We start from the raw sequence: 112731 nt of genomic DNA on the forward strand, positions 1-112731 counted from the left end.
CTGGAAAAGGCGGTGCAACCACGCCGGTCTCGGCCGCAACTCGTGGCCGAGGCGATCAAGGCGTTGGTGGTGGAACGAGGCCTGCGCAAGGGCGATCGCCTGCCCGGCGAGGCCGCGTTGATGGACCGCTTTGGCATGGCCAAGGGCACCATCCGTTAAGCGATGCGGAGTCTGGATACGCAGGGCCTGGTGGTCAGCCGCACCGGACCTGGCGGCGGCAATTTCGTGCATGAGGTTTCACGCGAACGGGCCCGGGCGTTGCTGGGCAATTTCTTTTACTTTCGAAATCTGACCCTGGGCGAACTCTACCAGATTCGGCGGCTGCTCGAGCCGGAGCTGGTCGCTTCGCCGGCCGGCAAGCTGGACCCGGCGCAGCTTGACGCTCTGCTGGCCAGCTGTGACCCGCCCGCGACCTCGGTCGAGGAAGAGTGCGAACAGCATGTCGCCTTGCTCAAGTTTCACAGCCTGTTGGCGGAGTTTGCCGAAAACGAATTGCTGGGTTTCCTGATCGGATTCATGGCGCAGATCCTGACGGATCTGACCGTCAACCGAAAGCTCTACGCGCCGCCCAATGTTGAACTCCGGGCCAAGGGCCGCGCCGATCAGCTGTTGCTGATCGAGGCGCTGCGCGAGGGCGACGACGAGCGCGCCGGGCTGATCATGGCCGATCACCTGGCCACCGCAGAGGCGCTGATGGCGGGCCAGGAGGCCGAGGTCCTGAAGCAGTTCATGCGCCCCGGCGATTGACCAGACCAGACCCGGTGCAAGACGATTCGCGCGCGGTTCCCGCGTCTTGGGCGACGTTGTTCTATTGATTGGGCGACTGCCCAAAAAACATGCAGGATAAACTGACAATTTGCCTGTCTTTTCAACGTCGAAATTTCGACGGCGCAAATAAAAATGTTTCGCCATGCGGAATTGGCGGCTAGGCTTTCAGGACTTGCAACGATCTGTGCCAGCGCTTGCGTTAAGGCACGAAATCATCGGGAGGATATTAAATGGATCGTCGTTCCTTTTTGAAGACGTCGGCACTGGGTGGTGGCGCGGCCGCTGCGACATCGCTGGCGGCACCGGCTCTGGCTCAGGGCAAGGTCACGCTGACCATGGTCACCACCTGGCCACGCGGCCTGGCTGGGGTCTGGGATTCGGTTGAACGTTTCGCCAACAACGTGACCGCAATGTCCGACGGCAGCCTGACCATCGAGGCCAAGGCCGCCGGAGAACTGGTGGGCGCGTTCGAATCCTTCGATGCGGTCACGTCCGGCCAGGCCGATATCTATCACGGCGCCGACTATTATTTCGTCGGCCAGCATCCGGCCTTTGCCTATTTCACCGCTGTGCCCTTTGGCATGACCGCCCCTGAAATTATGACTTGGTATTATGCCGGGGATGGCATGAAGCTGCACCATGAGCTGGGCGAAATCTTTGGCCTGAAATCCTTCCTTGCCGGGCAGACTGCCGCGCAGGGTGGTGGTTGGTTCCGCAAGCCGGTGAATTCGCCGGACGATTTCAAGGGGCTGAAATTCCGCATGCCCGGCCTTGGCGGCCAGGTGATGGCGAAACTGGGCGCATCGGTTCAGGTGCTTCCGGGCGGCGAGATCTATCAGGCGCTGTCCACCGGTGCCCTGGACGCCACCGAATGGATCGGCCCCTGGTCCGACGAAAAGCTGGGCCTGCAAGAGGTCTGCGACAACTACTACCCGGCTGGGTTCCACGAACCCGGTGCGGCGCTTTCGGTGGCCTGCAACCTGGATGTGTTCAACGGGCTGAGCCCGGCGCATCAAAAGATCATCGAGATCGCAGCGGCCGAAGACCATCAGGCCAATTATGCGCTGTTCATCAGCAACAACGGCCCGGCGCTGCAGCGGTTGAAAAACGGCGGCACGCAGATCCATGCTTTCGCGGATTCGATCTGGGATGCCTTTGGTGCCGCCTCGAAAGAGGTTCTGGACGGCTTCATGGACGACGAATTGTTCGCCAAGATCCGTGCCTCGGCCGAAGCGTCGATGTCCAGCACCGCTGGTTGGGTGTCGGTTTCGGATGCCACCTATGCGGCGCAACGCAGCCGTGTGATGGGCTGATCTGCATCGCAGAACCAACAAACAGGCTGCGCGCCTCGGGTGCGCAGCCTTTTGACACTTGCCGTCGATAACTGGCGCAGGCGCCAGGCGGCGACATCCGGGGGGGATTTGCAGATGGACGCGCTGATCTGGCTGGTGACCCAGATGGGGATGGGGGTCTATAATTTCGGCTATGCGATCACCCATCCATGGCTGTGGCTCGACTGGAGCAACAAGGAAAGCCTGATGCGATTCATCTACTATGGTGGATCGGTCGAATTGTTCTTTGCGCTGTTCGATGGCTTTCTGATGGTCACCCTGATCGGAATGTACTTTCGCCCCTTCATGTGGGCCTGTGTCAGGATCCTGGAGGGCGTGGCCAATACGGTCGGGCGCACCGCTGCCTGGGCCGGGCTGGTCATGGTGGCGATCCAGACCATGGTGGTGTTTCTCCAATCTATTTTCCGGCTGGGTGAAATCACTGTCGCGCCGCTGGGGCTGGGTTTGACCTATTCGGTCACCTGGTGGTCCGAGGGGCTGAAATTCTGGAACGCGGTGATCGTGGCGCTCTGTGTCAGCTACACCTTTGTGCAAGGCGGGCATGTGCGGGTCGACCTGATCTATGCGCCGCTGAAACACCGGGCCAAACGGATGGTCGACATGTTTGGTGCGCTGTTCCTGATGGTGCCGACGGCCATTCTGACCTGGATGTATGCCTGGTTCTTTCTCTGGCGGCATCTGATCACGCCGAAAGTATCGGCCAGCGACAAGCTGGAGCTGCTTGAGCGCAAGGCAAGGATCGTCAAGTGGAAGGTGGAAACCATCGGGTTCAGCCCGGACGGGTTCAACGCCTATTTCCTGTTCAAGGTGCTGATACTCTGCTTTGTGGCGCTGGTTCTTGTGCAGGCGATTGCGTTTTTCTACCGGTCCTATCTGGAATTGATCGAGGGCGAGGCGTCGGCGGGGAAATACCTTGACCGTGACACGCTCGGCGAAGGCGAAGAAGCCTTTGAAGGCACGCATTAAAGGGGCGATGGGCGATGATTTTCGGACTTGATGGCGTCGAGATAGGGCTGATCATCGTGTTTCTCAGCCTGTTTGCTGGGATCCTGTCGGGGTTTCCGGTGGCTTTTGCCATATCCGGCGCCGGTATCTTTGCCTTTACCATCATCGCCTATTTGGACAGCCACGGGCTGTTGATTCACCAGGTGATCGACACCGGGAGCCAGGCCTATCGCGATCTCTTGGGGAGCGGGGCCCGCCCGGATTCAATCTCCACTTTCCGCTATCCCGATTTGCCGACGCTGGCGCAGCCGCTGTTCGACCGCGGTTGGGAAACCGCGATTGACCGCAACCTGTCATTCATCGTGAACCGGATGAACGAACGGGTCTTCGCCGGTCAATCGATCGAGACGCTGCTGGCGGTGCTGATGTTCGTGTTGATGGGGATCACCCTGGAACGCTCGAAGATCGCCAATGATCTGCTGACCACCATGGCGCGGGTGTTTGGCCCGCTGCCCGGCGGGCTGGCGGTGTCGGTGGTGGTGGTCGGTGCGTTTCTGGCGGCCTCGACCGGGATCGTCGGGGCCACCGTGGTCACCATGGGGTTGCTGTCGCTGCCGACGATGCTGCGCAATGGCTATTCGCCGGAACTGTCCACCGGGGTGATTGCCGCCTCGGGCACCCTGGGGCAGATCATCCCGCCGTCAATCGTGATTGTGCTGCTCGGCACCCTGGCGGGCGATCTCTATTCCGCCGCGCAAGAGGCGCGGGCGCAGAGTTATGGCTGTTCGGATGCGCTGACCTATCTGGGGCGTCCGGCGGTGGTGTCGGTGGGCACCCTGTTCCAGGCGGCGATGCTGCCGGGGGTGATGCTGGCCATGCTCTATGCCGGCTACGCCTTTGTCTATGCGGTGCTGAACCCGAGCAAGGCGCCGGCCGTGCATGTCGAGCAGAAAAGCAGTGAAGTGATCACCCGCAGCGAGGCGCTGACCTGGCTGGTGTTTGCGCCGGTGGTGCTGATTGGCGGGCTGTTCCTGTTGATCGAGACCGGCGTGGTCGGATCCCAGGACCTGACCGTTTCGGAATTCTCCAAGGCCTCGAAAGGCGCGGATCTGCGCACCAATGTCAGTGCTGAGTGCAAGGTCGCGATGATCGAACTGCACGGTCAGGAGAAATGGGACAACGCAGTCCAGCAGCAAAAGGACATCGAAGAGGCTGGCGGCGCCCGGCAGAGCGTCCGGTTGACCGGTGAGGAACTGGCGGCGGTGAAAGCGGCCAAGCTGGCGGATGCGGCGCCGATTGGCACCGGCATTTCGATCCTGGCCCTGTTGGCCCTTCTGACCCTGGCCTCCGCCCGTGGGGTGCGCCCCTCGGCGCCGACCGAACCGCTGATCATCGGTGGTGCCGGGGCGCTGGCGCTGTTGCTGGTCGATGTGTTGTTCATCGCCCCGGACACCACGCCGCTGGTGACGGTGCTGATCATCGCGCTGCCGGCCTTGGTGGCGCTCTGGGGGATGCGCTATGCGGCCGGCCTGTTGGCGCAGAACGAATTGATCCGGGTGGTGTTCCCACCGCTGGTGCTGATCATTGCGGTGCTGGGTTCGATCCTCGGCGGGATCACCAACCCGACACCGGCGGCGGCGCTGGGGGCGGCAGGGGCCATCATGCTGGCCGCCTATCGACGGCTGAAGGACGAAGGCCGCTCCGGCAAGATCGTCATCCGCTCGACCCTGGCGGTGGTGATCATGATCCTGGTGGGGGCGAATTTCGACCTGCGCACCACCCAGTCCGACGCCGGTTTGGAAAACTGGGTGGCGTTCCTGGTCGCCTATGGCGCGTTTCTCTACGCCGCCTTCGGCCTCGCCTATTCCGGCTGGACGCTTTACCGGGGCAGGGTGCTGACACCGGTGGTGCGCGAAACCGCCAAGGTGACCTCGATGGTGTTCACCATCCTGATCGGCTCGCAATTGCTGAATCTGGTGGTGATCTCATTTGGCGGCGAGCATTACATTCAGGAGTTCCTGCGCAGTTTCGACAGTGAATTCCAGGTATTCCTGATCGTGATGCTGGTGCTGTTCGTACTCGGCTTCGTGCTCGATTTCCTTGAGATCATCTACATTGTGATCCCGATTGTCGGGCCGGTGATCTATGGCGGCACCTTTGATCCGAAATGGGTGACGATCATGATCGCGGTGAACCTGCAAACCTCGTTCCTGACGCCACCTTTCGGGTTCGCGCTGTTCTATCTGCGCGGGGTGGCGCCGCCTTCGGTCACGACAGGGCACATCTATCGCGGGATCATCCCGTTCGTGCTGATCCAGATCGCCGGGCTGGCGTTGCTGTGGTTCCTGCCCGGAATCGTTACCATCGTGCCGGATCTGATGCCGAATTGATCGGGCGGGCTGGCTGGGTCAGCCGGACTTGAACAGAGGCCCCGCGCCGGATCGGTGCGGGGCCTCTTGAATCAGGCGCAGAGCCAGGCCGGGATTTCAGGCGCTGGCGTGGTTTCGTAGCGCTTCGGCAAGGTCGCCATAGCCGGTGAAGCGACGCTCAAAGATCAGGCCAAGGCGGCGGGCGGCGGCTTCGGCGCGGGCGGTCAGCCCGGGGTCTTCGGTCTGCGCCAGATAGACCAGCTTTTCGTAATTGCCGAAATAGGCCTCGCGCAGCTCGGGATGCCGGTCCAGCCCCAGAGGGCGCCAGACCAGGCTGTCGAACTGCCGGGCGAGAAAATCGGTGAGATAGAACGAGGTGACCTCACCCCGCGCGGCAAAGTCTTCATTGCCGTCAAAGAAGCTGTAGCAATGCGGCCCCGCCAGCATCTGCAGGCCCAGACGGTCACAGGTCGCAGCCAGCCGCCCACCGGTGCCGCAATCGGCATAGAGCACAAAGATATCGTCGTACGCGCCACCATGGCGCGCCACCGCCTGTTCCACCGCATCGGCGATCTGGTCGGGGCGATTGTGCAGCTTGGCCGGGAGGCAGTGCAGGTCGTAATGATCCCATTTGTTCAGAGCGATCAGCGCCAGAACCTCGCGCGCCAGGGCGCCACAGGCCAGCAGCAGGTTGCGGCCCCGACCGCTGGCAGGCAATCCGGTTTCGGTCAGGCTGGTGTCGTCGGGCAAGTGCATGGCGGTTTGCGGTTCGGGATTGGGATTGGGATTGGGATTAGAGCGGGGTTAGAGAGCGGATCAAGTCACCCAGAGGGCCGACCGGTGGGGCTGGAGGAGGGGGCTGTCTGCCCCCACCCGGGGCCCATGGCCCCGGGCCCCCGAGGATATTTTTGACCAGAGGAAGCCAGCGGCGGGCGTCCACGGATCGTCCGGTCAGGAGGCGACGCCCTGGTTGTGTTTGCGCGCGACAAAGGCCTTGGCGGTTTCGACCGCGACCGCGGCGTCGCGGCAATAGGCATCGGCACCGATCGCCTTGCCAAATTCCTCGTTCAGCGGTGCACCACCGACCAGCACGAAGTAATCGTCGCGAATGCCCTGGTCCTTCAGCGTGTCGATGACCACCTTCATATAGGGCATGGTGGTGGTCAGCAGCGCCGACATCCCGAGGATATCCGCCGATTCCGATTTCAGCGCATCGAGATAGGCGTCAACGGCGTTGTTGATGCCCAGATCGACGATCTCGAATCCGGCGCCCTCCATCATCATCGCCACCAGATTCTTGCCAATGTCATGGATGTCGCCCTTGACGGTGCCGATCACCATCTTGCCCATCCGTGGCGCGCCGGTTTCCACCAGCAGCGGCTTCAGGATGGCCATGCCGCCCTTCATCGCATTGGCGGCCAGCAGCACCTCGGGCACGAACAGGATGCCGTCTCGGAAATCATTGCCGACGATGGTCATGCCGCCGACAAGCGCCCTGGTCAGCACGTCGTAGGGCGTCCAGTCCCGGGACAGCAGGATCTGCACCGATTCCTCGATCTCTTCACGCAGGCCATCATAGAGGTCGTCGTACATCTGCTGGACGAGGTCGTCGTCGTTGAGATCGGCGAGGATGATGTCGTCATCGTCTTCGGACATGGGCATGTTATCCTTTTTCATCCGGCACAAGCGCGCCGACGCATCTGTTCCACCCATCGGGCAATTGCGCCTATTTCACTGGCCGAATTGCGACATGGGCGGTGGTTCAACCGACCTATAGACGTTTTCTTGGACCGAGGAGATTGAATAATCTTCATGGAGATCATGGGGCTGTTGTGTTTGTTCTTTATTTGTTCCAGATTTGGGGCATGGATAAGGGATTTCAGGGCTTTCGGGCCGGGCAGGACTTGGCGGCGCATCGGCTCGATGATCGGCAGCGGCGCGGCCGTGCGGCGGCGAGCAATCGCGCCGGACGGTTTGAGCGGCAAGAGCGGGTGGCCGAATCCGACGGCTGGGATTTGGAGGAGGCGCTGCCGGTCCTGCGCACCGAGGTCCGCCATGAACGTCTGCGCCGGGTCATCACCTACAACCGCGCGCCGGATCTGCCGTTCGACCGCTCGATCAACCCCTATCGCGGCTGCGAACATGGCTGCATCTATTGCTTTGCCCGCCCGACCCACGCCTGGCTGGGTCTGTCGGCGGGGCTGGATTTCGAAACCCGGCTGGTGGCGCGCCCCGGTGCCGCGGCGGGGCTGGAGCGGGAACTGGCGGCGCCGGGATATCGCGTCGCGCCGATCGCGTTGGGGACCAACACCGACCCCTATCAGCCGCTGGAGCAGCGCGAAGGTGTCACCCGGGCGCTGCTGCTGGTGCTGCTGCGCAGCCGCCATCCGGTGGCCATCGTCACCAAGGGTCGGTTGATCCTGCGCGATTTGGATCTGCTACAGGAGATGGCCGAGCTCGGGCTGGTGCGGGTCGGGATTTCTCTGACCACGCTCGATCCGGCTCTGTCGCGGCGGATGGAGCCGCGCGCGCCGGCCCCCGCCAAGCGGCTGCAAGTGATCCGGGCGCTGGCCGAGGCCGGGATCCCGGTGCGGGTGATGACGTCACCGATCATTCCGGGGCTGACCGACCACGAGGTCGAAGCGCTGTTGCAGGCCGCCGCCGATGCCGGGGCGCAGGCGGCGAGCTGGGTCATGCTGCGGCTGCCGCTGGAGGTGGCGCCGCTGTTTCGCGACTGGCTGGCCGAACACTACCCGGACCGGGCAGGACGGGTGATGAGGCGGGTGCGCGAGATGCATGGTGGCAAGGATTACGAGGCCAAATGGGGGCTCAGGATGCGCGGCAGTGGCGCCTATGCCGAGATGATCGCGCAACGCTTTGCCACCTGCGCCCGCCGACTTGGCCTGGACCGGCCGCAGCCGGGCCTGCGTTGCGATCTGTTTCGGGCGCCGGAGGTGGCGGCGCGGCAATTGCCGTTGTTTTGAGGGGGCGACGGCCCCCATCCTGACCTTCCCCCTGGGCGGGGGAAGCGAGCGTCTGGTCGGGCGACCCAGTTCGATCTGGGTTTAAGCCTGGTTGTGAAGCGGTGGCAGGGCGTCAGGCGCGGCGGCGGCCGCGGCGTTCGCGCTTTGGCGCGTCTCCGTCGCCGGTGCCGTCCGAGGCCGAAGAGAATCCGCCAAGCTTGGCGGTGATGTCTTCCAGCGAGGGGCGCGGGCCGCGCGGGCGGGTGCTCAGCGCCTCGTGCATCTTTTCCAGATGCTCGGGCATGGTGCCGCAGCAGCCGCCGATGATGGTGGCGCCGCAATCGCGGGCCATCACCGCGTAATCGGCCATCAGGTCCGGGGTGCCGTCATAATGGATATGGCCGTCGGAATATTTCGGGATCCCGGCATTGCCCTTGGAGATGATCGGCCGCTCGCTGCCCTGGGCGACAAAGCCCAGCACCGTGCGCAGTATGTCAGCGGCGCCAACGCCGCAATTGGCGCCATAGGCGATCGGCGGGTTCGGCAGTTTCTCGACCATGGTGACCATATCGGCCGAGGTCAGCCCCATCATCGTGCGCCCGGCGGTGTCAAAGCTCATGGTGCCGCACCAGGGCATGCCGGCAAGGGCAAAGGCTTCGGCTGCGGCGCGGAATTCCTCGGGGGCGGAGATGGTTTCCAGCCACAGCACATCGGCGCCGCCCTGTTTCAGCCCCTCGGCCTGTTCGTGGAACATCTCGACCGCGATTTCATGGGTGAGTGAGCCCATCGGCGCCATGATCTCACCGGTTGGGCCAACCGATCCGGCGACCACCACCTGGCGGCCGGATTTGTCGGCGACTTCACGGCCGAGCTCGGCGGCGACGCGATTCAATTCGCGCACCCGCGACTGGGCATTGTGCAGTTTCAGCCGTGCCGCATTGCCGCCAAAGCTGTTGGTCAGAAAGATGTCGCTGCCGGCATCCACCGCAAAGGAATAAAGTTTGCGGATCTTGTCGGGTGCATCGACGTTCCACAATTCCGGCGGGTCGCCAGCGCCGAGCCCCATGTTGAACAGGTTGGTACCGGTGGCGCCGTCGGCCATCAGCCAGTCGCGCTCGCTCAGCAATCGGGTGAGGGCGTCGGTCATCTATGGACTCCGGGGGTGGATTTCGGTTCGGCGCGGTGTCTCATGTTCCGGTCGCAAAAGCAATGGCGCGGCATTCATGATGCTTGTGAAGCGGGTTCATCGCGCTCCGCCGCAGCAACCCGGAGTCTGGCGAGACCGGCCAGCGCCTGCCGGAGTTCGCACCGAAAGCCGGGCATGAAAAGGGCCGCAGAGAGCGGCCCAAACTTCATCCATCGCATCAGCAACGGCGGCTTATGCGCTGAATTATCAGCCTTCCGATACCAGCTGAGCCTTGGCCACCACCAGCATCTCGTCGAGCTTGGCGCGGATGGTGTCGGCATCGGCCAGATGACCCAGATCGCCAACCAGCTTGCGCACCACGTCTTCGATTCCGGATTCTTCAAAATCCGATTTCACCACTTCGGTGGCATAGGCGTTGGCGTCGTCGCCGGTCTTGCCCAGCAGCTCGGCGGCCCAAAGTCCGACCAGCTTGTTGCGGCGGGCTTCGGCGCGGAAAAGCATTTCCGCGTCATGGGCGAATTTGTTCTCGAAGGCGTTTGCACGGTCATCAAAGGTGGTCATGTCTGGTCCCTTTCGGCATGGCTCGCCCCGATATGCCGTGTGCGCCGCCGCGACGCAAGAGACAAGCCCGCCGGTTCGCTTGCGGCAAACCCGCCCATGACATATGAGGGCGGCAAAGGCGAGACTCGGCTCGCCCCTCATGCGGGGACCTCATGGCACGACGCAAGAAGATTTACGAAGGCAAAGCCAAGATCCTGTACGAAGGCCCGGAACCGGGCACAATCGTGCAATATTTCAAGGATGACGCCACCGCTTTCAACGCCCAGAAAAAGGAGGTGTTCGAAGGCAAGGGGGTGCTGAACAACCGGTTGAGCGAATTCTTCATGACCGGGCTGAACAGCATCGGGGTGCCGACCCATTTCATCCGTCGCCTGAACATGCGCGAACAGCTGTGCCGGGCCTGCGAGATCATTCCGCTTGAGGTCGTGGTGCGCAACTACGCCGCCGGGTCGATGTCCAAGCGCCTGGGTCTGGAAGAGGGCATGGCGCTGCCACGGCCGATCGTCGAATATTACTTCAAGGACGACAATCTCGGCGATCCAATGGTCACCGAGGAACATATCGCGGCCTTCAACTGGGCCAGCCAGCAGGATATGGATGACATTCTGGCGCTGGCGCTCAGGGTCAACGATTTCCTGTCTGGGATGATGCTGGCGGTCGGGATCAAGCTGATCGATTTCAAGATCGAGATCGGCCGCGTTTTTGATGGCGATTTTCAGCGTCTGGTGGTGGCGGATGAGATCAGCCCTGACAGCTGTCGGCTCTGGGATATCGAGACCGGGCAGAAGCTGGACAAGGATGTGTTCCGCCGCGATCTGGGCTCGCTCACCGATGCCTATTCCGAGGTCGCCCGCCGTCTGGGGGTGCTGCAAGCCGCCCCGACCGCGGTGACCAAACCGACTTTGATCAACTGAAAGGGCCGGGGATGAAGGCGCGGGTGCAAGTGATGCTGAAAACCGGGGTGCTCGATCCGCAGGGCGAGGCCGTGCGCCACGCGCTCGGCTCGCTCGGCTTTGCCGGGGTGCAGGGGGTGCGCCAGGGCAAGGTGATCGAACTGGAGCTGGCCGAGGGCACCGACGAGGCCACGGTCAAGGCGATGTGCGAAAAGCTGCTCGCCAATACGGTGATCGAAAGTTACTCGATCGAGATGTGAGGGCGCAGGGTTTACAAGTGAACACGGCCTGAACGGCGCGCCCCTGGGTGCGCCGAAATCCTTTGTTTGGGGCAATCTGGCTTTGGCGCAGGGTGTGGCAAATCGGTCCTGGTTTTCGATGGTTCTGCTGGGCGGGGATGCTGTCCGGGCCGGTCGTTCGGATGCAGCAGGCGGTTCTGGTGTGCGCCCGCCCGATGTGATTGATGTGATTGTCGGGCGCGCCGATCTCAGGGGACCGGTGATCGAGCTTGTCGCCGATGTTGATCCCCTCGGGAAACGTCGATATGAGCCGAGCTATCGCGCGTGAGATTCCGCTGAACCAGACCGGCGCGGCGCTGACGGCGTGCAACGGCCCGACCCTGCCAGGGGTTGCGCTCATCACCGATTTCAGCCGCGAGGGAGCCCTGCCCATGAAAGCCGCCATCCTGGTGTTTCCCGGAAGCAATTGCGACCGCGACCTGAAGGTCGCCTTCGAGGCCGCCGGGGCGGATGTGACCATGGTCTGGCACAAGGAGGCGGCGCTGCCCGAGGCGGTCGATATCGTCGGCGTGCCGGGCGGATTCTCGTTTGGGGATTATCTGCGCTGCGGCGCGATTGCCGCCAATTCGCCGATCTGCGCCGGGCTGAAGCGACATGTCGCGCGCGGCGGCTATGCTCTGGGCGTCTGCAACGGCTTTCAGGTGCTGACCGAGACCCGGCTGCTGCCCGGCGCCCTGCTGCGCAATGCCGGGCTGAAATATGTCTGCCGGACCGTGCCGCTGCTGGTGCGGACCTCGGACAGTGCCTTTACCCGGAGCTGGACTGCCGGCACCGAGCTGCAGATCCCGATTGCCCATCACGATGGCAATTACCAGGCCGATCCCGAGGTTCTGGCGCAGCTTGAGGCCGAGGATCGCATCGCCTTTAGCTATAACGACAATCCGAACGGGTCGGTCGGGGACATTGCCGGGGTGCTCAGCGCCAATCGTCGGGTGCTGGGGATGATGCCGCATCCCGAACGCGCCGCCGATCCCGGCCATGGCGGCACCGACGGGCGGGCGATGTTCGCCGGGCTGATGGAGGCGCTGGTCAGCGCCTGATCGCGGGCGCTCGGTTTGGGTTCCGGTGCAAGAAGGGGCGTTGCCCCCGCCGGGCCTGCGGCCCGACTCCCCCAGAATATTTTTGGCAAGATGAAGATGGCGGCAGGTTGCCGGTCACGACATGCTGAGCATGGGTGGGGTTGAGGGGCACCGGTGGGCGGCGTAGTCTGGTGGAAACAGGCAGGGGATGCCGATGGCTCTCACCGAAGACAGCGGCGCGGAGGCGAACCGGACGATCAGCTGGCGCGCGCGGATCGGGTTGCTGATCTTTGTTGCGATCGCTTGCGGCGTGGTGCTGGTGACCAACTGGCTGCTGACCGAACGCTTCACCCAGAACACCCGCAGCCGGGCCGAGCTGCGGCTGGCGCTTTATGGCGGCAATCTGGTCAGCGAGTTGCAGCGCAATTCCATCGTGCCGCAGCTTCTGAGCCGGGACCCGGCGTTGATCGGGGCGCTGAACGGTCAGGATTTTTCGCAATCTACCCAGCGGTTGATTTCCTTTGTCGATGAGATCGGCGCCGCCAGCCTGATGTTGCTGGACAGCGATGGCCGGTCGGTCGCCGCCACCGACCGCAACCGGCTGGGCGAATCGCACCGGCAGGCGCCTTATTTCGTTGATGCGCTGCGCTCCAATGGCACCGTGTTTTCGCTGCTTGAGCGCGAGGCGGGTGGGTATCGCTTTACCTATTCGCGCAAACTGGAATCGCAGGGGCAAGCCCTGGGCGTGGTGATTGTCGAGGTCGATCTGCAGAAATTCGAGCGCGCCTGGGCGGGGATTTCGGATGCGGTGCATGTGACCGATTCCACCGGCCGGATCATTCTGGCGACCGAGCCGCGCTGGCGTGGCAAATCCGAGGCCGACGCGTTGGCGGCGGAACCCCCGGCCAGTGCCATTCAGCGTGCCATCCAGGCCACCGCCGATTGGACCGCGCTGCCGGCCGATGCCTATCTCGGTGGCGAGGCGGTGATGCGGATGTCGGCGCGGATCCCGTTTCGCGGCTGGCAGGTGACCAGTTTTACCACCTATGCCAGCATCCGCGAGCGGGTGAACGGGGTCATCGCCTCCGAGATCATGGCTTTCGCCATCCTGCTGGCCCTGACCTTTTATGTGTTGAGCCGCAAGAACGCGTTGCAGAGCGCCTTTTTTCAACGTGAATCGGCGGAGCTTCGCGCATTGAACGCCAGGCTGCAGCGGGAAATCGCCGAGCGTGAGCGGGTGCAGGAGAACCTGGCGGTGGCCGAACAGACCCTGGCACAGAGCTCGAAACTGGCGGCGCTGGGTGAGATGTCGGCGGCGGTCAGCCATGAGTTGAACCAGCCGTTGGCGGCGATGAAAACCTATCTCGCCGGGGCCGGCCTGCTGCTGCGCCGCAACCGTCCGGACGAGGCGCTGTCGTCATTCCAGCGGATCGACGACCTGATCGAGCGGATGGGCGCGATCACCAAGCAATTGAAGTCCTATGCCCGTAAGGGTGCCGATGAGCTGGCGCCTGTAAATATGGTCCAGTCGGTGCATTCGGCGCTGTCGATGATGGAGCCGCAGCTGAAGCGGCACCAGGTGCGGCTGAACCTGGCGATGCCGGATCAACCGGTGATGGTGATGGGCGATCGGGTGCGGATCGAACAGGTGATCATCAACCTGATGCGCAACGCCATCGACGCCACCCTGACCGTGGACCCGCCGCAGATCGACGTGCTGCTTTCGGCCGGGGAAACCGCCACCCTGACGGTGCGCGACAATGGCCAGGGGATCGACGATCTGACCTCACTTTTTGAGCCGTTCTACACCACCAAGAAGCCCGGCGACGGGGTCGGGTTGGGGCTTGCGATTTCCTCGGGGATCGTGAACGACCTTGGCGGGCGCCTGACGGCGCGCAATGCCTCGGTCGGTGGGGCGGTGTTCGAGATGCAGCTGCCAATCCTGACCGAAGCCGTGAAGGCGGCTGAATAACGACGGAACAAGACATGAGCGGAGAATAGACGTGCAAAAAGGCATGAAGATCGCGATTGTGGATGACGAACAGGACATGCGTCATTCGATCAGCCAATGGCTGGCCCTGTCCGGCTATGACACCGAAACCTTTGCCAGCGCCGAAGAGGCGCTGCGCAGCCTCGGCCCGGACTATCCCGGGATCGTGATTTCCGACATCAAGATGCCGGGCATGGACGGGATGCAGTTTCTGAAGAAACTGATGGGCAGCGACAGTGCCTTGCCGGTGATCATGATCACCGGCCATGGCGACGTGCCGATGGCGGTCGAAGCGATGCGCATCGGCGCCTTTGATTTCCTGGAAAAGCCGTTCAACCCGGACCGGATGACCGAATTGGCGAAGAAGGCCGCCAATGCCCGGCGGCTGACCATGGACAACCGCGAATTGCGCCGCGAATTGTCGGATGGCAGCCAATTGATGAGCAAGCTGATCGGCAATTCCCCGGCGATGGAGCGGCTGCGCGAGGATATCCTCGACCTCGGCCAGGCCGATGGCCATGTGCTGATCGACGGCGAGACCGGCACCGGCAAGACCCTTGTCGCCCATGCCTTGCATGCGGTCGGGGCGCGGGCGGGCAAGAAATTCGTGCTGGTCTCCTGCGGGGCGATGGATGAATCGCGGCTGGAAAAGCGGCTGTTCGGGCCGATGCTGCCCGAGGACAGCCAATTGCCGGCGATCGAAGAGGCGCGTGGCGGCACCCTGGTGCTGGAAGACATCGAAAAGTTGCCCGAGATCCTGCAGGCGCGGCTGTTGTCGGTGATCAATGAACAGGGCAATCCGGCGGAAACCCGGATCGTGGCGATCTCGAACCTGCAAGAGCAGGACAAGACCTGTGAGGATGCGCTGCGCCCCGATCTGTTCTACCGGCTGGCGGCCTTGCGGATCACTGTGCCACCGCTGCGTCAGCGCGGCGAGGATATCCTGGCGATGTTCACCCAGCTGTCAGAGCAATTCGCCGATGAATATGGCTGTCCGACACCGCAGGTGACCGCCCAGGAGGCGGCGCAGCTGTTGCAGGCGCCCTGGCCGGGCAATGTGCGGCAGTTGATCAATGTCGCCGAGCGCGCGGTGCTGCAATCGCGGCGCGGATCCGGCAGCATCACCAGCCTGCTGATGAGCGATCACGACGAGATGCAGCCGGTGATGACCACCGAGGGCAAGCCGCTGAAGGAATATGTCGAGGCGTTCGAACGGATGCTGATCGACAACACCATGCGCCGTCACAAGGGCTCGATTGCCAATGTGATGGATGAGCTGTGCCTGCCGCGCCGGACCCTGAACGAGAAGATGGCGAAATACGGGTTGCACCGGCAGGATTACCTATAGGGCGCGTGTCTTGGGACGCGGATCCCACGGCGCTTCGAGATGGATTAAAATTAGCGCGAAAAATAACGGCAAATTCGCGGAATGCGGGTGTCGGTCAGTCTGGCGTTCAGTTTTCGCATTGTATTCACCGAATGAATGCTTCTATCCTGTAAGGACGCCGATCTGTGTCTGACGCAGGCTGGTTGAGAGTTTCGCTGGATCGTCCTATGGCCCCCTGTAACCGGGTGGACCGGGCGGGACAGACCGATAGGGGCCCCGCCGGGGCCGAAAGAATGCCCGGAGACGCGCAAGCGGTCGATCGGGCGCTGAATGGGTGGCGCGCCCGATGAATGAGGCCGCCGCCGGAGAAGAAACGCGATGAGGCGCGCGGGATCATTTGCAGCCGGATTGGGGGGCTTTATGGGCCCTGTACGGTTGACCAGGATCCACGGCGCTGCCGCATTCGCCCCTGACAGACACGACGCCAGATGCCTCGCCCCGCCGGGAAAACCGCCGGGCCGGGGCCGCTCGCGTGCGTGCAAACGGATAAAATGGCTAAGAAAATGCTTATCGATGCCACCCACGCGGAAGAGACCCGCGTTGTGGTGGTTGACGGAAACAAGGTCGAGGAATTCGACTTTGAATCAGAAAACAAACGCCAGCTAGCTGGCAACATCTATCTGGCAAAGGTGACCCGGGTCGAACCGTCCTTGCAGGCCGCCTTTATCGATTACGGCGGCAACCGACACGGGTTCCTGGCGTTCTCGGAAATCCACCCGGACTATTACCAGATTCCCGTCGCCGACCGCGAGGCGCTGATGGAAGAAGAGCGCGCCGATGCCGAAGCGGCCAGCGCGCGCGAAGATCAGGACGACAAGCGCAAACGCCCGTCCCGGTCGCGCAGCCGGTCACGGCCGGCCAAGGCCGACTCTGACGACGCCGTCGCGACACTTGAGACCGATCAGATCGACGGGATGGAAACGATTGACCTGGATGACGAGGTGCCCGAGGGCAGCTCGCCGATGGAAAACGTCGCCGAAACCCCGGTCGAAGAGCCGGATGACCAGAGTGACGCTGTCTCTGACGGCGACAGTGATGACGACGGTGACGAGCTTGCGGATGCGGCCAGCCGCGACAGCGAGATCGAAGACCTTGCCGATGAGGACGACCAGGAAGACATCCGCCCGGTGCGCAAACCGCGCGCCCGGCGCTACAAGATCCAGGAAGTCATCAAGGTTCGCCAGATCCTGCTGGTGCAAGTGGTCAAAGAGGAACGCGGCAACAAGGGCGCGGCGCTGACCACCTATCTGTCGCTGGCCGGACGTTATTGCGTGCTGATGCCGAACACCGCGCGTGGCGGCGGGATTTCCCGCAAGATCACCAATGCGGTCGACCGCAAGAAGCTCAAGGAAATCGCCAACGAGATCGACGTGCCGCGCGGCGCCGGGCTGATCGTGCGCACCGCCGGTGCAAAACGCACCAAGACCGAGATCAAGCGCGATTACGAATATCTGCAACGGATGTGGGAACAGATCCGCGAGCTGACGCTGAAATCGGTGGCGCCGGCAAAAATCTATGAAGAGGGCGACCTGATCAAACGCTCGATCCGCGACCTTTACAGCCGCGAGATCGACGAGGTTCTGGTCGAGGGCGAGCGCGGCTATCGCAACGCCAAAGACTTCATGAAGATGATCATGCCCTCGCATGCCAAGAACGTGAAAAACTATCAGGACACGCTGCCGCTGTTCGCCCGCTTCCAGGTCGAAAGCTATCTCGGTGGCATGTTCAACCCGGTGGTGCAGCTGAAATCCGGTGGCTACATCGTGATCGGCGTGACCGAGGCGCTGGTGGCGATCGACGTGAACTCCGGCCGGGCCACCAAGGAAGGCTCGATCGAGCAGACCGCGTTGAACACCAACCTTGAGGCCGCCGAAGAGGTGGCGCGCCAGCTGCGGCTGCGCGATCTGGCCGGGCTGATCGTCATCGACTTCATCGACATGGACGAGCGCAAGAACAACGCCGCCGTCGAAAAGCGGATGAAGGACAAGCTGAAGACCGACCGGGCCCGTATTCAGGTGGGTCGGATTTCCGGCTTTGGCCTGATGGAAATGTCGCGTCAGCGTCTGCGCCCCGGCATGATCGAGGCGACGACACAGCCCTGCCATGTCTGTCACGGCACCGGGTTGATCCGCTCTGACGACAATATGGCGCTGAGCATCCTGCGCCAGATCGAAGAAGAGGGCACAAGGCGCCGGTCGCGTGAGGTGCTGGTGAAATGTCCGGTGGGAATCGCCAATTACCTGATGAACCAGAAGCGCGAACATGTCGCCACCATCGAGGGCCGCTATGGCATGGCGGTGCGCATCGAGGGCGATCCGCTGCTGGTCAGCCCGGATTTCACCCTGGAAAAACTGAAGACTGCGACGCGGATCGTTCAGGAAATCCCGTTGGTTGTGTCGGCCAATTCGTCCTACATGGATGAAGCCGACGACGATGTTGTCGAGGAAAAGGATGAGGATGAGGTTGACGCCGCAGCTGAGGCTGAGGCGGCTGAGACCGGGTCTGAGTCCAGCACGGGCAACGGTGCTGATGGCGAGAACGGCCAGCCGAAGAAGAAACGGCGGCGGCGGCGGCGGCGGAAGTCGAAATCGGGTGCCGATGGCAACCCGCAGAACGGCGAGTCCGCTGACAATGGCGAGGGCGACGAGTCCGACGAGGCCGAAGATCAGGCCGATATCGCTCCGGTCGTCGACGCCCCGGTGAGCGAGACGCCTGCGGTGGTTGAGGCGGCGGCGGAGGCCCCGGTTGAACCCGTCTCCGAAACCCCGGCAGAGCCGGTGACGGATGAAACGGAAGCAGAGGCTCCGGCGGCCAAGCCGAAGACCAGCCGCGCGAAGACCACCCGTAGCCGGTCGACCAGCAGCACCGCGAAAACCGCCAAGAAACCGGCGACCCGCAGCCGTGCCAAGGCCAGCGATGCCGCGGCAACCGAGGATGCGGCCGAGGCGGTGCGTGCCGAAGCGCCCGCAAGTGAGGCGGCCGAGGCCCCGGCGAAACCCGCCGCCAAGCCGCGCACCCGAACCCGGGCGGCCGCCAAGCCGAAGGCCGCGCCCGCGCCGGAACCCGTCGCCGAAGCGCCCGCCCCGGAACCTGTCGCCGAAACGCCCGCGCCGGAACCTGTCGCCGAGGCGCCCACGCCGGAACCGATGGCGACACCGGCACCCGCCCCGGAACCGGTAGCGACACCGGCACCCGAACCGGCACCGGTGGCCGCAACCCCGGCGCCGGAACCCGTGGCCGCTGCGCCTGCACCAGAACCGGTCGCCGAAAGTGCCCCGGCCGAGGCTGATGACAAGCCGAAGAAACGTGGCTGGTGGTCGCTGGGCCGCTAAGCCTGCCGACACGGACAAGACAACGCCGCGCCCCAAAAGGGTGCGGCGTTTTCGTCAGCCGCGTTCGATTTCAAACAGTTGGGTGGCGCCTTCGTCGGTGGATGAGATCAGGCGATGCCCGGCCTCGGCGCAGAAATGCGGGATGTCGATCACCGCAACCGGATCGCTGGTGCGGATCCGCAATTTCTGACCGGGGGTCATGGCGTTCAACGCCTTGCGCGCCTTCAGCACCGGCAACGGGCAGAGCAGATCGGTCGCATCAAGGATGTCATCGGCGCGCGGCATAGGGCTTTGTCGCCGGGGTGGCGGGCGCTGTCCAGTGGCGAAGCCGCCGCGCCACAAGTCAGGCCACGCGGTTGTGACATCTCAGCGCGTGACGGGCGCGCGGCACTGCGCTAAGCCGGGATCATGTTCGGGATCGATATCATAGACGCGGGTTTGCTACCGGCGATGCTTGTAGCGCTGTTCGCCGGGGTGATCTCATTCCTCAGCCCCTGCGTGCTGCCGATCGTGCCGCCCTATCTGGCCTATATGTCCGGGGTGTCGATGGCCGATCTTGGCCAGGGCGGGCGCCGCAGCCGCTCGGTGATTCCGGCGCTGTTCTTTGTCATGGGCCTGTCGACGGTGTTCCTGCTGATGGGCTTTGCCGCCAGCACCATGGGCCGGGTGTTCCTAGCCTGGCAGGGCTGGTTCAGCACCCTGGCCGGGCTGCTGGTGATGGTCTTCGGGCTGCATTTCCTTGGCATTGTGCGGATCGGGTTCCTGATGCGCGAGGCGCGGCTGGATGCCGGGGATCGCGGCGGCAGCGCCTTTGGCGCCTATGTGCTGGGCCTCGCCTTTGCCTTTGGCTGGACGCCCTGCATCGGGCCGCAGCTGGGCGCGATCCTGTCGCTGGCGGCGTCGGAGGCGAATATCGCCCGGGGCACCTTGCTGCTGGCCATCTATGCGCTGGGGCTTGGGGTGCCGTTCCTGCTGGTCGCGGCCTTCCTGCCGCGCCTCACCGGGCTGATGGGCTGGATGAAGCGCCATATGGAGATCATCGAACGGGTGATGGGCCTGCTGCTCTGGACCATCGGACTGATGATGCTGACCGGTGGTTTCTCATCGCTGTCCTATTGGCTGCTGGAAACCTTTCCGGGGCTTGCGGTGCTGGGCTGAGGCCATAAACTCGCCGGAAATTCAGGCTAGGCTGACGCCAGCAGGAGGCAGAGCAGGCCCGATGACCCAGGAAATCAAACGCCGCCGGGTGTTTTACATCCCCGGCTATGACCCGATCCATCCACGCCGCTACCGCGAACTTTACCGCAAGGAGGGCGCAGAGCAGGCGGCGATTTCCGGTTACCAGATCGGGCTGAAGCCGAAACAGGGCCAGGGGCCCTATGGCTGGCATGTCAGTGCTGACATCGATGGTGCCGCGGTCGAGGCGGATGTCGAGGTGCTGGTCTGGTCCGATATCGTGCGTGACAGCATGGGTCATTCGATCCCGGCGACCTATCAGGCGCTGATCCGCACCGCCTGGGCCTATATCGCCACCGGGGTGTTGTGGCGGCTGATGCGGCTGCGCAAGGGGCCGGTGATCGCGGCGCTGTATCCCGTCGGGTTCTTGCTGCTGCAACTGGCGCTGGCGCTGGTGGCGGGCTGGGGCATCGGCGCGCTGGCCAATGCCGGGCTGGCCTGGGCGGGGGCCGGGATCGCCGCGCCCTGGGTCGGGATCGCCTTGGGGCTGGCGCTGGCCTGGGCCGTGCTGGGCTGGTTCAAGGCGCGGGACGGCAAGTTTTTCGCCTATTACCTGATGCATGATTATTCGTTCTCTGCCCGGCTGCGGGGCGCCAATCCGCCCGCGCTCGAGGCGCGGATGGCGGATTTTGGCAATGCGATTGCTGCGGCGTTGAACGAGGACTGCGACGAGGTGCTGGTGGTTGGCCATTCCTCGGGCGCGCATCTGGCGGTGTCGATCCTGGCCGACCTGATCCGCGCGGGCCGGGTGCCGACCGGTGGGGGTGCGCCGCAACTGGGGTTTCTGAGCCTCGGGCAGGTGGTGCCGATGGTGTCGTTCCTGCCGCGCGCCGAGCGGTTGCGCAGCGACCTGCGCTATCTGTCGGCGCGCGACGAGCTGGTCTGGGTCGATGTGACCGCACCCGGCGACGGCTGCGCCTTTGCGCTCTGCGATCCGGTTGCGGTCAGCGGCGTGGCCCCGCCCGACAAGCGCTGGCCGCTGGTGGTGTCGGCGGCCTTCACCCAGACGCTGAGTCCAGAGCGGTGGAAGGACCTGCGCTGGCGGTTCTTTCGGCTGCATTTCCAATATCTCTGCGCTTTCGACCGGGTCGGGGATTACGATTATTTCCGCATTACTGCCGGACCGATCAGCCTGAAGGCGCGCTATCAGGGCCGCAGCGCGTCCAAGAGCCGGATCGAGGCGGCGGTGTCGAAATACACCAGCCTGCGGTCAGAGGTGCCCGGTCGATGAGCGCCAAAATGAGCACCGCGAGGGTAGGAGCGTGACGGCATGACGGTGATCCTGCCTCCGAAGCCACCGGCGCGGCCCGAAAAGGTCAGCCTGCGCCGCTATGTCAAGCTGTTCCGCCAGGACCTTCTGTCGGCACAGCCGGCCAAGCTCTACCGCGCCTGGATGGCGGAATTCCGCACCCCGTTCTTTCGCTCCTACCTGATCAACCAGCCAGAGCTGGTGAAACGGGTGCTGAAGGACCGTCCCGACGATTTCCCCAAGAGCAATCGGATCGGCGAAGGGCTGCGCCCGCTCTTGGGCAATTCGGTGTTCCTGACCAATGGCGAGACCTGGAAGCGGCAGCGCCGGATCATTGACCCCGCATTCGAGGGCGGACGGCTGCGCGATACCTTTCCGGCGATGTGGGCGGCGGCAGAGGCCTGTGTGGCCCGGCTGGCCGCGCGCACCGGTACGCCGATCGAGATCGAGGAAGAGACCAGCCATGCGGCGGCGGATGTGATCTTTCGCACCCTGTTTTCGATCCCGATCGAGCATGAGGTCGCCGGGGCGGTGTTCCACGAATTCCGGGTCTATCAGCGTAGCCAGCCGGTGCTGAACCTGGCCGCCTTCGTGCCGCTGCCGCGCTGGATGCCGCGATTTTTCCGCCGCGAAACCCGTGCCGCGGCGAAATCGATCCGGGCGCTGATCACCCGGCTGACCGCCGAACGGGCGGCGGCGATTGCCGATGGCAGCGCGCCGGATGATCTGGCGACCAAGATCATGACCACAAGCGATCCGGTGACCGGGGCGGGCTTTGACACCGTCGAGATGGTCGATCAGGTGGCGATCTTTTTCCTGGCCGGGCATGAAACCAGCGCCTCGGCCCTGGCCTGGACGCTCTATCTGATGGCGCAGTTCCCGGAGTGGCAGGACAAGGTGGCGGCCGAGGCCACGGCGCTGGACGCGGGGGCGGAATTTTCGGTGATGTCGCGCCTGCGCACCAGCCGCGATGTGTTCCGCGAGGCGCTGCGCCTCTACCCGCCGGTGCCGATGATGGTGCGCGAGGCCAGTTGTCCGGTGACGTTCCGTGAGCGCGCGGTCAGCAAGGGCGCCCAGGTGGTGCTGAGCCCCTGGCATCTGCACCGCCATGAGCGGCTGTGGGAACGGCCCGACGAATTCGACCCCGCCCGCTTTGCCAGCGAGAATGGCAAGACCTGCCTGCGCGACGCCTATATCCCGTTTTCGGCCGGGCCACGGGTCTGCACCGGCGCCGGATTCGCCATGGTCGAGGGGCCGTTGATCCTGTCGATGATCCTGCGCGCCTATCGGATTCTGCCGGTCGAGGGCAGGGTGCCGGTGCCGGTGGCGCATCTGACGGTGCGTTCGAAAGACGGGATCTGGCTGCGGCTGGAGCCACGCGACGACGCCTAGCGCAGGCCCGAGCCCCCCGAGAATATTTTTGGCAAGATGAAGCGGCTGGCGGCAAGCAGGCGTTGACGGCGGCGCGGCGCAGGCTTAGCTGGCGCCCATGGCGCGTGCTCCCCTTTTGCAATTGACTGACGTATCGCTCACCTTCGGGGGGGATCCGGTGTTTGACGACCTGTCGCTGACGGTGCAGCCGGGCGACCGGGTGGCGCTGGTCGGGCGCAACGGATCAGGCAAATCGACCTTGATGAAGGTGATGGCCGGGCTGGTCGAGACCGATCGCGGCGCCCGGGTTCTGTCGCCCGGCACCACGGTCGGATATATGCAGCAGGAACCGGAGATGGAGGGCTTTGCCACGCTTGGCGATTTCGCCCTGTCCGAACTGGACGATTCCGAGGCCTGGCGGGTGGAGATGGCCGCCGAAGGGCTGAAGTTCGACGCCGCGCGCCCGGTGGCCACCGCCAGCGGCGGTGAGCGGCGGCGGGCGGCACTGGCAAAGCTCTGGGCCGAGGCGCCGGAGTTGATGCTGCTGGACGAGCCGACCAACCATCTGGACATCGAGGCGATCGGCTGGCTGGAGAGCCAGTTGGCCGAGACCCGCAAAGCCTTTGTGCTGATCAGCCATGACCGCGCCTTTCTGCGGGCCTTGAGCCGCGCCACCCTGTGGATCGACCGGGGCCAGGTGCGCCGGTCCGACGAGGGCTTTGAAGGGTTCGAGGCCTGGCGCGACAAGATCTGGGAGGACGAGGATCTCGCCCGTCACAAGCTGAATCGCAAGATCAAGGCCGAGGCCCGCTGGGCGGTCGAGGGCATCAGCGCCCGGCGCAAGCGCAACCAGGGCCGGGTGCGGCGGCTGGCGGACATGCGCGAAGACCGTGCGGCGCAGATCCGCCGCCAGGGCACCGCGGCGATGGCGCTGGCGGCCGGGACCAAGTCGGGGCGTAAGGTGATCGAGGCACAGGCGATTGCCAAAGCCTTTGACGGGCGCGAGATCCTGCGTGATTTCAGCCTCACCGTGATGCGCGGTGACCGGGTTGCATTTGTCGGGCCGAACGGGGTCGGCAAGACCACGCTGATCGGCATGCTGACCGGTGGCATCGCCCCGGACAGCGGCACCATCAAGCTGGGCACCAATCTGGACATTGCGATGTTCGATCAGTCGCGTGCTGCCCTGGTCCCCGATCAGACGCTCTGGGAGAACTTGGTGGGCGACCCCGAGATGCGGGTCAGCGGCCAGGCGGATCAGGTGATGGTGCGTGGTCAGCCCCGGCATGTGGTTGGCTATCTCAAGGACTTCCTGTTTGACGAGGCCCAGGCGCGGGCGCCGGTGCGCTCGCTCTCAGGCGGGGAAAAGGCACGGCTGTTGCTGGCCAAGCTGATGGCGCGGGAAAGCAATATGCTGGTGCTGGACGAGCCGACCAATGATCTGGACGTCGAGACCCTGGATCTGTTGCAGGAACTGCTCGACGATTATGACGGCACCGTGCTGCTGGTCAGCCACGACCGCGATTTCATCGACCGGGTCGCCGCCACCACGGTGGCGATGGAGGGTGACGGGCAGGCGCTGGTCTATGCCGGTGGTTGGAGCGATTACCGCGCTCAGCGTGGGCAGGCCGATGTGGCGACCACCAGCAAGGGGGGCAAACCCGCCGCCGCGCCCCAGGCGAGTCGCAAGGCAGAGAAGAAGGCTGCCGGTCTCAGCTTTACCGAATCACATCGGCTGGCGGAACTGCCCGGGGTGATCGACCGGCTGAGCGCCGAGATCGCCAAGCTTGAGACTTATCTCTCTGCCCCGGATCGATTCTCGGCCGAACCGGTAAAATTCCGCAAGGCCACCGAGGCGCTGAGCGAACGCCAGCAGGCGCTGCAAACCGCCGAGGGCGAGTGGCTGAGCCTTGCAGAAAAGGCCGAACAGGCGGATTCAGCCAGCCGGTAAATCAACTTGCCGTTCGGTCAATTGGTGTATGGAAATTCCTTTCTGCCGGGTGCATATTTCCGGCAGGGAGGATTTCTGAATATGTCCGAAACAGCCAACATGCCGTTGGACGGCATTCGGGTCATTGACCTGAGCCAAGTTTACCAAGGCCCTTATTGCACCCTGATGCTGGCCAAGGCCGGTGCCGATGTCATCAAGGTCGAACCCTTGCAGGGTGAACCGATCCGCATCCGCCAGGAGGTGTCGCGCGGATCTGCGGTGCCGTTTGCGATGCTGAACCAGCACAAGCGCGACATCACCCTCAATCTGAAAGCTGAAGAGGGCAAAGAGATCCTGCGCCGTCTGGTCGCGGATGCCGATGTGCTGGTCGAGAATTACGCCCCTGGGGTGATGGATCGGCTGGGCCTCGGCTATGAGGCGCTGCGCGAGATCAACCCCGGGCTGATCTATGCCTCTGGCACCGGCTATGGGCTGAGTGGGCCGGACCGCGACCGCCAGGCGATGGATATCACCGTGCAGGCGGCCTCGGGGATGATGAGTGTCACCGGGTTCCCGGATGGGCCGCCGGTCAAGGCGGGCCCGGCGGTGATTGATTTCATGAGCGGCACCCATCTCTATGCCGGGATTGTCACCGCGCTGTTTCACCGGGTGAAATCCGGCAAGGGCCAGCTGGTCGAGGTGGCGATGCAAGAGGTGGTCTATCCCTCGCTCGCCTCCAATCTGGGGATGATCTACGATTCCGACGCTGCCCCGCCGCGCACCGGCAACCGGCATGGCGGGCTGGCCTCATGCCCTTATAATGTCTACCCGGCCTCGGATGGCTATGTGGCGATCATCTGCACCAATGAGGGGCATTTCGCCAATCTCTGCACGGCGATGCAGATGCCGGAATGCAAAGACGATCCGCGCTTCAATGACCGTGCCGCGCGGGTGCGCAACATGGAGGAAATCGACGCGATGATCGCGGGTTGGACCGCGCAGCATTCCAAGGCTGAAATCCGTGAAATTTTTGGCCGCACCAAGGTGCCGCATGCGATAGTGCGCGATCTGATCGAGGTCACCAATGACGCGCATATGCATGAGCGCGGCGCCATCGGCTGGATCGACCACCCGGAATACGGGCGCATTGTGGTGCCAGATTCACCGTTGCGCCTGCATGGCGCGCCGCGCCGCGATCTGGTGGCGGCGCCCTGGCTGGGCGAGCATTCGCGCTCGGTTCTGGCGGATGAGCTGGGGTACAGTGACGACGACATCGACCGATTGCAGGATGCGGGCGTTATCGCCCACCCAAAACACAGTAAAGCGGAGGCCTAGGACATGGCATTGGACAGTGACGACATTCACATCGCTACAGCGGAACGGATTTTCGCCGATCACGCGGATTTGCAGGCGGTCGCGCATGATCGCGCCGGCAATTACAAGGCGGCGCTCTGGCAGGCGGTGGTCGACAACGGCCTGACCCTGGCGATGCTGCCAGAGGCGTCGGGCGGCGTCGGGCTGAGCCTGGATCAGGCGTTTGATCTGTTGCGGGCCGCGGGGCGCTGGGGCATTTCGGTGCCGCTGGCCGACACCATGCTGGCCGGCTGGGCGCTGGCCGCCGCCGGGTTGGAACCGCGCGAGGGCAAGCTGCTGCCGCTGGTGCCCGCACCGCGTGGCAAGCTGAGCATTGACGCCGCAGGCCGGGTCACCGGGCGCTGCGCCGAAGTCGCCTTCGGGCGTGAGGCCGAGGCCTTCGTGGCGCTCTGCGACGGGCCGGACGGGCCGGTGATCGCGCTGCTCGACCCCAGCATCTGCCAGATCGTTGAGGGCACGTCGCTGGCGTTCGAGCCGCTGGATGCGGTCAGCGTCGATGGCGTCGCGGTGAGCAGCGCGCCCGCCGGAGGCGCGGTGACGCTGCCGGAAATGGCCGCGACCGCGCGCGCCAATCAGATTGCCGGGGCGCTGGAAACCATGCTCGATATCTCCGTCGCTTATGCGATCGAGCGCAAGGCGTTCGAGCGGACGATTTCCAAATTCCAGGCGGTTCAGCATCTGCTGGCACTGCTGGGCGAGGAATGTGCCGCCGCGGTTGCGGCTGCGGTGTCGGCCGGGGATACGCTGGCGCGCGGCGACAGCGGCCCGGCGCTGCTGTTGGAGGTCGCCGCCGCCAAGGTGCGCTGCGGCGAGGCGGCGGAACAGGCCAGTGCCATTGCCCACCAGGTGCATGGCGCCATCGGGTTCACCGCCGAACATCCGCTGCATCGGCTGACGTTGAACACGCTGGCCTGGCGCGAAGATTATGGCACCGAAGCGCATTGGGCGCTGGCGCTGGGAAAACACGTATCAGCGGGGGGCGCGGATGCGCTCTGGTCGCTGTTGTCGGATCGTTGAGGGGGACCAGATCATGAGTATTTCATTGCGTTTCGACCCGGTGCGTTTGCCGGATTATTGTCAGGACCTGCGCCAAGAGGTGCGTGCCTTTATCGCCGAACAGGTCGCCCAGGGCGTGTTTGATCCCAATGTCGAAGAACACCCGTTCGAGGCATTGGATGGCTTTGCCAAGGCGGTTGCCGCCAAGGGCTGGATCGGCATGGCCTGGCCGCGCGAATATGGCGGTCAGGAACGGTCGTTTCTTGAGCGCTATGTGGTCAACGAGGAAATGCTGGCCGCCCGGGCGCCGACCCGGCGCTATTTCGTCGCCGACCGGCAGAGCGGCCCGACCCTGATCCGCTATGCCTCCGAGCCGATCAAGGCGCGGGTGCTGCCGCAGATCATCGCCGGCAATGCCACTTTCTGCATCGGGATGAGCGAACCGAACTCCGGCTCTGACCTGTTCGCGGCGCAAGCCAAGGCGACCAAGGTCGACGGTGGCTGGCGGTTGAACGGGGCCAAGATCTGGACCTCTGGCGCGCAATTTGCCGATTACATGATCGGGCTGTTCCGCACCTCGGCCCCGACCAAGGAGAACCGGCGCCATGGGCTGACCTCGTTCCTGGTGGATATGCGTTCCGAGGGGATCCAGGTGAATCCGATCCGCCAGATCACCGGCATGTATGAATTCAACGAGGTGCAATTCGACAATGTCTTCTTGCCGGACGACAACCTGATCGGCGAAATCGACGGGGCCTGGAAACAGGCGACCTCGGAACTGGCCTATGAACGCTCGGGGCCCGAGCGGTTCTTGGAAACCTTTGGCGCGATGCGGGCGTTTCTGGCGGCGGTGCAGGGCAGTGACGATCCGCGCATCAACGAGGGGCTGGGACGGTTGATCGCCCAGCTGCACACGATGCGGCGGATGTCGGTTTCGGTGGCAGGTATGCTCGAGGCCGGGCGCGAACCGGTGACCGAATCGGCGATCGTCAAGGATCTGGGCACGGTCTGGGACAAGGCGCTGCCGAAAGAGCTGCGCGGGTTGATCTCGCTGATGGATTACGATTCATACGATGTCGCGGCCTACCGCGAGCGGATGGATTATTTCACCCGGATGTCGACCAAGCTGACGATCCAGGGCGGGACCACCGAAATCCTGCGCGGCATTGTCGCCCGGGGTCTGGGCCTGCGCTGAGCCGCAAAAATTGAAATGCGGGGCCGGTTCAACGGCCCCGCATTCGCAGCTTAGGCCAGATCCTTGTTAGGCCGGATCCTTGCCGGTAAAGTTCGGGGCGCGGTTTTCCAGATAATGCGCCGAGCCTTCCTTGTAATCCTCGGAGAACCGGCATTCGATGATCTGATCTTCGGATTTATGCGTCGCCTCGACCAGGGTCTGATATTGCGATTCCCAGATCTGCTGCTTCATCAACCGCAGCGAGCGTGGTGAGGAATAATTCGCCAGCCCTCCGGCATAGGCCTGCACCGCTTCAAGAAAACCAGCGTCAGGCAGGCAGCGGGCATAGCCGAGCTTGTCGGCTTCGGGTCCGGCGACCCGGCGCGACGAGAACAGCAGATCAGCGGCGTTCATCGGCCCGATCAGACGCGGCAGCAGCCAGGCGGCGGCATGTTCGGCCACCAGCCCGCGTTGCGAAAACGCGGTGGAAAGCTTGGCGCTTTCGGCCATGAAGCGGATGTCGCAATAGAGCGTCAGGCAGAACCCGACCCCTGCAACACCGCCGTTGATCGCGGCGATCACCGGTTTCCCGATGCCGAAGATATAGCTGTAGCGCTGGTCGAATTCACCATTCACGCGCTCATGCGACTTTGGCAGCACATTGCCGGCCCGCTTGGACAGGTTCTGCATCGACGCCCCGGCACAAAAGGCGCGGCCCTTGCCGGTCAGCACGATTGCGCGCACCGCGTCATCGGCATCGGCGCGTTTTATCGCCGCGCGCAGGCTCTCCTCCATCTCTGGGCGCCAGGTGTTCATTTCCTCGGGCCGGTTCATCGAAATCGTCGCCACCCGATTGGCCACCTCATAGGTTACAATATCCGTGTCGCTCATCTGCATGGTCTCCTGTGATGTCGTCGCGGAGACGGTGACCCTGTGCCGGATGGCTGGCAATCGCACAGCCGGACTTGACAGAATGGCAGTCAGAGAGGAAATTCAAATGCGCGTTTGAATTCGCCCTCGGCTCGGCGTCGCCCAGTCAGAGGATTGGCAAGAAGCGGCGCAAAGCCGCAGGGGAGGAAAGATGATTGATTTGAAAACCACCGGCATGGCCGGTCTTTTTGTTCTGACCGGCGCTGCGCCACTTCTGGCCGACAGCTACAGCTGGACCGTGGTGGCCGGGCATCCGCCGATCACCCGCGGCGTTTCGGCGATCAGCGACCATTTCGTGCCCGAGGTCACCAAGCGGCTTGAGGCCCTGGGCCACACGGTGCAATGGACCGAGGCCTATGCCGGGGCGGTCGCCGATGTGAACGGGGTGCTTGAAGCGGTGGGCGACGGTATCGCCGAATTCGGCTATGTCCCGCATCTGTTCGAAGGCGACAAGCTGCCGCTGGAACAGATCAGCTATGTCACCCCCTTTGGCACCGACGATCTGGGCAAGCTGATGGGCGTCATCGACAAGCTGCATGACGAGATCCCCGAGATCGACGCGGGCTGGGCCAAGAACAACCAAAAGGTCATCGCGCCGGTTGGCATCGATACCTATCATTTCGTCACCAAATTCCCGATTGAAACCCCCGAGGACATCGCCGGGCACAAGATCGGCACCGCCGGTCTGGCGCTGAACTGGCTGAAGGGCACCGGTGCGACGCCGGTCGCGGGGGCGCTGCCGTCGTTCTACAACGCCATGTCGACCGGGCTGTATGACGGGGTTCTGACCTTTGAATCGGTGGTCGCCCCCTACAAGTTCTACGAGGTCGCGCCCTATGTGACCAAGATCAACTTTGGCGCGCAATATGCCTCGGCTTTGACGGTCAATCTGGACACCTGGGACAGCCTGCCGGCTGACGTGCAGGCGGCCATTCAGGAGGTGGCGGATGAATATCGTGATATCGCCGCCGAATCCTATCGCGACGGTGGTCAGAAATCCCTGGCCAAGGCGGTCGAGGGCGGCGCCACGATCAACGAATTGTCCGATGAGGTCCGCGCTGCCTATGCGAAGAAACTGCCCGATATCGCCGGTGAATGGGCCAAGACCCTGGACGCCCAGGGCCTGCCGGGCACCAAGACGCTTGAGACCTATATGCGTCTCTCGAAAGAGGCCGGGATCAACCACGTCCGCGCCTGGGGCAGCATGTGAGCGATCCCACCGCAACTCTGACGCCGCCGGAGATGCCCGGCGGCGCGCTGGCGCGGCTGCTGAACCGGCTGGCGCTGTGGCTGGCGATCATCGGCGGCGTCGGCACCATGGGAATCATGGCGCTGATCAATGCCGATGTGATCGGGCGCGGCGCCTTTAACGCGCCGGTCCCGGCCACCGCTGAGATTGTCAGCGCCGCCATCGTCGCGATCGTGTTCCTGCAATTGCCGCAGGCGACGGCGGCGGGGCGCAATGTGCGCTCGGACATGCTGTTGTCGCGGTTGCGGCTGCGCGCGCCGCGCAGCGCCAACTGGCTGGACGCGGCGCATCACCTGGCCGCGACGATCATGCTGGCGATTCTGATGCGCTATATCGGTCCCGAGATCCTGGAAAGCATCGAAGGCCATGAAACCGTGGGCCTTTATGGCATCTTCACGATGCCGCGCTGGCCTTTCGTCACCTGCGTCCTGATCGGCTGTGCGCTGACTCTGGCGCAGTTTGCCATGCTGACCATCGGCCTGGTGTTGAACGCAATGCGGAAAGACCCAACCCCATGAGCAATGTTGAGATCGGCATCGCCTCGATCGTCGCCATTCTGGTGTTCATCCAACTTGGCATGCATATCGCCATCGCGCTGATGTCGGTCAGCTTTTTCGGGGTGTTCCTGGTCAAGGGCAAGCTGCTGATCGCCGGCAAGCTGCTGTCGCATGCGGCGTTGGACGGGGTGGCGCGTTATTCCTTCGGGGTGATCCCGCTGTTCGTGTTGATGGGGGTTCTGGTGGGGGCCTGCGGGCTGGGCCGCGATGTGTTTGACGTCGCCGGGCAATTGTTCCGCCGGTTTCGCGGCGGCCTCGGCATAGCCACGGTGTTCGCCAATGCGGTGTTCGCGGCGGTCAATGGCACCTCGATCGCCAGCGCGTCGGTGTTCACCAAGGTCGCGGTGCCGGAACTGATCCGCCAGGGCTATACGCCCCGGTTTTCGGTTGGGGTTGTGGCCGGGTCCAGCGTGCTGGGCATGCTGATCCCGCCGTCGCTGTTGCTGATTCTGTTCGGGATCATCGCCGAGGTGTCGATCGGTGATCTGTTCACCGCCGGGATCCTGCCCGGTGTGGTGCTGGCGTCCTTCTTTATCCTGCTGATTCTCGCCCTGGCCAGGTTCGCGCCGAAATTCACCGGCCAGCCGGAGAAAAGCGACCTGCCGGAGATGAGCAAGCTCACCATGCTGTTCAAATCCGCGCCGATCATCGTGCTGATTCTGCTGGTGCTTGGCGGGATTTATGGCGGGTTCTTCACCCCGACCGAGGCCGGTGGAGTCGGCGCGCTTGGCGCCTTTGTCATTGCCATCATCAAGGGCCGCCTCGGCGGGCGCGAGATTGGCCGGATTTTGCTGGAAACCGGGCAGGTTACCGCCTCGATCACCTTTCTGATCATTGCCGCACATATGTATTCGCGACTGCTGGCGCTGACCGGATTGCCCGGGGCGATGACTGGGCTGCTGGCGTCCTGGGAGCTGGGGCTCTACGGCATTCTGGTGCTCTATCTGATGGCGATCATCCTGCTCGGCACCATCCTTGATTCCTCGTCGATCCTGCTGATCCTGCTGCCGCTGATCCTGCCGGTGATTGCGCCCTTTGGCGTCGATCTGGTCTGGTTCGGGATTGTCACCATCATTGCGGTCGAGATCGGATTGCTGACCCCGCCACTGGGGGTGGCCTGTTTTGTTATCAAGGCCAATCTGGATGACAAGCGCATCACATTGAACGATATTTTTGCCGGTGCCGCGCCGTTTGCGTTGGTCATGGTGGTCATGGTTGTGCTGGTTCTGCTGCTGCCCTGGCTGGCCACCGGCCTGCTTTAGAAAGGGCGACGCATGTATGAAAACATCGAGCGCAAACTGCATGACATTGGCAATGGCCTTTTTGCCTGGGTGCAGGGCGACGGATCATGGGGGTGGAGCAATTCCGGCCTGATCTGCGGCGACGACGACAAGGTGGTGATGGTCGACACCCTGTTCACCGGGCGGCTGACCCAGGACGTGCTCGACGCCTATCGCCGCGCGGTGCCTGCCGCCGATGTCATTGACGTGCTGATCAACAGCCATTCCAATGGCGATCACACCTATGGCAACCATCTGGTAGAGGGGGCGCGGATCATCGGCTCGACCGCCTGTCTGGAAGAGATGCAGGAACGTCCGGCCAGCCTGGTGAAAGAGGTGGTCGCAGCGCCCGAGAAATTCGGCACCTACGGCAAGTTCTTCAGCGAAACCATGGGTTCGCGCTTTGATTTTTCCGATGTCGGGCATCTGCCGCCGAACGAGACCTTTGACGGCACCATGGCGCTGACGGTCGGCGGCCGGCAGATCGAACTGACCGAGCTGGGACCGGCCCATACCCGCGGGGATATCGTGATCCATGTGCCCGATGCCCGCACCGTTTATACCGGCGATGTCGTGTTCCACGGTGGTCATCCGATCATCTGGGCCGGGCCGATCGGCAATTGGATTGCCGCCTGCGATTTCATCCTTGGCCTGGATATCGACGTTGTGGTGCCCGGCCATGGCGCGATCTGCGGCAAGCCCGAGGTGCAGGCGCTGCGTGATTATCTGGTCAGCGTGCAGACCCAGGCAAGCAAGGCCTATGCCGCCGGGCTGACCTGGACCGAAGCGGCCTGGGAGGTCGGTTATGCTGCGTTTGATTCCTGGCTTGACCGTGAGCGGGTGGTTGCCAATGTTGCCAATGTCTACAAGGAGTTGAGTGGCGGCGCGGTCGACCCGACCCGCGAGGAGATCATGGCGCAGATGCTGCGCTATCGCCACGGTGCCGAATGCGCCCATGACGGCCCCTGTGCCTGCCACGCAAAGGCCCAGTGACATGCTGGAGCTGTTGAACAACCCGATTTCCACCTGCTCGCAAAAAGTGCGGCTGACCCTGTTCGAAAAGGGTCTGGAGTTCACCGACACCCGCATTGATTTCCGCGCCAAGGAGCATCTGACCCCGGAATATCTGGCTCTCAATCCCGACGGGGTGGTGCCGACGCTGCTGCATGACGGCCAGCCGGTGCTCGATAGCTCGGTGATCATGGAATATCTCGACGAGGTGTTCCCCGAGGTGCCGCTGTCGCCGCCGACGCCGCTGGGCCGGGCGAAAATGCGCAAATGGCTGCGCTTCATCGAAGAGGTGCCGACGGCTGCGATCCGGATCCCGAGCTTCAATCAGGTGTTCATTCGCCATCGCCGCGATCTGAGCGAGGCCGAGCTGGCCTCGGACACCGAAAAGCGCACCCTGCGGCGGACCTTTTATCAGGAAATGGGCCGACACGGGTTTTCCGAGGCGCGGCTGGATGAATCGCTTGAGCGCTTGCGCGAAACCGTGGCGCGGATGGATGCGGCGCTGGCCGACAACCGCTGGCTGACCGGTGAGGCGCTGACCCTGGCGGATTTCTGCGTGGTGCCGACCATCGACCGGATGCGCGATCTGGGCCTCTCCGGCCTCTGGGACGAGCAGCAGAATTTCACCCGCTGGTGGGCCGCGATCGAGGCGCGCCCGGCCTTTGCAAGAACCTATGCGCAGGGCACGCGCGTGTCAGACATCTATCAGGATTTGAAGGAAACCGCATGAAACTCGTAACATTTGAAAAGTCCGGCAAACAGGCCATCGGCATTCTTGAGGGCGACCAGATCGCGGTGCTTGAGGCCGGCGCGAACCCGGCCTTTGCCAGCATGCTGGCGCTGATCGAGGCCGGTGACGAAGGCCTGGCCGCCGCGCGCAAGGCCCAGGCCAGCGCCCCACGTGAACAGCTGAGCGCGGTGCGCCTGAAAGCGCCGGTGCCGGTGCCGGTGCATATGCGCGATTGCCTGGTGTTTGAAAAACACCTGCGTCAGGCCCGCGGCAACCGCTATCTCTGGGATCCAAAGGCGACCAAGATGGACCCGGCGGATGTGAAGATGCCGCAGGTCTGGTATGACCAGCCGATCTATTACAAGGGCAACCGGTTTTCGGTCTCTGGTCCCGAGGACACGATCATCTGGCCCAAGGGTGAAACCCGGCTGGATTACGAGCTGGAGCTCGGCATGTTCGTCGGCAAGGGCGGCTGCGACATCCCCAAGGATCAGGCCAATGAGCATATCTTTGGCTTTACCGTGTTCAACGATTTCTCGGCCCGTGATCACCAGATGCTGGAAGGGGCAGGCGGCCTCGGCCCGGCCAAGGGCAAGGATTTCCGCACCGGCAACGCCATGGGGCCCTGCCTGGTCACCCGTGACGAGATCGGCGATGGCTCTGGCCTGACGATGATCGCCCGGATCAATGGCGAGGAATGGTCGCGCGGCACCTCGTCGGACATGAACCATTCCTTTGCCCGGATCATCGAACATGTCAGCCGCGACGAAAACCTTCAGGCCGGTGAATTCCTTGGCTCCGGTACGGTTGGCGGCGGCTGCGGGCTGGAGCTGGGCAAGTTCCTCAATCCCGGCGATGTGGTCGAGCTTGAGATCGAAGGAATTGGCATTCTGCGCAGTCACATTGCCTCAGAGCGGCGCTAGAACCGCGCCGATTGTCACCTTGGTGCTGGACGCATATCTGCATTTCCCCGACGGCCACTTGCCTACCGCTCGGAAAGGCGAAAATATGCACGTCGGGAGAATGGGCGGAATTAGAAACCGCCTAGCAAAATTTGAGAGGAGCAAGGCATGGCCAAGGGCACTGTCGGACATTTGGCACATTTAAAGGTTTTGGACCTGACCGACCACAGGGGCGCCTTAGCAGGGCGGATCCTGGCGCAGCTTGGCGCCGATGTGGTGCAGGTCGAGCCGCTGAGCGGAACCGACAGCCGTTTGCAGCCGCCCTTTGATCCGGACGGAGATTCGCTCTATTGGGCGGCCTATGGCGCCGGGCGCCGGTCGATCGCGCTGGACATCAAGTCCGATGCCGACCGTGCCACCTTTCACGATCTGGTGCGCCGCGCCGATATCCTGATCGAAACCGGCAATCCCTCCGAGGATGAACTGCTGGATTACGCCGAACTCGCGGCCCTGAACCCCGGACTGATTCACGCCGTCGTCACCCCCTTCGGCCTGGAAGGGCCCAAGGCGAAATATGCCGACAGCGAATTGACGGTCTGGGCCGCCGGCGGGCCGCTGCTGCCGGTCGCGGCGGTTGCCGACCGGCCCTATCGCATCTCGGTGCCGCAGGCCTATCACCATGCGACGATGGACGCGGTGCAGGGTGCTTTGATCGCTTACTATGAGCGCAAGAAATCCGGACTTGGGCAAAAAGTTGTGGTTTCGGCACAGGCCTCGGCCAGCCAATCGACCCTGTCGACGACTCTTGCGGGACCGGTCGGCCATCCTAGATTCACCCTCAGAAAATCTGTCGCCAGCATGAAGAATCAGCCCGATCTCTCGGGCTCCGGCGCGCGCACCAACAAATCGAAATGGCATGTGCAGGACGGCCTGGTCGAAATGCATCTGGCGATGGGACCGGCCACCGGGCGGTTTACCAACAGGCTGTTCGAATATCTGTCCGAACAGGGTGCCAAAGATGTCGCCGAATTTGTCGAATGGGATTGGCCGACACTGCAAGATCGGATCGTCGCGGACGAAATCGACGAAGAGGATCTGGATCGCTGCCGCGACTGTATCAGTACCTTCATGGCGCCGCTGAACAAGTTCGACGCGGTTGAGATCGCGTTGAAGGAAAAGGTACTGATGGCACCGATCTGCACGCTTGAGGATCAACTGCGCTCAAAACACCTGGAGGCGCGCGATTTCTTTGTCAAAGTGCCCTACAAGGGGCGCAGCCTGATTCAGCCTGGCCCCTTTGCCCGCTATATCGAAGGTGCCTATGCACCGCTGGGCGAGGCGCCAAAGATCGGTGCCGATGGTGATGCGATCCGCCGCGACTGGCTGGGCCAGGCTCCGGCGGTGTTCAGCGGCAGCGGTCAGAGCGAAAGCCCGCTGGCCGGGATCAAGGTGCTGGATCTGGCCTGGGTGGTCGCCGGTCCGATGATCGGTCGTAACCTGGCCGATTTCGGCGCCACGGTGGTGCGGGTCGAAAGCTCGAAACGGGTGGAAACCGCGCGGCTGCTGGGGCCATTCCCCGGTGGTGTGGTCGACAAGCTTCGCTCGGCTCAGTTCGAGAATTGCAACACCGGCAAGCTGGGCCTGTCGCTGGACCTTGGCAGCGCCGAGGCGCGCGAGGTGCTGCTTGATCTTGTCGAATGGGCCGATGTGGTGGTCGAAAGCTTTGCGCCCGGGCAGATGAAACGCTGGGGCCTGAATTACGAAAAACTGGCTGAGCGCAATCCTTCGATCATCATGTTGTCGACCTCTCTGATGGGGCAGGTCGGGCCCTGGTCGAAACTGGCGGGCTTTGGCAATATCGGCAGCGCCATGTCGGGCTATCAGCAATTGGTCGGCCCTGAGGGCGACCTGCCGGTTGGCCCCTATGGTCCCTATACCGATTACGTCGGGCCGCGCTTTGGCCTGATCGCGCTTCTGGCGGCGCTGGATCACCGCGAAAAGACCGGGCAGGGCGGCTGGATGGACGTCGCCCAGGCCGAGACCGGGATGCAGGGTCTGGCCGATCGCTTTGCCGATTACGAGGTCAACGGCGTGGTCACCGAATGTGTCGGCAACCGCGATCCGCTGATCGCGCCGAACAATGTCTATGCCTGTATCAAGGACGGCTATGACGACCGCTGGGTGGCGATTTCCTGCCGCACCGATGAAGAGTGGCGCCGGTTGGCGGATGAGGTCGGCGGCGAGTTGGCGGCTGACACCAGCCTCAACACCCTCGCCGGGCGCAAGGCCAATGAGGACCGGATCGACGCGGCGCTCGAGGCCTGGTGCGCGACCCAACAGGCGATTGATGTCGAGAATCGCTTGCAGGCCAAGCATATCCCGGCGCATCTGGCCGCCTCGGCGGATGATTTTTATGTCGATCCGCAGATCGAGTCCTGGGGGCATTTCGTCAGTTTGCCGCGGGCAAATGGTGAAATCTCGGTGGTCGAAGGCTGTCACTGGAAACTGTCCCGCACCCCGGCGTCACCGCCGCGTTCAAGCCCGGATTACGGGCGCGACAACGATCAGGTGCTGCGTGAGATCTTGCACTATGACCAGGGCCGGATCGCTGATCTGGACAAGATCGGCGCGCTGACCTGAGGCGCGGCTGAACGGAAAGGCAAGGGCCGCGCCCTGCGGCTCAATCACCGCCGAGGCCGCGGCCCGCATCCGACCGATACGGGCGGCCCGGGGGCGTGACTGGGCGCTGCGCCGCCAGCGCCCGGCGGGTCTGTACCCAGACCGGTGCCAGTGACCGCAACCGCTGCTGCAGCGCCGCCGGCTCCATGGAGCCGGCGGTGGTTTCGAGGACGGTCAACGCTGCGTTCAAACGGCCTGCGCCCAACACCGCAGCGGACCCGGCCAGCCGGTGCAGGCTGGCGGCGGTTGCGGTCTGCATGCCGGTGACGTGATGACCGGACTCAGGGAACAGCCGGTCGCCTTCGTCGACAAACGTGGAGAGAAGCGCCTCGGCCTTGGCCGCGCCTGCGGCCCGGACCAGTGCCCGTATCCGGCTGGGATCCAGCAGATCGATGTCGGCTGAAAGATCACCACCCTCCGGCGCCGGGCGCATCGCCAAAGTCTCGCTTAACACCCGGCTGAGGTCGGCGCTGGTCAGTGGCTTCGCCGCCATCGCATCAATGCCCGCGTCGCGCAGAGCGGCGGCGATGTCTTCACCGATATGGGCGGTCAACGCCACGATCCTAGTGTGACGGTTCTCTCCGGGTCCGGTGCGGATGCGCCGCGCGGCCTCGATCCCGTCCATCACCGGCATCGAGATATCCATCAGGATCAGGTCAAACCGTTGTCGGCTGGCGAGCGCCACCGCCTCGGCGCCGTTCACGGCCTCATGCGGGTGGTGGCCGTGCCGTTCCAGCATCCGCCGGGCGACGAACCGGTTGGCGGCGTTGTCTTCGACCAGCAGGATGTTCAGCTGCGCGACAGCAATGTGCAGCGGGGCCGGGTCGGACGGCGCCTGCAGGCCGCGCGCCGCGCTCTCGGTGTCAGTCTGGCGCTGCGGTTCGGTTCGTGGCAGGGGCAGCGTCACCCGGAACAGGCTGCCCTTGCCCTGGGTGCTTTCTGCCTCGACCTCGCCGCCCATGGCACGGGCCAATTGCCGGGCGATCCCAAGGCCGAGGCCGGTGCCCTGGATCTGGCGGTGCTGCGCCGCCTCGGTGCGCACGAAATCGTCAAAGATGCTGCCCAGTTCCGCCGGGTCGATTCCGATGCCGGTGTCAGCGACCCGGAGTTCGACCAGATCGCCATCGACCCGCTCGACCGTCAGGGTGATCCGGCCCATTTCGGTAAACTTGATCGCATTCGACACCAGGTTCAGCAGAATCTGGCGCAAGCGCTGCGCATCGCCGGTGACCCAACCAATCTCTGCCCCGGTTTCCAGGGTCAATCGGTTGCCGCCGGCGCGGGCGTGGGGCCGTTCCGAGTCGATCACCGATTGCAGCAGCGCGGCGAGGTCGAAGGGGGCCGGATTCGCCGCTCCACTGCCCTCGATCCGGGTGATGTCGAGCACGTCATTCACCAGATCGAGCAGGATTTGCGCCGAATTGCGCAGAATTGGCAGCAGGCGCTGGTGAATCTCGGTCTGGTCGGTTTCGTCGTCGATCAGCTCGATCGTGCCGATGATGCCATTCAGCGGGGTGCGCATCTCGTGGCTGATCACCCCGAGGAACCTTGCTTTGACGCGTTCGCCGGCCAGGGCCCGGTCGCGCGAGATTTTCAGTTCTTCCTCGGCGGCGACCTGGTGCGAGATGTCGCGGATCACGCAGACAATCACCTCGGCGCCCTCGCGGTCGGTGATGCCGAGCGACAGTTCGACCGGAAAGCAGGTGGCGTCGCGCCGTTTTCCGATCAGGCGATGGCCGGTCTTGTCGGCCAGCGCGGTGAGGGCGCGCAGATCTTCGGCCCGGACCGGGCGCGCCCCGGCGGCGCAGCTCTGGCTCAGGATCGTGCTGATGCGCGCGCCGGTGAGCACGGTTTCGAACATGGTTTCGGCGGCCGCATTTGCGGTTTCGATCCGGCCGTGCCGGTCAAGGACCAGGATCGCATCGCGCGAGGTCGCGACGATGGTTGCCAGCCGCGCCGAGGTGCGCTGGATTTCACCGGCGCGGCGCTGATTGCTGGTGGCCAATTGCCGAAAGATCACCACGAACAGGCTGAGCGCGCCGATCAGCACCAGGCTGGCGATGGCCAGCCGAAACAGCACCCGCGCCACATCGGCGCGGGCCGCGTCGGAATGTTCGACCAGAATTTGATTGCCCAGCGTCAGGATCGCCCGGATCTCCTGACGCATCTTGTCGACCTCAGCTTTGATCGGTGTCAGCGCGGCACGCAGATCGGCGTCGTTGCCATCGATCAGCGGTGCCAGCCCGATGATCGTCTGCGCCGCCTGTTCAAAGCGCCCCTGCATCGCCGGGGCGGTCATCGCGGGATGATAGATCGGGCTGTTGGCCAGGGTGTCCAGGCGGCTGTAGAGGATGTCATAGCGTTTGCGCAGACCGCTCAGATCCGGGCTGGCCGCCGGCTGCGTCGCCAGATTCAACACCATGCTGAATTCGAGGAATTCCACCTCAAGCTGCGACAGGGTCCATTGCATGTTATCGGCGGGGGAGGAGGCGAGCTCGTCCAGCTTGCGACGCACATCGGTCAGCAGAAGGCCGATGACGACGCTGAGCAATGCCAGAGCGGCGAGCGCCAGCATGCGCAGCGGCCGGGCGTCGAGCCCTGTCGTCTTGCCATCCTTAGGCATTGGGCCACTCCCTTGACGGGTTCGGCGCATCCCGCGACGGCCCGGTGTCGAGGTTAGTCGGCAAACAGGATCCGGTCCAGTTGCCAGATCGAATTGGCGTAACTCACCTCGGTCCGGAACATCGGGTCGGAATCGTAATCATAGACCAGCCAGAGCGGCCCCTTTTCGCGCAGTGACATCGGCTTGCCATTGCGGCTTGTCGCCAGCAGAGCGGCGTCGACCTGCAGCCCGGCGGCGTCGCGCTGCACTCGATAGCCATTGGCGGCAACCAGGGTGATCTGCCTGCCCTTCAGGCCCAGCGCTGCCATCAGCGTCGCCAGCCGTACCCCCCGAAACGCCTGCGCGCCGTCGGTCCAGATGGTGGTGGTGTTGAAACTCTCCTGCGGCAATTTTTCCAGCGCGGCGCGGTCCAGCGCGATTTCCTCGCCAGTGCGGTTCACCACCACCAGCAGCACCGGCCCGATCGGGGCGGGCAGGTCGGCACGGGCCGGTCCGAGCGCAAGCAGAGCGGCACATCCGGCAATCAAGGCACGTCGTAACATTGCGGTATCCTTTGTGTCGGAGCGATTTTACATCGTGCAGTCTGATCAGGGAAACCTTTCCGCACCCTGAATTCGCGGAAAACAGCAGACAGATCGGCGGGGCTGGTGTAGCAGGACTCGAAAACAAGAGATTGATTATGGCGCGCATAATTCTGGCTGATGATCACGCGTTGGTGCGTGATGCGATTTCGATGTTTCTGGCCGAGGGCGGGCGACATCAGGTCTGCGCCGCGGTATCGGTCGAAGAAACCGAAAGCTGCATTGTCAGAAAGGGTGTCCCCGACCTTGTCCTGCTCGATTACCGGATGCCGGGAATGGAGGATCTGGCCGGGTTGAACCGGATCCGAGCGTTGCTGCCAAATGTGCCGGTGGCCCTGATTTCCGGATCGGCCGGAACGGCGGTGGCCGCCGCCGCGCTGGAGGCAGGCGCCGCCGGGTTTCTGCCCAAGACGATGACCCCGGACGAACTGATTTCCGCTATTGATACCATCCTCGCAGGCCAGGTGTTTGCGCCAGAGCTTCCGGGCGACGATGCGCTGGCGAACATGCTGACCCGGCGCGAATTCGACGTCTTGCGCGGCGTCTCCAAAGGTCTGTCGAACAAGGAAATCGCTCGGGATTTGAACCTGACCGAGGTGACGGTCAAGCTGCATGTGAAAACCATGTGCCGAAAGCTGAGCGCGCGCAACCGCACCCATGCAGCGATGCGCGCCCTCGAAATGGGATTGCTTTAGGCGATCTGATCTTGTCGGCCCGGCTTAATTCATTCTTCATGCTTGCCCCGCAATAACAGCAGCAGAGTCCGGCCGGGTGCGACTGGCCGCGAAATGACCTGTATCTGGGTGCTGCTGCCGGGTGATTGGGCTGCGTCTGCGGTATTGCGGGTGCCTGCAACACCTCAGAATCTGTGGCCCTGCACCCGTCTCCCCGACCGTCGGAGGGTTCGGAGCTATGAATGTGAGTGATGAGCGTTTTGTGCGCGGGCGCGCCTCGGGGCGTGTGGTCCGGGACGGGGTGCAAAAGGTGCTGGTTGTCGATGATTCCCGGGTCATCGGGAAAATCGTCAAATATGCACTGGACCATGACCCGCGGCTGACTGTCATCGGCGTCGCCGAAGATGCCTATGTCGCCCGCGACATGATCAAGAGCCTCAATCCGGATGTCCTGATTCTGGACGTTGAAATGCCGCGGATGAGCGGACTGGACTTCCTTGGTCGGATCATGCGGCTGCATCCGATGCCGGTGGTGATGTTCTCGGGGTACACCCAAGTTGGCAGCGATGCGGCGATCCGGGCACTGGTGCTGGGGGCGGTTGATTGCCTTGGCAAACCGACGGATGGCATCACCCCTGAGTTGCTGGCGCAGCTGGCCGACCGGGTCTATGCGGCGGCAACCGCGCAGGTGCTGCTCTCGGCCCCCGAACAGCCAAGCCCGACAATGCTGCGGGATCGCGCCGCCGCGGCAGTTTCGTCGCGGCGCCCGGTTGCCTACAGCAAGGATGTGATCCTGATCGGCGCCTCGACTGGCGGGGTGACCGCGGCGGAAATCGTGCTGCGCGATTTGCCGATGGATGCGCCGCCAGTCATCATTGCCCAGCATATGCCAGCCAGTTTTCTGACCAGTTTTGCCGGGCGTCTGGATCATATCCTGCCGCAACGGGTGTTGATGGCCGAGGACGGGCTGGTGTTGGAGCCGGGCTGCATCTATCTGGCGCGGGGCGGCGATCGCCACATCGGGTTGCGCCGGTCGGGCGGCAAGTTGAGCTGTGTGGATATCGATGCCCCGAAACGCAATGGCCATTGCCCCTCGGTCGATGAATTGTTCCTCAGCGCGGTGGATTTCGCGGATCGGGTGACGGCGGTGATCTTGACTGGACTCGGCCGTGATGGCGCCCAGGGCATGCTCAGCCTGCGCCAGAATGGCGCCTATTGCATTGCTCAGGACAAGGAAAGCAGTGTGGTCTACGGCATGCCGGCGGCGGCCGCCGATCTCGGCGCGGTGGACGAACAGATCGCGCTGGATCGGATTGCGGCGGCGATCACCCGTTCGATCAACCAGCGCAGCCGCGCCACCCATGGGGCGTAGCCATGCGGCAGGTGTCCGCCGGTTGCGACAGATCACGATCACGCAAAGCGAATAGGTGGTGTCCGATTGCGCCGATTGCGTTATCTCGACGATCCTGGGCTCGTGCGTGTCGACCTGCCTTTGGGATCCAATCCGTGCGGTTGGTGGGATGAATCACCGGCTGGTGGTCAATTCGCAATCCGCCAAATGCCCGTATGCCTCGCTTGGCGTCAACGCGATGGATCTGCTGATCAACGCTCTGGTGCGGAGCGGCGCCAATCGCAGAAACCTGCATGCCAAGGTGCTTGGTGGCGCCAAGATGATTTCGCCCCTGTCCGATATTGGTCGGGGCAATGCCGGTTTCGTGCGCGACTTTCTCAACCGCGAGAGGATTCCCTGCCTCGGCAAAAGCATTGGCAAGGTCCATGCGCGCCAGCTGCGATTTCATCCCACCGATGGCCGGGTGTTGCTGAAACCGGTGGCCAGTGGCACGGCCAATATCGGACAGCGATTGGCACAGCAAGTCCCGCCGCTGCAGGTTCTGGATGGTTTCCGCAGCCAGATCGATGTGGGCGCAACAACTTTGCAGCATGGTGGAGTCCCGCGCGGCGGCCTGTGCTTCCAATCCGGCAACCTGCCCGGCGACAACCTGAATCAACAGATTGACAGCGGGCGGCGGGCGCGGCGTGTCGTGATCGTCAAAATCGGCAGACCCGCAGCAGACCCACAGGAGTCCGACCTTGGCTGACCGCCGGTCCGGGTCATCTCACAGCCGCCCGACAACCGCCTCGATACAGCCGCGCAACTGGGCTGGTTCGAAGGGTATTTTCAGACAGTTGTTCATGCCCAACTGCCGCCCCTTGTCGATCAACGCCTTGTCGGCCGTTCCGGTCATCAGGATGAACCCGACCGCCTTGGTGCGCGTGCCCCCGCACAGCGTCTGCAGCAGTTTCAACCCGTTCATTCCTGGCATGTTGAAATCCGAAATCAACAGGTGAGCCGGGTGAGTTTCCTAGGCATTCAATGCGCGTGGCCCGTCAGCGGTCGAGCCGACATTGCGCACCCCGAACGTGTCCAGCGCCTGAATGATCAGACCGCGGCTGGTCGGCATATCATCGACCAACATGAAATCGACCAACATGAATCTGAGCTGATCGCGCCGGGCCATCGGACTCTCCTGTCACATCGCGGGGGGGCGGGCGCTGACATCTGGTGGCGCGGCGCGATAAGCGGTTTGCCCGACGGCGGTGAACCGGCTCTGTGCGGCATCCGGAATCCGTTCGGAATGACCCACGAACATCCAACCGTCATCCTGCAGGGCACGGCGAAACCGGGGCCATAGGGCCGCCTGGGTTTCCCCATCGAAATAGATCACCACATTGCGGCAAAAGATGACGTCGAAACGGCCGGTCATTGGCCAGTCGCGCAACAGGTTCAATTCGCGAAACCGCACCAATTGGCGCAGCGGCGGCGCGATCATATAGGCCCCCGGCGCGTCCTGTTCGATCAGGAACGCCTTGCGTCGCGCGGCCGGAATGCCGGAGATTTGCGTGTCGGTGTAAATCCCGGATTTGGCGGCTTCGAGGATGGACCCGTCGATGTCGCTGGCCAGAATCAGAACATCGCAATGTGTCATATCCGGTGCCACGCTCAGCAGATCCATCGCGATCGAATAGGGCTCCTGGCCGCTGGAACAGCCGGCGGACCAGATCCGCACCCGGCCCCCGGCGCGGGCACGAGCGATGAGCCTGGGCAGAACCTGATCGCGCAGCAGGGCGAAATGATGCGCCTCGCGGTAGAAATGCGAGACATTGGTGGTCAGCGCCGAGATCATCAGCCGCCGTTCGGCGATGCCTGCCTCGGAACAGACGAACCGGGCGTAGGCGTCAAGGTCGGGCAGCTTGACCTCGCGCAGCCGCACCCTGAGGCGCGATTGCACCATGGTCATCTTGCTTGGCGACAGGACCAGCCCGGCCTCTTCCCGGGCCAGTCGCGAAATCGCCGCAAAGGCGGTGTCGCTGATTGGCCGGTGATCCGGTTTCTGGGTGGTTGCGGCGCTCATGCGGCCACGTCAGAGCGGTTGGGGATCACTGCCGCGAGATCGAGTACCCGGATCATCCGGTCATTGATTACGGTCAGCGCGCGCACCACCGCCATATGTGGATCGGTGGCCATATCCGGCGGCGCATGCAGATCATCAACGGCCATCGCGACGATGTCAGATACCGCATCGACCAGCAGCCCGGTCAGGCTGCCGTTGAGAGTGACCACAATGATCACATTGCGCGCATTGGCTTCCTGGGACGGCAGATTCAGCCTGAGCGCCAGATCCATCACCGGCAGTACCGTGCCGCGCAGGTTGATGACGCCGCGCATATAGCTGGGCGCATGCGGCATCGGGGTGGCGCGGGTCCAGCCACGGATTTCGCGCACCGACATGATGTCGAGGGAATATTCCTGTTCGGCCACCCGAAAGGTCAACAATTCCAGCTTTTTCTCTTGGGGATGATCAGCCATATCGAGCCCTTTTTTCCGGCAGGCCAGGATCGGTGCTGCGCGGGCAGGTCGACCCGGCGATGATATCGCCCGGGTCGATGATCAGCGCGATTTGCCCATCGCCGAGAATGGTCGCGGCGGCGATGCCTGGCGCGCGATAGAAACTGTCATCCAGCCCCTTGATGACCACCTGGCGCTGATCCTCGATCCCGTCGATGAGCAGGGCGGCGCGGGTGTCGTCATCCAGCGAAATCAGCAGCGCATTCGATTGATTGTAATCGGTGCGGGCGGCGCGATAGCCGAGCATTGCGCCGAGGTCATAGAGTGGCACGAAATCGCCACGCACCCGCACCAAAAAGGCGCCAGGGCGCAGCATCTGCACGTCGTCATGCGACAGCGACAGGCTTTCGATGACGACATTCAGCGGCAGCACCAGGGTCTCTCCGGCGACGTTGATCACCATCCCGTCGAGCACAGCCAGGGTCAGCGGTAGCGATAGGGTAAAGGCGGTGCCCTTGCCCTGTTCCGAGGCGATCGAGATGCGCCCGCCCAGGGCCTGAATCGCGGTGCGCACCACATCCATGCCAACGCCGCGACCGGAAAGGTCGGTGCTCTTGGCGGCGGTGGAAAGCCCGGGCAGAAACAGCAGGTTGTCGATTTCACTGTCCGAGAGCACGGCCTCAACCGGGATCAGCCCTTTTTCGACCGCGATCTGATGGACCCGGGCCCGGTTGATGCCGCCGCCATCGTCAGAGACCTCGATCACCACCCTGCCAGAGCGGTGCGCCGCAGACAATCGCAGCTGTCCCTCGCTCGGCTTGCCAGCAGCCTGCCGGGTTGGCGCATCCTCAAACCCGTGATCGATGGCGTTGCGGATCATATGGGTCAGCGGGTCGGTCAACCGTTCGATCACCGTCTTGTCGATCTCGGTCGTCTCGCCCTCAGTGATGAGGCGGACCTCTTTGCCAACCGCCGATGAGGCCTCACGGACGATGCGGGACATCCGTTGAAACAGCGGTTTCACCGGCTGGGCGCGGATCATTATCACGCTGTCCTGAATGTCACGGGTCAGGCGCTGAAACTCCTCCAAGCCGTTCATCGCGTCGGAATGCGGTGACAGGTCGACGGAGTCCAACGATTGCGCCAGCATCGCCTGGTTGATCACCAGCTCGCCGATCAGATTGACCAACCGCTCGATGCGTTCCAGATCGACCCGGACAACCGATTTAGCGGTCGCGCCCGTGCTGGATTTGTGCGGCTCATCGATCCGGTCAGGGTGGTGCGGAACCGTGGCGAGGGGGACCTCTGTGGCTGGTGGGCTGGGCGCGGCGCGCGGCAGATCGACAATTTTCGGCGCGAGGGTGGGCGCGGCACTGCCAGGCGGCGGCAGATTCTCCGGCCCGTCGACACGGTCGATCTGCAAGTCGCAAAGCCCGTCGACGAATTCGAATACGTCACGAATATCGGCCTCGTCCAGGCCGCCGTCGAGTTGGATGGTCCAGTTGAGATAGGGTTGTTCCGGTTTCAGATCGGTCAACGCGGGCAGGGCGGTGATATCGCAATCGACATGACATTCGCCCAGCTGGGCGAGTTGGCGCAGCAGCAAGAGCGGCTCATTCCCGGTTTTATACAGCTCGGATTCCGGGCGGAAGCGGATCAGCCAATGCGGGAAGGGCAATGCCATGTTGTCCGGCGGCACCGGCAGCGGAGCAGCAACCTTGGGTTCTTCGACCGGGTCGAGGTCAGGCAGGTCGATGGCGACTCCGAGGGGGGGGGAATCGACCGGTTTCGTCTCTTCGGGTTCCGGGTCGGCCAACAACGCGTCAAGCTCGGCCAGGAGGGCGTCGCTGCTCGCCTCCGGAGTGGGCAAATCATCGCGGCAGGCGCGCACCAGGTCAGAGAGGTGATCGGCGGCCTCAAAGAACAGCCTAATCGCATCGCCAACCGGCGCCAACCGATGCGCGCGCACCTCTTCCAGCACGGTTTCATAGCGATGCGCGAAACGCACCAGCGGTTCCAGACCAAAGGCCCCGGCGCCGCCCTTGATCGAATGCACCGCACGGAACACCACATTGATGGTTTCCGGATCACCATCGCCGTTCTCGAGTTCGGTCAGCCCGTCTTGCAGCGCTTCCAGCAATTCCTCGCATTCGACGAAGAAGGAGGCGCGGATTTCGGCCATTGGATCAATCGGATCGCTCATCACCGCCCCTATCCGGCAAACATAAGCAGGGCCTTGACCAACTTTTCGGGATCAAAGGGTTTGGTGATCCAGCCGGTGGCGCCGGCGCTTTGCGCGCGTTTCTTCATCTCGGGCGCGTTTTCGGTGGTCAACACCAGGATCGGGGTGGCGCAGTGATTGCTCTGGGCGCGGACTGCATCGATAAAGCCGAACCCGTCCAGTCGCGGCATGTTGATATCGGTGATGATCGCATCCGGGGCGATTCCATCCAGGACCGACAGCCCATCGATCCCGTCCTCGGCGACATACACGGTGAACCCCTCTGGGATCAGCGCCAGCCGGATCATGTTGCGGATGGTGCGGCTGTCGTCCACGGCCAGGATTGTCAGGCTCATCGCGGCCTCGCACCCAGGGTTTCGGGGGAAAGTCCCATCATTTCTAATTGACTGGTCATCCAGTCCGGCGCGTTGACCATGTTGAACCGGTGGCCGGTCTGCTGGCAGCTGTGCGCCGCAGCGATCAGAACCTGCAGGCAGAGCGTCCCTAGATGGGTGACGGCGCGGGCATCCAGGGTGATGTCGCCGCCCAGACGGGCGCGCAGATCTTGCGCCAGCGGATCGGCGGCTGACAGGTTGAGCTGAGATTGCAGGATCAGCGCCTCAGCCATCGGCGCGGGTGCCAATCCGGATTGGTAGAATGTTCATGCCCTGTCCCCCGGGTCGCAGATTTCCATCGCGGCCTGTCTAGGGGGCAGGGCGTTAAGGGCCGGTTACGGGGGGCGGCATTTTCAAGAAATTTGTCAGGTCTGCACCCGTCACCTTCAGCCCGCCAGCGCCAGATCCAGGTTTTCCGCGATCTTTTCCAAGAATCCCATGGTGGTCAGCCATTTCTGCTCTGGCCCGACCAGAAGCGCCAGATCCTTGGTCATGAAACCGGATTCGACCGTGTCGACGATGACTTTTTCCAGCGTCTCGGCAAAATTCATCAAGGCGGCATTTTCATCCAGTTTGGCGCGGTGTTTCAGCCCGCCGGTCCAGGCATAGATCGAGGCGATCGAATTGGTCGAGGTCGCTTCGCCCCTTTGATGCTGGCGATAATGCCGGGTGACAGTGCCATGCGCGGCCTCGGCCTCGACGATCTTGCCATCCGGGGTCATCAGTTGGCTGGTCATCATCCCGAGAGAGCCAAAGCCCTGGGCCACGGTGTCGGACTGCACATCGCCATCGTAATTCTTGCAGGCCCAGACGAAACCACCGTTCCATTTCATCGCGCAGGCGACCATGTCGTCGATCAGCCGGTGTTCATAGGTGATGCCCTTGGCCTTGAACTTATCGGCAAATTCGGCGTCGAACACCTCCTGGAACAGCAGCAGGAACTGACCGTCATATTGTTTGAGGATGGTGTTCTTGGTCGACAGGTAAAGCGGCCAACCGAGGTTCAGCGCGTAATTCATCGAGGCGCGGGCGAAGTCGCGGATCGAGGAATCAAGGTTATACATGCCCATGTAGACGCCGGAGGAGGGGGCCTGATAGACCTCTTCCTCGATCACCGTGCCGTCGTCGCCGGTGAATTTCATCGTCAGGGTGCCGGGCCCTGGGAATTTGAAATCGGTGGCCTTGTATTGATCGCCAAAGGCATGGCGACCGATGACAATTGGCCGGGTCCAGCCGGGGACCAGGCGGGGCACGTTCGAACAGATGATCGGCTGGCGAAACACCACCCCGCCGAGGATGTTGCGGATGGTGCCGTTGGGTGATTTCCACATCTGTTTCAGGCCGAATTCCTCGACCCTTGCCTCGTCCGGGGTGATCGTGGCGCATTTCACCGCGACGCCGATTTCCTTGGTCTTTTCGGCGGCATCAATGGTGATCTGGTCATTTGTGCGATCCCGCTCTTCGATCCCGAGGTCGTAATAGAGCAGGTCGAGGTCGAGATAGGGCAGGATCAGTTTTTGCTTGATGAAGTCCCAGATGATCCGGGTCATTTCATCGCCGTCCATTTCGACAATCGGATTCGCAACCTTGATCTTGGACATCTCGTTCTCCCTGGGGTGGCCGGGTCAAATCATTGAAAAAAGGCGCCGACCCGGGGGGGGACGGCGCCTGTTGAGCTTAACCGATGATCTGGTTCAGCGTGCCGCTTGGCCGCATCACCGCGGCCAGCTTGGCCGGATCGGGATAATAATAGCCGCCGATATCCGCAGGTGCGCCTTGGCCCGCCACCAGTTCGGCCGCGATCTTGGCCTCGTTTTCAGCCAGCGCCTTGGCGACCGGGGCGAATTCCTTGGCCAGTTCGCCGTCCTCGGATTGCGTCGCCAGCGCCTCGGCCCAGTAGCGGGCGAACCAGTAATGGCTGTCGCGGTTGTCCGGTTCACCGACCTTGCGGCTGGGCGAGCGGTCGTGATCCAGAATCCCCTGGGTCGCAGCATCCACCGCCTGGCCCAGCACTTTGGCGCGGGCGTTGCCCTTGGCATCCGCCAGGAACTGCAGGCTTTCACCCAGGGCGCAGAATTCGCCGAGTGAATCCCAGCGCAGGTGATTTTCCTCGATCAATTGCTGGACATGCTTGGGGGCCGAGCCACCGGCGCCGGTTTCAAACAGCCCGCCGCCATTCATCAGCTTGACGATCGACAGCATCTTGGCCGAGGTCGCCAGCTCGAGGATCGGGAACAGGTCGGTCAGGTAATCGCGCAGCACGTTGCCGGTGATGGCGATGGTGTTCTCGCCCTTGGTGATGGTTTCAAACGAGGCGCGGGTGGCGCTGCGCGGATCCATGATCTCGAACTTGTCGGCAACACCTGCCGCCGCCAGGATCGGTTTCACATAGGCGATCAGCTCGGCGTCATGGGCGCGGGCGGGGTCGAGCCAGAAAATGGCGCGATAGCCGGTGGCCTTTTGACGGCTGATCGCCAGATTGATCCAATCTTCGATCGGCGCCTTGCGGGCCGAGGACGAGCGCCAGATGTCGCCCGCTTCGACCGCGTGCGAATGCAGCACGGTGCCATCCTCAAGGATCATCTTGACGGTGCCCGCCTCGGGGATCTCGAAGGTGGTGGGGTGAGAGCCGTATTCCTCGGCCTTTTGCGCCATCAGCCCGATGTTCTGCACGGTTCCGGCGGTGGCCGGGTTCAGCTTGCCATTGGCTTTGAAGAACTTGATGGTTTCGTCATAGACCGGCGCATAGGCATTGTCCGGGATCACGCAGACCGCGTCATGTTCCTTGTTGTCCGGGCCCCAGCCCTTGCCACCGGCGCGGATCAGCGCTGGCATCGAGGCGTCGACGATGACGTCCGAGGGCACATGCAGGTTGGTGATGCCCCGGTCGGAATTGACCATATACATCGGCGGGCGCGTGGTAGAGATCGCGTCAATCGCGGCGGTGATTTCCGCGTCATCCTTGACCCGGTCGAGCAGGTCGCCGAGGCCGGAATTCGGGTTCACCCCGAGGGCGGCCAGCTTGTCGGCGAATTTCTCGAACACCGGTGCCAGCCAGACCTTGACCGCATGGCCAAAGATGATCGGGTCAGAGACCTTCATCATCGTGGCCTTGAGGTGCAGCGAGAACAGCACGCCCTCGGCCTTGGCCTTGTCGATCTCCTCGGCGAGGAACGCATCGAGCGCCTTGGCGCTCATATAGGTGGCATCGACCACGGTGCCGGCAGGATAGGAAATCCCGTCTTTCAGCACCGTGGTGCCATCGGCGGTTTCCAGCACGATCTTGACCGTGCTGGCGCTGGCAAGGGTGGCTGCGGTTTCGTTCGAAAAGAAATCCCCGCCCGACATTGCCGCGACGCGGGTTTTGCTGGTGGCACTCCAATCGCCCATCCGGTGCGGATTGGCCATGGCGTAATTCTTGACCGCGACGGCGGCGCGGCGGTCGGAATTGCCCTCGCGCAATACCGGGTTCACCGCCGAGCCCTTGATCGCGTCGTATTTGGCGCGGATGGCTTTTTCGGCGTCGCTGCTTGGCGTTTCGGGGTAATCGGGCAGCGCGAAGCCCTTGGATTGCAGCTCAGCAATAGCGGCCAGAAGCTGCGGTCCCGAGGCCGAAATATTGGGCAGCTTGATCACATTGGCGGCGGGGGTATTGACCAATTTTCCCAGCTCGGCGAGGTCGTCGGTGACCCGCTGATCGGCGCTCAGATGTTCGGGAAAGGCCGACAGGATGCGCCCGGCCAGGGAAATATCCTTGGTGCCGACGCTGATATCGGCGGCGGCGGCAAAGCGTTGAATGATCGGCAGCAGCGACGCGCTGGCGAGTTCCGGTGCCTCGTCTACCTTGGTGTAGATGATATCGGGATTGGGTGTATCGGCCATCGGGGATCCCTTTCGGTCGGGTTACGAAAATTGTAGCGGCTTGCCTGGATCAAGCTTGGCTGGATTCGGCTTGGCGCCTCAATAGCTGATCCTTGGGCCATTCGAAAGTCATGTATGCAAATGTATACACAATGCCGCAGATCCTAGGGTTCGTCCCGGCGTTCCAGCCGCCGCATCCGTAGGATCAGCGGAAAGGCGAGGGCGGTATAGGCCAATGTTCCAAGGTAGAGCGGCATCGCAGTGCCGGTAAACGTCTGTGCCACCAGCGAGGCAATGATACCGGAAGTCACCGTCGAAATCGCGCCGATGACGCTGGCGGCAGTGCCTGCTATATGGCCGAGTGGCTCCATCGCCAGGGCGTTCAGATTGCCCATGGTCAGGCCCATCTGGTAGAACACCGAGCCTTGCCAGACCAGGTAGAACCAGAATTCGACCTCGGGCGGCAACCCGGCCAGCCGCACCACCACCATGATCAGCGCCAGCAGCAGCGCCACCGCCAGGGTGACCATGACGATGGCCCGCATCCCGTAGCGCATCACGAAGCGGGCGTTCACCATTGATGAGGTGGCGCAGAAAATGCCAATGACAAAGAACCACAAGGGAAAGCTGGTGGCGCGGTCAAAGGCCTGTTCGAACACCGGCTGGATCAGGCTGATCGAGGTGAACAGGGCGGAAAAGATCAGCGTTTGCACCGTGATCGACAGGCGCACCATCGGGATCATCATCATTTCGCGGGTCGCGGCCAGCAGCGCCCGGGCCTTGAACGGGCGGCGTTTCTCGGGCGGCAGCGGTTCGGGCAGGCGCAATCCCAGCCAGGCAGAGGAGATCAGTGAAAAGATCACGAAGGCCGCAAAGATGCCGCGCCAGCCCGCCAGCGCGATGATGCCGGTGCCCAGAAACGGTGCAATCGCCGGAAACAGGGTAAAGACGATCATCACAAAGGACATCAGCCGGGCCATCTCGCGGCCCGAATGGAAATCGCGCACAATCGCCAGCGACACGATCCGTGGCCCGGCGGCGCCGATGCCCTGCAACAGCCGCGCCACCACCATCAGCTCCAGCGAGGGCGCGGCCCAGGCCAGGGCCGAGCCGAGAGTATAGAGCGCGGCGCCGCCCAGCATCACCGGCTTGCGCCCCAGGCTGTCGGACATCGGTCCAGTGAACAGGGTGCCGACCCCCATACCGATGATAAAGCTCGACAGCACCAATTGCGCGTTATTGGGATTGTCCGGCGACAGGTCCCGGCCGATCTGCGGCAGGGCCGGCAGCATCGAATCGATGGAAAACGCCACTGTCGCCATCAGCATCGCCAGCAGCGCCACCAGTTCGACCCGGTGCATCGCCCGAGGCCGGCTCATTTCGGCGCCCTGTGCGCGGGGTGGTCCTTATTGGCGGTCTTCAGCGGGTCCGAGGCCCAGAACCGGGTGATCAGCCATTCGGTATGCTCTTCGCGCTTGCGCATGGCGTACATCCCGAATTGCTGCACCGTCACCGCAAACACGCCAAGGCCGATAAAGATAAAGATCGTGGTGCCGATCTTGCCCAGGGCGGTGGCCGGAACCAGGCTGCCATAGCCAACGGTCGACAAGGTGATGACGGTAAAGAAATAGCTGTCCAGCCAGGACCAGCCTTCGACATGGTAAAAGAACACGGTGCCGCCGATCACGATCAGTGTCAGCGTGGCAAGGAGGGTCAGGACACGGGCCAGGATCATGACGCGGCGCCGTCCTCCTCTTCCGGTCGCGAGGACAGGATTTCGTCGATCACCTGCACCCAAAGCTCGGGCGGCTGCGCGCCGGGCACTGCATGGCGTTGGCCGACGATAAAGGTGGGTACCGAATTCACCCCCATCTGCCGCGAATGGGCGTCGCGTTGGCGGATCAGATCCTCATCCGCGTCGCTGGCCAGCAACTTGCGGATGACTGAGGCATCCATGCCCAGCTGATCGGCGATATCAGCCAGCACGTCATGGCTGCCGATGTCGCGGCCGTCGCGGAAATTGGCGGCAAACACCGCGTCGACCAATTCGTTCTGCTTGCCTTCGATCCCAGCCCAATGGATCAGCCGATGCGCATCCAGGGTGTTCGGAGTCCGGGTGATGCCGTCGAAATTGATCTCGACCCCCTGCGCCGCTGCATGGTCACGGATGCCGCCATAGACCGTGTCCGCCTTGTCGCCAAACTTGGCCTTGAGGTAAGCGGCGCGGTCGACGCCCTCGCGCAGCATGTCGGGGTTCAACTGGAACGGATGCCATTCGATGACAAACGGATGATCCGGACGTTGCGCCAGGGCGCGGTCCAACTGGGTCTTGCCGATATAGCACCAGGGGCAGATCGGATCGGACAGGATGTCGAGTTTCACGGTCATTTTATTGCCTCCGGTTGCGGCGCGGATGCCTTGACACGCGCCCTATGCGCGCTCATCGCTCTGTGGTCCAGACACATATCTGCCAGTTGACCCTGCGTCGGTTTGGCCTCAGCCCTGCCAATGCGGGCAAAAGCCGGGCCACCCGGCAGAGTATAGCGCTGATTGGTCGCCGTGCCAGCACTGGCCTATTGCGCGGTCCACACCCCGCTCATGACGCTGCGTCGGACGCCTGCCAGAGCGGTGCCAGCGCCCGGCGCTTCAGCTTGCCATTGGGATTGCGCGGCAGCTCTGGCAGATATTGAAACCCGCGCGGCTGTTTGTAGCGTGCCAACCGCTCACCGGCGATCCGCTGCAGCGCCTTTTCGTCCAGCGGCTCCGGCCCGGTATAAAACGCCCAGATCAGTCGGGCATCGGTCTTGACCTCGACATCGGTCACCCCGATTTCGCTGATCCCGCCGATGTCGGACAGCGCCGCCTCGACCTCAAGCGGCGACACCCGGTAGCCGCCGGCATTCATCATGTCATCGTCGCGGCCCTGATAGGCGATCTGACCGTCTGGTTCCATCCGGCCCAGGTCGCCGGTCAGGAACCATTCGCCGCGCATCCTTGCGGCGGTTTCGGCCTCGGCGCCAATATAGCCCAGCATCAGCCCGGGGTCGCGGCGCGCCACCGCGATGATGCCGATCTCGCCCATCGGCACTGGCGTGCCATCCGCATCGACAATCGCCACCCGGCGCCCGACCTGCGGCGCGCCGAGCATGCCGGGACGCGCCGGGGTGGTCGGGCTGCCAGAGATGAAGGTGGAACATTCCGACATTCCGAAGGCCTCGTAGAGCTTGCCGCCAGCCGCCGCGTTCCACTCGGCCCGTAGCGCGTCGGAAATCTTTTCGCCCGCGGTCAGCCCATGCCGCAGCTGCGGCAGGTCGATCTTTGCGTGATGGTTGAGGATTTTGCGATAAACCCCGGGCGCGGCCGCAAAAACCGTAGCTTCATGACGCTTCAGCAGCAGCGGCAGTGCCTGTGGATCGACCCCGGCGGCGGGGATCAAGGCGGTGGCCCCGACCGACCAGGGATCCATCAGCCCGGTGCCCAGCGTATAGGTCCAGTTGAACGCTCCGGCATGGCACAGCCGGTCCTCAGAGGTCAGCCCATACCAGCCCACATGCATCATCTGCCGCGCCCAGATGGCGCGATGCGCATGCGCCACGGCGCGGGAATTGCCAGAGGTGCCAGAGGTATAAACGATATAGGCGATCCGGTCGGGATCCCCCATGTCATAGGCCGCAGGCGGCAGGTCACGCATCGCCGTCAGCGCCGCCTCGTCGATCATCGCGACGCCGGGCAGATCCGGGCAGGCGATGCCGTCACCCAGAAACACCGCACGCGGCGACAGATCAGCGGCGATCTTGGCAACCTCACGCGCGGTCAGCTGTGACGAGGTCGGAACCGGCACCAGCCCGGCGGCAATCGCGCCAAGATAGGCAATCGGAAATTCGACGCTGTTGCCCAGCCGCAGCAGCGCGATGTCACCGGGCGCCAGACCCATGTCGCGCAGCCCGCTGGCGGTGCCCAGCACCGCCGCTTGCAGTCGCGCATAGCTCCAGCGTTCTGCGTTGTTTAGCCCGATGATGGCCAACGCCAGCTTGTCGGGGTGGGCATCGGCCTCGGCCAGAACATGAGCGGCCAGGTTGAACGGATTGGGGCAGGGCGGCGGCGGCCCCTGATCATAAATCGAAAGCATGGTGACGTGCTAATCCGCGCGCGAATGGGTTGCAAGGGGCGACAGTTGCCAGCCCGTCGCGCGCCGCCTATAGCAGGCGGATGCAGCACCGGGACCCGAAATCCCTGATCCGAATCTCGCGCGAAAACGGCGAGGAAGACCTGGGCGAGCCGCTCGACCTGGGTCAGCGGGTGCGCGATCTGCGCAAGGAACGCGACTGGACCCTGGAGCGTGCGGCGCGCGAGGTCGGGCTGGCCCGCTCGACCCTGAGCAAGATCGAAAACGGCCAGATGTCGCCGACCTATGACGCGTTGAAAAAGCTGGCGACGGGGCTGAATATCCCGGTGCCGCAGCTGTTCACGCCGCCGCGCAACGCCCAGGTCACCGGGCGCATGGTGATCACCGCCTCCGGTGCCGGCGGCAGCCATGCCACCGCGACCTATGAGCATGAATTGCTGGCGGAATCGCTGATCCGCAAACAGATGCTGCCGTATCGCGCCCGGATCAGGGCCCGCGACATGGAGGAATTCGATGGCTGGGTGCGCCATGACGGCGAGGAATTCCTCTATGTGCTGACCGGGATCATCCGGCTCTATACGGAATTCTATGAACCGGTTGAGATGCGCCGTGGCGACAGCGCCTATTACGACGCGACCATGGGACATAATGTGATTTCGCTCTCGCCCGAGGATGCGACGATCCTCTGGGTGACCTCGCTGGTTTAGTTTGACAGGTTTCCGAAACTTCCCCTATCAGGAAGGCTGTCCCCGCATCAGGGCTGTTTCGCCTGATCGCGGTGTCCTTGGCGGCTCGGCATGTGCCTCGTGGGTCGTCTCTTCGCGTCATGCGGCACGCAACCGGGGTGGTCTGGCGAGGTGGCTGGCAGCCATTGTTCAGAGTGAACAGAGACCCGCTCGTCTCATCCGTCCCGCGCATCCTCACCCCCGTCGGTGTTGCCCAAAGGGTGACTCATGTTCTCAAGGCCCTGTCGAGGCAGGGCTAGTTCAGCAACCTGTTAAGCGCTCTGCGCCGCGAAATCCGGCCCCGGCGGTTTCAATCCGCGCCAGCGCCGCGGAAGAGGGTGCAATCGCACCGATCTGGCGCGGGCGGCGCGAGTGCCCGCCCAGTTGGCACCGCTGGTGGCAACAGCGCGGCGACGGCTAGGCGATCTTTGTGAAACAGCCGGGTCCGAGTCAGGCCGCGGCGCTATCCTGCCAGGTTATTTGCGGAAAGTATCCAGCTGCACCACATCGGCGGGGGCATGATCGGTCTTGCCGTTGTTGCGGGTGCTTTCGTCTTTGGAGCGGTCGCGCAGCGGGCGCGGCGATTCAGGCGGTGTCGGCTCGTCATCGGCCTTATCGTGCGATTCAAAGCGCAGGCCGAATTCCACCGAAGGATCGACAAAGGTCTGGATCGAATCGTAGGGGATATGCATCCGCTCCGGCGCGTCGCCGAAATTCAGGGTGACGGAAAACCCGTCATCGGTGACCTGAAGGTCGTCAAACCAGCTCTGCATCACCACGGTCATTTCTTCGGGATAGCGGTCTTTCAGCCAATCGGCGAGCTCGGCATCGGGATGGGTGGTGTCGAACGTGATAAAGAAATGATGCTCGCCCGGCAGACCATTGCGGGCGACATCGGACAGCACCTGCTGAATCAGGCCCCGCATCGCGCGGTGCATCAGCCTGCCGTAATCAATACTGTCAGACATCCATGTCCTCATATCCACTTGTCGTAGAGCATAAGGGATTCGGATGAAAACGGAAGGCGGTGGGCAGAGATTTTCGCAGGTCACCTCTGACATGGTCTCGGCCTGGGCGCCGGGCTGGATTTCAGATCCCGGTGACAGCGCCGGACAGCAGCCAGCTCGCCGCCGCCATCACCGCCAAACCACGCAGCAGATCGAGCCGCGCCACCAGCAGCAAAAGCGCCGCCAGCAGGATCAGCGCCAGGGCGACCGGATCGAGGCTGGTCAGATCCGGGCGCGGCAGCGCGCCGCCTTCATCGACGCGGCTGAACAGGACATGCAGCGCGAACCACAGCGACAGGTTCAGGATCACCCCGGTCACCGCGGCGGTGATCGCCGCCAGGGCCCCGGCCAGTCGCGGCGCTGCCAGCAACCGCTCAAGATGCGGCGCGCAGGCGAAAATCCAAAGGAAACAGGGCACAAAGGTCATCCACAGGCTGAGCGCCCCGGCGGCAAGCCCCAGGCCGATGCCGCCCGCCTTGGCCCCGGCCAGGGTGGCGGTGAATTCGGTGACCAGGATCAGCGGCCCCGGCGTGGTTTCGGCCAGGCCAAGCGCGTCGATCATTTCATCCGGGGTCAGCCAGTGATGGGTTTCGACCACCGCCTGCGCCATATAGCCCAGCACCGCATAGGCGCCACCAAAGGTGACCACCGCCAGCTTGGCAAAGAACAGGGCGATCTCGGTGAGGAACGTGGCCCCGGCCAGCCAGCACAGAAGCAGGGGCAGGGCCCAGAGGTTTGTCCAGATCAGCAGGGATCGGGCGGTGGCCGCCCAGTCTGGCTGAGTCGGCGGGGCCGGTGTCGGCGGGCTCGGCGGGCCGACCCAGGCCCCGGCCAGCGCCGCCGCGACAATGATCAGTGGAAACGGCAGGTTCAGCGCAAAGATCCCGACAAAGGCCAGCCCGGCAATCGCCCAATCGGCCCGCCGCTTCAGCGCCTTGCGGCTCAGCCGGAACAGAGCCTGCAGCACCACGATCACCACCGCCGCCTTGATCCCCAGAAACGCCGCCGCGACGCCGGGCACGTCGCCCCAGGCCAGATAGGCCAGCGCCAGCGCGGCGATGACCAGCGCACCGGGGAGCACGAACAGCAGGCCCGCCATCAGCCCGGCGCGGGTGCCGCCCAGTTTCCAGCCCGCCCAGGTGGCCAGCTGCATCGCCTCGGGGCCGGGCAGCAGCATGGTAAAGCTGAGCGCGCCGAGGAATTGTTTTTCGCTGAGCCAAGCGCGGGTTTCTACCAGTTCACGGTGCATCACCGCGATCTGCGCCGCCGGTCCGCCAAAGGACAGCAGGCCGATGCGGGCAAAGGTGCGAAAGAGATCAGAAAAGGCGGGCAGGGTGGCGCCCCTCGGTCACATGCGGGAACCCCAGTAATGTCGCCGCGCCGGACGGCTGACAAGCAGATTACGGGGCTGGACCTGAGCTGGGCGCGGAGGTGGTGGTCAGGGAGCGGGTAAAGTGCAGGCTTCTGTTGCCAGGTGCCTGCGAACCCCGCCTTACGCGGCTAGGCGCAAGGGCTTAAAGTTCGATAGATCGAACCGCTTACGCGGCCAGAGCCATCGGAGCACGATTGTTATTGGCAATTATGCTTTACGGACCGATAACGGTGGTACCTCACCGAGACAAAGCTAACCCCTTTAGACGTTCGTCGATCCTATTTCGACCCCAGGACCCGCCAATAACGGGAATTTGGTGGAGTCGCCGGGTACCGCCCCCGGGTCCGATCCGTGTATTACGAGCGCGTTTATGTCCATAGTCGGTTGCCCGACAGGCTAGATATAGGGTGGGTGCGCGATGAATTCAAAGGGTTTCGCGAAGGGATTTTGTGGGGGACAGGCTTAGGGGTTAAGGAGCACGCGACAGGTTGCGCCGCGATGCGACGCCGACGGCAGGGGGCTGTCTGCCCCCTCTGGCCCTGCGGGCCATTCACCCCCGAGGATATTTCAGACCAGAGGAAGCCGGGTGCGGATTACGCGGTGAGTTTGACCAGCGCGTGGCGCTTCTTGCCGGCGGAGAGTTTGATCGGGCTGGCCAGGGCGGCGGCGTCGAGCATCAAGCCGGCATCGGTCAGCGGCGCGTCGTCGATCCGGGCCCCGTTGTCGGCGATCAGGCGTTTGGCCTCTTTGCCGGAGCTGGCAAGGCCGCTGCGCACCAACAGCTGGGTGATCGAAACGCCACTGCCGATCTCGGCAAGGCTCAGCTCCAGGGTTGGCAGGTCATCGCCGATTCCGCCCTTTTCAAAGACTTCGCGCGCCGTGGCTTCGGCGGCTTCGGCGGCCTCGGCCCCGTGCAGCAGGGTGGTGACGGCATTGGCCAATGCGATCTTGGCGACGTTGATCTCGGATCCGCCAAGTGCACCGAGGCGGTCGCAGTCCTCGACCGGCAGTTCGGTGTAGAGCTTGAGGAAGCGGCCAACATCGGCATCGGTGGTGTTGCGCCAGAATTGCCAGAATTCATAGGACGACAGCATCTCCGGGTTGAGCCAGATCGCACCGCTCTGGCTTTTGCCCATCTTCTTGCCGTCCGAGGTGGTCAGCAGCGGCGTGGTCAGCCCGAATATCTGATGATCCAGCACCCGGCGGGTCAGGTCGATACCGTTGACGATATTGCCCCATTGGTCTGAGCCGCCGAATTGCACCAGACAGCCGTAGCGGCGGTTCAATTCAAGGAAATCATAGGCTTGTAGGATCATGTAGTTGAATTCGAGGAAGCTGAGCGATTGTTCGCGATCCAGCCGTGATTTCACTGATTCAAAGGACAGCATCCGGTTGACCGAGAAATGCCGCCCGATGTCGCGCAGGAAGTCGAGGTAGTTCAGATCGTCCAGCCATTCGGCATTGTTCAGCATCAGGGCACGGTTGGGCGTGGCCGTGTCATAATCGATATAGGCGGCGAATACCTGTTTGATCCCGGCGATATTGTCGTCGATCTGCGCCGGGGTCAGCAGCGGCCGTTCCTCGGCGCGAAAGCTGGGGTCGCCGACCTTGGTGGTGCCGCCGCCCATCAGGGTGATCGGTTGATGCCCGGTCTTTTGCAGCCAGCGCAGCATCATGATCTGGATCAGCGATCCGACATGCAGCGATTTGGCGGTGGCGTCAAAGCCGATGTATCCGGGCACCACCCCGGCCAGCAAAGCGTCGTCCAGGCCCTGATAATCGGTGCAATCGGCGACAAAGCCGCGGGTTTGCATCACGTTCAGAAAGTCGGATTTCGGCGTATAGGTCATGGCTCTTGTCCGGGTCGTGGTTCAGCGGCACTGTATAGGGTGCAGACAGCAGAAGGAAAAGGGCATGTTACAGCCCAAAGGCAAGCCGCAAGCGCCGGTGCGCGCCCTTGGCGCGATGTCGGGAACCTCGCTCGACGGGGTCGATGTGGCGGTGGTCGAGACCGATGGCATCACTATCTACGGGTTGGGCGAAACCGCCTATCGCGAATATACGCCGGAAGAGCGCAAGCTGCTGAGCGCGGCGCTTGGCCGTTGGCCGGGGGAGCCGGGGGTGTTGGCCGCCACCGAGGTGGTGCAGCGCGGCCATGAAGAGATCATGTCCGGCTTTCACGGCATTGAAATCGTGGGATTTCATGGCCAGACCCTGGCGCATGATCCGCGCGGGCGCGGCACCCATCAGATTGGCGACGGCGCGGCGCTGGCGCGGGCGTTGAACCTGCCGGTGGTCTGGGATTTCCGCTCGGCTGATGTCGAGATGGGGGGTGAGGGCGCGCCGCTGGCGCCGTTCTTTCATTTCGCCTGTGCGCGTTGGATCGGGGCGGAAAAACCGCTGTGTTTTCTGAATCTTGGCGGGGTCGGAAATCTGACTTGGGTGAATCCGCAGGCCGCGGCGCCCGAGGATCCGGGCGCCTTGCTGGCCTTTGACACCGGCCCGGCAAATGCGCCGATCAACGATCTGATGCAGGCGCGGTTTGGCGAGATGTATGACCGCGACGGCGCGATTGCGGTGCAGGGCGAAGTGGTCGCTGGCGCTTTGGAGCTGTTCCTTGACGATCCATATTTCTCAAGAATTCCGCCGAAGTCATTGGATCGGAACGCTTTTGGCGACATGGTCGAACTGGTGCGCGAATTGAACGATGCCGATGCGGCGGCGACCCTGACCGGCATGGCGGCGGTGTCGGTCCTGCGCGGCATGGATCATTGTCCCAGCCCGCCAGAGCGGGTGTTGGTCACCGGTGGCGGGCGCAAGAACCCGGTGCTGATGGAGATGCTGACCGAGGCGCTGGACTGCGCGGTTGCGTCGGTCGAGTCGGTGGGGCTGGATGGTGATATGCTGGAGGCGCAGGCCTTTGCCCATCTGGCGGTGCGGGTGGCACGCGGGATGGCGACGTCCTGCCCCACCACCACCGGGGTTAAAATGGCGGTGGGCGGTGGCCGGATCAGCAAGGGGGCGCAATGATTGATCATATTTCGGTGGCGGTTCGGGATTTGCGCATCGCGCGAGATTTCTATGATAAGGTATTGAAATCGCTTAATTACACTGTCTTGGCAGAGCGCCCGCATACGGTGGGTTTTGGCAAACGCTATCCTGAATTCTGGCTCAACCATCGGCCTGATATGGGGCCGGTGCCGGGTGATACCGGGGTGCATATCTGCCTGCGCGCGCCGTCGAAGGCGGCGGTTCAGGCGTTTCACGCGGCGGCGCTGGCGGCGGGTGGGCAAAGCGATGGCGCGCCGGGGCCACGTCAGGGCGAAATGACCGGCTATTACGGTGCCTTCATCAAGGACCCGGACGGCAACAAGATCGAAGCGGTGAGCTTTCCGGCCCCGGCGTGATCCGGGCGGCCCGCGCGGCCCTCGTCGCATCATTTCTAGCTTTCTCGAAATAACACTTGCGCCAGGCGTCAGTTTCGATATTTCTAGAAACATGAAAATGAATCACCCAGACACCGACGACGATCTTAGCCTGGCCCGGGCGGCCTCGACCTTTGCGGCTTTGGGCAGCGAACAGCGGCTCAAGGTGCTGCGTTGCCTGGTGCGGGCGGGGCCCGAGGGGCTGAGCATTGGCGATCTCGGCGCCCGCACCGGGGTCAGCGGATCAACCCTGACCCATCACATGAAAACCCTGGCTCAGGCCGGGCTGGTCGAACAGCGCCGGGCTGGGCGCAGCATCATCTGCGCCGCCGTTGCCTACGGCGAATTGCATGACATTTCGGCCTTCCTGCTGCGCGAATGCTGCGCCGATGCCCCAGATTCCGTAAAAGGACACGACCATGACTGACCTCTCCACGACCCCGGGTGGCGGGCTGCGCGGGCTTTGGTCCCGGATCGACAGCGCCATCGCGGCGACGCTGCTGGTGCTGCTGGCGCTGGCGCTGATCGACCCGCCGCAATTGCCCGAAACCCTGCGCTTTGCGCTGAAATCCCTGGGCAGCACCGCGCCGCTGATTCTATTTGCGGTGCTGGCGATCGGCTATCTCAAGGCCAGCGGCGCCGAAACCCTGCTGTCGCGGGCCTTTACCGGGCGCGAGGGGCGGATGATCGTGATGGCGGCGCTGCTTGGCGGGCTGTCGCCGTTCTGTTCCTGCCAGGTAATTCCCTTTGTCGCAGCGATGTTGGCGCTTGGCGTGCCGCTGTCTGCGGTCATGGCGTTCTGGCTGGCCTCGCCGTTGATGGATCCGGGTATGTTCCTGGTCACCGCCGGGACCCTGGGCACCGAATTCGCCATCGGCAAGACGGTGGCGGCGGTGGCGCTTGGCATCGGCGGCGGCGCGGTGACGATGCTGGCGCGCAATTCGCCGGTATTTGCCGATCCGCTGCGGGTGCGTCCGCAGGTCGGGGGCTGCTGCGGGGTGAAAGCGCCGTATGAGGGCCGTCCGGTGTGGAACTTCTGGTCCGATGGTGACCGCCGCGACACCTTTCGCAGCGCAGTTCTCGACAATGCGGTGTTCCTGCTGAAATGGCTGACGCTGGCCTATGTGCTGGAATCGGTGATGCTGGCCTATGTGCCGGCGGAATGGATCGGCGGCATTCTGGGCGGTGACGGGCTGACCCCGATCCTGTTGGGCGCGCTGGTCGGGATGCCGGCCTATCTGAACGGCTATGCGGCGGTGCCGCTGGTCGATGCGCTGCTGGCGCAAGGGATGGCACCCGGCGCGGCGATGTCATTCGTCGTCGCGGGCGGGGTCAGCTGCATCCCGGCGGCGGTGGCGGTCTGGGCTCTGGTCAAGCCGCGGGTGTTCGTCGCCTATCTCGGCCTGGCGATTGTCGGGGCGATCCTGGCCGGGCTGGCCTGGCAGATGGTTGCCTAGGCGGAACAGGAGGCGCCGCCGAGCACACAAAACTTGGCGCAATGCGGGTGGTTGAGGGCGACCTCACCACGCGCCTCCGCCAGGGTCTCGCCCAGTTCAAAGCGCTCATCATGGGCCAGTAGGGTGCAGGCCAGCACCACGGGCCGTTCGGCCCCCTTGCGCAGCACCGCCATCCGCGAGGTGGCGCACATCACATCCGAGGGTGATTTGTGCAGGATGCCCCAGCAGGCGCTGGTGATCTCGGGCACTTCGACGCGCAGATCCATTTCCGGGAAAATCACCGTCTGGGCCGGATCCTGGGCGTCGGTGGCAAAGCCTTCGGCCGCGAACAGCCGGGCAAAGGCGGCGCGGGTGTCATCGACAGAATCGCCGGTCAGCGAGCGGCCCGCGACATGCATGGTGATCCCGGCACCTGAAATCCAGCGCATGCCCTCAAGGGTGATCTGAAAGCTGCCGATACCGCGTTCGCTGTCGTGCACCGTTGGATCGGGGTGATCGAGCGACACCCGCAGGGTCAACTGGTCGGGATATTCGGCATTCAGCGCCACCAGCCCGTCACGGATGCGCGGCCGCATCATTGGCCGCATCGCATTGGTCAGGATCAGCACCCGGTGACCCGCAGCCAGCGCCATACGCGTCATCTGCAGGATCTCGGGGTTCATGAACGGCTCACCGCCGGTAAAGCCGATTTCCTCGACTGGCCGGGCCAGCTCGCGCGCCTCGGCCAAATACAAGGCCAGATCATCGGCGCGAAAATACGCCAGCGCATCGTTTTCCGGCGAGCTTTCGATATAGCAATTGGCGCAGGTGATGTTGCATCGGGTGCCGGTGTTGATCCACAGGGTACGCAACCGTTCCAGCGCCACCCGGGCACGGGTTTCGCCGGTGGCGGTGCGGTTGGGATGGGTGAATTTGCCGAGGTTGGCAGGCGGTTCATTGAGGTCTTTCATGGCGGCAACCATGGACAGGGGGCGCTGATCCTGCAATCCTTTTTGCACCGCCGCACGGCGTTGTGAAGGTTGCGCAACCTGCTATGGTTGTGCGGGTGGACGCTAACGGTGGCGGTTGTGCAGGGCATGGAGCATTTGCGATGGCATCGCGCGTCATTCCGGTCGATCCTTTCGACCTCGTCGTTTTTGGCGGCACCGGCGATCTTGCCCGGCGCAAGATTCTACCGGCGCTGTTCCGGCGTTTCTGCGCCGGTCAGATGGAAGAGAACGCGCTGATCATCGGCGCGGCGCGCAGCCCGATGGATGACGAGGGCTATCGTGCATTCGTCAGCGCGGCGCTGGAGGAATTCAACCCGAGCGGGATCAGCGATACCGAAGCGGTGGCGGGGTTTCTGCGTCAGGTCAGCTATGTCGCGCTGGACGCCACCGGCACCGAGGGCTGGCAGATTCTGGCCAATCGGTTGCGCGGGCGCGACGCGGTGCAGGCGTTTTATTTTTCGGTCGGGCCCAGCCTGTTCGGGGCGTTGGCCGAACATTTGCACAGCTATGGCATGGCCGGGCAGGGCACCCGCATCGTGGTGGAAAAACCCTTTGGCCGGGATCTGACCAGCGCCAAGGCGCTGAACGCCACCCTGGCGGCACATTTCGACGAAAGCCAGATTTACCGGATCGACCATTATCTCGGCAAGGAAACCGTGCAGAATCTGATGGCGGTCCGCTTTGGCAATATGCTGTTCGAACCGCTGTGGAATTCGCAATATGTCGACCACATCCAGATCACTGTCGCGGAAACCGTCGGGGTCGGCGGGCGCGGCGAATATTACGACCGCTCCGGTGCGATGCGCGACATGATGCAGAACCACCTGATGCAGCTGCTCTGCCTGATTGCGATGGAACCGCCGGCGAAATTCGATCCCGACGCGGTGCGCGATGAAAAGCTGAAGGTGATCCGCGCCCTTGATCCGGTCGAGGCCGTCGATCTGGTGCGCGGGCAATATGAGGCCGATGAGGACAAGCCGGATTATCGCAGCCAGGTCGGCGATGCTGACACGACGACCGAGAGTTTCGTGGCGCTGAAGGCGCGGATCTCGAACTGGCGATGGGCAGGCACGCCGTTTTATCTGCGCACCGGCAAGCGGTTGCGCGCCAAGGTCAGCGAGATTGCGGTGGTGTTCAAGGAAACCCCACATTCGATTTTCGGCCCCGAGGCCGGGCGTCATCGCAATATTCTGACCATCCGGCTGCAACCGAATGAGGGCATGGATCTGGGCGTCACCATCAAGGAGCCGGGGCCGGGTGGCATGCGCCTGGTCGATGTGCCGCTGGACATGACCTTTGCCGAGGCGCTGGGGCCCGAGGCCGAGGATGTGCCGGATGCCTATGAGCGGCTGATCATGGATGTGATCCGTGGCAACCAGACCCTGTTCATGCGCGGTGACGAGGTCGAGGCCGCCTGGGCCTGGACCGATCCGATCATCGCCGGCTGGGAGGCGCGCGGCGACACGCCGCAAGCCTATGACAGCGGTTCTTCCGGGCCCGAGGATTCGTTGATGTTGATGCATCGCGACGGGCGCAAATGGCGGGAGATCCGGGCATGAGATTCGAGGAATATCCAGATCGCGACATGCTGGCGCTGACCCTTGCGGATCGGTTGACCAGCGACCTGAGCACGGCATTGCGACACAAGGATCGGGTGTCGTTCGCGGTGCCGGGCGGATCGACCCCGGGACCGGTGTTCGACGCGCTGAGCGCGGTGCGGCTGGACTGGGACCGGGTCGATGTCATCCTGACCGACGAACGCTGGGTGCCGGAAACCTCGGACCGCTCGAACACACGGCTGCTGCGCGACCGGCTGTTGCAGGGGCGTGCGGCGGCGGCGCGACTGCTGCCACTGACCCGGGCCCAGGGGACGCCCGAGGCGGCGCTGGATGATCTGACGGCGGGGCTGGCGCCCTGCCTGCCGATTGACGTTCTGTTGCTGGGGATGGGTGGCGATATGCATATTGCCTCGCTGTTTTCTGGTGCCGATCAGCTTGAGGCGGCCCTGGCGACAGATGCACCGCCGCTGCTGGTGATGCGCGCGCCGGGGGTGCCCGAGGCCCGGGTGACGCTGAGCGCGCCAGTGCTGCGCGGCGCGGTGTCGTCGCATATCCTGATTACCGGCGTCGAAAAACGCGCAGTGATCGAGGCGGCGCAGGGGCAACCGCCCGTCCAGGCGCCAGTGGCGCTGATGCTGGACCGGGCCACCGTGCATTGGGCGGCCTGAGACGGATCAAAAATGAGTATCGGAGGAGCTGAGATGTGGGATGACCTGCGCCGCGCCGGAACGGCCGCCAGGGAGCGGCGGATTCTGGACCTGTTCTCGCATGACGAACGCCGGGCGACGGATTTCTCCGCCCGCGCCCTCGGCCTGCTCTTTGATTACTCAAAGACCTCGATCACCGCCGAGGATCGCAACGCGTTGATCGAGCTGGCCAAGGCGGCCGGCGTGCCCGCCCGCCGCGAGGCGATGTTTGCGGGCGCCAAGATCAACGAGACCGAAGGCCGCGCGGTGCTGCACAGCGCCCTTCGCAACCTGTCCGGCGACCCGGTTCTGGTTGATGGTCAGGACGTGATGCCCGGGGTTCTGGATACTCTGGCCCGGATGCGTGCTTTTGCCAGGGCGCTGCGCTCGGGCACCTTCACCGGCCAGGGCGGGGCGATCACCGATGTGGTCAATATCGGCATCGGCGGCTCCGATCTCGGCCCGGTGATGGCGCATGCGGCGCTGACCCCCTATTGCGACGGGCCGCGCTGTCATTTCGTTTCCAATGTCGACGGCGCGCATGTGCATGATGTGCTGGCCGGGCTGGATCCGACGACGACGCTGGTGATCGTCGCGTCCAAGACCTTTTCGACCATTGAAACCATGACCAATGCCGAAACCGCCCGCGCCTGGATGGCGGCATCACTGCGCGAACCGGGGCGGCAATTCGCGGCACTGTCATCGAATCTGGAGGCCACCGCCGATTGGGGGATCGATCCCAGCCGGGTGTTCGGCTTTGAGGATTGGGTCGGCGGGCGCTATTCGATCTGGGGGCCGATCGGGCTGTCGCTGATGCTGGCGATCGGGCCTGAGCGGTTCCGCGACTTCCTCTCTGGGGCCGAGGCGATGGATCGGCATTTCCGCGACGCGCCGCTGGCCGAAAACCTGCCGGTGTTGCTGGCGCTGGTCGGGCTTTGGCATCATCAGGTGCTGGGCCATCCGACCCGCGCGGTGCTGCCCTATGAGCAGCGGCTGCTGCGCCTGCCGGCCTATCTTCAGCAGTTGGAGATGGAAAGCAATGGCAAGCGGGTGGCGATGGATGGCAGCGACCTGACCCTGCCGTCCGGGCCGATTGTCTGGGGGGAGCCGGGCACCAATGGGCAGCACGCGTTCTATCAGCTGATCCATCAGGGCACCCAGGTGGTGCCCTGTGAATTCCTGATCGGTGCCGAGGGTCATGAACCTGATCAGGCGCATCAGCACCGGCTGCTGATCGCCAATTGCCTGGCGCAATCCAAGGCGCTGATGCGGGGCCGAACCCTTGCGGAGGCGCGGGCGATGCTGGCGGCCAAGGGGCTGTCAGGCGCCGCGCTGGAGCGGCAGGCGCGGCATCGGGTGTTCCCCGGCAACCGGCCCAGCGTGACGCTCGCCTATCCCAAGCTGACGCCCGCGGTGCTGGGCCAGATCGTGGCGCTCTATGAGCATCGGGTGTTTGTCGAGGGGACGATCCTGGGGATCAACTCCTATGACCAATGGGGTGTGGAACTGGGCAAGGAGCTGGCGCTGGCACTGGCGCCGCTGCTTGAGGGCGCCGTGGCTGGTCCTGATATCGACGGGTCCACCCGCGCGCTGCTGGAATATGCAGGCGCGGGGCAAACGCGAGCGGCGGACGGCGATCAATAGCAGATGCTGCGGCCCCAGGACGGGTAGCAAAACATCCGGCTCTTTTCGGTCGCGGCGTCCTCGATCATGATCAAAAGCGCGTCCTGACCGGCGGCGGCGGCCTTGGCCGCCTCGACCAGCGCGTCCTTGTCGGTAAAGGCGTCGGCCGCGGCGACGGTGGAATCGTCCAACGAGGCGCGCAGGCGAAGGGCGGCCAGCATCAGCACCGGATCGTTGCGCTCTTTGCCGAGTGCGATCAGCTCTTCGGAAAGGATCACCTGTTGCATCAACCCGGGGCTGGGCGCGGGATCATCCGCGGCGCTGAGCGGCAAAGCACTGGCAGCGAACAGGGCGAAGGCGGCGACAAAGGGTTTCATACTTGAAACTTCTCCTGATTTCAAAACAGCTTGCGCTGAGAATTTAACCCAAACCCGGCCCCGGGCAAGTGACAAATCTGTTCAGGCTTGGGTGTCGCAGGGGATGTCGAAACCGGGTGGCGCCAGGGTAAACCCCTGAAACCGGAACGCCGGCGAGACGGTGCAGCCGACCAGCGACCACGCACCGGTGCTGCGCGCTGCCTGCCAATACGCGGTCGGCACAACGATCTGCGGGGCCTCACCAGCCAGCAGGTCCGGGCCCAGCCGGTGGTCGCGCGCCGGGGCGCTGTCAACTGCCGACAGCGACAGGATCAACGGCGCGCCGGCGTAGAAATGCCAGATCTCGGTGGCGTCGACCCGGTGCCAATGGCTGCGCTCACCGGCCTTCAGCAGGAAATAGATGCAGGTGCCGCTGGGCCGCTCATCACCCACGCTGGGGGCGATCCAGGTCTGCCGGTAATATCCGCCCTCGGGATGCGGGGCGAGGTTCAGGCGGGCGATGATCTGATCGGCGGTCATCGCTCAGAGGATCCCCAGCTTGGTGGCGAGCGCCAGATGCAGGACCACAAGGGCCGCAAAGACGGCGCCGACAGCGGCCCCGTCGCGCCAGGCCAGGCCGATGGCCCCGGCGGCGAAAATCGCGGATTTGAACCCCAGCAGCGCCGACCCGCTGAGTCGCGTGGCAGAGCTCGGCGCCGCGAACCGCGTCCAGAGCGCCACCGCGATCAGCACCAGGATCGCCGCCAGCACCCAGCCCATCCAGCCGGGGCGCAGCGCCAGCCCGACTCGGGCAAGGCCGATCAGCAGCGCGATTTCGAGCGTCAGCGCCAGCAGGTGATTGATGAGGATAAGCGGGGCCATGCGCGCAGCATTCGTCGAAATATGCGCGCAGGCAAGTCCCTATGCCCTCAGCGCAGGATCGAACGGCCCGCGTATTCGGCGGTTTCGTCCAGCAATTCCTCGATCCGGATCAATTGGTTATACTTGGCCAGCCGGTCTGAACGGGCCAGCGACCCGGTCTTGATCTGTCCGCAATTGGTCGCCACGGCGAGGTCGGCGATGGTGGCGTCCTCGGTTTCGCCCGAGCGGTGGCTCATCACATTTGTAAAGCCGGCCCGATGCGCCATATCGACGGCGCGCAGGGTCTCGGTCAGGGTGCCGATCTGGTTGACCTTGACCAGCATCGAATTGGCGACGCCGCGCTTGATGCCTTCGGCCAGCCGCGTCGGGTTGGTGACGAACAGATCGTCGCCGACCAGCTGCACCTTGCCGCCCAGTTCCTCGGTCAGCAGTTTCCAGCCGTCCCAATCGTCCTCGGCACAACCATCCTCGATCGAGATGATCGGATAATCGGCGCAGAGCGCGGCCAGATAGGCGACGTTTTCGGCGGCGTTCAGCGTCTTGCTTTCACCCTTCATCTCATATTTGCCGCCCCGATAATATTCGGTCGCGGCGCAATCGAGTGCCAGGTGAATGTCTTCTCCGGGCCGATACCCGGCCTTTTCGATGGATTTCAGCACGAAATCCAGCGCGTCGCGGGTGCTGGCCAGTTCCGGGGCAAAACCGCCCTCGTCGCCGAGCCCGGTGGACATGCCTGCCGCCGAAAGCTCTTTCTTCAAGGTGTGGAACACTTCCGATCCCATCCGCACCGCGTCGCGGATGTTGTCGGCGGCGACCGGCATGATCATGAATTCCTGGATGTCGATCGGATTGTCGGCATGTTCGCCGCCATTGATGATGTTCATCATCGGCACCGGCAGGACCCGGGCCGAGGTGCCCCCGACATAGCGGAACAGCGGCTGCGCGGTGAAATCGGCGGCCGCCTTGGCCACCGCCAGCGACACGCCGAGGATCGCATTGGCGCCGAGGCGGGCCTTGTTGTCGGTGCCGTCCAGCTCGATCATCGTCAGGTCGATGCCGACCTGTTCGGTGGCGTCAAAGCCGATGACAGCATCGGCGATTTCGCCGTTCACCGCCGCCACCGCCTCAAGCACGCCCTTGCCGGAATAACGCGCCGCATCGCCATCGCGTCGTTCGACCGCCTCGTAGGCGCCGGTGGAGGCGCCCGAGGGCACCGCGGCGCGGCCCATGGTGCCGTCTTCGAGGATCACGTCGACCTCGACCGTCGGATTACCCCGGCTGTCGAGGATTTCGCGGGCGTGGATGTCGATGATGGTGCTCATGGCGGCAAATCCTGATGCAGTGAAACGATTTTCCGGGCTTTTATGCGCCTCTGGCGGCAAGGGAAAGGGGCGCGACGCGGGTTAGCGCAACCAGTTGCAGGCTCAGCGCGACGCCCGGGCCAGCCGCCGTTCGCGCAGATAGGTGTAAAGACCCGAGGCGATGATGATCGCCGCGCCCAGCAGGGTGAGCGCATCCGGGCGTTCGGCAAGGACCACCATGCCGATGATCAGCGAAAACACCAGCCGTGCATAGCGGAACGGCATGATCGCCGAAGCGTCTCCGACCCGTGTCGCCAGCACGATGGTATAATAGCCCGAGGTGCCAAAAAGCACCGCGCCCAGCAGGCGCAGGGGATCTGGCTGCACCATCGCCACCGGCGTGGCACCGGTCAGCAGCAACAGAAACGGCGCGGCGACTATCAGCGCGGCAAAGCCATAGAACGACACGGTGACCGAGGACAGCGCGGCGGGCAGGTGGCGTGAGGCCAGATCGCGCGCCGCAATCGCCAGCACCGCGCCCAGCACCAGCAGCGCCTGCGGCTGAAATCCCTGCACACCGGGGCGGATGATGATCAGCACCCCGACAAAGCCGACGCAGATCGCGCTCCAGCGGCGCCAGCCGACGGATTCGCCCAGAAACAGCGCCGCGCCCAGGGTGATTGCCAGCGGTGTCGCCTGAAACACCGCCGCCACGGTGCTGAGCGGCACCAGCGACAGTGAGGTGATGAAACACACGGCTGCCACCGCCTCGGAGGCGGTGCGCAGGATAAAGGAAGGATGGCGCATCGCCGGGTGCCACAGCGGGCTGCGCCCGAACCGCGCCGCCAGTGCGAACATCACCATGCCGCCCATGCCCAGCATCCCGATCACCTGCCCGGTGGGCAGCGACACCGTCAGTTGCTTGATCCAGAGATCTTCGACCGAAAACAGGGCCATCGACAGGATGACAAGGAAAATGCCGCGCAGATTGTCCATGGATCACCCGGAAAAATACCGCTCCGCTGTGGGCCGGGTTCCGGGCACTGTCAAGCCGGCACTGACGTCAGCCCTTGTCCTTTTTCGTCCGCCGCACGCCGTAAAGCTCCAGCTTGTGACCGCGCAGCTCATAGCCCAGTTTGGCGGCGATCCGGTCTTGCAGCGCCTCGATGTCGGGGTCGAAGAATTCGATCACCTTGCCGGTCTCGATATCGATCAGATGGTCGTGATGTTCGCGCTCGGCATCCTCATAGCGGGCCCGGCCATCGCCGAAATCGACCTTTTCCAGGATCCCCGCCTCTTCGAACAGCTTGACGGTGCGGTAGACCGTGGCCAGCGAGATCCGCGGATCGGCGGCATTGGCGCGATTGTGCAGCTCTTCGACATCCGGGTGGTCGCGGGCGCTGTCCAAAACATCGGCAATCACCCGGCGCTGATCGGTCAGGCGCAGGCCCTGCGTTTCGCAGCGTTCAAGGATGGTGTCGCGTTTGCTCATCAGTCCCCCGGTCCGCCCCTTTTGGCAGGACTGGGCCTTTTGTGGCAAGCGGGTTGTGCCCCTGGCGCCCGATCTGACCTGCGCCGGTTTGGCGCGGGCCGCTCATTCCCACTCGATGGTGCCCGGCGGTTTGCTGGTGATGTCATAGGTCACCCGGTTGATGCCCTTGACCTCGTTGATGATCCGCGTGGCGGTTTCACCGAGGAAATCATGGGTGAACGGGTAATAATCCGCCGTCATCCCGTCGACCGAGGTCACCGCGCGCAGGGCGCAGGCAAAGTCATAGGTGCGCCCGTCGCCCATCACACCCACGGTGCGCACCGGCAGGATGGCAACAAAGGCCTGCCAGATCTCGTCATAGAGATTGTGGCGCCGAATCTGGTCAATGAACACCGCATCGGCCTGGCGCAGGATCGCCAGCTTTTCGCGGGTGATTTCGCCCGGACAGCGGATCGCGAGGCCCGGGCCGGGGAACGGATGCCGCCCGATGAACGAGGCAGGCAGGCCCAGCTCATGGCCCAGCGCCCGGACCTCGTCCTTGAACAATTCGCGCAGCGGTTCGACCAGCTTCAGCCCCATCTTTTCGGGCAGGCCGCCGACATTGTGGTGCGATTTGATGGTGACCGAGGGGCCGCCGGAAAACGACACCGATTCAATCACATCCGGGTAAAGCGTGCCCTGAGCCAGGAATTTTGCGCCGTCGATCTGATGGGCGTATTTCTGGAACACGTCGATGAACAGGCGGCCAATGATCTTGCGCTTGGTTTCGGGGTCGCTGACCCCGTCCAGCTCGCCGAGGAACAGCGCGGATTCATCGGCATGGATCAGCGGGATATTGTAATTGTCGCGGAACATCGCGACGACTTCTTCGGCCTCGTTCTGGCGCAGCAAGCCATGGTCGACAAAGACGCAAGTCAGGTTGTCGCCAATCGCTTCATGGATCAGCACCGCCGCGACCGAGCTGTCGACCCCGCCGGAGAGACCGCAGATCACCTTGGCATCGCCGACCTGTTCGCGGATCAGCCGGATCGCCTCTTCGCGATAGGCGGCCATGGTCCAGTCGCCGCTGAAGCCGGCCAGGCGGACGAAATTCTCGTACAGCGTCTTGCCATTTGGGGTGTGATGCACCTCGGGGTGGAACTGCACCGCAAAGAAGTTGCGGGTGAGGTCGGCGGTGATCGCATAGGGCGCATTCGGCGAGGTGCCATAGACCGCAAAGCCCGGTGCCAGCTCGGCGACATGATCGCCATGGCTCATCCAGACCTGCTCGCGCCCGTCAAGGAACCAGCCGGTCAGCAGGTCGATCTTGTCGGCGCTGGCGGTGACATAGGCGCGGCCGAATTCGGCGGTGCCATCCCCGCTTTCGACCCGACCACCCAGCATCTGCATCATCACCTGCTGGCCATAGCAAATGCCCAGCACCGGCACCCCGAGGTCGAACACCTGCTCCGGTGGGTGCGGCGATCCGGCGTCGATCACCGAGGCGGGGCCGCCAGAGAGAATCACCGCTTTTGGTGCGAAATCACTCAGAAAGGCCGGGGTCACCGTCTGAAACGGGTGAATTTCACAATAGACGTTCAATTCGCGCAGGCGACGGGCGATGAGCTGCGTCACCTGGCTGCCGAAATCGATGATGAGGAGGCGGTCGTGCGATATCTGGCTCATGAAACAGCGTTTAGGGCCGGGGCGCGCGGCGTGCAAGAGGCTCTGGCGCTCGACAGGCGGTGAGCGGCCACCACCGGGGGGCTGTCTGCCCCCCGGACCCCCCGAGGATATTTTCGACCAGAGGAAGCTGCAGGAGGGCGCCGCGGCGCTCAGCGATCCTCAGGCGCCGGGCGCGGCGTCGAACCCCAGATCGCGCAGCGCGGCGGCGGCCAGGGCAAAGCTGTAACGCCGGGCGGCGGGGTCGTGAATTTGGCCCGAGATGATCACCTCATCCGGCTGGTGCTGGTCGATCAGGGTCTTGAGTTCAGCCCGGATGGTGTCTGGGGCGCCGCAGGCGCGGATGCGGCCACCGATATTGGTCATCCGGATCATTGCCGGATCGGCGTGATCCTCCAGCCGGTCGACCGGGGCGGGCACCTTGCCCGGGCGGCCAGAGCGCAGGTTGATCATGCCGAGCTGGGCCGAGGTGCGCAGGCGTGCGGCCTCGGCGTCGGTGTCGGCGGCAAAGACATTGATCGCCATCATGAAATGCGGGGCGGCCAGGTGAGCGGAGGGGCGGAAGGTCTGGCGATAGATCGCCGCCGCCTCTTCCAGCGCATCGGGGGCGAAATGCGAGGCAAAGGCATAGGGCAGACCGAAATGCGCCGCCAGCTGCGCGCCGTAGAGCGAGGAGCCGAGGATCCAGATCGGCACATTGGTGTCGCTGCCGGGGATCGCGCGCAGGTGCTGACCGGGTTCGATCGGGCCGAGATAGGCCATCAGTTCCAACACATCCTGCGGAAAGGTATCGGGGGCCGAAAGGTTGCGGCGCAGCGCCCGCGCGGTTTCCATATCGGTGCCGGGCGCGCGCCCGAGGCCAAGGTCGATGCGGTCCGGAAACATCGTTGCCAGGGTGCCGAATTGTTCGGCGATCACCAGCGGCGAATGGTTCGGCAGCATGATCCCGCCTGATCCGACGCGGATGGTTTTGGTCTGCCCGGCGACATGGCCGATCAGCACCGAGGTGGCGGCTGAGGCAATGCCGGGCATGTTGTGATGCTCAGCCAGCCAGAATCGGGTGTAGCCCTCGGCCTCGGCCACCTGGGCCAGGGCAACCGAGGCGGTGATCGCCTCGGCTGCGCTGTGGCCTTCGGAAACGGGAGACAGGTCGAGAAGGGAATAGCGCATGATCGCTCCTTGCCAGATGGGTCGGGGGCAGTGAATTCGACCCGGCATGCAAGTGCAAGGCCCGCAGCGGATCCGCCGCCCTTGTGGAGCCTTCCCCCCCTGCGAGGTCTCAGCTGTCGGTCTGTCCGGTGACGGTCCAGCCCTCGACCAGCCTGTCGATGGCGGCGATCCGCTCTTCGGTTTTGGGATGGCTCATCAGCCAGGCGGGGGCGGTGCCGCCGTTGCTGCCGGTTAGGCTGGCGAGTTTCAGGAACAAGGATTTCTGCGGTTCGGTGCCGATCCCGGCCTTGGTCAGCAGCGCGGCGGCATAGGCATCGGCCTCATATTCATCCGAGCGCGACAGGCGCGCCGCCAGCAGCGATGTCAGTGCCCCGGCGATATAGATGCCAAGCCCGGGGATCAGCCGCGACAGCACCAGCCCGAGCGCGGTGCGCAAGGCGTTCTGGCCGGAAAAGTCGATCATCCGCCGCCGCGAATGGCCCAGGGCAACATGGCCGAGCTCATGCGCAATCACCGAGGTCAGTTCCTCGGCGGTGACCAGGCCTTCGCGGAATTTTCGGTAAAAGCCGCGCGTTAGGAAAATCCGGCCGTCCGGGGCGGCGAGGCCGTTCACCGGCTCGATCTCATAGAGATGCACCCGGATGCTGGGCAGGTCCAGCGCCTGTGCCAGCCGGTTGGTCAAGGCCCGCAGCTGCGGATCGGCGAGCTCGGTCGAGCGCGCGTCAAGCTCGCGCCCGGTGCGCCAGACCGAGAACCGGTAGGCGACCAGGCCATAGAGCAAGGCCAGCAGGATTGGGGTCAGGCGCAGCATGGGATCGATATGGGGGTTTGCAGCGGGCGGGGCAATGGTCAGCCTTTGCCGTGGGGGCCGGTGCGACCGTTGCTGCGGCGGCGCAGGGTCCGGGTCATCCAGAATGCCGACAGGCCCATCAGCGCCAGGGCGGCGGCTAGCCCGCTCAGATCCTGGGCGAATTCGGCAGCCATATCGAGCTGCCCGGCAAACAGCCGCCCCAGCCCGATATAGATCGCCACCCAGGCCACTTCGCCCGCCGCGCCCCAGAGGGTGAATTTCAAGTGGTGGAACCGGGTCAAACCGGCGGCGAAATTGGCATAGGGGCCCAGCGGCGACACCAGCCAGCGGCTGAAAAACACCCCCGGGCCGCCGTGCTTGTCGGTCAGCGCCCGGGCGCGCTCGAACAGGGCGCGGCGCTTTGGCCGCCTGGCAAGCAGCCGCTCCAGCCGCGCGGACCCGGCCCGGGCGATCAGATATCCGGCCTGATCGCCGATCACCGCGCCGGCCAGGGCGCCGCCGGCGGTGGCGGCCAGCGTCATATCGCCCGAGGCGGTAAAGGCACCGGCGGTCAGCATCGCCAGCGAGGACGGCACCGGCAGCGCCAGGCAGGACAAGAAGGTGATCACCGCCAACAGCGGCACGCCCCAATCGGCGATCAGGGCAAACAAGGTGTCGGTCATTTTGCCGGCTGCGCCGCTTGTTGGGGGGGGACGGATTGTGCGGCAAGGAACACCGACAGTTCGGCGATCAGCTGCTCCACCGGCACCCCGTCACGCGCCGCGATCTCGGCCAGGGTGGCGCGCTGCGGCGGTGGCATCGGCAGGCGCAGGAAGGCGGCCAGATCCTGCGGCGGTACATGCCAGGAGTGGGCGATATAGCGCGGCGTCATCCAGGCCTCGAGGGTCTGGTCGCGATGGCTGGGATCGGTCCAGTAGATCATAAAGACCAGCGTCCGCACCACAAAGAACAGCGCCGCCAGGCTGGCCAGGGCAAACAGCGACAGGGCCAGCGGATGTTGGCGGATCAGGCGGGTCAGGGCAGGGCGATCAGACATCGGATTTGGCCTGGGCTTGCGGTTGCCTAAGCATGGCGGTTGCCACGCCGCACGGCAAGGTGCGGACGCCGGATAAAAGGATTTGTCAGCCAGGCCGGTGCGGTGCGGTCGCGTCTTAGCGCGACAGCTCTTTCATGCCGGTCGCCAGACCTTCCAGGGTCATCGGATGCATCCGGTCCTCAAATATCTCGCGCACCATCTTGATCGACTGGGTATAGCCCCAGTATTTCTTGGGCACCGGGTTGATCCAGAGGTTGTCGGGCCATTGCTCACGCGCCCGGCGCAGCCAGGTTTCGCCCGAATCCTCGTTCCAATGCTCATTGGCACCGCCGGGATAGGCCACCTCATAGGGCGACATCGAGGCGTCGCCGATAAAGATCGCCTTGTAATCATGGCCATAGGTGCGCAGCACGTCCCAGGTCGGGGTCTGGTCGGACCAGCGCCGGTGATTGTCCTTCCACAGCCCCTCGTAGACGCAGTTGTGGAAATAGAAATGTTCCATGTGCTTGAATTCGGCCTTGGCCGCCGAAAACAGCTCTTCCATCACTTTGACATGCGGGTCCATTGAGCCGCCGACATCGAGAAACAGCAGAACCTTGACCGCATTGCGCCGCTCGGGCCGGGTTTTCACGTCCAGATAGCCATGTTCGGCGGTGGCGCGGATGGTGTTGTCGAGATCAAGCTCTTCGTCGGCACCGTCACGGGCCCAGCGGCGCAGGCGTTTCAGCGCCACCTTGATGTTGCGGGTGCCAAGCTCGACAGTGTCGTCGAAATTCTTGAATTCGCGCTTGTCCCAGACCTTGACCGCCCGTTGATGGCGGGATTTTTCCTGGCCGATGCGCACCCCTTCGGGGTTGAAGCCCTGGGCGCCGAAGGGCGAGGTGCCCTTGGTGCCGATCCATTTGCTGCCACCCTCATGGCGGCTTTCCTGTTCGCGCAGCCGTTCCTTCAGCGTCTCCATCAGTTTTTCAAAACCGCCGAGCGCCTTGATCTCGTCCATCTCTTCCTTGCTAAGATGCTTTTCCGCCATCTGTTCCAGCCACTCGGCGGGCAGATCGACCGCCTCAAGCACCTGTTCGAACGAGATGTTTTCGAGACCCTCAAAGGTCTTGGCGAAAGCGATATCGAATTTGTCGATGTTGCGTTCGTCTTTCACCATCGCGGTCCGCGCCAGGTAATAGAACGCCTCGGGGTCATAGGTGGCGAGGCCAACCTTGATCGCCTCGAGAAAGGTCAGGTATTCGCGCAGAGTCACCGGGACGGCGTGTTTGCGCAGGTTTTCAAAGAAGGGAATGAACATCAGATCAACGCACGATGAAGGAAAAGGGTAAGGAACAGGCTACCGAGAGCCAGGATCATGGCATGGACGACAGCGTATTGCAAAACGTCCACGGTCTTGCCGCCGCGCGACCGGGCACGCCAGCCGCCAAATAATGCGCCCAATACGGCGCCGATGATCACCAGCATGTCAGCCTCCGGATCTGGTCGGGTTCAGCGCGGCAACTTCTGACAGTTTCGCCCGCACCGCCCATTCGGGACCAAAGCCATAGCGCGCCCAGCCGAGGCTGTCACGGCGGATCGCACGAGCTTGTGAAACCCGACCGGACATTTCCAGCGCTTCGGCCTGCAACATCTGGATCGAGGCGAGCAGCGCGGCATTCTCATGGCTTCGGGCCAGCTCGGCCTGACCGTTGAGCAAATGCAGTGCTTCGTCGCCCTGACCGCGGGCGATGGCATGGGCAGCCAGCTGGGCGCGGACAAAGGCGCGGTGGATTCGGGTTTGCGGGGTGCGGGAATAGATCGCATCAGCGCTGCGGTAATGCGCCAGGGCGGAATCGGGGTCGCTGGCCTGGATCAGGCGGCCAAAGGCGTAATGAGCAAAGGCCCGGCGGTGATCGCTCCAGCCCTGCCTTGTGGCGATTTTCAGCGCGGTCGAGGCGGCGTTCAGCCGCCCTGCCGGTGAGGCTCCGGGGCCGAGGGCGGATTGAATCGCCTCGATCCAGGCGCGCGGGGTTTCATTCAGCGGGTTTGACGGGCGGTGTTCGCCGCCCGGATTCAGCCGCGCAAGGAGTGCTGGCAGGCGGGCTGCAACCTGATCGCGGGTCATGCCACTGCGCAGTTCCGGCGCATAGAAGGCGCGCAGGATCAGCATGTCAAAGGCGGTCAGCACGGTGTGGATATTGTCATCGTTGAACACCGATGAATCCAGCCGGTAGAGGTCGTTGAGCGGCCCCAGGGCCTGCGCCAATTCCTCGTGCAGGCAATCGCGCATTTCCTGCGGGCTGACGTCATTGGGGATAAAGATCGCGATCTTGCTGCGGGTGGTCAGGCTGGCCCAGGAGACCGAGGCCCGGCGCCGGACACCGGCATATTCGTTCAAGCTTGCCACATTGGGCACCACGAAACAGGCGGCCTGGGGCAGGTAGCGCCGGATCTGGTCGCCGGTGACGGCCTGAATGGTGATCCCGGCGGCGCCACTGCTGCGCGCGATGTCGAGCCCGGCCTCGCTGCGCATCCGTTTCAGCACCCGGTCCAGTTCGGTGGCCATGCCTGAGGGCAGGTTGCCGGTGATTCGCACCCGGATCGGGCCTTCGAATCGGGTCAGAACCGGCAGCTCGCGCCCGCTTTCCAGGCGGAATGCCAGGTCAAGGAAATCGCGGGCGATATCGGCGTTGCTGGCGTTGATCTGGCCGCGGCCGCCACGCGATTCGGCGAACAGCTTCATCGGCGGCATCCGCTGGCCGGTGGGCGCGGTGGCGGCACGCGACAGCGCGTCGTCGTTGCGCGGCAGCGGCTGACAGGCGGCGAGGACCATCAACAGGCCAAAGGCGGTGCTGAGTCTCATCCAGCAGGCCGCTGGTATTTGATGAAATCGGTTTTCTGCGCGATCCGGTCATAGAGGCGGCGGGCGGTGGTGTTGTCCTCTTGCGTCATCCAATAGACCGATGGCGCCCCGGCCGCATCGGCACGGGCATAAACCGCCTCGATCAGCGCCCGGCCAACGCCGGTGCCCCGGGATTCCGGCAGCGCATAGAGGTCCTGAAGGTAGCAGACATTTTCCAGCTTCCAGCCATGGCGGTGGAATAGGTAATGCACCAGGCCCACCGGTTTTCCATCAAGAACCGCCAGCAAGCCGTTGTAATCCTGAGGGTCATCGCCCAGCAGCCGGGCAAAATAGACATCACGCACCGCATCGGTGGTGCTGGTCTTGTAGAAGTCCAGGTAGAGGTCCCAAAGCCGCGCCCATTCGGCGCGGTCTGAGTGCGTGATCGGGCGCACGATCAGGGTCTGACCCGCCATTCTCTACCTCATCGCTGCACTACATTCGGACAGGGCGCCATCTCAGCGCCTTGCCCGCCCTGACCCTGCCGGGGTTTTCCGGCAGGATTAAGGCGATGCCAATACTATCGTTGGCCCCGGGCCATGAAGGCAAGCCGTTCGAACAGATGCACGTCCTGTTCGTTCTTCAGCAGCGCGCCATGCAGCTTGGGCAGGGCGTTGGCGCCGTCGCGTTTCAGATCCTCCGGGGTCAGATCCTCGGCCAGCAGCAGCTTCAGCCAATCCAGCACTTCCGAGGTCGAGGGCTTTTTCTTTAGCCCCGAGGTCTCGCGCAGTTCAAAGAACTGGGTGAGGGCGGTGGTCAGCAACTGTTCCTTGATCCCGGGATGGTGGACGGCGACGATCTGTTTCATCGTCTCCATGTCGGGGAAGCGGATGTAGTGAAAGAAGCAGCGGCGCAGGAAGGCGTCCGGCAGTTCCTTTTCGTTGTTCGAGGTGATGATCACGATCGGGCGAACCTTGGCGGTCACGGTTTCGCCGGTCTCGTAGACGTGGAATTCCATCCGGTCGAGCTCTTGCAGCAGGTCGTTGGGGAATTCGATATCGGCCTTGTCGACCTCGTCGATCAGCAGCACCACCTTGTTGTCAGCGGTGAAGGCATGCCAGAGCTTGCCCTTCTTGATATAGTTGGAAACGTCATGCACCCGTTCGTCGCCCAGCTGGCTGTCGCGCAGGCGTGAAACGGCGTCATATTCATACAGGCCCTGCTGCGCCTTGGTGGTCGATTTGATGTTCCATTCGATCATCTCGAGTCCCAGGGCGCTGGCGACTTGCCGTGCCAGTTCGGTCTTGCCGGTGCCGGGTTCGCCCTTGACCAGCAACGGACGTTCCAGCGTCACGGCGGCGTTGACAGCCACGGTCAGATCGTCAGTGGCGACGTAGTCCTTGGTTCCCTTGAATTTCATATTGCGTGTATTCCCTATCTGCCTTGGGTCGCTTCGCGATGCCCGATCTCCTGTCCCGGCAGAGACTAAGGCGCTTCTCCGGGGGCCGCAATCATTCACTTGCCGGTCGGCAGGTTCCGATAGGCGGGCGCAGCCTGGTTCTGCTGCGCGATCCGATGGTTAATCGTTTCCGCTTTGTGTAGTGACAAGGCTTACTTAAAGGAGTAAATCCCTGATCAAAGGGGTGGCCAGCTGACCGTCGGTGCGCCAAAATCGACGGCTCGGCCATATTTCAAGGAGCCTTGTTGATGAAAGCTGAAGCCTTTCTTTCCGACGATTATCAACCCGCCGAGAACGAACCTTTCATGAACGAGCGGCAACTCGAATATTTTCGTCGAAAACTCTTGGGCTGGCGCGATGACTTGCTGGCCGATTCACGCGACACCATCGAAGGGCTGCAGGACGGCACCCGCAACATTCCCGATGTTGCCGACCGCGCCAGCGAAGAAACCGACAGGTCGCTGGAATTGCGCACCCGTGACCGGCAGCGCAAACTGGTGACCAAGATCGACGCCGCCCTGCGCCGGATCGAAGAGGGCGAATATGGCTATTGCGAAGTGACCGGTGAGCCGATCAGCCTGAAACGCCTGGACGCCCGCCCGATCGCCACCATGAGCCTTGAGGCGCAGGAGCGTCACGAGCGCCGTGAGAAGGTACATCGCGACGATTGAGGCGCGATGCCGCCCGAGGGGCGGTGACCCCGCGGGGATTGGTGGCAAGAGATTTCAGAAATCATACGCGCCGGGCTTTCGCTGCGGCGCGTTTTCGTGTCTGCACGCTGCATGGATTTGAAGCAACTCAACATTGTCGTCCTGGGGGCGGGCATCGGCGGTCTGGCGGTGGCCCGGGCGCTGGCGTTGCGCGGTGCCACGGTCACGGTGCTGGAACAGGCGCATGAGATCACCGAGGTCGGCGCCGGATTGCAGATTTCACCGAACGGCCTCGCGGTGCTGCGCGGGCTCGGGCTGGAGTCGGCGTTGATGGCAACGGCGCCGGTGCGGGCGCGGGCGGTTTGCCTGCATGATTTCAGCGGCGCCGACGTGCTGCGGTTGGATCTGGACCGGCACGGGCGCGACCAGCCGCATCTCTGCGTGCACCGCGCCGATCTGATCGCGGTGCTGGCGGCGGGTGCCCGCGCTGCCGGGGTGCAGATCCGGCTGCTGCAAAAGGTAAAAACCGTGCACCCCGGTGCGGTGCCGGAGGTCGAAACCAGCTCTGGTGCCCGGCTGCGGGCGGATCTGGTGATTGGCGCCGATGGGCTGCATTCCAGGCTGCGCGCGGTGCTGGCACCAAAGCTGCGGCCGGTGTTCACCGGGCAGGTCGCCTGGCGCGCGGTGCTGCACGAGCCGACGGACCCGCTGCCCGAGGTGCGCCTCTACATGGGACCGCATCGTCATCTGGTGACCTACCCGCTGCGCGGCGGCGGGCAGCGCAATATCGTTGCGGTCGAGGAAACCAAGGCCTGGACCGAAGAGCGCTGGTCGCAGGTCGGCGACCCGGAGGTGCTGAGCCGTCGCTTTGCCGATTTCGGCCCCGAGGTGCAGCGGCTGCTGGGGCGGGTCGGACCGGTGCATCGCTGGGGCCTGTTCCGGCATCCGGTGGTTGATCGCTGGCACGGACCCGGGGTGGCGCTGCTCGGTGATGCGGCCCATCCGACCCTGCCGTTCATGGCCCAGGGCGCCTGCCTGGCGCTGGAGGATGCCTGGGTGCTGGCCGACGCTCTGGCGCAGGCGGACGGGCGCGACGCGGGGCTGGCTGCCTATCAGGCCGCCCGTCGTGACCGGGCCCGGCGGGTGGTCGCGGTGGCCTCGCGCAATGCCTGGAAATACCATCTGTCGCTGCCACCGCTGCGCGCCGCCGCCCATGCGGCGCTGCGCCTGGGCGGGCGGCTGGCCCCGGCGGCGATGCTGCATCAGTTTGACTGGATCTATCGCCATGACGTGACCGGCGGTGTGGTGCTGGCGGACGCGGTGTAGGGCGCGCTGCCCCCGCCGGGCCTGCGGCCCGACTCCCCCGGAATATTTCTGGCAAGATGAAGCGGTGGCGCGCGGGGACGGGCGGCGGGCTTAGCCCTTGTGGATCCAGCCTCCGCCGAGAACCCGGCTGCCGGTGGTTTCATAGAACACACAGGCCTGACCGGGCGCGACGCCCTCTTCGGGGGTCAGCAGCTCGACCTCGGCGGTGGTGGCGGAGAGCGGGCGCAGGATCGCCTCGCGCGGCGGGCGGGTCGAGCGGACCTTGACCGAGATATGGCGCTCAGCGACATCATCAAAGCCGCCGTCGCCCAGCCAGTTGACCTCGCGCAGCGGCACCCTGCGGGTGGCCAGCATCGCCTTGGGTCCGACGATCACCCGGCGGTTGTCGACATCGAGCCCGACCACATAGAGCGGGTCGCTGAGACCGCCGATACCAAGGCCGCGACGCTGGCCGATGGTGTAATGGATGACCCCGTCATGTTGACCAAGGACCTGGCCATCTTGATCGACGATCTCGCCCGGATCGGCGGCGCCGGGGCGCAATTTCTCAATCACCGCAGCGTAATTGCCGTTGGGCACGAAACAGATATCCTGGCTGTCGGGCTTGTCCGCCACCGCCAGCCCGTATTTCGCCGCAAGTTTCCGGGTTTCGTGTTTCGAGGCGAGATGGCCGAGCGGAAACCGCAGAAATTCCAGCTGTTCCGGAGTGGTCGAAAACAGAAAATAGCTTTGATCGCGATTGGCGTCGGTGGCGCAATGCAACTGCGCGCCATTGGCGCCCAGCTTGCGCTGGATATAATGACCGGTGGCCATGCAATCGGCGTCAAGGTCGCGCGCGGTTTGCAGCAGATCCTTGAATTTCACCCGCTCATTGCACCGAATGCAGGGCACCGGTGTCGCCCCGGCCAGGTAGCTGTCGGCGAATTCGTCGATCACCGCATCCCGGAAAATGTTTTCGTAATCCAGTACATAATGCGGAAACCCCATCTCTTCGGCGACCCGGCGGGCGTCATGGATATCGATCCCGGCACAGCAGGCCCCCTTTTTCGCCAGCGCCGCACCATGATCATAAAGCTGCAAAGTGACACCGACGACATCATAGCCTTCTTCGGCCAGCATCGCCGCCACCACCGAGCTGTCGACCCCGCCGGACATCGCCACCACCACGCGGGTTTCCGCCGGGCTTTTTGCAAAGCCAAGTGAATTCAAGTGCTTGCTGTGATCTAGGGCCATGGTCGTTCCGATTTTTCTGGGCGGGTCATCCGGCGATCTGTTGCGCAAGTCCCCGAAAATATAGGAAAATTCGAGACACAAACAAGCCGGCGTTTCACCACCCGTTAAGCCCGTATGGCGAGGTTTGCGCGACTTTCGCAGCATTTGTGCAGCACGCCGCAAAACGGGATGACGGCCATGTATCTTAAGAAGGTTGCCGGGCCAAGGGCCGTGACGCTTGCCGATGGGTCAATAATGACCCGCGCTGACCTGCCGTCGGCCGAAACCTGTCGTTGGGTGGCCTCGCGCAAGCTGGCGGTGGTGCGCGGCGTGGTCTACGGGCTGATCAGCCGCGAAGAGGCGCTGAAACGCTATCGTTTGACGCCCGAGGAATTCACCGAATGGGTGACCGCGGTGACCGAACATGGCGAAGAGGCGTTAAAGGCGACCAGCATTCAGAAATTCCGCGGTGGTCCCGGCATTGGTTAACATCCCGAAATGGCGATTTACAGAAAATATCGCACAATTGTGCGGGCGGGGGTAACATTACGTTAACCATTTGGGACCACCTTCGCTTAGCATGATTGCGAGCTGTGGAGGAACCGGTATGCGTGTTTTGTTGGTAGAAGACGATCCGACGACGTCAAAAAGCATTGAATTGATGCTGACCCATGCCAATCTCAACGTCTACACCACCGATCTGGGGGAGGAGGGGATCGACCTCGCCAAACTCTATGATTACGATTTGATCCTGCTCGACCTCGGGCTGCCGGATATGAATGGCCATGATGTGCTGCGCCAATTGCGGATGGCCAAGGTGGAAACGCCGATCCTGATCCTGTCGGGGGCCGATGACACCCAGAACAAGATCAAGGGATTTGGGTTTGGCGCCGATGACTACATGACAAAACCGTTCCATCGTGAGGAATTGGTGGCCCGGATTCATGCAATTATTCGCCGTTCAAAGGGCCATGCGCAGTCGATCATCAACACCGGCAAGGTCTCGGTCAATCTGGACGCCAAGACGGTGGATGTCACGGGGAAACCGGTGCATCTGACCGGCAAGGAATACCAGATGCTGGAACTGCTGAGCCTGCGCAAGGGCACCACCCTGACCAAGGAAATGTTCCTCAACCACCTCTATGGCGGCATGGATGAGCCGGAGTTGAAGATCATTGACGTGTTCATCTGCAAACTGCGCAAGAAGCTGTCGACCGCCACCGGTGGCAACAATTACATCGAAACGGTCTGGGGGCGCGGCTATGTGCTGCGCGATCCGCAACCCGACGAGATCGACGATCAGCGCATCGCGCTTGGCGCCTGACCCTAACGGGCGCGAATTGTGGCAGTGAACCTGCGAGGGGCGGGTGTGCGGCTGACTCGCCTATGGACCTGTTTCGCTGCCGCGCCTATCTCTGATACCGGGAATAGGGGGCCAAGCCCTGTCGGATTCGGAGGGCCCGGTGGCCAGGACAGACCCGGTCAAAGACCTGAGCGAAACGGCGGCACGCGATGAGCTGGCGGATCTGGCTGTGCGCCTTGGCCGTGCCAATCTGGCCTATCATGGCCAGGATGCGCCCGAGATCTCGGATGCCGAATACGACGCGCTCAAGCAACGCAACGCCGCGATTGAGGCACGTTTTCCGCATCTGAAGCGTGCCGACAGCCCCAGCGATGTCGTTGGCTCCAGCCCGGCCGATGGTTTTGCCAAGATCCGCCATGCGGTCCGGATGCTGTCACTGGCCAATGGCTTTGACGCCGAGGATCTGCGCGAATTCGATACAAGGGTGCGGCGCTATCTGGGCCTGGCCGATGACGCGCCGCTGGGCTTCACCGCCGAGCCCAAGATCGACGGGCTGAGCCTGTCATTGCGCTATGAGGATGGGGGTCTGGTGCAGGCGGCGACCCGGGGCGACGGCGAAACCGGCGAAAACGTCACCGCCAATGCCCGCACCATCGCCGATATCCCACAGCGGCTCAGCGGCGCCCCGGCAGTGCTGGAGGTGCGCGGCGAAGTCTATATGAGCCATGCCGATTTCACCGCCTTGAACGCACGCCAGACGGCGGCGGGGGAAAAACCATTTGCCAATCCGCGCAATGCCGCCGCCGGATCGCTGCGCCAGCTCGATGCCGAAATCACCCGGGCCCGACCGCTGCGATTCTTTGCCTACGCCTGGGGCGAGGTGACGGAACCGCTGGCCGACACCCAGAAACGGGCGATTGACCGGCTGGCTGCGCTCGGGTTTCAGACCAATCCGCTGACCCGGCTCTGCGACGGGCCCGAGGAAATGCTGGCCCATTATGCCGCGATCGAGGCGCAGCGCGCGACGCTTGGCTATGACATCGACGGGGTGGTCTACAAGGTTAACGATCTGGCGCTGCAGGCGCGGCTCGGCTTTCGCTCGACCACGCCCCGCTGGGCGCTGGCGCATAAATTCGCCGCCGAACTGGCCTGGACCTGGCTTGAGGCGATCGACATTCAGGTCGGCCGCACCGGGGCATTGTCACCGGTGGCGCGGCTGCACCCGGTGACAGTCGGCGGCGTCGTGGTGTCGAACGCGACGTTGCACAATGAGGATTACATTGCCGGCCGCGACGCCAAGGGCAACCCGATCCGCGGGGGCAAGGATATCCGCGTCGGCGATTGGGTGCAGGTCTATCGCGCCGGGGACGTGATCCCCAAGATTGCCGATGTCGACCTCGACAAACGGCCCGAAACCGCGCAGAAATTCGACTTTCCAACGACGTGCCCGGAATGTGGATCCGATGCCATCCGCGAAGAGGGCGACGCGATCCGGCGCTGCTCGGGCGGGCTGATCTGCCCCGCGCAAGCGGTTGAAAAGCTGAAACATCTGGTCGCACGCGGGGCCTTTGACATCGAGGGGCTGGGGGCGAAACAGGTCGAACAGTTCTATCGCGACGGCTGGATCAGGGAACCGGCGGATATCTTTACCCTGCGCGCGCGCTTTGGCAGCGGTATGCAACAGCTGAAGAACCGTGAGGGCTGGGGCGAACTCAGCGCCAACAACCTGTTTGATGCGATTGATGAGAAACGAAAAATTCCACTGTCGCGGCTGCTGTTCGGGCTGGGCATCCGGCATGTCGGCGAAAGTGCCTCGGCACTGATTGCCAACCATTACGGCGACTGGGATGCGCTGGCCTCGGCAATGGCCGCCGCCCAGGACGGGGGCGAAGCCTGGGAGGAGCTGCTGGCCATCGACGGGGTCGGGCAGGTGTTGGCGACTTCGCTGGTCACGGCGTTCGGGCAGGCGGCGGAACGCGCCTCGATCGACCGGCTGGTGGCGCAATTGTCGGTGCAAAAAGCCGACCCACCGGCCCAATCCGACAGCCCGGTCGCGGGCAAGATCGTCGTTTTCACCGGCACCCTGGAAAAGATGACCCGGGCCGAAGCCAAGGCGCGGGCCGAGTCGTTGGGGGCCAAGGTCGCAGGGTCGGTTTCGGCCAAGACCGATTTGCTGGTGGCCGGGCCGGGGGCGGGGTCGAAGGCGAAAAAGGCCGCCGACCTGGGCGTTGAGACCATTGACGAGGACGGTTGGCTGGCGCTGATCGGTGCCGGATGAGCGCGCGTCCGGAAATCCTGTTTCCGCTGTTCGCGGAGCTGACGGCATTGCCCGGCATCGGCGACAAGACGGCGCAGCATTTCGGCCAGATCGGGATCACAAGGCCGCGCGATTTGCTGCTGCATCTGCCGGTCGGCACCATCGACCGGCGGCGGCGACCGACGATCCGCGGGCTGCTGCTGCCGACCACCGCGACCGTCGAGGTCGAAATCGGGGCGCATCGCAAACCACCGGGGCGCAGTGGCGCCTATCGGGTGAATGTGCGCGACGCCGAAACCGATTTCCAACTGGTGTTTTTTCACGCCAAGGCCGCTTACCTGGAACGGCTGCTGCCGGTCGGCGAACGGCGCCTGATCTCGGGCAAGGTCGAGCTGTTTGACGGTGTGGCGCAGATGCCGCATCCCGATCATGTGCTGCTGCCCGACGAGGCGGGCGAGATGCCGGAGTTTGAGCCGGTTTACCCGCTGACCCATGGCATCACCCAGCGGGTGATGGCCAAGGCGGCGGATGCGGCACTGGACCGGGCGCCGGATCTGGCCGAATGGATTGACCCCGGGCAGATGCTGGCAACTCATTGGCCGGGCTGGCGCGACGCCTTGATTGCCGCGCATGCGCCGTCGGCGGATATCGCCCCGAATGATCCGGCGCGCGAACGGCTGGCCTATGACGAACTCTTTGCGCATCAGCTGACCCTGGCGCTGGCGCGTCGCTCGATCCGGCGCGGCAAAGGCCGGGTGACCCAGGGCGACGGCGGCCTGCGCGACCGGGTGTTGGCAGCGCTCGATTTCGCACCGACCGGGGCGCAGAGCCGCGCGATTGCCGAAATCGCCACGGATATGGCCAAGGGCGAGCGGATGTCGCGGCTGCTGCAGGGGGATGTCGGATCCGGCAAGACCCTGGTGGCGCTGCTGGCGCTGCTGATTGCGGTCGAGGCCGGTGGCCAGGGCGTATTCATGGCGCCGACCGAGATTCTGGCGCGGCAACATCTGGACAGCCTTTTGCCGTTGGCCGAGGCCGCCGGGGTGCGAATCGAGGTGCTGACCGGGCGCGACAAGGGCAGCGAGCGGCGGGCCCGGCTGGCGCGCCTGGCGGCAGGCGAGATCGATATCCTGATCGGCACCCATGCGGTGTTTCAGGCGGATGTGCATTTCGCTGACCTGCGGCTGGCGGTGATCGACGAACAGCATCGCTTCGGGGTGCGCCAGCGGTTGGAACTGGGCCAAAAGGGGCAGGCGCCCGACATGCTGGTGATGACCGCGACGCCGATCCCGCGCAGCCTGGCGCTGGCGACCCATGGCGATATGGATATCTCGGTGCTCGACGAAAAACCGTCGGGGCGCAAACCGGTGACCACAGCGCTGGTGTCGCTGGGCCGGATCGACGAGGTGATCGCGCATCTGCGCCGCGCAGTGGCCGAGGGCCGGCAGGCCTATTGGGTCTGCCCGTTGGTCGAAGAGAGCGAGACCCTCGATCTGACCGCCGCCGAGGACCGGTTCAAGGCGCTGCGCGCGCTCTTTGGCGAGGGGGTCGTCGGGCTGGTGCATGGGCAGATGCCTAGTGCCGAAAAGGACGCGGCGATGGCGGAATTTGTCGCCGGGCGCAGTCAGGTCCTGGTGGCGACCACAGTGATCGAGGTTGGGGTGAACGTGCCCAATGCGACGATCATGGTGATCGAGCGGGCCGAGATCTTTGGCCTGTCACAGTTGCATCAACTGCGCGGCCGGGTCGGGCGCGGTGCCGCGCAATCGACCTGCTTGATGCTCTACCAAGCGCCGCTGGGAGAGGCGGCCGAGCGGCGGCTGGCGCTGCTGCGCGAGACCGAGGACGGGTTTCGCATTGCCGAGGTTGATCTGGAAATGCGTGGTGCTGGTGATGTCATCGGGGTGGCGCAATCCGGGTTGCCGCGATTCCGGGTGGCCGATCTGGACCGCCACGGCGCGCTGATGGCGGTGGCACAAAGCGACGCGCGCACCTTGCTGAGCAATGACCCGGAGTTGAAAAGCCCGCGCGGCCAGGCGGCCCGGGTGCTGCTGTGGCTGATGGGACAGGACGAAGCGATTCGTTTGATTTCAGTGGGTTAACCCGCTGAAGCCTGTTTTGTTCTCAAATGTTCTCAAAAAGTTCTTGCCATGTTGCGAGCGATATGAGAACAAAGGGGCAACAAACAACTGAGCAGGAGGAACGACAATGCTGGATCAGATCATCACGGTGGCGAAACGCGCCCGGGGCACGCTGATTCAGGATGCGATCGGTGCGGCGTCTTTGATGCTGATGCTGGTCGGCGCGCTCTACCTGCCTGGATTTGCCTGACGTTTTCTGCCTGCGATTCCCGTTTTCGAAGGTTCTACGCCCGCCTGCGTTCCCCAATGCGGCGTTGCGCCCTGGATTGCCTGTCCTTGCTGCCGGTTTGCCTCATTCCCCGGCCTGACCTTCTGTCCCCCGACGGGATCGCTCTTCCTGCCGCCGCCTTCCTGAACGGAAGTGCGGCGGTTTTTTTTGTTTGCGGACCTGTTGCCCTATTGCCCGGTGGCACCACGCGGAGGGTTGCACGACGTCTGTCAGAACCGATAGGCCAGACGCAGCCCGCCCCAGTGTCGTCCCTTGACGGTGATGGGCGCCGACAGATCCTTCATCATCTCGAAATGGCCACCGCCCATGTCACGCCGATAGACCTGCAGCAGGAACGGTTCGACATTGCGCCCCGCCTTCAGCCCGACCCGGTCGTCAAAGATCCGGCGGTTTCGACAATTGGCTACGTTCCAGGCCGGATCCTCGCCCTGTGGTTGCGCGAATTTCTGGTTGTGGGTCGGCAGATAGCCCTGGCGGTCGACCGCTGCGCAGAACACCACTCGTTTGTCGAATTCCAGCGCCGGTTCCTGGATCGCGGGCAGCACCCGATCAGTGAAATTGTTGAACCGTGCCATATGTTGGCGCGGATCGCTGCCGGGAATCTCTCGGTAAGTGGTGTCAAACAGGTCGGCGATGCTGATCTGGCCCTGGGTCAACCCGGCCTCAAAGGCGGTTGAAATCGCCTTGGCCACGCGCTGCGCCTCGGTGATGAAACGGCTATCGGCCGAAGATCCACGGAGGACCACACTGTCCTGCACCAACAGTTCCGCGCTTTCGATCAATCCGCCGAAGTGCTGCGCCGCTTTTTCGGTGCCGAGCGCTCCTTGGCGCAGCATTTGGGTGATCCCGGCAAAGGCGGGGGCAAACCCGGCGAATTTGGCGCTGGCGGCGGCGGCGTCCTCGTTCAGCAGGCGGGCCTGATCGCCGGCGTTGCGCAGCCCTTGGGTCGAGTCGATGGCAGCGGTCTGGGCGGCCTCGCCGCGTTCGATCATGGTGGTGATCACCTCGGCCAGCCGGGCGGTGTCCGATTGCGTCTGCACCAGCCAGTCGGTCAGGTTGGCGACATTCTGGGTGACGTCCTTGGCGGCGGCCCCGGTGCGCCTGGACAATTCGTTGATCGCATCGGCCACCACCGAAAACCCGCGCCCGGCCTCGCCGGCGTGGGCGGCCTCGATCTTGGCGTTGATCGCCAACATGTTGACCTGGGTGGCGATGGTCAGGATCTGGTCATTGTTGAGCTTGACTGCATCCAGCACCGGCTGAATATCAAAGGCGCGGTTCAGCATCGCGGCGGAGACGCTGACCATGTCCCCGGCGGCGTCGCTGGCCCCGTCGAGACCCTTCAAGCTTTCGGTCAGCCCGATGAGGGCTGAGTCGACCGACAGCACCAGCGCCTGCAGCGACTCCGCCACCACGCTGTTGATCTGGATGACATGCGCTGCATCCTGGTCTAGCCGGTCGAACGCGATGAGGTGACTTTTGCCATCGGCATCCAACTGTTCCAGCAGACCGGCAACCGCGACGATTTCCCGGCCCAGCGAACTGGCGGTCTTGGCGACACGGTTCAGGCGGCCTTCGGCGGGGATGTCGCTGTGCTGGATCGGTTCGGATTTCATCTGTGCCTGTGGGCAATTACGCCGCTAGAGAATGCCCATCAGGTATAGCCGTGCGAATCCGAACAGGGGGTTAAGCGCAGTCGCTTTGTGCCGCCTGATCCAGCGCCTCGACCGCCGCCTCCAGTGACAGCAGGATCGAGGCATGACGGTTCTTGTACTCGCGCGCCGGGCGCAGCACCTCAAGCCCGTCAAAGGGCGCCGCCGGGGTCGGAGCGCCGTCCTTGAGCATCGCCTTGAGCGCATCCCGCGCCGCGACGACCTCAGCGGTGCTGCAGCCGACGATGACACCGCCGACAATGCTCGCTGCCGCCTGACCGAGGGCGCAGGCGCGCACCTCCTGGCCATAATCCACCACCTTGCCGTCGGCGACGCGGATATCCACGGTCACGGTCGAGCCGCAGAGCGGCGCGCGCCGTTTCACCGTGGCGTCGGGCGCTTGCAGTCGGTCCTGGCGCGGGATATCGGCGGCCAGTGCCAGAATGCGACTCGAATAGAGCTTGATCAGGTCGCTCTCGCCGGACATGGGCATTTCCTTTCCTTGGTGGATCCTAGATAGTATTGCAGCCCGAGGATGCAAAAGGTTTTTGACATGGTTTTCGACCCCGCCACCCTCACATACGACGCAAACGGGCTGATTCCGGCGATTGCCCAGGATGCCGAGAGCGGCGAGGTGCTGATGATGGCCTGGATGAACGCGGCCTCGCTGGCAGAAACCCTGGCAACCGGTCGGGTCTGTTACTGGTCGCGGTCGCGTCAGGCCTTCTGGCGCAAGGGCGAAAGCAGCGGTCATGTCCAAACCCTGGTCGAGATGCGGGTCGATTGTGACCGCGATTGCCTGTTGATGCAGGTCGCGCAGGTCGGCCCGGCCTGTCACACCAATCGGCGCAGCTGTTTTTACACGGTGATCGAGGATGGCGAAGAGCGGGTGGTGATGGCGCCAATCGCCTAAAGCCCGACCATCCTGCGAATCTCGGCCGGGCTGATACCGGTGTCGCGGTACTGTCTGATGGCGCGGGCATCGTCGCGTTTGGCCAGCCGCTTGCCCGCGTCGTCACGGATCAGCCGGTGGTGATGATAGATCGGCGTCGGCAGGCCCAGCAGATGCTGCAGGATCACCTGGATCGGGGTGAAATCGAACAGATCCTCACCCCGTATCACATGGCTGATCCCCTGATCGGCATCGTCAAAGGTCGATGCCAGGAAATAGGCGACGATATGCTCGCCCCGGCGCGACAGGACGATATCGCCGATATCGCGCAGCGCGGTTTCCGGCGTCACGATGTGGTGCCCGGCGTGGGCAGGGCCGTGTTCCTCAAAGCTGAGATCATGCCCCTTGAGCTGGCGCAGCGCCGCCGCAAGGTCGAGGCGGAGCGCATCGCCCGGCAAGCGGCTGTCCATCGACCGGCTACGACAAGTACCGGGATAGACCTGATGTTCGGCGCCTTCCTGCGGCGCGGCCAGGGCGGCGCGAATGTCGCCTCGGCTACAGCCACAGGGGTAGAGCAGGCCGGTTTCGGCAAGGATTTCCAGCCGGGCATTATAGTCCGCGATATGTTCTGATTGGCGGTGCAGCGGCCCGTCCCAGCTGAGTCCGAGCCACTCCAGATCGGCCAGGATCAGCGTCTCCCATTCCGGCTTGCTGCGCTCAAGGTCGGTGTCTTCCATCCGCAGCAGGAACCGGCCGTTTGCGGCCCGGGCCATGTCATGCGCCAGGATCGCGGAATAGGCATGGCCCAGATGCAGGGGGCCGGTTGGGCTGGGGGCAAAACGGGTGGTGAAAGTCATGTCTTTCCCGCGGTTTGCCGGTCGGTCTTCATCTCAGGCCGGGGCCGCCTCGGCCGCCAGCCAGCGCTGCCATTCGCCCTTGGCGCGGTCGGTATAGGCCTTGTAGCGGTCCTTGCGGCCACGCCGTCCGCCACGCAAATCCTCGACCGGGCGGAACAGGCCGAAATTCACGTTCATCGGCTGAAAAGTCTTGGCCTCGGCACCGCCGGTGATGTGGTGGATCAATGCGCCCATGGCGGTGTCCTGCGGCACTGGCGGCAGGGTCCGGCCCAGAATGTCCGCCGCCGCCATGCGTCCGGCAACCAGCCCCATGGCCGAGCTTTCGACATAACCCTCGACGCCGGTGACCTGACCGGCAAAGCGGATATGCGGGCGCGAGCGCAGCCGCATCTGATCATCCAGCAGGGTCGGTGAGTTCAGAAAGGTATTGCGGTGGATGCCGCCGAGGCGGGCAAAGCTGGCATTCTCCAGCCCCGGAATCATCCGAAAAACATCGGTTTGCGCGCCGTACTTCATCTTGGTCTGAAAGCCGACGATATTGTAGAGCGTGCCCAGTGCATTGTCGCGGCGCAGCTGCACCACCGCATAGGCCTTGTCCTCGGGCCGGTGCGCATTGGTCAGCCCGATCGGTTTCATCGGACCGTGGCGCAGGGTCTCGCGACCGCGTTCGGCCATCACCTCGATCGGCAGGCAGCCGTCGAAATAGGGGGTCGGATCGGGGGCGGATCCGGCTTCGCCGTCATGGAATTCGGTCTTGTCGGCGGCCAGCAGCGCGTCGATGAAGGCCTCATATTGCGGCTTGTCCATCGGGCAGTTGAGATAGGCCTTCTGCTCGGCCTCGGTGCTGCCCTTGTCATAGCGGCTCTGCGCCCAGACCACGTCCATGTCGATGCTGTCGGCATAGACGATCGGCGCAATGGCATCGAAAAACGCCAGCCGTTCGGCCCCGGTTTCAGCCTGAATCGCCATCCCCAAAGCGGGCGAGGTCAGCGGCCCGGTGGCAAAGATCCAATGGCCATCATCGGGCAGGGCGGTGATCTCGCCCGCTTCAATCCGAATGCGTGGATGGGCGGTCAGCCGCGCGGTGATCGCCTCGGAAAACAGGTCACGGTCGACCGCCAGAGCGCCGCCGGCGGGCAGGCGATGCTGGTCGGCTGTGGTCATGATCAGCCCGTTGGCGGCGCGCATTTCCCAATGCAGCAACCCGACCGCGTTCTGCTCATTGTCATCCGAGCGGAACGAGTTGGAACAGACCATTTCTGCCAGATTGCCGGTCTTGTGGGCAAAGGTGGCGACCTTGGGCCGCATTTCGTGGATCACCACGTCAACGCCAAGTTCCGCCGCCTGCCAGGCTGCTTCTGATCCGGCCATGCCGCCGCCGACGATGTGCAATGTCTGTGTCATTTCAGGCGATCTAGGGCATCGGCGGGGCTTTGGAAAGGCTCAGCGGTCGATCGGCAAGCCCGACGGCACCCGCGTGGGCGCCCCGAGGCGCCCCTTGCCTGCGGCGGGATCGGTCAGCGCCGCAAGAAACGCCAGGATATCGGCGATTTCACCGTCGCTGAGTTGCACCGGGGTGATCTCGGCTGATTCCGCGATCCGCATGACCTCGTCGAAATCCTCCATCACGCGCCAATCATCCGCCCCCTCCGGCGCCGCGGGGAGCCGCACCTGGCTGCGGTCGAATCCAGCCAGGCCGGCAACCGGGTCGAGATGGTGGCGGACAATCCCCGCAAGCGTCGCATAGGCGCCGTTGTGGCCATAGGGGGCGGTCAGCGCCACATTGCGCAGCGACGGGGTGCGAAAACGATAGCGGTCTTCCTCAAGCCCGGTGACGTAATAGCGCCCGGTATCAGAATAGCCGTCCGCATCCTTGCCGGGCCCGAATTGCGGCAGCGCCAGCGCGTGAAATTCGTGATCGGTTTGATAGCGGCCCGAGTGGCAGCCGCTGCAGCCCGCCTTGTCCTCGAACAGCGCCAGCCCACGTTTCTGCTGCGGGCTCAGCGCCGTGCGGTCGCCGCCCAGATAGGCATCGAACGGGCTGTCGGTGCTGCGGAATTCATAGCCCGAGAATTCGGCGAGGGCGCGGGCGATATCGGTGATGTGCAGATCGCGCGGGCCGATCAGCGCCGCGAATCTTTCGGCGTAGATCGGATTGCTCGCCACCCGGGCCGCCACCAGGGCCCAGGCGCCATCCGGCCCGCCGATCCGCTCGGCCGCCACCGCATCGGCAATCGCATTCTCGCCGGGGTTGCCGGCCATCTCGTCGCGGGATTGCAGCGGCAACAGCGCCTGTGCCGCCAGGACCGAGGGCAGGGGCCGTTCCAAGGCCCGGCCCGGTGGCATCCGGATACCGAACGGCGCCGTGGGGTCGGTCTGCGTCCGGCCATCGTGGAACAGGGTGGTGAATTCATAGGCGCCGAGGTTGAACAGCGCCGGGGCGTTCCGCGGGATCCGCGCTTGCGGCGGATTGCGGGCGCCCGCGTGGCGGTCGGCCCCCAGCGCCAGCGCGCCTTCGCCCAGTGACAGGGACACCGCATCGGCGGTGCCCAGGCTGGGCTGATGGCAGGTGGCGCACGAGATGTTGAGATTGCCGGACAGCAGCGGATCAAAGAACAGGTCGCGGCCCAAAAGGGCCAGTTCCATATCCGTTGGTGGGAATTCCGAGTGGGTCACCGCATCCAGTGCGTCGGCGGCCTGAGAGAGAACGGCCAGGAGGGACAGAATGCCTGCGGTGACCCACACTCGTAACATTAGTTATCGCCCTGCAATAACTGCGCCTTCTTTCTAACAAAATCAAATGTGGCAAAAAAGGGGGCGAATTCGAATGGGACCGGGCTTTATCTGGAAACAGTCTCGTAACTAACTGATTTCACTTATGGAAAGTGTGGCTTTTTCGTGGAGTATCGATTTTTGTCGCGGGTGCCCGGCTGTGGGATCGGCGGATTATTGCCTCCATCCCGGCGGACGCTTGTCCAAAAAGGCCCGAATCCCCTCATTTGTGTCCTGATCGAGCATATTCTCGACCATCACCGCGCCGGTATGGGCATAGGCATCGTCCAGGCCCATCTCCAACTGCTGGTAAAACGCCGTCTTGCCGATTCGCACCGCGCTGGCCAGTTTGCTGGCGACGGTTTCGGCCAGGGCATCGGTTTCGGCGGCCAGATCGGCTTCGGGCAGCGCCCGGTTGATCAGCCCAAGCTCAGCCGCCTGTGCCGCGCTGATGAAGGCGCCGGTGCTCAGCATCTCGAACGCCTGCTTGCGTGGGATGTTGCGCGACAGCGCGACCATCGGGGTCGAACAGAACAGGCCGATGTTCACCCCGTTGACCCCGAACCTGGTGTTGTCCGCCGCCAGCGCCATGTCGCAGGAGGCGACCAGCTGACAGCCCGCTGCGGTGGCGACGCCATGGGCGCGGGCAATTACCGGCTGTGGCAGCGTGCGGATGGTCATCATCATCTGGGCGCAGCGCTCGAAGAGGTCGGCGAAATAGGCCGCACCACCATCGGCATCCTGACGTCCGGCCTGCATTTCTTTCAGGTCATGCCCGGCGCAGAATGCCTTGCCCGCGCCGGACAGGATCACCGCGCGGATGTCGCGATCCTCGTGCAACTTCTCAAATTCGGCCTGCAACGCCGCCAGCATCGCGTCGCTGAGGGCGTTCAGCCGCTCGGGCGCATTCATCTGCAGATGCGCAATCGCGCCGCTGTCGTTGCGTTCCAGAATTGCCATCTTGTGCCGCCCTCCGCTTTGGTCGAAGTCTAGATCAGCTTTGACGGGAGGAAAAGAATGCCGGTTCAGATGGATGCTGCGGCGCTGCGGGCGTTTCTTGAGCGGGATTTTCCGCAGATGGAATCCGATTTTGTCATCGAACGCGTGGACGAGCGGGAAATCACCGTGCGGCTGAAGGTCGAATATCGCCATCTGCGCCCCGGCGGCACCGTGTCCGGCCCGACGATGTTCGCGTTGGCCGATGTCTCGGTCTATCTGGGGATTCTGGCGATGATCGGGCCCAAGGGCCTGGCGGTGACCACCAATTGCTCGATTGATTTCATGCGCAAGCCCGCCGCTGGTGCTGATCTGATCGCGGAATGCAAATTGCTGAAACTGGGCCGGGTTCTGGCGGTCGGCGATGTGCTGATCTATTCCGAAGATGTGGCAGAGCCGGTGGCGCGGGCGACCCTGACCTATTCGATCCCGCCAGAAATCAACTAGGCCGCAAGGGGCCGATCAACGGGCCGCCAGTGGCGGCCCGCATTCATCCGGGAAGTCGCGGTCCTAGAAGTCGAAACCGACAGACAGGGTCACCGTCTCTGGCCCGCCATAGGAATTGTCTTCGTACAGGATTTTTACATAGGCGACCTTGTTCAAGGCATAGCTGGCTGATGCTTCCCAATAGGTGCCGGTTCCGTCGTCGCCCACCAGTGCCGCGAGGGTCAGCGGCTCCATCGGGGTGATTTCTGTCCCGACAGAAATATCCCATGATTCGTAGTCGAAATTATAGGCCGCAGCGCTTGTCAGGGTTACCGCTTCGGTAACCGGATAGCCCAACGCCAATTCAAGGTCAGTTGAATCATAGACATCTTCGAGGAAATACGCGGTCAGGGTCAGCGCAATGTCGAGATTTTCGAGGGTTGTCGCATAGCCAGCGTACAATTCGAATTCAAAATCGTCCGGGCCACCGTCGATCGTTGCAGCCCAAATCCCGCCGAAGAAGCCGTTTGCGCTCGCCTCCAGATAGGCCTCGATCGTGTAGTCCTGCCCTCCGCTATACAGCGCCGCATTCGCGGCGCCGCCGTAGGAAAAATTGATGTCTTGCGCCGCCAGTGGCGCGGCGAGAAATGCGGTGCCGGTGGCAGCGACAGCCAGAAGGTGTTTCATTTCATGAGGTTCCTATTGGTTGAGTGATTACCCGGACTTAGCTTGCGGAGGTTTCGCGGTAAAGATGAACCGGACACAATCACTGTGGAGGCCAGGCGTTCGGTTCGAAGTGAGTAAAAATCGTGCAGTTCCGCCGGTTTCCGCTTTGTTGCAGTGCGCTGCGCGAATTTGGGTGTCGCCGCTTGAAACCGGACTGTTGTCCGGCTTGATTTGTCGACGTTGCGTGGGGTATTAATATACCTTAATTTTAACTATATGATATTGCTACATAAATATTGGTTGATCTTGATTGACTGCGCCTCGCAACCGCTTATAACCCGCCCATCAGGATTCCCCGGCATGACCCGGGGTGCCGTCTATCAAGGGCACGTGACATGAAAACCTTTTCTGCTACTCCGGCAGACATCGACAAGAAATGGATCATCATCGACGCCGAAGGCGTGGTGCTGGGCCGTCTCGCTTCGATTGTCGCCACTCGGCTGCGCGGCAAGCACAAGCCGTCGTTCACCCCGCATATGGATATGGGCGACAACGTCATCGTCATCAACGCCGACAAGGTGCAGATGACCGGCAAGAAACGCACCGACAAGAAATACTACTGGCACACCGGCCACCCCGGCGGGATCAAGCACCGCACTGCGGAGCAGATCCTTGAAGGGGCGCATCCCGAACGGGTGGTGACTCAGGCGGTCAAGCGCATGCTGCCAGGCAACCGCCTGTCGCGGCAAGTGATGACCAACCTGCGGGTCTATGCCGGGGCTGATCATCCGCACGCGGCGCAATCGCCCGATGTGTTGGATGTGAAATCCATGAACGCCAAAAACACGCGGAGCGCATGATGTCAGATCAGATCAATTCTCTGGAAGAGCTGAAGGGCGCCGTCACCGGAACCGCCGCTGCTGCTGACAGCGTCGCTGCGACCCTGGTCGAAGTGGCGCGCGAACCCAAGCGCGACGAGCTGGGCCGTTCCTATGCCACCGGCAAACGCAAAGACGCGGTTGCCCGGGTCTGGATCAAGCCCGGGTCCGGCAAGGTCACTGTCAACGGCCGGGAAATGGACAAGTATTTCGCCCGTCCGGTGCTGCAGATGATCCTGCGTCAACCGTTCACCGTGGCCGGGGTCGTCGATGAATTCGACGTGATGGCGACGGTCACCGGTGGTGGCCTGTCCGGCCAGGCCGGCGCGGTCAAGCATGGCATTTCCAAGGCCCTGCAGCTTTATGAACCGTCACTGCGTGGTGCACTGAAGGCGGCCGGGTTCCTGACCCGCGACAGCCGGGTGGTGGAACGCAAGAAATACGGCAAGGCCAAAGCGCGCAAGAGCTTCCAGTTCTCCAAGCGCTGATCAGCTTCAGCCATTGCATTGGAAAGGGCCGCCATGTGCGGCCCTTTTTCGTGGGCGCCGTGTGGTGGGCGCCGTGTGGTGGGATCGCTGGCGGGGATCGTTGGCGGGCCCGATCACGCGTGGCGCTCAGGCGCTGGCAGATCGGTCCGGACTCCGGGCCGTTTGGCCGGGCTGGGGGCGGTTTTTCTGGCGACGTGGCGGACGTGGTTTTGCAGAACCCTCTGGATCCGAGCCCGCACCGATTTCGAAACCTCGCAACAGCCTGCGCGGTCGATCACCCGGTTGTCTTGGGCGGGATTAGTCGCTGTCGGGTGGCGCGTTGGCGTCCCGACTAGCTGCCATCTGGCGGGATCAACCCGAGACCGCGCAGATAGACGCCGATCCCGCTTTCCAACAGCTCTTCGGGCGGAAAGGGGGATTGGGTGCCGGGCGAGTTGCGGGCGAACAATTCCACCACCCCGTGGCTGAGCGCCCAGATATGGGCGGAAAACATCGAGGCGGGCGGGCGTTTGTCCGGCGGAATATGCTGGGACAGATCATCGGCGGATTTCTCCAGCACATCCCAGGCCCGGCGCGCGGCGGCGGCCAGTTCCGGGCTGCGATTCACCGACAATCCGCTTTCGAACATCGCGATGTAATGGCCGGGATATTTGCGTGCAAACGCCAGATAGGCGCGCCCGGTTGCCTCGAACGCCGCCAGTGCCGAGGGCTGGCCCTTGTCATAGGCATTTTGGATCACATCGGCGAAGATCGCATAGCCCTGTCTTGCCGCCTCGGCGATCAGATCCTCGCGCCCCTCGAAGTGGCGATAGACGGCGGCAGGGGTGACCCCGGCACTTTTCGCCGCCTCTGACAGGGTGAACCCGGTGGGGCCTTTTTCACGGATCAGATCCAGCGCCGCATCGACCAGGGCCTGCCGCAGATTGCCGTGGTGATAGCCGCGTTTCTTATGCATCCCAAATTTCCGGAGACCCGGCAATCACCGGATCCGCTTTGCCGATCGCCTTGGCATCCTTATGGGCATAATCGATTTGGCTCAGCACATGGCGGATGGTTTCCAGCCGGGCGCGGCGTTTGTCATCGGAACGGATCACCGTCCAAGGGGCGCTGACCGTATGAGACCGATCCAGGGTTTCCTTGATCGCGGCCGAATAGGCGTCCCATTTCTTTAATCCCTCAACGTCGATCCAGCTTATTTTCCAGTGCTTTAGCGGGTCACGCTCACGGTCTAGGAAGCGGCGCAACTGTTCGGCGCGATCGACGTTCAACCAGAATTTGAACAGCAGGATACCCTCATCCACCAGCATCTTTTCGAAATCCGGGACCTGGTGAAAGAAATGTTCACGCTGCTGCGGGGTGCAAAACCCGAATACCTGCTCGACGACGCCGCGATTATACCAGCTGCGGTCAAAGAACACGATTTCACCGCCTGCCGGCAGGTGATCGACATAGCGTTGGAAATACCATTGCGTCTGTTCGGTTTCAGAGGGTTTCGGCAGCGCCACAACCCGCGCGCCGCGTGGATTAAGATACTCACGGAAGCGTTTGATCGTGCCGCCTTTTCCAGCGGCATCACGGCCCTCGAACAGGATCGCGATACGGGCGCCGCTGTCCTTGGCCCAGCGCTGCAGTTTGACCAGTTCGATCTGCAGTGCTTGCAGTTCGGATTCATAGGTCTTGGTCTTTTTGCGTTCGGAATAGGGGTAGGAGCTGCCGATCAGGTCATCCTTGTCGCCGCGCTTGATCGCATTGCGGATCGCTTTCGGCGCCTCGGTGTCGAAATAGGCGCTGATCGCGCCGTCAAAGGGCAGGTCCATCGGGAATTCCTCTTTTGCATCAATATGGCGCTGGCATCCGGTCAGTGCAATCCGGCGCGCGCGGCGGCGCGGTCGATGGCGGCGATCACCTCGGGCGTAGCGACATGATGCGGCATGTGGCCAATGCCGGGCAGCACCGCGAGATGGGCGTTGGGTGCCTGACTTGCCAGCACCTTGGCGTGGATATCCAGGCTGACAATGTCGTCAGCGCTGCCGTGCACGATTTCAATTGGCAACAAAAGCCGCGCGTATTCCGGGGCCTGACCCTGCAATTCGGCGCGAAGGTCGCTGCGCTGCTGGGCATTGGCGATCAGGCTTTCGGGGCGCGCCACCAGGCCGGTGCCGATCTGATCGGCATAGCCGGGCGGGGCCGGTTGCGGGGTGAACACCGCATCGACCTGGGCGCGCAGATACGTCGTGGGCACCCAGGCGGCAATCAGATGCGCCAACACCGGGCCGAGGATCGGGCGCGCCAGGTTCAGATGCAAGCGGCTCAACTCTCCCGGCCAGGGGTGGGTGGCGCCAGCGATGGAGACCAGGGCGACGACATCCTCGGGGTGGCGCAGCGCCCAGGTCATCACCACCGCGCCGCCAAGGCTTTGCCCGGCGATGACTGCGGGTTGCAGCCCCAGCGCCCGCGCCGCAGCCGACAGCAGATCGGCCTGATCGGCCAGCGTAACCCCGCGCGCCGCCAGCGCCGGAGAGTGGCCGAGCCCGGGCCGGTCAAACAGTGTCACCCGATAGCGCTTGGACAGCTCCGGGGCGATCGCCAGATCCATGTCGGTGGTGTTGCCAGAGGCGCCGTGGATCAGGATCAGATCGGGACCGCTGCCGCGTTGCAGGTAATGCACCCTGTGTCCCGCCACGGTGACAAAGGCCCCCGCAGGCGGATGCGCGGCCAGGGCGGCGTTGCGCCGGGTGCTGACCCGCCACAGGGTTGCGGCCGCGAGCAGTGCCAGCAGCAGCCCCAGGGCGGCGATCATCCTAAGTGCCAATATCATTGAGGTCGAATGGCGTGGTTTGATAGATCTGGTTGATCCAGTTGCCGTAGAGCAGATGCGCGTGGCTGCGCCAGCGGTTCTCGGGGCGCTGCGTCGGATCGTTCTGTGGGTAATAATTCACCGGCACCTCGATGCTGACTCCCTCTGCCGCGTCGCGGTCATATTCCTGCTTCAGCGTGTCGCTGTCATATTCGAAATGATTAAAGATATAGAGCGCCCGATGCGCCGGATCCTCGACCAGACAGGGCCCGGTGACATCATCGGCGAGCAGGGTTTTCAGCCCGCTGGCCCGGTCCAGATCGGATTGCCGGATCTCGGTCCAGCGTGAGACCGGAATCTGGCAGGCATCGGAAAATCCGCGCAGATAGGGCGAGGCCGGATCAAGGTTCTTTTGCGGATAGCAGCCGAACAGCTTGGCCGACAGCATATGTTTGGGCACGCCATGAAAATGATTGATCATCGCCATCCCGCCCCAGCAGACGCCAAAGGTGGAATGGATATGGCTCTGGGTCCAGTCAAAGACCTTCGTGATCTCGTCCCAATAGCTGACGTCGTTGAAATCCAGATGCTCGATCGGCGCGCCGGTGATGATCAGCCCGTCGAATTTCTCGCCGCTGGCCGCGACCTCCGCGAAGGGTCGGTAGAATTCTTCCATATGCGCGGCGGCCGTGTTGCGGGTCTTGTGCGCGCTCATCCGGATCAGGTTCAGTTCGATCTGCAGCGGTGTCGCGCCGATCAGCCGGGCGAACTGGGTCTCGGTCTGGATCTTCTTTGGCATCAGGTTCAGCAGCCCGATTCGCAGGGCACGGATGTCCTGCCGGTCGGCCTGATCCTGATCCATCACCATCACGCCTTCGCGCGTCAGCACGTCATAGGCGGGAAGATGGGAAGGGATGCGGATCGGCATGGCAACAGGGCCTTTCGGGTCAGGGGGTTGGAACAGATAGGCGGGTCTCAGCCTGCCTCAAGGGCGGCGGCGATCATCGCGTCGAAATCAGCGGCGGTCTTGACCTGCGCCACCGCGTCGGCCGTGACGCTGACACCATGGCGCGCCATCGCTGCATAGCGCGGCTGACGATGCGCCAGGGCACGGGCATAGGTCCAGCGGACAAAGGCGTCCGGATCGACCGCATCCGCGGCGGCACCGGTCTCGGCCAGGTAATCGGCCCAGGCCGCGTGCAGGAAATGCGGCTGGTAATACATCGGCTTCGGCGCCTTGTCGAAACGACGCACCAATTCCTTGGTATGGGCGGCATCGCCCTTGATCCAGACCAGCAGCTGGGTCTTGGCCAGTTCGGCCAGCAGCGGATCCTGCGGATCATCCGGATCGACCACCTCGCAGATCGAGCCGGAGCTGTCGCAGACAAAATGCGGATAGCCATAGAGCCGCACCGCCCGATCCGCGAAATGGGCGGTGTCGCGCACCGCTGCAATCTCGGCCTCGCGGTGCTGGCTCTGCCGGGTCATATAGGTGTCAAAGGGCAGACCGCCCTTGGCCGGATCGCCGGGCTTTCCCAGATAGGTCGACAGCGGCGCCAGGTTGTCAAAGGTGATGTTCGAGCCGATGTAGATCGAATCCGACATCAGTAATTCGCGCAGAAATGGCACCTGCATCGCATGCGCCTTGGCGTTGTCGGCGATATGTTCGCCCATGTAGCGGGTGCCGATCCGGTAATCGACGGAATAGTGAAACCAGTCACCGCCATCGCGCAGCAGGGTCGACAGATGGGTCTTGCCGAGGCCGGACATGCCGAACAGCAGCACCCGTTTGTGCTTTGCTTTCAGCCAGTCCTGCGCATTCCGATAGATCATCGCTTCTGCCTTTGCCGCCCGTCCGGGTGTTAGGCGAGCGGGCGCGGACGGTCAAACCCTATTGCCGCGCTGCTCGGCCAGCAATGTCAGGATGCGGCCATCCAGCACCGCAAGGCCGCAGGCGATCAGGGCAAAGCCCGCGTAGTGGCGCGGGTGCAGCGCTTCGCCCAGCACCAGCGCGCCGAGCAGGATCGCCACCGGTGCCACCAGCAGCGTCACCAGCATCAGATTGCCCGATCCCGCCTTGGCCAGGATCGAATAATAAAGCAGGTAGGCCGCGGCGGTGGCGACCAGGGCGAAATAGCCGATCGCGCCCCAGGTCTGCGGCAGCAGATCAAAGCGCACCGGCCCTTCGATCATCCAGGCCAGCGGGATCATGGTCAGGGTCGATCCGGTCAGCATCCCGGCCGAGGCGACCTGAGGTTTCAGATGCCCCAGCCGGGCCCGCGCCCAGGCGCCGGAACAACCATAGCAAAAGGCCGCGCCGATACAGGCCAGCTGCGCCAGCGAGCGCAGGTCGATCTGGCCGAGAAACCCGATCCCCATCGCCGTCGCCACCCCGACAAAGCCGAGCATCACGCCAACAGCCTTGCGCGGGGTCAGCTTTTCATCGGCAAAGACCAGCGCTGCGATCAGCACCCCGAACACGGCGGTCGAGGCGTTGAAGATCGCCACCAGCCCGGTTTCCAGATGTTGGGTGCCAAAGGCCAGCAGGGTAAAGGGGATCACATTGTTCAGCAGCCCCATCACCAGAAATGCGCCCCAGGTGCGCAGATCGCGCGGCACGTCGAGCCGGGCCAGCGCCACAAAGGCCCAGAGCGCCAGCATCGCCCAGGAGGTGCGGTGCAGCACCGTGGTGAATGACCCGATCTCGTAAAGCGCGACCCGCATCGCGAGGAACGAACCGCCCCAAATCAACCCGAGGAGAAGCATTTGGCCCCATGCGGCCCCGGTGATGGTTTTCTGTTGCATGGCGTGATCAAGTGCCTTTCCGGTGGGCGGCGCAATCCGATCCTTGTGCATTCATGCACGGGTCTCGTGCCAGATGTTCAGATAATTGCCGGCAAAGATCACCGCCGCGCCGATCAGCACGAAAACGTCCAAAGATTCACCGTAAAACAGCACGCCGATAATCGCGATCAGTGGCAGCCGGGTGAAATCCACCGGCATCACCAGGGTGGCCGGGGCCAGCGACAGCGCCGTGGTCAGGCAGAAATGCGCCAGCAACCCGGCGCAGCCGATCAGCAGCAGCCAGGGCGCGGTGGCGGCCGAGGGCAGGGCGATGTCGCCATCGAAACCGGCGCAGATCAGTCCGAATGTGGCCTGCATCACGGTCAACCAGAACAGGATGCCGAATATGGTCTCGCTGCGGGTCAGGCGACGGGTGAGCAGGGCGGTTCCGGCAAATCCGATGGCCGCCAGCGCGGCGCAGATCAACCCGGCTGACAGCGGGGCAGAGCCGGGGCGGGTGACAATCAGGATCCCGACAAAGCCGATCAGCGCCGACAGCGCCCGGACCTTGGTCAACCGCTCGCCCAATACCAGCGGCGACGCCACCAGAACCCAGAGCGGTGCGGTAAATTCCAGCGCGAAGACCTGCGCCAGCGGGATCACGCTGATCGCATAGAACCAAAGGTTCTGGCCGGTGAAATGGAACAGGTTGCGCAGCCCGTGCAGCGGCAGGTTCTTCAGCGAAACGTCCTGCCAGCGCCGCCGCAGGGTCAGCACGCTGCCGACGATGAAAATCCCCACCAGCGATCGCCAGGTCATGATTTCAAAGGTATCGAGGTCAAAGCTGACCTCGCGCCCGGCAATCGCCATGGCGCTGAACGAGACAATGGCGCCGCTCATCCAGGTGATGGCGCGGACTGCCTCGAGGCGGCTTGTTTCACTCATCTGGGCTCTCCGGTTGCCGGCCGATGGATGCCGCGCGGCGCCGGGCAGGGCAAGCGCAAAGCGCCTTGGCCTCAGGCCAGGGCGCGGCGTTCGCGGACCGAATTCAGGCGGGGAGTGGTGGCGGCGCAGCCCAGCGCCTTGGCGATCCGCCCGGTCAGATCGGCGCGGCCGCTGTCCTCGGGCCTGCCGATAGAGAGGCCGGCGCGCCCGCAGTCGGACGATTTACCTCATACCAGATCGGGCTCGCGTCCGATCCGGTTGGCCAGCCGGGTCACGGTCAGCCCCTGCACGATGATCGAAAAGATCACCACGCAATAGGTCGCCATCAGGATCATCGGCTTCCATTCGCTGTCCGGCAGCGCCAGCGCCAGCGCGACGGAAATCCCGCCCTTCAACCCGCCCCAGGTCATGATCGGGATGGTGCCGCGCGAAAAGCCCCGGAACGGGCGCAGCAGCAGCACTGGGATCGCCACCGCCGCCAGCCGGGCAATCAACGCCAGCACGATCGAGGCGGCGCCGATCAACAGGTAATTGGTCTCGAACACCAGGGCAAAGACCTCGACCCCGATCAGCAGGAACAGAACCGCGTTCAGGATCTCGTCGATCAATTGCCAGAACGCATCGACATAACGGCGGGTGGTCTCGCTCATCCCGTATTTGGCGCCGACATCACCGATCAGCAGCCCGGCGCAGACCGCCATGATCGGCGCCGAAACATGCAAGGCCACCGCCAGCTCATAGCCGCCAAAGGCCAGGCCTAGGGTGATCAGCACCTCAAGCGAATGATCGTCGATCAACCGCATCACCCGAAAGGTCAGCCAGCCCAGCACCAGACCCAGCAGCGCCCCGCCCCCGGCCTCGCGCAGGAACAGGGTCGAGGCGATGGCCAGCTGGCTGTGTTCGACCGGGTCGGTGCCATGGCCGGCATCATGGCCAAGGGTCGGATAGGTAATGCCGATCAGCACCAGATAGACGACATAGCCGACGCCATCGTTGAACAGGCTTTCCCCGGCGATCTTGGTTTCCAGCGATTTGCGCAGATTGGCGGCGCGCAGCACCCCCAGCACCGCCACCGGATCGGTGGGCGAGATCAACGCTCCGAACACCAGTGCCAGAAGTAGCGGCATGCCGGTGATCCAGGAAAACCCGACTCCGACAATGGCGGTGGACAGCCCGACCCCCATCGTCGCCATCAGCACCACCGGCCCCCATTGTGCGCGCAGATCCGAGACCTTGACATGCAGCGCCCCGGCGAACAGCAGCAGGCCCAGCATGCCCTCAAGCAGCGCGTCGGAAAAATCGATGCCCAGCACCAACCGCCGCACATCATCGGCAATGCCGAGGTTGGGGACCAGCAGGTCAAGTCCGAGCACCGCCAGCGAGGCCAGCAGCGCCACCACCAGGATGCCAATCGCGGCGGGCAGTTTCAGGAACAGGTAATTGATCGCCCCAAACGCGCCGGCCAGCACGATCAGCAACGAGGCGATCTGGAGAATGGTCATTGGAGTCTGTCCCTGTCTGGTGCCTGCGCAGAGTGGCCTCGGCGGCGCGCCGGGGCAAGCGCTGCCACAGCTGGCGTGGCGGCAATGTCGATCCAGACGGGCAGATGATCCGAGGCGATCCGTGCCGGTTGCGCGATATGCGGGGTCGGCTCCCCGGGCTGCAGCCCGGGCCCGATGGCAAAGCGATCCAGTGCCGCAATCGGGCGCGGCGCCGGAAAACTGCCGCGTGAAGGCTGAATCCGGTAGGGGCCAAGGTGGCTCTGCAGCGCCTGCATATCGCCCCAATCGTTGAAATCTCCGGCAATCACCGTCGGCCAGACCGGCAGCCGGTCGATGGCCCGCCGAATCGCCGCCACCTGCAGCAGCCGATAGCGCCGCAGCAGCCCCAGATGCACGCCGATCACCCGCAGCGGTCCGATTGGGGTGTCCAGATCGACCCGGATGGCGCCGCGCGGTTCCAGCCCCGGCAGTTCGATATGACCGGTGTCCAGCACCCGGCTCTTGCCGCGCAGCAGAAAGGCATTGCCATGCCAGCCCAATGAGCCGCCCGGTTCGCCCAGATCGGCGACCTGCCAGCCATTGGCCTCGGCCATCTCATCGGGCAGGGCGGCGGGGCGTGGCGGCATCCGCTTGTCGGCCTCCTGCAACACCACCAGATCCGCCCCGGTCGACTCCAGCACCGCAAGCGAACGGTCCGGGCGGCGGCGCAGGTCCAGCCCCACACATTTCTGCAGGTTATAGGTTGCTATGCGGAGCGTCAGCGCTTTCATAGTCACTGCAATAGGCAAAAACCGGGGAGGTTCACAATGTTTAAGAGCCAGGCCCTGCTAACGCGCGTTGTCTGGGGGCTGTTGCTGCTTTTTGCGAGCTATGCGTTGTTGCGCTGGCGGCTGTCGCTGGCTTTTGTGGCGCTGGCGACGCTGGCGCTGTCCATGGCGCCGGTCTATGTCGCCCGCTGGGCCAAGATCGAGGTGCCGCGCGCCTTTATTGCCGCCACCACCCTGTTTGTCGGCGGCACCCTGTTCGCCGGTGAGGTGCTGGATCTCTACAACCGGATCTGGTGGTGGGACATTGCCATGCATGGCGGCAGCGCGGTTGGTTTCGGGCTGATCGGTTTCGTTCTGGTCTTCATGATGTTTCAGGGCGATCGCTTTGCCGCGCCGCCGATTGCGGTGGCATTTTTTGCCTTCTGTTTCGCACTGGCCATTGGCGCGCTCTGGGAGGTGTTCGAGTTTTCCATGGATCAGATCTTTGGCACCAATATGCAGAAATCCGGCCTGGTCGACACGATGGGCGATCTGCTGGTCGATATCGGCGGCGCGCTGATCGGGGCAGCGACCGGCTTTGCCTGGCTGAAAGAGCACAAGATCGGCGGCATGACCGGGCTGATCACGGCCTTTGTCAATCGCAACCCGCGTCTGTTTGGCCGCTTCCGCAAATAACTCTGCTTGACCTTTGCCGATCAGCGGCAATTGATGCGTGCCATGACAAAGGCCCGTATGGACGCGCGCGGCGCGGCTCTCCTCATCTTTATCGCGTTGATCCTGGGCGCCAATCAGGTGGTGATGAAACTCACCTCCGAAGGGCTGTCACCGGTATTTCAGGCCGGGCTGCGCTCGGCCATTGCTGCCGTCGCCATCGGCGTCTGGATCGTGATCCGCGGCATCGCCTTTCCGGTTACCCGCGAAGTGCTGTTGTCCGGTCTTGTTTTAGGATTTCTTTTCGCGTTCGAATTCCTGTGCTTATACGTCGCTGTTGATCTTACAACCGTGTCGCATGTGTCGATCATGTTCTACACGATGCCGGTGCATCTGAGCATCATGGCGCATTTCTTGCTGCCAGGAGAGCGGCTGACCAGGCTGCGTATCCTCGGCCTCGCGCTCTGCCTTGGCGCGGTGGTTCTGGTGGTGGCGGATCGGGGCCAGGGGCAGGCCAGCCTGATGGGCGACCTGATCGCCTTTGTTGGCGCCATCGGCTGGGCGGCGGTCGGCATGTTGCTCAGGGCCTCGCCAATTTCACGGGTGCCGGGCGAGGCGGCGTTGCTCTGGCAATTGGGGGTCTCGGCGCCGATCCTGTTGCTGGCTGCGCTGCTGTTCGGACCGTTGGTGCGCGATCTGAGCGTCGAACACCTCTGGCTGATGAGCTATCAGGTCATCGCTGTCGGGTTGTTCTGCTTCATGGCCTGGGTGATCCTGATCCGGGTCTATCCGGCGCCGACCGTGGCCAGCTTCAGCTTTCTGACGCCGGTGTTTTCGGTCGGCTTTGCCTGGTTGATCCTGGGGGAGCCGCTGCGCCTGTCGATCCTGATTGGGCTGGGCCTGGTGGCGGCGGGGATCGTGCTGATCAACCGCCGCTGATTGATCTTCGTTGATCACTGGGCGCCGGTCAGGTGCCGCAAAAGGTCGCCGCGACGGTTTCGCTCGGCAGTGGCGGGTGGGTCAGATCCGCCGCCTCCGGCTGATCCTCATAGGGGCGTGACAGCACCAGCAGCAGCCGTTGAAACGGCGCCATATCACCATCCACCGCCGCTTCGATCATCTGCTCGACCCGGTGATTGCGCGGGATAAAGGCGGGGTTGGCGGCGCGCATCCGCGCTTGCGGATCGACCTCATCCGCCAGCCGCGCCTGCCAGCGCCCCGCCCAGGCGTCAAAGGCATCGCGGTCGATAAAGTGATCGCGGGCATCGCCCTGGCTCAGCGCGCGGAATGTGTTGGTGAAATCGGCCCCGCTTTCGGCCATCAGCGCCAGCAGGTCGGTGATCAGCGCCGCGTCTTCATCGTGCGCCTTGGCCAAGCCGATCTTGGCGCGGAACCGGGTCAGCCAGACGGCATGGACCCGGTCGGGCACCGCGTTGATCATTGCCGTAAACCGTTCGACCGCCAGATCCTTGTCGGGCATCAGCGGCACCAGGCAGCTGGCCAACTGCGCCAGATTCCAGCCGATGATCCCGGGCTGGTTCTGATAGGCATAGCGGCCGCCGCGGTCGATCGAGGAATAGAAGGTCTCGGGGTGGTAATTGTCCATAAAGGCGCAGGGGCCGTAATCAATGGTCTCGCCGGAAATGCTGGTGTTGTCGGTGTTCATCACCCCATGGATGAACCCCACCGACATCCAGGCGGCGACCAGTTCCACCTGCCGGGCAATGACCGCGTCGAGCAGGGCCTCGGGGCTGCGCGCGGCGGGATAGTGGCGGGCAACCACATGGTCGAACAGGGTTTGCAGCGCCGCCAGATCATTGCGCGCATAGAAATATTGAAAGGTGCCGACCCGGATATGGCTGGCCGCAACGCGGGTCAGAACCGCGCCGGGCAGCCAGGTCTCGCGGGCGATCTCTTCGCCAGTGGCCACCGCCGCCAGGGCGCGGGTGGTCGGGATCCCCAGCGCATGCATCGACTCGGACAGCAGATATTCGCGCAGCACCGGGCCGATCCAGGCGCGGCCATCGCCATTGCGCGAATAGGGGGTCGGACCGGCCCCCTTGAGCTGAATGTCGCGGCGCTGCCCGGCGCGGTCGATCACCTCGCCCAGCAGGATCGCGCGGCCATCGCCCAGCTGTGCGGAAAAGCCGCCGAACTGATGCCCGGCATAGGCCTGGGCCAGCGGCTGCGCCCCGTCAGGCAGCCGGTTGCCGGAAAAGAGCTGCGCAAGTGCCGCATCATCCGGACGCGGCCCCAGGCCCAACTCACCGGCCAGCGCGTCGTTAAAGGCGAGGAGTTGCGGCGCCTGCACCGGGGTTGGCTTCAAAAACGAAAAGAACCGCTCCGGCAGATTGGCGTAGCTGTTGTCGAAATCAATGGCGATGTTCATGGCGACTACAGCTACGCCTTCCTGCGCAAATGTCGATACTGCGAATGACCGAATTGGCGTCGCAACCGCGCTCTGTCCGGCCGCTCTCCGGCTAGTTCAAATTTGAGGCAGCGGAATGGGGTTGATTTGCCCAAAAAAACGCCCGATTGCCTCGATTTTCAGCACCGAGCCGGACATATGCCGGGGCCGTGCAGAATTCAGAGAATTTGATTGATTCTATGGGTGTGGCGGCGGGGGCGATCAGAACTTTTGTGTCATCAGGACATAGTCTGGGCGGGCGGTGAATTTCTGCCG

At 63.6% G+C, this 112731-nt stretch carries 109 protein-coding genes, 1 other RNA gene and 1 pseudogene (2 of these 111 running past the window's edge); 51 read left to right on the forward strand and 60 right to left on the reverse strand.

What is annotated here, in order from left to right:
* The 5 genes from P1U48_RS18160 to P1U48_RS01150 form a co-directional block, all read left to right on the forward strand.
* Positions 1-159 carry the 3' portion of a hypothetical protein gene (locus P1U48_RS18160; RefSeq protein ID WP_366142852.1) on the forward strand. Its footprint begins 12 nt before the window's first position, so 159 of the gene's 171 nt are visible here — the last part of the coding sequence; its start codon lies off the left edge, out of view; it ends in the stop codon at positions 157-159.
* Between the two features lie 3 nt (positions 160-162).
* Positions 163-747 carry an FCD domain-containing protein gene (locus P1U48_RS01135; protein ID WP_366142853.1) on the forward strand — a complete coding sequence of 195 codons (585 nt, stop codon included), beginning with the start codon at positions 163-165 and terminating at the stop codon, positions 745-747.
* Positions 748-998: 251 nt separating this feature from the next.
* Positions 999-2081: a twin-arginine translocation signal domain-containing protein gene (locus P1U48_RS01140; RefSeq protein ID WP_301066332.1), complete on the forward strand. Its 1083-nt coding sequence runs from the start codon at positions 999-1001 to the stop codon at positions 2079-2081.
* A 114-nt stretch (positions 2082-2195) separates the two neighbouring features.
* A complete protein-coding gene (locus P1U48_RS01145; protein WP_301066334.1) occupies positions 2196-3086 on the forward strand; it encodes a TRAP transporter small permease subunit in 891 nt (296 codons plus the stop codon).
* A gap of 14 nt (positions 3087-3100) precedes the next feature.
* Positions 3101-5455 (forward strand): TRAP transporter large permease subunit, encoded by a 2355-nt coding sequence (locus tag P1U48_RS01150; RefSeq protein WP_301066336.1) that lies wholly within the window; start codon positions 3101-3103, stop codon positions 5453-5455.
* A gap of 96 nt (positions 5456-5551) precedes the next feature.
* On the opposite strand, the gene P1U48_RS01155 is transcribed toward P1U48_RS01150, so the two are convergent.
* Together P1U48_RS01155 and P1U48_RS01160 are read right to left on the reverse strand one after the other, a co-directional pair.
* Entirely contained in the window at positions 5552-6190 is a 639-nt protein-coding gene (locus P1U48_RS01155) for a DUF1638 domain-containing protein (RefSeq protein ID WP_301066337.1), read from the reverse strand.
* Between the two features lie 195 nt (positions 6191-6385).
* A complete protein-coding gene (locus P1U48_RS01160) occupies positions 6386-7090 on the reverse strand; it encodes a B12-binding domain-containing protein (protein ID WP_301066338.1) in 705 nt (234 codons plus the stop codon).
* A 209-nt stretch (positions 7091-7299) separates the two neighbouring features.
* Between P1U48_RS01160 and P1U48_RS01165 the strand changes: the two genes are divergently transcribed.
* On the forward strand, positions 7300-8418 hold the full coding sequence (locus P1U48_RS01165; protein WP_301066339.1) for a PA0069 family radical SAM protein: 1119 nt from the start codon (positions 7300-7302) through the stop codon (positions 8416-8418).
* A gap of 112 nt (positions 8419-8530) precedes the next feature.
* Here the strand turns inward: P1U48_RS01165 and bmt are convergent, their stop codons facing one another.
* Positions 8531-9544: a betaine--homocysteine S-methyltransferase gene (gene bmt / locus P1U48_RS01170; RefSeq protein ID WP_301066340.1), complete on the reverse strand. Its 1014-nt coding sequence runs from the start codon at positions 9542-9544 to the stop codon at positions 8531-8533.
* A 246-nt stretch (positions 9545-9790) separates the two neighbouring features.
* On the reverse strand, positions 9791-10105 hold the full coding sequence (locus P1U48_RS01175) for a DUF1476 domain-containing protein (RefSeq protein ID WP_301066341.1): 315 nt from the start codon (positions 10103-10105) through the stop codon (positions 9791-9793).
* Positions 10106-10257: 152 nt separating this feature from the next.
* On the opposite strand from P1U48_RS01175, the gene purC reads away from it, so the two are divergent.
* From purC to P1U48_RS01210, 7 genes are all read left to right on the forward strand, one after another.
* Positions 10258-11019 (forward strand): phosphoribosylaminoimidazolesuccinocarboxamide synthase, encoded by a 762-nt coding sequence (gene purC / locus P1U48_RS01180; RefSeq protein ID WP_301066342.1) that lies wholly within the window; start codon positions 10258-10260, stop codon positions 11017-11019.
* 11 nt (positions 11020-11030) lie between these two features.
* Positions 11031-11258, forward strand: coding sequence for a phosphoribosylformylglycinamidine synthase subunit PurS (gene purS / locus P1U48_RS01185; RefSeq protein WP_301066343.1), 228 nt, complete (start codon positions 11031-11033; stop codon positions 11256-11258).
* Positions 11259-11376: 118 nt separating this feature from the next.
* Positions 11377-11565, forward strand: a complete 189-nt coding sequence (locus P1U48_RS01190; RefSeq protein ID WP_301066344.1) for a hypothetical protein — start codon at positions 11377-11379, stop codon at positions 11563-11565.
* A 103-nt stretch (positions 11566-11668) separates the two neighbouring features.
* Complete coding sequence (gene purQ / locus P1U48_RS01195; RefSeq protein WP_301066856.1) at positions 11669-12337, forward strand: phosphoribosylformylglycinamidine synthase subunit PurQ; 669 nt, start codon at positions 11669-11671, stop codon at positions 12335-12337.
* A 193-nt stretch (positions 12338-12530) separates the two neighbouring features.
* Entirely contained in the window at positions 12531-14288 is a 1758-nt protein-coding gene (locus P1U48_RS01200) for an ATP-binding protein (RefSeq protein ID WP_301066345.1), read from the forward strand.
* Between the two features lie 31 nt (positions 14289-14319).
* The gene (locus P1U48_RS01205; RefSeq protein WP_301066346.1) at positions 14320-15654 is read left to right on the forward strand and encodes a sigma-54 dependent transcriptional regulator; all 1335 of its coding nucleotides are present in this window, start codon (positions 14320-14322) and stop codon (positions 15652-15654) included.
* Positions 15655-16196: 542 nt separating this feature from the next.
* Positions 16197-19025 carry a ribonuclease E/G gene (locus P1U48_RS01210; protein WP_301066347.1) on the forward strand — a complete coding sequence of 943 codons (2829 nt, stop codon included), beginning with the start codon at positions 16197-16199 and terminating at the stop codon, positions 19023-19025.
* A gap of 54 nt (positions 19026-19079) precedes the next feature.
* Here P1U48_RS01210 and P1U48_RS01215 read toward each other — a convergent pair whose 3' ends face one another.
* On the reverse strand, positions 19080-19310 hold the full coding sequence (locus P1U48_RS01215; RefSeq protein WP_301066348.1) for a sulfurtransferase TusA family protein: 231 nt from the start codon (positions 19308-19310) through the stop codon (positions 19080-19082).
* A 123-nt stretch (positions 19311-19433) separates the two neighbouring features.
* On the opposite strand from P1U48_RS01215, the gene P1U48_RS01220 reads away from it, so the two are divergent.
* From P1U48_RS01220 to P1U48_RS01250, 7 genes are all read left to right on the forward strand, one after another.
* Complete coding sequence (locus P1U48_RS01220) at positions 19434-20183, forward strand: cytochrome c biogenesis protein CcdA (protein ID WP_301066349.1); 750 nt, start codon at positions 19434-19436, stop codon at positions 20181-20183.
* 61 nt (positions 20184-20244) lie between these two features.
* Complete coding sequence (locus tag P1U48_RS01225; RefSeq protein WP_301066350.1) at positions 20245-21492, forward strand: hypothetical protein; 1248 nt, start codon at positions 20245-20247, stop codon at positions 21490-21492.
* Between the two features lie 39 nt (positions 21493-21531).
* On the forward strand, positions 21532-22902 hold the full coding sequence (locus P1U48_RS01230) for a cytochrome P450 (protein WP_301066351.1): 1371 nt from the start codon (positions 21532-21534) through the stop codon (positions 22900-22902).
* A 97-nt stretch (positions 22903-22999) separates the two neighbouring features.
* Positions 23000-24832, forward strand: coding sequence for an ABC-F family ATP-binding cassette domain-containing protein (locus P1U48_RS01235; RefSeq protein WP_301066352.1), 1833 nt, complete (start codon positions 23000-23002; stop codon positions 24830-24832).
* A gap of 81 nt (positions 24833-24913) precedes the next feature.
* Positions 24914-26146 carry a CoA transferase gene (locus P1U48_RS01240; RefSeq protein WP_301066353.1) on the forward strand — a complete coding sequence of 411 codons (1233 nt, stop codon included), beginning with the start codon at positions 24914-24916 and terminating at the stop codon, positions 26144-26146.
* A gap of 3 nt (positions 26147-26149) precedes the next feature.
* Positions 26150-27202: an acyl-CoA dehydrogenase gene (locus P1U48_RS01245; RefSeq protein ID WP_301066354.1), complete on the forward strand. Its 1053-nt coding sequence runs from the start codon at positions 26150-26152 to the stop codon at positions 27200-27202.
* Positions 27203-27215: 13 nt separating this feature from the next.
* Positions 27216-28376, forward strand: a complete 1161-nt coding sequence (locus tag P1U48_RS01250) for an acyl-CoA dehydrogenase family protein (protein ID WP_301066355.1) — start codon at positions 27216-27218, stop codon at positions 28374-28376.
* 66 nt (positions 28377-28442) lie between these two features.
* Here P1U48_RS01250 and P1U48_RS01255 read toward each other — a convergent pair whose 3' ends face one another.
* Positions 28443-29246, reverse strand: coding sequence for an enoyl-CoA hydratase-related protein (locus tag P1U48_RS01255; RefSeq protein ID WP_301066356.1), 804 nt, complete (start codon positions 29244-29246; stop codon positions 28443-28445).
* A 190-nt stretch (positions 29247-29436) separates the two neighbouring features.
* On the opposite strand from P1U48_RS01255, the gene P1U48_RS01260 reads away from it, so the two are divergent.
* From P1U48_RS01260 to P1U48_RS01290, 7 genes are all read left to right on the forward strand, one after another.
* Complete coding sequence (locus tag P1U48_RS01260; protein ID WP_301066357.1) at positions 29437-30495, forward strand: C4-dicarboxylate TRAP transporter substrate-binding protein; 1059 nt, start codon at positions 29437-29439, stop codon at positions 30493-30495.
* Positions 30492-31052 carry a TRAP transporter small permease gene (locus P1U48_RS01265; protein ID WP_301066358.1) on the forward strand — a complete coding sequence of 187 codons (561 nt, stop codon included), beginning with the start codon at positions 30492-30494 and terminating at the stop codon, positions 31050-31052. Before P1U48_RS01260 ends, P1U48_RS01265 begins: the two co-directional genes overlap by 4 nt.
* Entirely contained in the window at positions 31049-32353 is a 1305-nt protein-coding gene (locus P1U48_RS01270; RefSeq protein WP_301066359.1) for a TRAP transporter large permease subunit, read from the forward strand. The genes P1U48_RS01265 and P1U48_RS01270 overlap by 4 nt, the downstream gene beginning before the upstream one ends.
* Before the next feature lie 12 nt (positions 32354-32365).
* Positions 32366-33364, forward strand: coding sequence for an MBL fold metallo-hydrolase (locus tag P1U48_RS01275; RefSeq protein ID WP_301066360.1), 999 nt, complete (start codon positions 32366-32368; stop codon positions 33362-33364).
* Position 33365: 1 nt separating this feature from the next.
* Positions 33366-34112 (forward strand): glutathione S-transferase family protein, encoded by a 747-nt coding sequence (locus tag P1U48_RS01280; RefSeq protein ID WP_301066361.1) that lies wholly within the window; start codon positions 33366-33368, stop codon positions 34110-34112.
* Positions 34109-35035: a fumarylacetoacetate hydrolase family protein gene (locus tag P1U48_RS01285; protein ID WP_301066362.1), complete on the forward strand. Its 927-nt coding sequence runs from the start codon at positions 34109-34111 to the stop codon at positions 35033-35035. The genes P1U48_RS01280 and P1U48_RS01285 overlap by 4 nt, the downstream gene beginning before the upstream one ends.
* Positions 35036-35182: 147 nt before the next feature.
* Entirely contained in the window at positions 35183-37654 is a 2472-nt protein-coding gene (locus P1U48_RS01290) for a CoA transferase (RefSeq protein ID WP_301066363.1), read from the forward strand.
* A 40-nt stretch (positions 37655-37694) separates the two neighbouring features.
* Here the strand turns inward: P1U48_RS01290 and P1U48_RS01295 are convergent, their stop codons facing one another.
* On the reverse strand, positions 37695-40316 hold the full coding sequence (locus P1U48_RS01295; RefSeq protein ID WP_301066364.1) for an ATP-binding protein: 2622 nt from the start codon (positions 40314-40316) through the stop codon (positions 37695-37697).
* Between the two features lie 53 nt (positions 40317-40369).
* Entirely contained in the window at positions 40370-40858 is a 489-nt protein-coding gene (locus P1U48_RS01300) for an oxidoreductase (protein ID WP_301066365.1), read from the reverse strand.
* A 137-nt stretch (positions 40859-40995) separates the two neighbouring features.
* On the opposite strand from P1U48_RS01300, the gene P1U48_RS01305 reads away from it, so the two are divergent.
* From P1U48_RS01305 to P1U48_RS01315, 3 genes are all read left to right on the forward strand, one after another.
* The gene (locus P1U48_RS01305; RefSeq protein ID WP_301066366.1) at positions 40996-41592 is read left to right on the forward strand and encodes a response regulator transcription factor; all 597 of its coding nucleotides are present in this window, start codon (positions 40996-40998) and stop codon (positions 41590-41592) included.
* A 223-nt stretch (positions 41593-41815) separates the two neighbouring features.
* On the forward strand, positions 41816-42943 hold the full coding sequence (locus P1U48_RS01310; RefSeq protein ID WP_301066367.1) for a chemotaxis response regulator protein-glutamate methylesterase: 1128 nt from the start codon (positions 41816-41818) through the stop codon (positions 42941-42943).
* A 148-nt stretch (positions 42944-43091) separates the two neighbouring features.
* The gene (locus tag P1U48_RS01315; RefSeq protein ID WP_301066368.1) at positions 43092-43670 is read left to right on the forward strand and encodes a chemotaxis protein CheD; all 579 of its coding nucleotides are present in this window, start codon (positions 43092-43094) and stop codon (positions 43668-43670) included.
* An 18-nt stretch (positions 43671-43688) separates the two neighbouring features.
* Here the strand turns inward: P1U48_RS01315 and P1U48_RS01320 are convergent.
* The 12 genes and pseudogenes from P1U48_RS01320 to P1U48_RS01375 form a co-directional block, all read right to left on the reverse strand.
* Positions 43689-44090 (reverse strand): annotated as a pseudogene (locus P1U48_RS01320) (response regulator).
* Positions 44091-44102: 12 nt separating this feature from the next.
* Positions 44103-44984 (reverse strand): protein-glutamate O-methyltransferase, encoded by an 882-nt coding sequence (locus P1U48_RS01325; protein ID WP_301066369.1) that lies wholly within the window; start codon positions 44982-44984, stop codon positions 44103-44105.
* Entirely contained in the window at positions 44981-45439 is a 459-nt protein-coding gene (locus tag P1U48_RS01330) for a chemotaxis protein CheW (RefSeq protein WP_301066370.1), read from the reverse strand. Before P1U48_RS01330 ends, P1U48_RS01325 begins: the two co-directional genes overlap by 4 nt.
* A complete protein-coding gene (locus P1U48_RS01335) occupies positions 45432-47621 on the reverse strand; it encodes a chemotaxis protein CheA (protein WP_301066371.1) in 2190 nt (729 codons plus the stop codon). Before P1U48_RS01335 ends, P1U48_RS01330 begins: the two co-directional genes overlap by 8 nt.
* Before the next feature lie 8 nt (positions 47622-47629).
* Complete coding sequence (locus P1U48_RS01340) at positions 47630-47995, reverse strand: response regulator (RefSeq protein WP_301066372.1); 366 nt, start codon at positions 47993-47995, stop codon at positions 47630-47632.
* Positions 47992-48267, reverse strand: coding sequence for an STAS domain-containing protein (locus P1U48_RS01345; RefSeq protein WP_301066373.1), 276 nt, complete (start codon positions 48265-48267; stop codon positions 47992-47994). Before P1U48_RS01345 ends, P1U48_RS01340 begins: the two co-directional genes overlap by 4 nt.
* A gap of 153 nt (positions 48268-48420) precedes the next feature.
* Positions 48421-49635 carry an NADP-dependent isocitrate dehydrogenase gene (locus tag P1U48_RS01350; RefSeq protein WP_301066374.1) on the reverse strand — a complete coding sequence of 405 codons (1215 nt, stop codon included), beginning with the start codon at positions 49633-49635 and terminating at the stop codon, positions 48421-48423.
* A 76-nt stretch (positions 49636-49711) separates the two neighbouring features.
* Positions 49712-51916, reverse strand: coding sequence for an NADP-dependent isocitrate dehydrogenase (locus P1U48_RS01355; RefSeq protein WP_301066375.1), 2205 nt, complete (start codon positions 51914-51916; stop codon positions 49712-49714).
* 143 nt (positions 51917-52059) lie between these two features.
* Entirely contained in the window at positions 52060-53274 is a 1215-nt protein-coding gene (locus tag P1U48_RS01360; RefSeq protein WP_301066376.1) for a multidrug effflux MFS transporter, read from the reverse strand.
* Positions 53271-53630, reverse strand: a complete 360-nt coding sequence (locus tag P1U48_RS01365) for a potassium channel family protein (RefSeq protein WP_301066377.1) — start codon at positions 53628-53630, stop codon at positions 53271-53273. Before P1U48_RS01365 ends, P1U48_RS01360 begins: the two co-directional genes overlap by 4 nt.
* Positions 53627-54283 carry a DsbA family oxidoreductase gene (locus P1U48_RS01370; RefSeq protein WP_301066378.1) on the reverse strand — a complete coding sequence of 219 codons (657 nt, stop codon included), beginning with the start codon at positions 54281-54283 and terminating at the stop codon, positions 53627-53629. The genes P1U48_RS01365 and P1U48_RS01370 overlap by 4 nt, the downstream gene beginning before the upstream one ends.
* Positions 54284-54491: 208 nt before the next feature.
* Positions 54492-56024: a class I adenylate-forming enzyme family protein gene (locus P1U48_RS01375; RefSeq protein ID WP_301066379.1), complete on the reverse strand. Its 1533-nt coding sequence runs from the start codon at positions 56022-56024 to the stop codon at positions 54492-54494.
* 80 nt (positions 56025-56104) lie between these two features.
* Between P1U48_RS01375 and P1U48_RS01380 the strand changes: the two genes are divergently transcribed.
* Positions 56105-56728 (forward strand): XRE family transcriptional regulator, encoded by a 624-nt coding sequence (locus P1U48_RS01380; protein ID WP_301066380.1) that lies wholly within the window; start codon positions 56105-56107, stop codon positions 56726-56728.
* A 494-nt stretch (positions 56729-57222) separates the two neighbouring features.
* On the opposite strand, the gene P1U48_RS01385 is transcribed toward P1U48_RS01380, so the two are convergent.
* The 4 genes from P1U48_RS01385 to tyrS form a co-directional block, all read right to left on the reverse strand.
* Entirely contained in the window at positions 57223-57714 is a 492-nt protein-coding gene (locus P1U48_RS01385; protein ID WP_301066381.1) for a ClpXP protease specificity-enhancing factor SspB, read from the reverse strand.
* Positions 57715-57835: 121 nt separating this feature from the next.
* On the reverse strand, positions 57836-59086 hold the full coding sequence (chrA, locus tag P1U48_RS01390; protein ID WP_301066857.1) for a chromate transporter: 1251 nt from the start codon (positions 59084-59086) through the stop codon (positions 57836-57838).
* A gap of 120 nt (positions 59087-59206) precedes the next feature.
* Positions 59207-59557: a transfer-messenger RNA gene (gene ssrA / locus P1U48_RS01395) on the reverse strand.
* 161 nt (positions 59558-59718) lie between these two features.
* Positions 59719-60975 carry a tyrosine--tRNA ligase gene (gene tyrS, locus P1U48_RS01400; RefSeq protein WP_301066382.1) on the reverse strand — a complete coding sequence of 419 codons (1257 nt, stop codon included), beginning with the start codon at positions 60973-60975 and terminating at the stop codon, positions 59719-59721.
* A gap of 64 nt (positions 60976-61039) precedes the next feature.
* On the opposite strand from tyrS, the gene P1U48_RS01405 reads away from it, so the two are divergent.
* The 4 genes from P1U48_RS01405 to P1U48_RS01420 all read left to right on the forward strand — a co-directional run bounded on the left by P1U48_RS01405 (position 61040) and on the right by P1U48_RS01420 (position 64007).
* On the forward strand, positions 61040-62155 hold the full coding sequence (locus P1U48_RS01405) for an anhydro-N-acetylmuramic acid kinase (protein ID WP_301066384.1): 1116 nt from the start codon (positions 61040-61042) through the stop codon (positions 62153-62155).
* Positions 62152-62532, forward strand: a complete 381-nt coding sequence (locus tag P1U48_RS01410; protein WP_301066386.1) for a VOC family protein — start codon at positions 62152-62154, stop codon at positions 62530-62532. The genes P1U48_RS01405 and P1U48_RS01410 overlap by 4 nt, the downstream gene beginning before the upstream one ends.
* A gap of 91 nt (positions 62533-62623) precedes the next feature.
* Positions 62624-62977, forward strand: a complete 354-nt coding sequence (locus P1U48_RS01415; RefSeq protein WP_301066387.1) for a metalloregulator ArsR/SmtB family transcription factor — start codon at positions 62624-62626, stop codon at positions 62975-62977.
* A complete protein-coding gene (locus P1U48_RS01420; protein ID WP_301066388.1) occupies positions 62970-64007 on the forward strand; it encodes a permease in 1038 nt (345 codons plus the stop codon). Before P1U48_RS01415 ends, P1U48_RS01420 begins: the two co-directional genes overlap by 8 nt.
* Here the strand turns inward: P1U48_RS01420 and P1U48_RS01425 are convergent.
* A complete protein-coding gene (locus P1U48_RS01425) occupies positions 64004-64957 on the reverse strand; it encodes a radical SAM protein (RefSeq protein WP_301066389.1) in 954 nt (317 codons plus the stop codon). The genes P1U48_RS01420 and P1U48_RS01425 overlap by 4 nt on opposite strands.
* 140 nt (positions 64958-65097) lie before the next feature.
* On the opposite strand from P1U48_RS01425, the gene zwf reads away from it, so the two are divergent.
* Genes zwf through pgi form a run of 3 tightly spaced genes read left to right on the forward strand, consistent with a single transcriptional unit; the run spans position 65098 to position 68885 of the window.
* The gene (gene zwf / locus P1U48_RS01430; protein WP_301066390.1) at positions 65098-66555 is read left to right on the forward strand and encodes a glucose-6-phosphate dehydrogenase; all 1458 of its coding nucleotides are present in this window, start codon (positions 65098-65100) and stop codon (positions 66553-66555) included.
* The gene (pgl, locus tag P1U48_RS01435) at positions 66552-67223 is read left to right on the forward strand and encodes a 6-phosphogluconolactonase (protein ID WP_301066391.1); all 672 of its coding nucleotides are present in this window, start codon (positions 66552-66554) and stop codon (positions 67221-67223) included. The genes zwf and pgl overlap by 4 nt, the downstream gene beginning before the upstream one ends.
* A 33-nt stretch (positions 67224-67256) precedes the next feature.
* Positions 67257-68885 carry a glucose-6-phosphate isomerase gene (gene pgi / locus P1U48_RS01440; RefSeq protein WP_301066393.1) on the forward strand — a complete coding sequence of 543 codons (1629 nt, stop codon included), beginning with the start codon at positions 67257-67259 and terminating at the stop codon, positions 68883-68885.
* On the opposite strand, the gene P1U48_RS01445 is transcribed toward pgi, so the two are convergent.
* From P1U48_RS01445 to P1U48_RS01520, 16 genes are all read right to left on the reverse strand, one after another.
* The gene (locus P1U48_RS01445) at positions 68879-69241 is read right to left on the reverse strand and encodes a hypothetical protein (protein WP_301066394.1); all 363 of its coding nucleotides are present in this window, start codon (positions 69239-69241) and stop codon (positions 68879-68881) included. The two genes, pgi and P1U48_RS01445, sit on opposite strands and share 7 nt — an antisense overlap.
* Positions 69242-69322: 81 nt before the next feature.
* A complete protein-coding gene (locus P1U48_RS01450; protein WP_301066396.1) occupies positions 69323-69760 on the reverse strand; it encodes a cupin domain-containing protein in 438 nt (145 codons plus the stop codon).
* Positions 69761-69763: 3 nt separating this feature from the next.
* Positions 69764-70102, reverse strand: a complete 339-nt coding sequence (locus P1U48_RS01455) for a DUF2568 domain-containing protein (RefSeq protein WP_301066397.1) — start codon at positions 70100-70102, stop codon at positions 69764-69766.
* A 47-nt stretch (positions 70103-70149) separates the two neighbouring features.
* A complete protein-coding gene (gene eno / locus P1U48_RS01460) occupies positions 70150-71424 on the reverse strand; it encodes a phosphopyruvate hydratase (RefSeq protein WP_301066398.1) in 1275 nt (424 codons plus the stop codon).
* A gap of 102 nt (positions 71425-71526) precedes the next feature.
* Complete coding sequence (locus P1U48_RS01465; protein WP_301066401.1) at positions 71527-72399, reverse strand: DMT family transporter; 873 nt, start codon at positions 72397-72399, stop codon at positions 71527-71529.
* 67 nt (positions 72400-72466) lie between these two features.
* A complete protein-coding gene (locus P1U48_RS01470) occupies positions 72467-72895 on the reverse strand; it encodes a Fur family transcriptional regulator (RefSeq protein WP_301066403.1) in 429 nt (142 codons plus the stop codon).
* Positions 72896-72997: 102 nt separating this feature from the next.
* Complete coding sequence (gene guaA, locus P1U48_RS01475) at positions 72998-74560, reverse strand: glutamine-hydrolyzing GMP synthase (protein ID WP_301066405.1); 1563 nt, start codon at positions 74558-74560, stop codon at positions 72998-73000.
* A 159-nt stretch (positions 74561-74719) separates the two neighbouring features.
* Entirely contained in the window at positions 74720-75727 is a 1008-nt protein-coding gene (locus P1U48_RS01480) for an LLM class flavin-dependent oxidoreductase (protein WP_301066407.1), read from the reverse strand.
* A 109-nt stretch (positions 75728-75836) separates the two neighbouring features.
* A complete protein-coding gene (locus tag P1U48_RS01485) occupies positions 75837-76538 on the reverse strand; it encodes a M48 family metalloprotease (RefSeq protein WP_301066409.1) in 702 nt (233 codons plus the stop codon).
* Between the two features lie 38 nt (positions 76539-76576).
* Positions 76577-77200 (reverse strand): DedA family protein, encoded by a 624-nt coding sequence (locus P1U48_RS01490; RefSeq protein ID WP_301066411.1) that lies wholly within the window; start codon positions 77198-77200, stop codon positions 76577-76579.
* Positions 77197-77574: a hypothetical protein gene (locus tag P1U48_RS01495; RefSeq protein WP_301066413.1), complete on the reverse strand. Its 378-nt coding sequence runs from the start codon at positions 77572-77574 to the stop codon at positions 77197-77199. Before P1U48_RS01495 ends, P1U48_RS01490 begins: the two co-directional genes overlap by 4 nt.
* A gap of 115 nt (positions 77575-77689) precedes the next feature.
* The gene (locus P1U48_RS01500) at positions 77690-78874 is read right to left on the reverse strand and encodes a VWA domain-containing protein (protein ID WP_301066415.1); all 1185 of its coding nucleotides are present in this window, start codon (positions 78872-78874) and stop codon (positions 77690-77692) included.
* Entirely contained in the window at positions 78874-79041 is a 168-nt protein-coding gene (locus tag P1U48_RS01505; protein WP_301066417.1) for a hypothetical protein, read from the reverse strand. Before P1U48_RS01505 ends, P1U48_RS01500 begins: the two co-directional genes overlap by 1 nt.
* Before the next feature lies 1 nt (position 79042).
* Positions 79043-80419: a DUF2927 domain-containing protein gene (locus tag P1U48_RS01510; RefSeq protein ID WP_301066419.1), complete on the reverse strand. Its 1377-nt coding sequence runs from the start codon at positions 80417-80419 to the stop codon at positions 79043-79045.
* Positions 80416-80874: a GNAT family N-acetyltransferase gene (locus P1U48_RS01515; RefSeq protein ID WP_301066421.1), complete on the reverse strand. Its 459-nt coding sequence runs from the start codon at positions 80872-80874 to the stop codon at positions 80416-80418. The genes P1U48_RS01510 and P1U48_RS01515 overlap by 4 nt, the downstream gene beginning before the upstream one ends.
* A gap of 104 nt (positions 80875-80978) precedes the next feature.
* On the reverse strand, positions 80979-81818 hold the full coding sequence (locus P1U48_RS01520) for a MoxR family ATPase (protein ID WP_301066423.1): 840 nt from the start codon (positions 81816-81818) through the stop codon (positions 80979-80981).
* 287 nt (positions 81819-82105) lie between these two features.
* On the opposite strand from P1U48_RS01520, the gene dksA reads away from it, so the two are divergent.
* On the forward strand, positions 82106-82528 hold the full coding sequence (gene dksA, locus P1U48_RS01525) for an RNA polymerase-binding protein DksA (protein WP_301066425.1): 423 nt from the start codon (positions 82106-82108) through the stop codon (positions 82526-82528).
* Positions 82529-82639: 111 nt separating this feature from the next.
* The gene (locus tag P1U48_RS01530) at positions 82640-83833 is read left to right on the forward strand and encodes an FAD-dependent monooxygenase (RefSeq protein WP_301066428.1); all 1194 of its coding nucleotides are present in this window, start codon (positions 82640-82642) and stop codon (positions 83831-83833) included.
* A 90-nt stretch (positions 83834-83923) separates the two neighbouring features.
* Here the strand turns inward: P1U48_RS01530 and mnmA are convergent, their stop codons facing one another.
* Entirely contained in the window at positions 83924-85066 is a 1143-nt protein-coding gene (gene mnmA, locus P1U48_RS01535; protein ID WP_301066430.1) for a tRNA 2-thiouridine(34) synthase MnmA, read from the reverse strand.
* Between the two features lie 177 nt (positions 85067-85243).
* Between mnmA and P1U48_RS01540 the strand changes: the two genes are divergently transcribed.
* From P1U48_RS01540 to P1U48_RS01560, 5 genes are all read left to right on the forward strand, one after another.
* Positions 85244-85534, forward strand: coding sequence for a DUF1153 domain-containing protein (locus tag P1U48_RS01540; protein ID WP_301066432.1), 291 nt, complete (start codon positions 85244-85246; stop codon positions 85532-85534).
* A gap of 118 nt (positions 85535-85652) precedes the next feature.
* Complete coding sequence (ctrA, locus tag P1U48_RS01545) at positions 85653-86369, forward strand: response regulator transcription factor CtrA (protein WP_301066434.1); 717 nt, start codon at positions 85653-85655, stop codon at positions 86367-86369.
* Between the two features lie 139 nt (positions 86370-86508).
* A complete protein-coding gene (gene ligA / locus P1U48_RS01550) occupies positions 86509-88626 on the forward strand; it encodes an NAD-dependent DNA ligase LigA (RefSeq protein WP_301066436.1) in 2118 nt (705 codons plus the stop codon).
* The gene (recG, locus tag P1U48_RS01555; protein WP_301066439.1) at positions 88623-90707 is read left to right on the forward strand and encodes an ATP-dependent DNA helicase RecG; all 2085 of its coding nucleotides are present in this window, start codon (positions 88623-88625) and stop codon (positions 90705-90707) included. The genes ligA and recG overlap by 4 nt, the downstream gene beginning before the upstream one ends.
* 106 nt (positions 90708-90813) lie before the next feature.
* The gene (locus P1U48_RS01560; protein ID WP_301066442.1) at positions 90814-90936 is read left to right on the forward strand and encodes a hypothetical protein; all 123 of its coding nucleotides are present in this window, start codon (positions 90814-90816) and stop codon (positions 90934-90936) included.
* Positions 90937-91184: 248 nt separating this feature from the next.
* Here P1U48_RS01560 and P1U48_RS01565 read toward each other — a convergent pair whose 3' ends face one another.
* Positions 91185-92591, reverse strand: coding sequence for a methyl-accepting chemotaxis protein (locus P1U48_RS01565; protein WP_301066445.1), 1407 nt, complete (start codon positions 92589-92591; stop codon positions 91185-91187).
* 70 nt (positions 92592-92661) lie between these two features.
* Positions 92662-93114, reverse strand: a complete 453-nt coding sequence (locus P1U48_RS01570; RefSeq protein ID WP_301066447.1) for an iron-sulfur cluster assembly scaffold protein — start codon at positions 93112-93114, stop codon at positions 92662-92664.
* Between the two features lie 66 nt (positions 93115-93180).
* On the opposite strand from P1U48_RS01570, the gene hisI reads away from it, so the two are divergent.
* Positions 93181-93540: a phosphoribosyl-AMP cyclohydrolase gene (gene hisI, locus P1U48_RS01575; RefSeq protein WP_301066449.1), complete on the forward strand. Its 360-nt coding sequence runs from the start codon at positions 93181-93183 to the stop codon at positions 93538-93540.
* On the opposite strand, the gene gluQRS is transcribed toward hisI, so the two are convergent.
* From gluQRS to P1U48_RS01595, 4 genes are all read right to left on the reverse strand, one after another.
* Entirely contained in the window at positions 93537-94376 is an 840-nt protein-coding gene (gluQRS, locus tag P1U48_RS01580) for a tRNA glutamyl-Q(34) synthetase GluQRS (RefSeq protein WP_301066451.1), read from the reverse strand. The genes hisI and gluQRS overlap by 4 nt on opposite strands.
* A 33-nt stretch (positions 94377-94409) precedes the next feature.
* The gene (gene trmFO, locus P1U48_RS01585) at positions 94410-95780 is read right to left on the reverse strand and encodes a methylenetetrahydrofolate--tRNA-(uracil(54)-C(5))-methyltransferase (FADH(2)-oxidizing) TrmFO (protein ID WP_301066453.1); all 1371 of its coding nucleotides are present in this window, start codon (positions 95778-95780) and stop codon (positions 94410-94412) included.
* A gap of 39 nt (positions 95781-95819) precedes the next feature.
* Positions 95820-97130 (reverse strand): cytochrome c peroxidase, encoded by a 1311-nt coding sequence (locus P1U48_RS01590; RefSeq protein ID WP_301066455.1) that lies wholly within the window; start codon positions 97128-97130, stop codon positions 95820-95822.
* A gap of 192 nt (positions 97131-97322) precedes the next feature.
* A complete protein-coding gene (locus tag P1U48_RS01595) occupies positions 97323-98108 on the reverse strand; it encodes an enoyl-CoA hydratase (RefSeq protein WP_301066457.1) in 786 nt (261 codons plus the stop codon).
* Between the two features lie 57 nt (positions 98109-98165).
* Here P1U48_RS01595 and P1U48_RS01600 point away from each other — a divergent pair, with 57 nt between their 5' ends.
* Positions 98166-98591: a PaaI family thioesterase gene (locus tag P1U48_RS01600; RefSeq protein ID WP_301066460.1), complete on the forward strand. Its 426-nt coding sequence runs from the start codon at positions 98166-98168 to the stop codon at positions 98589-98591.
* A gap of 63 nt (positions 98592-98654) precedes the next feature.
* Here P1U48_RS01600 and P1U48_RS01605 read toward each other — a convergent pair whose 3' ends face one another.
* The gene (locus P1U48_RS01605) at positions 98655-99257 is read right to left on the reverse strand and encodes a hypothetical protein (RefSeq protein WP_301066463.1); all 603 of its coding nucleotides are present in this window, start codon (positions 99255-99257) and stop codon (positions 98655-98657) included.
* 374 nt (positions 99258-99631) lie between these two features.
* On the opposite strand from P1U48_RS01605, the gene rplM reads away from it, so the two are divergent.
* Positions 99632-100096, forward strand: a complete 465-nt coding sequence (gene rplM / locus P1U48_RS01610) for a 50S ribosomal protein L13 (protein ID WP_301066466.1) — start codon at positions 99632-99634, stop codon at positions 100094-100096.
* Positions 100096-100602: a 30S ribosomal protein S9 gene (gene rpsI, locus P1U48_RS01615; protein WP_301066469.1), complete on the forward strand. Its 507-nt coding sequence runs from the start codon at positions 100096-100098 to the stop codon at positions 100600-100602. Before rplM ends, rpsI begins: the two co-directional genes overlap by 1 nt.
* Before the next feature lie 331 nt (positions 100603-100933).
* Here the strand turns inward: rpsI and P1U48_RS01620 are convergent, their stop codons facing one another.
* From P1U48_RS01620 to P1U48_RS01660, 9 genes are all read right to left on the reverse strand, one after another.
* Positions 100934-101557, reverse strand: coding sequence for a TetR/AcrR family transcriptional regulator (locus P1U48_RS01620; RefSeq protein WP_301066471.1), 624 nt, complete (start codon positions 101555-101557; stop codon positions 100934-100936).
* The gene (gene ppk2, locus P1U48_RS01625; RefSeq protein WP_301066473.1) at positions 101550-102419 is read right to left on the reverse strand and encodes a polyphosphate kinase 2; all 870 of its coding nucleotides are present in this window, start codon (positions 102417-102419) and stop codon (positions 101550-101552) included. The genes P1U48_RS01620 and ppk2 overlap by 8 nt, the downstream gene beginning before the upstream one ends.
* Before the next feature lie 41 nt (positions 102420-102460).
* Positions 102461-103402 (reverse strand): alpha/beta fold hydrolase, encoded by a 942-nt coding sequence (locus P1U48_RS01630; protein ID WP_301066475.1) that lies wholly within the window; start codon positions 103400-103402, stop codon positions 102461-102463.
* Between the two features lies 1 nt (position 103403).
* A complete protein-coding gene (metA, locus tag P1U48_RS01635) occupies positions 103404-104327 on the reverse strand; it encodes a homoserine O-succinyltransferase (RefSeq protein WP_301066478.1) in 924 nt (307 codons plus the stop codon).
* A 47-nt stretch (positions 104328-104374) separates the two neighbouring features.
* Entirely contained in the window at positions 104375-105232 is an 858-nt protein-coding gene (locus P1U48_RS01640) for an ATPase (protein WP_301066480.1), read from the reverse strand.
* Between the two features lie 51 nt (positions 105233-105283).
* On the reverse strand, positions 105284-106204 hold the full coding sequence (locus P1U48_RS01645; RefSeq protein ID WP_301066482.1) for a DMT family transporter: 921 nt from the start codon (positions 106202-106204) through the stop codon (positions 105284-105286).
* A 51-nt stretch (positions 106205-106255) separates the two neighbouring features.
* Positions 106256-107128 (reverse strand): DMT family transporter, encoded by an 873-nt coding sequence (locus P1U48_RS01650; protein WP_301066484.1) that lies wholly within the window; start codon positions 107126-107128, stop codon positions 106256-106258.
* A gap of 227 nt (positions 107129-107355) precedes the next feature.
* Positions 107356-108630 (reverse strand): sodium:proton antiporter, encoded by a 1275-nt coding sequence (locus tag P1U48_RS01655; protein ID WP_301066486.1) that lies wholly within the window; start codon positions 108628-108630, stop codon positions 107356-107358.
* On the reverse strand, positions 108627-109400 hold the full coding sequence (locus tag P1U48_RS01660) for an endonuclease/exonuclease/phosphatase family protein (protein WP_301066488.1): 774 nt from the start codon (positions 109398-109400) through the stop codon (positions 108627-108629). Before P1U48_RS01660 ends, P1U48_RS01655 begins: the two co-directional genes overlap by 4 nt.
* Before the next feature lie 36 nt (positions 109401-109436).
* Between P1U48_RS01660 and P1U48_RS01665 the strand changes: the two genes are divergently transcribed.
* Both P1U48_RS01665 and P1U48_RS01670 read left to right on the forward strand, forming a co-directional pair.
* Positions 109437-110072, forward strand: coding sequence for a hypothetical protein (locus tag P1U48_RS01665; protein WP_301066490.1), 636 nt, complete (start codon positions 109437-109439; stop codon positions 110070-110072).
* A 33-nt stretch (positions 110073-110105) separates the two neighbouring features.
* Complete coding sequence (locus tag P1U48_RS01670) at positions 110106-110987, forward strand: DMT family transporter (protein WP_301066492.1); 882 nt, start codon at positions 110106-110108, stop codon at positions 110985-110987.
* Between the two features lie 28 nt (positions 110988-111015).
* Here P1U48_RS01670 and P1U48_RS01675 read toward each other — a convergent pair whose 3' ends face one another.
* Both P1U48_RS01675 and P1U48_RS01680 read right to left on the reverse strand, forming a co-directional pair.
* Positions 111016-112437 carry a protein adenylyltransferase SelO gene (locus P1U48_RS01675; protein WP_301066495.1) on the reverse strand — a complete coding sequence of 474 codons (1422 nt, stop codon included), beginning with the start codon at positions 112435-112437 and terminating at the stop codon, positions 111016-111018.
* A gap of 240 nt (positions 112438-112677) precedes the next feature.
* A protein-coding gene (locus P1U48_RS01680) for a GNAT family N-acetyltransferase (protein WP_301066498.1) crosses the window boundary here: on the reverse strand, positions 112678-112731 show its 3' portion. It continues 393 nt past the right edge of the window; the window shows 54 of its 447 coding nt (coding positions 394-447); its start codon lies off the right edge, out of view; the stop codon is at positions 112678-112680.

The organism is Pseudooceanicola sp. (assembly GCF_029213205.1).
Classification (GTDB): Bacteria; Pseudomonadota; Alphaproteobacteria; order Rhodobacterales; family Rhodobacteraceae; genus Pseudooceanicola.

Coding starts and splice junctions, on each gene's coding strand:
- P1U48_RS01655 (WP_301066486.1), bottom strand. CDS start 108,630: ATGACCATTCTCCAGATCGCCTCGTTGCTGATCGTGCTGGCCGGCGCG.
- P1U48_RS01410 (WP_301066386.1), top strand. CDS start 62,152: ATGATTGATCATATTTCGGTGGCGGTTCGGGATTTGCGCATCGCGCGA.
- P1U48_RS01365 (WP_301066377.1), bottom strand. CDS start 53,630: ATGATCCTGGCCCGTGTCCTGACCCTCCTTGCCACGCTGACACTGATC.
- P1U48_RS01235 (WP_301066352.1), top strand. CDS start 23,000: ATGGCGCGTGCTCCCCTTTTGCAATTGACTGACGTATCGCTCACCTTC.
- P1U48_RS01360 (WP_301066376.1), bottom strand. CDS start 53,274: ATGAGCCGGCCTCGGGCGATGCACCGGGTCGAACTGGTGGCGCTGCTG.
- zwf (WP_301066390.1), top strand. CDS start 65,098: ATGGCATCGCGCGTCATTCCGGTCGATCCTTTCGACCTCGTCGTTTTT.
- P1U48_RS01305 (WP_301066366.1), top strand. CDS start 40,996: ATGGCGCGCATAATTCTGGCTGATGATCACGCGTTGGTGCGTGATGCG.
- P1U48_RS01325 (WP_301066369.1), bottom strand. CDS start 44,984: ATGAGCGCCGCAACCACCCAGAAACCGGATCACCGGCCAATCAGCGAC.
- P1U48_RS01605 (WP_301066463.1), bottom strand. CDS start 99,257: ATGAAACACCTTCTGGCTGTCGCTGCCACCGGCACCGCATTTCTCGCC.
- P1U48_RS01345 (WP_301066373.1), bottom strand. CDS start 48,267: ATGGCTGAGGCGCTGATCCTGCAATCTCAGCTCAACCTGTCAGCCGCC.
- eno (WP_301066398.1), bottom strand. CDS start 71,424: ATGAGCACCATCATCGACATCCACGCCCGCGAAATCCTCGACAGCCGG.
- P1U48_RS01245 (WP_301066354.1), top strand. CDS start 26,150: ATGGCATTGGACAGTGACGACATTCACATCGCTACAGCGGAACGGATT.
- P1U48_RS01290 (WP_301066363.1), top strand. CDS start 35,183: ATGGCCAAGGGCACTGTCGGACATTTGGCACATTTAAAGGTTTTGGAC.
- P1U48_RS01375 (WP_301066379.1), bottom strand. CDS start 56,024: ATGCTTTCGATTTATGATCAGGGGCCGCCGCCGCCCTGCCCCAATCCG.
- P1U48_RS01420 (WP_301066388.1), top strand. CDS start 62,970: ATGACTGACCTCTCCACGACCCCGGGTGGCGGGCTGCGCGGGCTTTGG.
- P1U48_RS01190 (WP_301066344.1), top strand. CDS start 11,377: ATGGTTCTGCTGGGCGGGGATGCTGTCCGGGCCGGTCGTTCGGATGCA.
- P1U48_RS01260 (WP_301066357.1), top strand. CDS start 29,437: ATGATTGATTTGAAAACCACCGGCATGGCCGGTCTTTTTGTTCTGACC.
- P1U48_RS01140 (WP_301066332.1), top strand. CDS start 999: ATGGATCGTCGTTCCTTTTTGAAGACGTCGGCACTGGGTGGTGGCGCG.
- P1U48_RS01590 (WP_301066455.1), bottom strand. CDS start 97,130: ATGTTACGAGTGTGGGTCACCGCAGGCATTCTGTCCCTCCTGGCCGTT.
- P1U48_RS01330 (WP_301066370.1), bottom strand. CDS start 45,439: ATGGCTGATCATCCCCAAGAGAAAAAGCTGGAATTGTTGACCTTTCGG.
- P1U48_RS01665 (WP_301066490.1), top strand. CDS start 109,437: ATGTTTAAGAGCCAGGCCCTGCTAACGCGCGTTGTCTGGGGGCTGTTG.
- purS (WP_301066343.1), top strand. CDS start 11,031: ATGAAGGCGCGGGTGCAAGTGATGCTGAAAACCGGGGTGCTCGATCCG.
- P1U48_RS01480 (WP_301066407.1), bottom strand. CDS start 75,727: ATGCGCTATTCCCTTCTCGACCTGTCTCCCGTTTCCGAAGGCCACAGC.
- P1U48_RS01650 (WP_301066484.1), bottom strand. CDS start 107,128: ATGAGTGAAACAAGCCGCCTCGAGGCAGTCCGCGCCATCACCTGGATG.
- P1U48_RS01275 (WP_301066360.1), top strand. CDS start 32,366: ATGTATGAAAACATCGAGCGCAAACTGCATGACATTGGCAATGGCCTT.
- P1U48_RS01270 (WP_301066359.1), top strand. CDS start 31,049: ATGAGCAATGTTGAGATCGGCATCGCCTCGATCGTCGCCATTCTGGTG.
- P1U48_RS01230 (WP_301066351.1), top strand. CDS start 21,532: ATGACGGTGATCCTGCCTCCGAAGCCACCGGCGCGGCCCGAAAAGGTC.
- P1U48_RS01570 (WP_301066447.1), bottom strand. CDS start 93,114: ATGTCCGGCGAGAGCGACCTGATCAAGCTCTATTCGAGTCGCATTCTG.
- P1U48_RS01385 (WP_301066381.1), bottom strand. CDS start 57,714: ATGTCTGACAGTATTGATTACGGCAGGCTGATGCACCGCGCGATGCGG.
- P1U48_RS01255 (WP_301066356.1), bottom strand. CDS start 29,246: ATGAGCGACACGGATATTGTAACCTATGAGGTGGCCAATCGGGTGGCG.
- P1U48_RS01630 (WP_301066475.1), bottom strand. CDS start 103,402: ATGATCGCCGCCCTGGGGCTGCTGCTGGCACTGCTCGCGGCCGCAACC.
- P1U48_RS01495 (WP_301066413.1), bottom strand. CDS start 77,574: ATGTCTGATCGCCCTGCCCTGACCCGCCTGATCCGCCAACATCCGCTG.
- P1U48_RS01660 (WP_301066488.1), bottom strand. CDS start 109,400: ATGAAAGCGCTGACGCTCCGCATAGCAACCTATAACCTGCAGAAATGT.
- mnmA (WP_301066430.1), bottom strand. CDS start 85,066: ATGGCCCTAGATCACAGCAAGCACTTGAATTCACTTGGCTTTGCAAAA.
- P1U48_RS01300 (WP_301066365.1), bottom strand. CDS start 40,858: ATGTTACGACGTGCCTTGATTGCCGGATGTGCCGCTCTGCTTGCGCTC.
- P1U48_RS01160 (WP_301066338.1), bottom strand. CDS start 7,090: ATGTCCGAAGACGATGACGACATCATCCTCGCCGATCTCAACGACGAC.
- P1U48_RS01595 (WP_301066457.1), bottom strand. CDS start 98,108: ATGGCAATTCTGGAACGCAACGACAGCGGCGCGATTGCGCATCTGCAG.
- P1U48_RS01200 (WP_301066345.1), top strand. CDS start 12,531: ATGGCTCTCACCGAAGACAGCGGCGCGGAGGCGAACCGGACGATCAGC.
- P1U48_RS01515 (WP_301066421.1), bottom strand. CDS start 80,874: ATGGCGGGTCAGACCCTGATCGTGCGCCCGATCACGCACTCAGACCGC.
- tyrS (WP_301066382.1), bottom strand. CDS start 60,975: ATGACCTATACGCCGAAATCCGACTTTCTGAACGTGATGCAAACCCGC.
- P1U48_RS01250 (WP_301066355.1), top strand. CDS start 27,216: ATGAGTATTTCATTGCGTTTCGACCCGGTGCGTTTGCCGGATTATTGT.
- P1U48_RS01425 (WP_301066389.1), bottom strand. CDS start 64,957: ATGAAAGACCTCAATGAACCGCCTGCCAACCTCGGCAAATTCACCCAT.
- P1U48_RS01485 (WP_301066409.1), bottom strand. CDS start 76,538: ATGCTGCGCCTGACCCCAATCCTGCTGGCCTTGCTCTATGGCCTGGTC.
- P1U48_RS01340 (WP_301066372.1), bottom strand. CDS start 47,995: ATGAGCCTGACAATCCTGGCCGTGGACGACAGCCGCACCATCCGCAAC.
- P1U48_RS01520 (WP_301066423.1), bottom strand. CDS start 81,818: ATGAAATTCAAGGGAACCAAGGACTACGTCGCCACTGACGATCTGACC.
- P1U48_RS01455 (WP_301066397.1), bottom strand. CDS start 70,102: ATGGCCCCGCTTATCCTCATCAATCACCTGCTGGCGCTGACGCTCGAA.
- P1U48_RS01280 (WP_301066361.1), top strand. CDS start 33,366: ATGCTGGAGCTGTTGAACAACCCGATTTCCACCTGCTCGCAAAAAGTG.
- P1U48_RS01225 (WP_301066350.1), top strand. CDS start 20,245: ATGACCCAGGAAATCAAACGCCGCCGGGTGTTTTACATCCCCGGCTAT.
- P1U48_RS01240 (WP_301066353.1), top strand. CDS start 24,914: ATGTCCGAAACAGCCAACATGCCGTTGGACGGCATTCGGGTCATTGAC.
- P1U48_RS01370 (WP_301066378.1), bottom strand. CDS start 54,283: ATGACCGTGAAACTCGACATCCTGTCCGATCCGATCTGCCCCTGGTGC.
- P1U48_RS01530 (WP_301066428.1), top strand. CDS start 82,640: ATGGATTTGAAGCAACTCAACATTGTCGTCCTGGGGGCGGGCATCGGC.
- rplM (WP_301066466.1), top strand. CDS start 99,632: ATGAAAACCTTTTCTGCTACTCCGGCAGACATCGACAAGAAATGGATC.
- bmt (WP_301066340.1), bottom strand. CDS start 9,544: ATGACCGACGCCCTCACCCGATTGCTGAGCGAGCGCGACTGGCTGATG.
- recG (WP_301066439.1), top strand. CDS start 88,623: ATGAGCGCGCGTCCGGAAATCCTGTTTCCGCTGTTCGCGGAGCTGACG.
- purQ (WP_301066856.1), top strand. CDS start 11,669: ATGAAAGCCGCCATCCTGGTGTTTCCCGGAAGCAATTGCGACCGCGAC.
- P1U48_RS01470 (WP_301066403.1), bottom strand. CDS start 72,895: ATGAGCAAACGCGACACCATCCTTGAACGCTGCGAAACGCAGGGCCTG.
- P1U48_RS01450 (WP_301066396.1), bottom strand. CDS start 69,760: ATGACCGCCGATCAGATCATCGCCCGCCTGAACCTCGCCCCGCATCCC.
- metA (WP_301066478.1), bottom strand. CDS start 104,327: ATGCCGATCCGCATCCCTTCCCATCTTCCCGCCTATGACGTGCTGACG.
- P1U48_RS01415 (WP_301066387.1), top strand. CDS start 62,624: ATGAAAATGAATCACCCAGACACCGACGACGATCTTAGCCTGGCCCGG.
- P1U48_RS01380 (WP_301066380.1), top strand. CDS start 56,105: ATGCAGCACCGGGACCCGAAATCCCTGATCCGAATCTCGCGCGAAAAC.
- P1U48_RS01350 (WP_301066374.1), bottom strand. CDS start 49,635: ATGTCCAAGATCAAGGTTGCGAATCCGATTGTCGAAATGGACGGCGAT.
- P1U48_RS01145 (WP_301066334.1), top strand. CDS start 2,196: ATGGACGCGCTGATCTGGCTGGTGACCCAGATGGGGATGGGGGTCTAT.
- P1U48_RS01565 (WP_301066445.1), bottom strand. CDS start 92,591: ATGAAATCCGAACCGATCCAGCACAGCGACATCCCCGCCGAAGGCCGC.
- P1U48_RS01540 (WP_301066432.1), top strand. CDS start 85,244: ATGTATCTTAAGAAGGTTGCCGGGCCAAGGGCCGTGACGCTTGCCGAT.
- P1U48_RS01165 (WP_301066339.1), top strand. CDS start 7,300: ATGGATAAGGGATTTCAGGGCTTTCGGGCCGGGCAGGACTTGGCGGCG.
- gluQRS (WP_301066451.1), bottom strand. CDS start 94,376: ATGACTTTCACCACCCGTTTTGCCCCCAGCCCAACCGGCCCCCTGCAT.
- ctrA (WP_301066434.1), top strand. CDS start 85,653: ATGCGTGTTTTGTTGGTAGAAGACGATCCGACGACGTCAAAAAGCATT.
- hisI (WP_301066449.1), top strand. CDS start 93,181: ATGGTTTTCGACCCCGCCACCCTCACATACGACGCAAACGGGCTGATT.
- P1U48_RS01675 (WP_301066495.1), bottom strand. CDS start 112,437: ATGAACATCGCCATTGATTTCGACAACAGCTACGCCAATCTGCCGGAG.
- P1U48_RS01315 (WP_301066368.1), top strand. CDS start 43,092: ATGAATCACCGGCTGGTGGTCAATTCGCAATCCGCCAAATGCCCGTAT.
- P1U48_RS01405 (WP_301066384.1), top strand. CDS start 61,040: ATGTTACAGCCCAAAGGCAAGCCGCAAGCGCCGGTGCGCGCCCTTGGC.
- P1U48_RS01150 (WP_301066336.1), top strand. CDS start 3,101: ATGATTTTCGGACTTGATGGCGTCGAGATAGGGCTGATCATCGTGTTT.
- P1U48_RS01135 (WP_366142853.1), top strand. CDS start 163: ATGCGGAGTCTGGATACGCAGGGCCTGGTGGTCAGCCGCACCGGACCT.
- P1U48_RS01155 (WP_301066337.1), bottom strand. CDS start 6,190: ATGCACTTGCCCGACGACACCAGCCTGACCGAAACCGGATTGCCTGCC.
- trmFO (WP_301066453.1), bottom strand. CDS start 95,780: ATGACACAGACATTGCACATCGTCGGCGGCGGCATGGCCGGATCAGAA.
- P1U48_RS01335 (WP_301066371.1), bottom strand. CDS start 47,621: ATGAGCGATCCGATTGATCCAATGGCCGAAATCCGCGCCTCCTTCTTC.
- P1U48_RS01645 (WP_301066482.1), bottom strand. CDS start 106,204: ATGCAACAGAAAACCATCACCGGGGCCGCATGGGGCCAAATGCTTCTC.
- P1U48_RS01560 (WP_301066442.1), top strand. CDS start 90,814: ATGCTGGATCAGATCATCACGGTGGCGAAACGCGCCCGGGGCACGCTG.
- purC (WP_301066342.1), top strand. CDS start 10,258: ATGGCACGACGCAAGAAGATTTACGAAGGCAAAGCCAAGATCCTGTAC.
- P1U48_RS01285 (WP_301066362.1), top strand. CDS start 34,109: ATGAAACTCGTAACATTTGAAAAGTCCGGCAAACAGGCCATCGGCATT.
- P1U48_RS01220 (WP_301066349.1), top strand. CDS start 19,434: ATGTTCGGGATCGATATCATAGACGCGGGTTTGCTACCGGCGATGCTT.
- P1U48_RS01670 (WP_301066492.1), top strand. CDS start 110,106: ATGCGTGCCATGACAAAGGCCCGTATGGACGCGCGCGGCGCGGCTCTC.
- pgi (WP_301066393.1), top strand. CDS start 67,257: ATGTGGGATGACCTGCGCCGCGCCGGAACGGCCGCCAGGGAGCGGCGG.
- P1U48_RS01500 (WP_301066415.1), bottom strand. CDS start 78,874: ATGTTCATTCCCTTCTTTGAAAACCTGCGCAAACACGCCGTCCCGGTG.
- P1U48_RS01490 (WP_301066411.1), bottom strand. CDS start 77,200: ATGACCGACACCTTGTTTGCCCTGATCGCCGATTGGGGCGTGCCGCTG.
- pgl (WP_301066391.1), top strand. CDS start 66,552: ATGAGATTCGAGGAATATCCAGATCGCGACATGCTGGCGCTGACCCTT.
- ppk2 (WP_301066473.1), bottom strand. CDS start 102,419: ATGGACCTGCCCTTTGACGGCGCGATCAGCGCCTATTTCGACACCGAG.
- P1U48_RS01445 (WP_301066394.1), bottom strand. CDS start 69,241: ATGAAACCCTTTGTCGCCGCCTTCGCCCTGTTCGCTGCCAGTGCTTTG.
- P1U48_RS01600 (WP_301066460.1), top strand. CDS start 98,166: ATGCCGGTTCAGATGGATGCTGCGGCGCTGCGGGCGTTTCTTGAGCGG.
- P1U48_RS01620 (WP_301066471.1), bottom strand. CDS start 101,557: ATGCATAAGAAACGCGGCTATCACCACGGCAATCTGCGGCAGGCCCTG.
- guaA (WP_301066405.1), bottom strand. CDS start 74,560: ATGAGCCAGATATCGCACGACCGCCTCCTCATCATCGATTTCGGCAGC.
- P1U48_RS01355 (WP_301066375.1), bottom strand. CDS start 51,916: ATGGCCGATACACCCAATCCCGATATCATCTACACCAAGGTAGACGAG.
- dksA (WP_301066425.1), top strand. CDS start 82,106: ATGAAAGCTGAAGCCTTTCTTTCCGACGATTATCAACCCGCCGAGAAC.
- P1U48_RS01505 (WP_301066417.1), bottom strand. CDS start 79,041: ATGCTGGTGATCATCGGCGCCGTATTGGGCGCATTATTTGGCGGCTGG.
- P1U48_RS01215 (WP_301066348.1), bottom strand. CDS start 19,310: ATGCCGCGCGCCGATGACATCCTTGATGCGACCGATCTGCTCTGCCCG.
- P1U48_RS01465 (WP_301066401.1), bottom strand. CDS start 72,399: ATGGACAATCTGCGCGGCATTTTCCTTGTCATCCTGTCGATGGCCCTG.
- P1U48_RS01175 (WP_301066341.1), bottom strand. CDS start 10,105: ATGACCACCTTTGATGACCGTGCAAACGCCTTCGAGAACAAATTCGCC.
- P1U48_RS01210 (WP_301066347.1), top strand. CDS start 16,197: ATGCTTATCGATGCCACCCACGCGGAAGAGACCCGCGTTGTGGTGGTT.
- P1U48_RS01640 (WP_301066480.1), bottom strand. CDS start 105,232: ATGATCTATCGGAATGCGCAGGACTGGCTGAAAGCAAAGCACAAACGG.
- P1U48_RS01295 (WP_301066364.1), bottom strand. CDS start 40,316: ATGCCTAAGGATGGCAAGACGACAGGGCTCGACGCCCGGCCGCTGCGC.
- rpsI (WP_301066469.1), top strand. CDS start 100,096: ATGTCAGATCAGATCAATTCTCTGGAAGAGCTGAAGGGCGCCGTCACC.
- P1U48_RS01510 (WP_301066419.1), bottom strand. CDS start 80,419: ATGAGACTCAGCACCGCCTTTGGCCTGTTGATGGTCCTCGCCGCCTGT.